The sequence below is a fragment of the Marinobacter sp. ST-43 genome (genome assembly GCF_030541085.1).
Taxonomy (GTDB): Bacteria; Pseudomonadota; Gammaproteobacteria; order Pseudomonadales; family Oleiphilaceae; genus Marinobacter; species Marinobacter nauticus.
This window is the reverse complement of sequence record NZ_JASSVO010000001.1, coordinates 229,953-345,295: the sequence shown is the minus strand read 5'-3', so window position 1 is coordinate 345,295 and position 115,343 is coordinate 229,953. Positions and strand designations below refer to the sequence as shown.

General features: G+C 57.6%; 109 protein-coding genes (2 of these 109 cut by a window edge). 56 read left to right on the top strand and 53 right to left on the bottom strand.

The genetic code is table 11. The features are described 5' to 3' along the window. The 3 genes from QPL98_RS01625 to QPL98_RS01615 form a co-directional block, all read left to right on the top strand. Positions 1-2,930, top strand: the 3' portion of a protein-coding gene (locus tag QPL98_RS01625) for an efflux RND transporter permease subunit (RefSeq protein WP_044629832.1). 217 nt of this gene lie to the left of the window's left edge; only the last 2,930 of its 3,147 coding nucleotides appear in the window; its start codon lies off the left edge, out of view; its stop codon occupies positions 2,928-2,930. Positions 2,931-3,010: 80 nt separating this feature from the next. Further along, on the top strand, positions 3,011-3,205 hold the full coding sequence (locus QPL98_RS01620) for a DUF6316 family protein (protein ID WP_044629833.1): 195 nt from the start codon (positions 3,011-3,013) through the stop codon (positions 3,203-3,205). Positions 3,206-3,313: 108 nt separating this feature from the next. Then, complete coding sequence (locus tag QPL98_RS01615; RefSeq protein WP_042924023.1) at positions 3,314-4,222, top strand: cation diffusion facilitator family transporter; 909 nt, start codon at positions 3,314-3,316, stop codon at positions 4,220-4,222. A 106-nt stretch (positions 4,223-4,328) separates the two neighbouring features. On the opposite strand, the gene QPL98_RS01610 is transcribed toward QPL98_RS01615, so the two are convergent. Then, positions 4,329-5,234: a cation transporter gene (locus tag QPL98_RS01610; protein WP_153740021.1), complete on the bottom strand. Its 906-nt coding sequence runs from the start codon at positions 5,232-5,234 to the stop codon at positions 4,329-4,331. Positions 5,235-5,312: 78 nt separating this feature from the next. Here QPL98_RS01610 and cadR point away from each other — a divergent pair, with 78 nt between their 5' ends. Next, a complete protein-coding gene (cadR, locus tag QPL98_RS01605) occupies positions 5,313-5,723 on the top strand; it encodes a Cd(II)/Pb(II)-responsive transcriptional regulator (protein WP_219144139.1) in 411 nt (136 codons plus the stop codon). Between the two features lie 70 nt (positions 5,724-5,793). Beyond that, the gene (locus QPL98_RS01600) at positions 5,794-5,943 is read left to right on the top strand and encodes a hypothetical protein (protein ID WP_080530605.1); all 150 of its coding nucleotides are present in this window, start codon (positions 5,794-5,796) and stop codon (positions 5,941-5,943) included. A gap of 122 nt (positions 5,944-6,065) precedes the next feature. Here QPL98_RS01600 and guaA read toward each other — a convergent pair whose 3' ends face one another. Continuing rightward, complete coding sequence (gene guaA / locus QPL98_RS01595; protein WP_014421253.1) at positions 6,066-7,643, bottom strand: glutamine-hydrolyzing GMP synthase; 1,578 nt, start codon at positions 7,641-7,643, stop codon at positions 6,066-6,068. A gap of 65 nt (positions 7,644-7,708) precedes the next feature. Next, the gene (gene guaB / locus QPL98_RS01590; protein ID WP_199453938.1) at positions 7,709-9,172 is read right to left on the bottom strand and encodes an IMP dehydrogenase; all 1,464 of its coding nucleotides are present in this window, start codon (positions 9,170-9,172) and stop codon (positions 7,709-7,711) included. A gap of 190 nt (positions 9,173-9,362) precedes the next feature. On the opposite strand from guaB, the gene xseA reads away from it, so the two are divergent. The 3 genes from xseA to QPL98_RS01575 all read left to right on the top strand — a co-directional run bounded on the left by xseA (position 9,363) and on the right by QPL98_RS01575 (position 13,253). Then, positions 9,363-10,742, top strand: a complete 1,380-nt coding sequence (xseA, locus tag QPL98_RS01585) for an exodeoxyribonuclease VII large subunit (protein ID WP_206769661.1) — start codon at positions 9,363-9,365, stop codon at positions 10,740-10,742. A gap of 62 nt (positions 10,743-10,804) precedes the next feature. Then, on the top strand, positions 10,805-12,730 hold the full coding sequence (locus QPL98_RS01580) for a propionyl-CoA synthetase (RefSeq protein WP_273030149.1): 1,926 nt from the start codon (positions 10,805-10,807) through the stop codon (positions 12,728-12,730). 313 nt (positions 12,731-13,043) lie between these two features. Beyond that, entirely contained in the window at positions 13,044-13,253 is a 210-nt protein-coding gene (locus QPL98_RS01575; protein WP_011785214.1) for a cold-shock protein, read from the top strand. A gap of 100 nt (positions 13,254-13,353) precedes the next feature. Here the strand turns inward: QPL98_RS01575 and leuA are convergent, their stop codons facing one another. Continuing rightward, entirely contained in the window at positions 13,354-15,048 is a 1,695-nt protein-coding gene (gene leuA, locus QPL98_RS01570) for a 2-isopropylmalate synthase (RefSeq protein ID WP_278350051.1), read from the bottom strand. A gap of 142 nt (positions 15,049-15,190) precedes the next feature. Between leuA and QPL98_RS01565 the strand changes: the two genes are divergently transcribed. Continuing rightward, positions 15,191-15,688: an Lrp/AsnC family transcriptional regulator gene (locus tag QPL98_RS01565; protein ID WP_278350050.1), complete on the top strand. Its 498-nt coding sequence runs from the start codon at positions 15,191-15,193 to the stop codon at positions 15,686-15,688. On the opposite strand, the gene QPL98_RS01560 is transcribed toward QPL98_RS01565, so the two are convergent. Next, entirely contained in the window at positions 15,676-16,299 is a 624-nt protein-coding gene (locus tag QPL98_RS01560; RefSeq protein WP_278350049.1) for a TetR/AcrR family transcriptional regulator, read from the bottom strand. The two genes, QPL98_RS01565 and QPL98_RS01560, sit on opposite strands and share 13 nt — an antisense overlap. Positions 16,300-16,425: 126 nt before the next feature. Between QPL98_RS01560 and QPL98_RS01555 the strand changes: the two genes are divergently transcribed. Then, complete coding sequence (locus QPL98_RS01555) at positions 16,426-18,159, top strand: proline--tRNA ligase (RefSeq protein WP_278350048.1); 1,734 nt, start codon at positions 16,426-16,428, stop codon at positions 18,157-18,159. A gap of 65 nt (positions 18,160-18,224) precedes the next feature. On the opposite strand, the gene murB is transcribed toward QPL98_RS01555, so the two are convergent. The 9 genes from murB to QPL98_RS01510 all read right to left on the bottom strand — a co-directional run bounded on the left by murB (position 18,225) and on the right by QPL98_RS01510 (position 27,089). After that, on the bottom strand, positions 18,225-19,256 hold the full coding sequence (murB, locus tag QPL98_RS01550; protein ID WP_011785219.1) for a UDP-N-acetylmuramate dehydrogenase: 1,032 nt from the start codon (positions 19,254-19,256) through the stop codon (positions 18,225-18,227). Next, on the bottom strand, positions 19,253-19,732 hold the full coding sequence (locus QPL98_RS01545) for a low molecular weight protein-tyrosine-phosphatase (RefSeq protein ID WP_011785220.1): 480 nt from the start codon (positions 19,730-19,732) through the stop codon (positions 19,253-19,255). Before QPL98_RS01545 ends, murB begins: the two co-directional genes overlap by 4 nt. Beyond that, positions 19,725-20,510: a 3-deoxy-manno-octulosonate cytidylyltransferase gene (gene kdsB / locus QPL98_RS01540; RefSeq protein ID WP_011785221.1), complete on the bottom strand. Its 786-nt coding sequence runs from the start codon at positions 20,508-20,510 to the stop codon at positions 19,725-19,727. Before kdsB ends, QPL98_RS01545 begins: the two co-directional genes overlap by 8 nt. Positions 20,511-20,530: 20 nt before the next feature. Beyond that, on the bottom strand, positions 20,531-20,719 hold the full coding sequence (locus tag QPL98_RS01535) for a Trm112 family protein (RefSeq protein ID WP_011785222.1): 189 nt from the start codon (positions 20,717-20,719) through the stop codon (positions 20,531-20,533). After that, positions 20,712-21,773 (bottom strand): tetraacyldisaccharide 4'-kinase, encoded by a 1,062-nt coding sequence (lpxK, locus tag QPL98_RS01530; protein ID WP_303292489.1) that lies wholly within the window; start codon positions 21,771-21,773, stop codon positions 20,712-20,714. Before lpxK ends, QPL98_RS01535 begins: the two co-directional genes overlap by 8 nt. Continuing rightward, positions 21,770-23,539, bottom strand: a complete 1,770-nt coding sequence (gene msbA / locus QPL98_RS01525) for a lipid A export permease/ATP-binding protein MsbA (protein WP_278350046.1) — start codon at positions 23,537-23,539, stop codon at positions 21,770-21,772. The genes lpxK and msbA overlap by 4 nt, the downstream gene beginning before the upstream one ends. Next, entirely contained in the window at positions 23,539-23,964 is a 426-nt protein-coding gene (locus QPL98_RS01520; protein ID WP_014421240.1) for a biopolymer transporter ExbD, read from the bottom strand. Before QPL98_RS01520 ends, msbA begins: the two co-directional genes overlap by 1 nt. Before the next feature lie 5 nt (positions 23,965-23,969). Then, positions 23,970-24,596 (bottom strand): MotA/TolQ/ExbB proton channel family protein, encoded by a 627-nt coding sequence (locus QPL98_RS01515; protein ID WP_014421239.1) that lies wholly within the window; start codon positions 24,594-24,596, stop codon positions 23,970-23,972. 72 nt (positions 24,597-24,668) lie between these two features. Beyond that, positions 24,669-27,089, bottom strand: a complete 2,421-nt coding sequence (locus QPL98_RS01510; RefSeq protein WP_303292488.1) for a DNA internalization-related competence protein ComEC/Rec2 — start codon at positions 27,087-27,089, stop codon at positions 24,669-24,671. An 83-nt stretch (positions 27,090-27,172) separates the two neighbouring features. On the opposite strand from QPL98_RS01510, the gene QPL98_RS01505 reads away from it, so the two are divergent. Next, positions 27,173-27,718, top strand: a complete 546-nt coding sequence (locus QPL98_RS01505; protein WP_153740030.1) for a DUF2062 domain-containing protein — start codon at positions 27,173-27,175, stop codon at positions 27,716-27,718. On the opposite strand, the gene QPL98_RS01500 is transcribed toward QPL98_RS01505, so the two are convergent. Then, positions 27,706-28,404: an ABC transporter ATP-binding protein gene (locus tag QPL98_RS01500; RefSeq protein WP_022991068.1), complete on the bottom strand. Its 699-nt coding sequence runs from the start codon at positions 28,402-28,404 to the stop codon at positions 27,706-27,708. The genes QPL98_RS01505 and QPL98_RS01500 overlap by 13 nt on opposite strands. Then, the gene (locus QPL98_RS01495; protein ID WP_153740031.1) at positions 28,397-29,641 is read right to left on the bottom strand and encodes a lipoprotein-releasing ABC transporter permease subunit; all 1,245 of its coding nucleotides are present in this window, start codon (positions 29,639-29,641) and stop codon (positions 28,397-28,399) included. Before QPL98_RS01495 ends, QPL98_RS01500 begins: the two co-directional genes overlap by 8 nt. Before the next feature lie 154 nt (positions 29,642-29,795). Here QPL98_RS01495 and QPL98_RS01490 point away from each other — a divergent pair, with 154 nt between their 5' ends. From QPL98_RS01490 to infA, 9 genes are all read left to right on the top strand, one after another. Further along, complete coding sequence (locus QPL98_RS01490; protein ID WP_222447971.1) at positions 29,796-30,380, top strand: PilZ domain-containing protein; 585 nt, start codon at positions 29,796-29,798, stop codon at positions 30,378-30,380. Between the two features lie 104 nt (positions 30,381-30,484). Beyond that, positions 30,485-30,790 (top strand): hypothetical protein, encoded by a 306-nt coding sequence (locus tag QPL98_RS01485; RefSeq protein WP_114433967.1) that lies wholly within the window; start codon positions 30,485-30,487, stop codon positions 30,788-30,790. Positions 30,791-30,900: 110 nt separating this feature from the next. Next, positions 30,901-31,953: an agmatine/peptidylarginine deiminase gene (locus tag QPL98_RS01480; protein WP_081698959.1), complete on the top strand. Its 1,053-nt coding sequence runs from the start codon at positions 30,901-30,903 to the stop codon at positions 31,951-31,953. Next, positions 31,950-32,873, top strand: coding sequence for a carbon-nitrogen hydrolase (locus QPL98_RS01475; protein WP_153740033.1), 924 nt, complete (start codon positions 31,950-31,952; stop codon positions 32,871-32,873). Before QPL98_RS01480 ends, QPL98_RS01475 begins: the two co-directional genes overlap by 4 nt. 7 nt (positions 32,874-32,880) lie before the next feature. Beyond that, a complete protein-coding gene (locus QPL98_RS01470; RefSeq protein WP_022991062.1) occupies positions 32,881-33,792 on the top strand; it encodes a MoxR family ATPase in 912 nt (303 codons plus the stop codon). Positions 33,793-33,966: 174 nt separating this feature from the next. Beyond that, entirely contained in the window at positions 33,967-34,920 is a 954-nt protein-coding gene (gene trxB, locus QPL98_RS01465; RefSeq protein ID WP_303292487.1) for a thioredoxin-disulfide reductase, read from the top strand. Between the two features lie 15 nt (positions 34,921-34,935). Beyond that, a complete protein-coding gene (gene aat, locus QPL98_RS01460; protein WP_153740035.1) occupies positions 34,936-35,652 on the top strand; it encodes a leucyl/phenylalanyl-tRNA--protein transferase in 717 nt (238 codons plus the stop codon). Further along, positions 35,649-36,362: an arginyltransferase gene (locus QPL98_RS01455; protein WP_153740036.1), complete on the top strand. Its 714-nt coding sequence runs from the start codon at positions 35,649-35,651 to the stop codon at positions 36,360-36,362. Before aat ends, QPL98_RS01455 begins: the two co-directional genes overlap by 4 nt. 81 nt (positions 36,363-36,443) lie before the next feature. Then, positions 36,444-36,662: a translation initiation factor IF-1 gene (gene infA, locus QPL98_RS01450; protein WP_008938619.1), complete on the top strand. Its 219-nt coding sequence runs from the start codon at positions 36,444-36,446 to the stop codon at positions 36,660-36,662. Positions 36,663-36,712: 50 nt separating this feature from the next. Here infA and clpA read toward each other — a convergent pair whose 3' ends face one another. Together clpA and clpS are read right to left on the bottom strand one after the other, a co-directional pair. Continuing rightward, positions 36,713-38,983, bottom strand: coding sequence for an ATP-dependent Clp protease ATP-binding subunit ClpA (gene clpA / locus QPL98_RS01445; protein ID WP_288589012.1), 2,271 nt, complete (start codon positions 38,981-38,983; stop codon positions 36,713-36,715). A gap of 18 nt (positions 38,984-39,001) precedes the next feature. After that, positions 39,002-39,361, bottom strand: coding sequence for an ATP-dependent Clp protease adapter ClpS (gene clpS, locus QPL98_RS01440; protein ID WP_011785238.1), 360 nt, complete (start codon positions 39,359-39,361; stop codon positions 39,002-39,004). 430 nt (positions 39,362-39,791) lie between these two features. Here clpS and QPL98_RS01435 point away from each other — a divergent pair, with 430 nt between their 5' ends. The 8 genes from QPL98_RS01435 (at position 39,792) to QPL98_RS01400 (ending at position 46,746) form a co-directional block, all read left to right on the top strand. Then, positions 39,792-40,103, top strand: coding sequence for a cold shock domain-containing protein (locus QPL98_RS01435; protein WP_199453959.1), 312 nt, complete (start codon positions 39,792-39,794; stop codon positions 40,101-40,103). A 159-nt stretch (positions 40,104-40,262) separates the two neighbouring features. Further along, positions 40,263-40,871, top strand: a complete 609-nt coding sequence (locus QPL98_RS01430; RefSeq protein ID WP_199453961.1) for an rRNA large subunit pseudouridine synthase E — start codon at positions 40,263-40,265, stop codon at positions 40,869-40,871. After that, positions 40,868-41,317 carry an NUDIX hydrolase gene (locus tag QPL98_RS01425; RefSeq protein ID WP_199453963.1) on the top strand — a complete coding sequence of 150 codons (450 nt, stop codon included), beginning with the start codon at positions 40,868-40,870 and terminating at the stop codon, positions 41,315-41,317. The genes QPL98_RS01430 and QPL98_RS01425 overlap by 4 nt, the downstream gene beginning before the upstream one ends. Positions 41,318-41,365: 48 nt before the next feature. Next, complete coding sequence (gene mnmA / locus QPL98_RS01420) at positions 41,366-42,544, top strand: tRNA 2-thiouridine(34) synthase MnmA (protein WP_023009998.1); 1,179 nt, start codon at positions 41,366-41,368, stop codon at positions 42,542-42,544. After that, positions 42,541-43,161 carry a high frequency lysogenization protein HflD gene (gene hflD / locus QPL98_RS01415; RefSeq protein ID WP_023009997.1) on the top strand — a complete coding sequence of 207 codons (621 nt, stop codon included), beginning with the start codon at positions 42,541-42,543 and terminating at the stop codon, positions 43,159-43,161. Before mnmA ends, hflD begins: the two co-directional genes overlap by 4 nt. Positions 43,162-43,240: 79 nt before the next feature. Continuing rightward, positions 43,241-44,608 (top strand): adenylosuccinate lyase, encoded by a 1,368-nt coding sequence (purB, locus tag QPL98_RS01410; protein WP_023009996.1) that lies wholly within the window; start codon positions 43,241-43,243, stop codon positions 44,606-44,608. 14 nt (positions 44,609-44,622) lie between these two features. Continuing rightward, positions 44,623-45,774 (top strand): cupin domain-containing protein, encoded by a 1,152-nt coding sequence (locus QPL98_RS01405; protein ID WP_153741394.1) that lies wholly within the window; start codon positions 44,623-44,625, stop codon positions 45,772-45,774. A 3-nt stretch (positions 45,775-45,777) separates the two neighbouring features. Beyond that, positions 45,778-46,746: a GNAT family N-acetyltransferase gene (locus QPL98_RS01400; RefSeq protein ID WP_153741395.1), complete on the top strand. Its 969-nt coding sequence runs from the start codon at positions 45,778-45,780 to the stop codon at positions 46,744-46,746. Here QPL98_RS01400 and QPL98_RS01395 read toward each other — a convergent pair. Beyond that, complete coding sequence (locus QPL98_RS01395; protein WP_011785247.1) at positions 46,735-47,745, bottom strand: LysR family transcriptional regulator; 1,011 nt, start codon at positions 47,743-47,745, stop codon at positions 46,735-46,737. The genes QPL98_RS01400 and QPL98_RS01395 overlap by 12 nt on opposite strands. Positions 47,746-47,972: 227 nt before the next feature. Between QPL98_RS01395 and QPL98_RS01390 the strand changes: the two genes are divergently transcribed. Together QPL98_RS01390 and QPL98_RS01385 are read left to right on the top strand one after the other, a co-directional pair. After that, the gene (locus QPL98_RS01390; RefSeq protein ID WP_303292486.1) at positions 47,973-48,743 is read left to right on the top strand and encodes a hypothetical protein; all 771 of its coding nucleotides are present in this window, start codon (positions 47,973-47,975) and stop codon (positions 48,741-48,743) included. A gap of 44 nt (positions 48,744-48,787) precedes the next feature. Then, positions 48,788-51,136: an ATP-binding protein gene (locus QPL98_RS01385; RefSeq protein ID WP_303292485.1), complete on the top strand. Its 2,349-nt coding sequence runs from the start codon at positions 48,788-48,790 to the stop codon at positions 51,134-51,136. Here QPL98_RS01385 and QPL98_RS01380 read toward each other — a convergent pair. Both QPL98_RS01380 and QPL98_RS01375 read right to left on the bottom strand, forming a co-directional pair. After that, on the bottom strand, positions 51,087-51,554 hold the full coding sequence (locus QPL98_RS01380; RefSeq protein WP_199453973.1) for a MarR family winged helix-turn-helix transcriptional regulator: 468 nt from the start codon (positions 51,552-51,554) through the stop codon (positions 51,087-51,089). The genes QPL98_RS01385 and QPL98_RS01380 overlap by 50 nt on opposite strands. Before the next feature lie 2 nt (positions 51,555-51,556). After that, positions 51,557-52,042 (bottom strand): glutathione peroxidase, encoded by a 486-nt coding sequence (locus QPL98_RS01375; protein ID WP_272998688.1) that lies wholly within the window; start codon positions 52,040-52,042, stop codon positions 51,557-51,559. A gap of 256 nt (positions 52,043-52,298) precedes the next feature. Here QPL98_RS01375 and QPL98_RS01370 point away from each other — a divergent pair, with 256 nt between their 5' ends. The 3 genes from QPL98_RS01370 (at position 52,299) to htpX (ending at position 54,974) form a co-directional block, all read left to right on the top strand. Continuing rightward, entirely contained in the window at positions 52,299-53,513 is a 1,215-nt protein-coding gene (locus QPL98_RS01370) for a pyridoxal phosphate-dependent aminotransferase (protein ID WP_303292484.1), read from the top strand. Positions 53,514-53,525: 12 nt separating this feature from the next. Continuing rightward, positions 53,526-53,999, top strand: a complete 474-nt coding sequence (locus tag QPL98_RS01365) for a hypothetical protein (protein WP_286714316.1) — start codon at positions 53,526-53,528, stop codon at positions 53,997-53,999. 93 nt (positions 54,000-54,092) lie between these two features. Beyond that, positions 54,093-54,974, top strand: coding sequence for a protease HtpX (gene htpX / locus QPL98_RS01360; protein WP_014421209.1), 882 nt, complete (start codon positions 54,093-54,095; stop codon positions 54,972-54,974). Positions 54,975-55,037: 63 nt separating this feature from the next. On the opposite strand, the gene pdxB is transcribed toward htpX, so the two are convergent. Genes pdxB through QPL98_RS01345 form a run of 3 tightly spaced genes read right to left on the bottom strand, consistent with a single transcriptional unit; the run spans position 55,038 to position 58,047 of the window. Next, positions 55,038-56,192 (bottom strand): 4-phosphoerythronate dehydrogenase PdxB, encoded by a 1,155-nt coding sequence (gene pdxB / locus QPL98_RS01355; protein ID WP_303292483.1) that lies wholly within the window; start codon positions 56,190-56,192, stop codon positions 55,038-55,040. Positions 56,193-56,215: 23 nt separating this feature from the next. After that, a complete protein-coding gene (locus QPL98_RS01350) occupies positions 56,216-57,487 on the bottom strand; it encodes a DEAD/DEAH box helicase (RefSeq protein WP_224848779.1) in 1,272 nt (423 codons plus the stop codon). Next, positions 57,484-58,047 carry an elongation factor P hydroxylase gene (locus QPL98_RS01345; RefSeq protein WP_303292482.1) on the bottom strand — a complete coding sequence of 188 codons (564 nt, stop codon included), beginning with the start codon at positions 58,045-58,047 and terminating at the stop codon, positions 57,484-57,486. The genes QPL98_RS01350 and QPL98_RS01345 overlap by 4 nt, the downstream gene beginning before the upstream one ends. Positions 58,048-58,193: 146 nt before the next feature. Between QPL98_RS01345 and dsbD the strand changes: the two genes are divergently transcribed. After that, the gene (gene dsbD, locus QPL98_RS01340; RefSeq protein ID WP_303292481.1) at positions 58,194-60,071 is read left to right on the top strand and encodes a protein-disulfide reductase DsbD; all 1,878 of its coding nucleotides are present in this window, start codon (positions 58,194-58,196) and stop codon (positions 60,069-60,071) included. Position 60,072: 1 nt separating this feature from the next. Here the strand turns inward: dsbD and tusA are convergent, their stop codons facing one another. Beyond that, positions 60,073-60,318: a sulfurtransferase TusA gene (gene tusA, locus QPL98_RS01335; RefSeq protein ID WP_014421203.1), complete on the bottom strand. Its 246-nt coding sequence runs from the start codon at positions 60,316-60,318 to the stop codon at positions 60,073-60,075. A gap of 84 nt (positions 60,319-60,402) precedes the next feature. Between tusA and QPL98_RS01330 the strand changes: the two genes are divergently transcribed. Further along, positions 60,403-60,696 carry an antibiotic biosynthesis monooxygenase gene (locus tag QPL98_RS01330; RefSeq protein WP_011785260.1) on the top strand — a complete coding sequence of 98 codons (294 nt, stop codon included), beginning with the start codon at positions 60,403-60,405 and terminating at the stop codon, positions 60,694-60,696. Positions 60,697-60,705: 9 nt separating this feature from the next. Here QPL98_RS01330 and rlmM read toward each other — a convergent pair whose 3' ends face one another. Beyond that, entirely contained in the window at positions 60,706-61,782 is a 1,077-nt protein-coding gene (rlmM, locus tag QPL98_RS01325; protein WP_303292480.1) for a 23S rRNA (cytidine(2498)-2'-O)-methyltransferase RlmM, read from the bottom strand. A gap of 131 nt (positions 61,783-61,913) precedes the next feature. Between rlmM and QPL98_RS01320 the strand changes: the two genes are divergently transcribed. Continuing rightward, entirely contained in the window at positions 61,914-63,803 is a 1,890-nt protein-coding gene (locus QPL98_RS01320) for a diguanylate cyclase (protein ID WP_303292479.1), read from the top strand. On the opposite strand, the gene QPL98_RS01315 is transcribed toward QPL98_RS01320, so the two are convergent. Beyond that, the gene (locus tag QPL98_RS01315; RefSeq protein WP_227548964.1) at positions 63,776-64,423 is read right to left on the bottom strand and encodes an alpha/beta family hydrolase; all 648 of its coding nucleotides are present in this window, start codon (positions 64,421-64,423) and stop codon (positions 63,776-63,778) included. The two genes, QPL98_RS01320 and QPL98_RS01315, sit on opposite strands and share 28 nt — an antisense overlap. A gap of 234 nt (positions 64,424-64,657) precedes the next feature. Here QPL98_RS01315 and ccoN point away from each other — a divergent pair, with 234 nt between their 5' ends. The 9 genes from ccoN (at position 64,658) to QPL98_RS01270 (ending at position 73,338) form a co-directional block, all read left to right on the top strand. Next, entirely contained in the window at positions 64,658-66,088 is a 1,431-nt protein-coding gene (gene ccoN / locus QPL98_RS01310; protein ID WP_023009983.1) for a cytochrome-c oxidase, cbb3-type subunit I, read from the top strand. A 14-nt stretch (positions 66,089-66,102) separates the two neighbouring features. Further along, positions 66,103-66,711 (top strand): cytochrome-c oxidase, cbb3-type subunit II, encoded by a 609-nt coding sequence (gene ccoO / locus QPL98_RS01305; RefSeq protein WP_153741404.1) that lies wholly within the window; start codon positions 66,103-66,105, stop codon positions 66,709-66,711. Positions 66,712-66,715: 4 nt separating this feature from the next. Further along, the gene (locus tag QPL98_RS01300) at positions 66,716-66,901 is read left to right on the top strand and encodes a CcoQ/FixQ family Cbb3-type cytochrome c oxidase assembly chaperone (protein WP_011785266.1); all 186 of its coding nucleotides are present in this window, start codon (positions 66,716-66,718) and stop codon (positions 66,899-66,901) included. Beyond that, positions 66,898-67,788 (top strand): cytochrome-c oxidase, cbb3-type subunit III, encoded by an 891-nt coding sequence (ccoP, locus tag QPL98_RS01295; protein ID WP_153741405.1) that lies wholly within the window; start codon positions 66,898-66,900, stop codon positions 67,786-67,788. Before QPL98_RS01300 ends, ccoP begins: the two co-directional genes overlap by 4 nt. 131 nt (positions 67,789-67,919) lie before the next feature. Next, the gene (ccoG, locus tag QPL98_RS01290) at positions 67,920-69,353 is read left to right on the top strand and encodes a cytochrome c oxidase accessory protein CcoG (protein ID WP_153741406.1); all 1,434 of its coding nucleotides are present in this window, start codon (positions 67,920-67,922) and stop codon (positions 69,351-69,353) included. Positions 69,354-69,404: 51 nt separating this feature from the next. Continuing rightward, entirely contained in the window at positions 69,405-69,920 is a 516-nt protein-coding gene (locus QPL98_RS01285; protein WP_153741407.1) for a FixH family protein, read from the top strand. Next, positions 69,917-72,364 carry a heavy metal translocating P-type ATPase gene (locus tag QPL98_RS01280; protein ID WP_153741408.1) on the top strand — a complete coding sequence of 816 codons (2,448 nt, stop codon included), beginning with the start codon at positions 69,917-69,919 and terminating at the stop codon, positions 72,362-72,364. The genes QPL98_RS01285 and QPL98_RS01280 overlap by 4 nt, the downstream gene beginning before the upstream one ends. 36 nt (positions 72,365-72,400) lie before the next feature. Beyond that, a complete protein-coding gene (gene ccoS / locus QPL98_RS01275) occupies positions 72,401-72,637 on the top strand; it encodes a cbb3-type cytochrome oxidase assembly protein CcoS (RefSeq protein ID WP_153741409.1) in 237 nt (78 codons plus the stop codon). Between the two features lie 11 nt (positions 72,638-72,648). After that, positions 72,649-73,338 (top strand): sulfite exporter TauE/SafE family protein, encoded by a 690-nt coding sequence (locus tag QPL98_RS01270; protein ID WP_011785272.1) that lies wholly within the window; start codon positions 72,649-72,651, stop codon positions 73,336-73,338. Positions 73,339-73,341: 3 nt separating this feature from the next. Here QPL98_RS01270 and ttcA read toward each other — a convergent pair whose 3' ends face one another. Continuing rightward, positions 73,342-74,250 (bottom strand): tRNA 2-thiocytidine(32) synthetase TtcA, encoded by a 909-nt coding sequence (gene ttcA, locus QPL98_RS01265; protein ID WP_153741410.1) that lies wholly within the window; start codon positions 74,248-74,250, stop codon positions 73,342-73,344. Between the two features lie 73 nt (positions 74,251-74,323). Here ttcA and QPL98_RS01260 point away from each other — a divergent pair, with 73 nt between their 5' ends. The 3 genes from QPL98_RS01260 to QPL98_RS01250 are packed head-to-tail and all read left to right on the top strand — an operon-like array spanning position 74,324 to position 76,741. After that, positions 74,324-74,980 carry a TetR/AcrR family transcriptional regulator gene (locus tag QPL98_RS01260; RefSeq protein WP_153741411.1) on the top strand — a complete coding sequence of 219 codons (657 nt, stop codon included), beginning with the start codon at positions 74,324-74,326 and terminating at the stop codon, positions 74,978-74,980. 19 nt (positions 74,981-74,999) lie between these two features. Next, positions 75,000-75,668, top strand: a complete 669-nt coding sequence (locus QPL98_RS01255) for a DNA-J related domain-containing protein (protein ID WP_227548965.1) — start codon at positions 75,000-75,002, stop codon at positions 75,666-75,668. Positions 75,669-75,706: 38 nt separating this feature from the next. After that, on the top strand, positions 75,707-76,741 hold the full coding sequence (locus QPL98_RS01250; RefSeq protein ID WP_014421192.1) for a polysaccharide deacetylase family protein: 1,035 nt from the start codon (positions 75,707-75,709) through the stop codon (positions 76,739-76,741). Between the two features lie 9 nt (positions 76,742-76,750). Here QPL98_RS01250 and QPL98_RS01245 read toward each other — a convergent pair whose 3' ends face one another. The 6 genes from QPL98_RS01245 to QPL98_RS01220 form a co-directional block, all read right to left on the bottom strand. Continuing rightward, positions 76,751-77,824: a MalM family protein gene (locus QPL98_RS01245; RefSeq protein ID WP_014421191.1), complete on the bottom strand. Its 1,074-nt coding sequence runs from the start codon at positions 77,822-77,824 to the stop codon at positions 76,751-76,753. Between the two features lie 19 nt (positions 77,825-77,843). Beyond that, the gene (locus tag QPL98_RS01240; RefSeq protein ID WP_014421190.1) at positions 77,844-79,469 is read right to left on the bottom strand and encodes an OmpP1/FadL family transporter; all 1,626 of its coding nucleotides are present in this window, start codon (positions 79,467-79,469) and stop codon (positions 77,844-77,846) included. A 39-nt stretch (positions 79,470-79,508) separates the two neighbouring features. Then, positions 79,509-80,519 (bottom strand): hypothetical protein, encoded by a 1,011-nt coding sequence (locus QPL98_RS01235; protein ID WP_011785279.1) that lies wholly within the window; start codon positions 80,517-80,519, stop codon positions 79,509-79,511. A 55-nt stretch (positions 80,520-80,574) separates the two neighbouring features. Next, positions 80,575-81,375, bottom strand: a complete 801-nt coding sequence (locus QPL98_RS01230) for a C39 family peptidase (RefSeq protein WP_011785280.1) — start codon at positions 81,373-81,375, stop codon at positions 80,575-80,577. A 188-nt stretch (positions 81,376-81,563) separates the two neighbouring features. Beyond that, entirely contained in the window at positions 81,564-83,027 is a 1,464-nt protein-coding gene (locus tag QPL98_RS01225; protein WP_303292478.1) for a DASS family sodium-coupled anion symporter, read from the bottom strand. A 30-nt stretch (positions 83,028-83,057) separates the two neighbouring features. Continuing rightward, complete coding sequence (locus QPL98_RS01220; protein ID WP_303292477.1) at positions 83,058-83,378, bottom strand: TraR/DksA C4-type zinc finger protein; 321 nt, start codon at positions 83,376-83,378, stop codon at positions 83,058-83,060. 145 nt (positions 83,379-83,523) lie between these two features. Between QPL98_RS01220 and QPL98_RS01215 the strand changes: the two genes are divergently transcribed. The 3 genes from QPL98_RS01215 (at position 83,524) to QPL98_RS01205 (ending at position 87,556) form a co-directional block, all read left to right on the top strand. Beyond that, positions 83,524-83,880, top strand: a complete 357-nt coding sequence (locus QPL98_RS01215) for a phasin family protein (protein ID WP_011785283.1) — start codon at positions 83,524-83,526, stop codon at positions 83,878-83,880. A gap of 71 nt (positions 83,881-83,951) precedes the next feature. After that, positions 83,952-85,751 carry an alpha/beta hydrolase gene (gene phaC / locus QPL98_RS01210; RefSeq protein WP_303292476.1) on the top strand — a complete coding sequence of 600 codons (1,800 nt, stop codon included), beginning with the start codon at positions 83,952-83,954 and terminating at the stop codon, positions 85,749-85,751. Positions 85,752-85,831: 80 nt separating this feature from the next. Next, on the top strand, positions 85,832-87,556 hold the full coding sequence (locus QPL98_RS01205; protein WP_222180063.1) for a diguanylate cyclase: 1,725 nt from the start codon (positions 85,832-85,834) through the stop codon (positions 87,554-87,556). A gap of 41 nt (positions 87,557-87,597) precedes the next feature. On the opposite strand, the gene QPL98_RS01200 is transcribed toward QPL98_RS01205, so the two are convergent. The 15 genes from QPL98_RS01200 to QPL98_RS01130 all read right to left on the bottom strand — a co-directional run bounded on the left by QPL98_RS01200 (position 87,598) and on the right by QPL98_RS01130 (position 102,718). Next, the gene (locus QPL98_RS01200) at positions 87,598-88,578 is read right to left on the bottom strand and encodes an AgmX/PglI C-terminal domain-containing protein (RefSeq protein WP_303292475.1); all 981 of its coding nucleotides are present in this window, start codon (positions 88,576-88,578) and stop codon (positions 87,598-87,600) included. Positions 88,579-88,583: 5 nt separating this feature from the next. Then, entirely contained in the window at positions 88,584-89,084 is a 501-nt protein-coding gene (locus QPL98_RS01195) for a biopolymer transporter ExbD (RefSeq protein ID WP_230707384.1), read from the bottom strand. Beyond that, positions 89,081-89,593 carry a biopolymer transporter ExbD gene (locus QPL98_RS01190; RefSeq protein ID WP_014421182.1) on the bottom strand — a complete coding sequence of 171 codons (513 nt, stop codon included), beginning with the start codon at positions 89,591-89,593 and terminating at the stop codon, positions 89,081-89,083. The genes QPL98_RS01195 and QPL98_RS01190 overlap by 4 nt, the downstream gene beginning before the upstream one ends. Positions 89,594-89,618: 25 nt before the next feature. Next, positions 89,619-90,326, bottom strand: coding sequence for a MotA/TolQ/ExbB proton channel family protein (locus QPL98_RS01185; RefSeq protein WP_014421181.1), 708 nt, complete (start codon positions 90,324-90,326; stop codon positions 89,619-89,621). Positions 90,327-90,459: 133 nt separating this feature from the next. Further along, positions 90,460-90,771 (bottom strand): hypothetical protein, encoded by a 312-nt coding sequence (locus tag QPL98_RS01180; RefSeq protein ID WP_303292474.1) that lies wholly within the window; start codon positions 90,769-90,771, stop codon positions 90,460-90,462. Between the two features lie 15 nt (positions 90,772-90,786). Continuing rightward, positions 90,787-91,356 carry a tetratricopeptide repeat protein gene (locus tag QPL98_RS01175; RefSeq protein WP_303292473.1) on the bottom strand — a complete coding sequence of 190 codons (570 nt, stop codon included), beginning with the start codon at positions 91,354-91,356 and terminating at the stop codon, positions 90,787-90,789. Continuing rightward, positions 91,343-94,225, bottom strand: a complete 2,883-nt coding sequence (locus QPL98_RS01170) for a tetratricopeptide repeat protein (protein WP_303292472.1) — start codon at positions 94,223-94,225, stop codon at positions 91,343-91,345. The genes QPL98_RS01175 and QPL98_RS01170 overlap by 14 nt, the downstream gene beginning before the upstream one ends. Continuing rightward, entirely contained in the window at positions 94,218-96,152 is a 1,935-nt protein-coding gene (locus QPL98_RS01165) for a lipopolysaccharide assembly protein LapB (protein WP_303292471.1), read from the bottom strand. Before QPL98_RS01165 ends, QPL98_RS01170 begins: the two co-directional genes overlap by 8 nt. Positions 96,153-96,172: 20 nt before the next feature. Beyond that, positions 96,173-96,724 (bottom strand): AraC family transcriptional regulator, encoded by a 552-nt coding sequence (locus tag QPL98_RS01160; protein ID WP_222180060.1) that lies wholly within the window; start codon positions 96,722-96,724, stop codon positions 96,173-96,175. Positions 96,725-96,743: 19 nt separating this feature from the next. Continuing rightward, on the bottom strand, positions 96,744-97,853 hold the full coding sequence (locus tag QPL98_RS01155) for a DUF3570 domain-containing protein (RefSeq protein WP_286714366.1): 1,110 nt from the start codon (positions 97,851-97,853) through the stop codon (positions 96,744-96,746). Between the two features lie 37 nt (positions 97,854-97,890). Further along, positions 97,891-98,127, bottom strand: coding sequence for a DUF4266 domain-containing protein (locus tag QPL98_RS01150; protein ID WP_222180059.1), 237 nt, complete (start codon positions 98,125-98,127; stop codon positions 97,891-97,893). Positions 98,128-98,146: 19 nt separating this feature from the next. Then, entirely contained in the window at positions 98,147-98,650 is a 504-nt protein-coding gene (locus QPL98_RS01145) for a TlpA disulfide reductase family protein (protein ID WP_014421174.1), read from the bottom strand. A gap of 12 nt (positions 98,651-98,662) precedes the next feature. Further along, on the bottom strand, positions 98,663-99,307 hold the full coding sequence (locus QPL98_RS01140; protein ID WP_014421172.1) for an outer membrane beta-barrel domain-containing protein: 645 nt from the start codon (positions 99,305-99,307) through the stop codon (positions 98,663-98,665). Beyond that, positions 99,277-100,029 carry an SH3 domain-containing protein gene (locus QPL98_RS01135; protein WP_014421171.1) on the bottom strand — a complete coding sequence of 251 codons (753 nt, stop codon included), beginning with the start codon at positions 100,027-100,029 and terminating at the stop codon, positions 99,277-99,279. The genes QPL98_RS01140 and QPL98_RS01135 overlap by 31 nt, the downstream gene beginning before the upstream one ends. Before the next feature lie 22 nt (positions 100,030-100,051). Then, positions 100,052-102,718, bottom strand: coding sequence for a hypothetical protein (locus tag QPL98_RS01130; protein ID WP_303292470.1), 2,667 nt, complete (start codon positions 102,716-102,718; stop codon positions 100,052-100,054). 189 nt (positions 102,719-102,907) lie between these two features. On the opposite strand from QPL98_RS01130, the gene QPL98_RS01125 reads away from it, so the two are divergent. Genes QPL98_RS01125 through QPL98_RS01115 form a run of 3 tightly spaced genes read left to right on the top strand, consistent with a single transcriptional unit; the run spans position 102,908 to position 108,184 of the window. Continuing rightward, on the top strand, positions 102,908-104,113 hold the full coding sequence (locus QPL98_RS01125; RefSeq protein ID WP_303292469.1) for a hypothetical protein: 1,206 nt from the start codon (positions 102,908-102,910) through the stop codon (positions 104,111-104,113). Between the two features lie 3 nt (positions 104,114-104,116). After that, a complete protein-coding gene (locus tag QPL98_RS01120) occupies positions 104,117-106,609 on the top strand; it encodes a LamG domain-containing protein (RefSeq protein ID WP_303292468.1) in 2,493 nt (830 codons plus the stop codon). A 12-nt stretch (positions 106,610-106,621) separates the two neighbouring features. Then, the gene (locus QPL98_RS01115) at positions 106,622-108,184 is read left to right on the top strand and encodes a hypothetical protein (protein ID WP_023009957.1); all 1,563 of its coding nucleotides are present in this window, start codon (positions 106,622-106,624) and stop codon (positions 108,182-108,184) included. Between the two features lie 20 nt (positions 108,185-108,204). Here QPL98_RS01115 and QPL98_RS01110 read toward each other — a convergent pair whose 3' ends face one another. Next, positions 108,205-109,206, bottom strand: coding sequence for an FAD:protein FMN transferase (locus QPL98_RS01110; RefSeq protein ID WP_153741429.1), 1,002 nt, complete (start codon positions 109,204-109,206; stop codon positions 108,205-108,207). 200 nt (positions 109,207-109,406) lie between these two features. On the opposite strand from QPL98_RS01110, the gene QPL98_RS01105 reads away from it, so the two are divergent. Both QPL98_RS01105 and glpD read left to right on the top strand, forming a co-directional pair. Next, positions 109,407-110,657 (top strand): substrate-binding protein, encoded by a 1,251-nt coding sequence (locus QPL98_RS01105; RefSeq protein WP_011785305.1) that lies wholly within the window; start codon positions 109,407-109,409, stop codon positions 110,655-110,657. Between the two features lie 84 nt (positions 110,658-110,741). Next, positions 110,742-112,283: a glycerol-3-phosphate dehydrogenase gene (gene glpD, locus QPL98_RS01100; RefSeq protein WP_303292467.1), complete on the top strand. Its 1,542-nt coding sequence runs from the start codon at positions 110,742-110,744 to the stop codon at positions 112,281-112,283. Here the strand turns inward: glpD and QPL98_RS01095 are convergent. The 3 genes in view from QPL98_RS01095 to edd are tightly spaced (each overlapping or abutting the next) and all read right to left on the bottom strand, a layout consistent with a single transcriptional unit that may run on beyond the window. Next, a complete protein-coding gene (locus tag QPL98_RS01095) occupies positions 112,267-112,863 on the bottom strand; it encodes a uracil-DNA glycosylase family protein (RefSeq protein WP_022991786.1) in 597 nt (198 codons plus the stop codon). The genes glpD and QPL98_RS01095 overlap by 17 nt on opposite strands. Beyond that, a complete protein-coding gene (gene glk / locus QPL98_RS01090; protein WP_153741431.1) occupies positions 112,860-113,825 on the bottom strand; it encodes a glucokinase in 966 nt (321 codons plus the stop codon). Before glk ends, QPL98_RS01095 begins: the two co-directional genes overlap by 4 nt. Then, positions 113,822-115,343 carry the 3' portion of a phosphogluconate dehydratase gene (gene edd / locus QPL98_RS01085; RefSeq protein WP_199452176.1) on the bottom strand. It continues 299 nt past the right edge of the window, so only the last 1,522 of its 1,821 coding nucleotides appear in the window; its start codon lies beyond the right edge, outside the window; its stop codon occupies positions 113,822-113,824. The genes glk and edd overlap by 4 nt, the downstream gene beginning before the upstream one ends.

Genomic DNA, 115,343 nt, shown 5'->3' with positions numbered 1-115,343 from the left:
TGTACGGCCTGCCCAACCTGTCCTATACCCGGTCCCTGTCCCGCTACGGCCTGTCCCAGGTCACGGTGGTGTTCGAGGAAGGCACGGACATCTATTTCGCCCGCAACCTGATCAATGAGCGCTTGGGCGCCATCAAGAGCGCGCTGCCACCCGGGCTGGAGCCGGAGATGGGTCCCATCGCCACCGGTCTTGGCGAGATCTTCATGTACACCGTAGAAGCCCTGCCCGGTGCCACTCAAGCGGATGGCAGTCCGCTGGACGCTACGGCACTGCGTGAGATCCAGGACTGGATCATCAAACCCCAGTTGGCCCAGGTGCCCGGCGTGATCGAGGTCAACACCATTGGCGGCTACGACAAGCAGTACCACGTCACGCCGTCGCCCCAACGGTTGCTGGAGTTCGGCATCACGGTGGATGAACTGGTCAGCACCCTGCGGGCCAATAACACCAATCGCGGCGCCGGCTATATCGAACGCAACGGCCAACAGCTGTTGGTGCGCTCGCCCGGGCAGCTGGCCACCATTGGCGATATTGAACAGGTGGTGATTGCCAACCGGGATGGTGTGCCAGTCCGGGTAGCCGATGTAGCTGAAGTGGCCATTGGCAAGGAGCTGCGCACCGGCGCCGCCACCCGCGACGGCAAGGAAACGGTGATGGGCACCGCCATGATGCTGGTGGGGGAAAATTCCCGGGCGGTAGCACAGGCGGTGGCCGAAAAGCTGGAGGCCATTCAGCCCTCCCTGCCCGACGGCGTCAAGGTGGAGGCGGTATACGACCGCACAGCCCTGGTGGACAAGGCGATTGCCACGGTGGAGAAGAACCTGCTTGAAGGGGCACTGCTGGTGATCGTGGTGCTGTTTCTGTTGCTGGGCAACCTGCGCGCCGCCTTGATCACGGCAGCTGTCATTCCGCTTTCGATGCTCGCCACCATCACCGGTATGGTGCGGTCTGGCGTATCCGCCAATTTGATGAGTCTGGGGGCGCTGGATTTCGGCCTGATCGTCGACGGCGCGGTCATCATCGTCGAGAACTGTATCCGGCGCCTGTCCCAGGCCCAGCACCAGGGTCAGTTGGCCCTCAAGGAACGTCTGCAATTGGTGTTCGAGGCCACCAACGAAGTGATTCGTCCCAGCCTGTTTGGTGTCGCCATCATTACTGTGGTGTACCTGCCGATCTTTGCTCTCACCGGGGTCGAGGGCAAGATGTTCCACCCCATGGCGGCCACTGTCGTAATGGCACTGCTGGCGGCCATGGTGCTGTCACTGACCGTGGTGCCCGCCGCTGTTGCGGTCTTTATGGGGGGCAAGATCAGCGAAAAGGAAAGCCCGGTAATCAGCGGTGCTAAATCGCTCTACAGGCCTGCGCTGCGGGTGGCTATGAGGTTCCGCTGGCTGGTGTTGGGCGGCGCGACCACGCTGGTAGCGGTCTGTCTCTGGCTGGCGACCACCCTGGGGTCGGAATTTATTCCACAACTGGATGAAGGGGATATTGCACTCCATGCCCTGCGCATCCCGGGCACCGGGTTGGAGCAGTCCATCGAGATGCAATCGCAGCTGGAAGAACGGCTGAAGGCCTTTGGGGAGGTGGACAAGGTGTTCGCCAAGATCGGCACGCCGGAAGTGGCCACCGACCCCATGCCCCCCAGCGTAGCGGACAACTTTGTTATCTTGAAGCCCCGCAGCCAATGGCCGAACCCAGACAAAACCAAGGATGAACTGGTGGCGGAAATGGCAGCAGCGGTGGAAATGCTTCCCGGCAACAAGTATGAGTTCACCCAGCCCATAGAAATGCGCTTCAACGAACTGATCTCCGGCGTGCGCGCCGACCTCGGCATCAAGGTGTTCGGCGATGACCTGGATCAGCTGCTGGCATCGGCCAACGACGTCCTTGAGGTTGTGGAATCCATGGAGGGCGCCGCCGATGCCCGGGTCGAACAGGTGACCGGCCTGCCCATGCTGTCGGTACACCCCAAGCGCATGGCGCTATCCCGCTACGGGCTGACCGTGGATGATCTCCAGGATCTGGTGGCAGCCGGTGTCGGGGGCGAAAACGCCGGCCTGATTTACGAAGGCGACCGCCGCTTCCAGTTGGTGGTGCGTCTTCCCGAAGACATCCGCCGGGATGTGGACAGCCTCGCGGACCTACCTGTCCCCCTGCCGGACGGTGGCTATGTGCCCCTGTCGGAAGTGGCCGAGCTGGAGCTGGCTCCGGCGCCCAACCAGATCAGCCGGGAAAACGGCAAGCGTCGGGTGGTGGTCACCGCCAACGTGCGGGACCGCGACCTGGGCGGATTTGTCGAGGAAGCACAGGCGCGCATTGCGGACGACGTGGACCTACCCGCCGGATACTGGCTGGATTACGGCGGGACCTTCGAGCAACTGCAGTCCGCCAGTCAGCGGCTTGCCATCGTGGTGCCCGTGACCCTCGCCATCATCCTCGCACTCTTGGTGATGGCCTTCGGCTCCCTCAAAGATGCCTTGATCATCTTCACCGGCGTGCCACTGGCCCTCACCGGCGGGGTTCTGTCCCTGTGGCTGCGAGACATGCCCCTGTCGATCTCGGCGGGTGTTGGCTTTATCGCCCTCTCCGGGGTGGCGGTGTTAAACGGCTTGGTGATGATCGCCTTTATCCGCGATCTGTGGCACGAGCAGGGTGACCTGATGAAGGCCATTGTCGAAGGCGCCCTGATCCGCTTACGGCCGGTATTGATGACCGCCCTGGTAGCAAGCCTCGGCTTTGTACCCATGGCACTCAATACCGGCACCGGTGCCGAAGTACAGCGTCCTCTGGCGACCGTGGTGATCGGCGGGATTATCTCGTCCACCCTGTTGACGTTGTTTGTACTCCCTGTGCTCTATGCGCTGTTGCATGGCAGAAGTGCCAGTAACTCCACGCCCACAGGCGACATTAATCACGACACTGATAGTTAACCAACACTCCATCGTGGGGGGGGAATCTCCCCATGATTTTTTCAATGTTCTTTTATTGCGGTTTATATCCTGGAAAGACTATGAACGATCCACCCAAGCAACGAATAGATGACTTGAAAGAAGCCTCACCCTTTCGAACACATCGCATCCACGCCATCAACAGTGACTGGTATTTTTTAACCCGTGAAGGTCAAAATATCGGGCCATTCCCGAACAAAAAAGCGGCCGAAGACAGCCTTGCGGAACTCCTGAAAACTGTCAAAATGGATGAGTAGCCAATGGCCCAAAATCCACAAAGTCGCCAAGGTACAGGCGACCAGGCACAGAGTAAGCTGAATACAGCAGATGCCTCTTTATAAATAGCCACCAACTAGGTTAACCCAATGAGTCACGACCATGTGCATATACCCCCCGAGACCAAGGATAAACGCGTTGCCATCGCCATCTGGGCGAACGGGATCCTGACCCTGGCTCAGATTGGGGGAGGTATCTTTGCCGGCAGTCTCGCCCTTATCGCAGACGCCTTGCATAACTTCTCTGACATGGCCTCACTCGTCATCGCGTTCGCGGCGCAAAAAATTGCGCGCCGCCAGGCTGACGCAAGGATGACCTTTGGCTACGGACGCATTGAAATCGTTGCAGCTCTCATCAACTACACTACCTTGATCATTATCGGGATCTACCTGGTTTACGAAGGTGGCATGCGGATAATCGATCCTCCAGAGGTAAAGGGCTGGTGGGTCGTCTGGCTTGGTGGTATCGCTCTGGCTGTGGACGCCTTGACAGCGTTGCTCACCTATTCGATGCAGAAAGACAGCGTCAATATCCGTGCACTGTTTCTTCACAATCTGTCGGATGCACTCGCGTCGGTCGCCGTGGTCATTGGCGGGACTCTTATTTTGCTCTACGACATGCGCTGGGTTGATCCTGCCATCACCATCGGTATCGCGGGCTATATTCTCTACCTGGGCCTGACAGAAATCGGCGGCACCATCAGAACACTCATGCTGGGTAGCCCGGTGGACATCGATACCGATGCCGTCATTGTTGCCCTCTCCAACATCGAAGGCGTTATCGACCTTCACCATGTGCATTTTTGGCAGATGGGCGAACACGATGCCTCGCTGGAGGCCCATGTGATTATCGAGGAAAGTGCATGGGATCAGCTTGAGAATATCAAATACAGGATAAAACAGGCTCTGGCGCAGGAATTCAACATACGTCATTCAACACTGGAATTCGAGCACCCGGACCACATGCACAAGGATGCCCACACCTATGGGCACGGTTGACAGAAAATTCTCCATAAGCATCGGCGAGAGCGGCGACTATTTTAATAGGCCGCCCAGGCGCGGAATTTTGCCGGCATGAATCCGAGCAGCGAGAAAGAGCCAGAGACTAATAGCGCAGTTGCAGAATACGCCGGGCGCCATTCAGCACAATCAGCCCGATGATCAGACCAATGACCAGGTCGGGATGACGGGAGCCCGTCCAGGCGACCAATACACCGGCGACGATAACCCCCACATTGGCGATGACATCATTAGCCGAAAAGATCCAACTTGCTTTCATGTGTGCGCCGCCGTGCCGGTTTCTTGCGATAAGCACCAGACACCAGACGTTGGCCGCCAGGGCCACAAGACCAAAACCCATCATTAACGCGGATACAGGTTCGCTGCCGAAGACAAATCGCCGCCCGACTTCAGCCAGGACTCCCAGCGCCAGAATCAACTGAAGCCAACCGGAAAAATGCGCAGCGCGCAGCTTCATCCGTACACTGTGTCCAACGGCATACAGTGCCACGCCATAGACGGCGGCATCAGCAAACATGTCCAAAGAATCCGCGATCAAGCCAGTGGATTGCGCCAGCCAGCCTACTGTCAGTTCAACCACGAACATAACGCCGTTGATGGCCAGCAACCACTTCAGTATACCGGCTTCGACCTGGGCGGTTGCCTCTTCCTTCTCCCTGGCCAGGACTAGATCCCCTTCCCCCACCGGGGTGGTTTTTTCCAGCGTGGCACCCAGCCCCAGGGAGCGCATCCTCTCCTCGATGGCAGCCCCATTGTCGCCATGGAATACCCGCACCTTCCGATTCGGTGTATCGAACTCCAGTAAAACGCGGGGCTCAATACTGTCCAGAGCCATGCGGATCATCCCCTCTTCCGACGGGCAGTCCATTTTTGGTACCCGGTAGTCACTGACATAGCCATGCTGCAAAGCTACGTCAGTATTCGCTATCCCAGAGGTGGGGGCACTGGCAATCTTGTTGCTCTGACAGTTGTCATTGCACGGGTCAGACATCGAATAAAGCCCTTGTGGATGTACAGACAGCCACTATAAACTCTATAACAACTATAGAGTCAATCGGAATATTGAGAGATGATGAAAATCGGCGAACTGTCGAAAGTGACTGGCTGCTCCGTGCAAACCATCCGGCATTATGAAAAGGAACATTTGATTGCCTCTGTAGAACGCAGTGAAGGCAATTTTCGCCTGTACGATGAAGCTGCCGTTGAGCATTTGCTGTTCATCAAGCACTGCCGCAGCCTGGATCTCAGTTTGCCGGAGATCCGGCAGTTGTTGGCTTTAAACCGGTCACCCGGTGCGCAATGTGATGATGTGAATCGGATGATGGATAGGCATATCGAGCAGGTGGAGGCGCGTATCCAGGAACTAACCAAACTGAACGAGCAACTGAGAATGCTGCGCCGCAGCTGTTCAAACCGTCGGACAGTCGAGCAATGCGGCATATTGCGGAATTTGTCGGCTACTCCGGTTTCGAGCGGCTGACACCCGGTTCCAAAAACTCTCCTGAACGTTCTGTAACAGGGGCATTTTTCCAGCGTAGGCGCCGACCGCAATGGTGAGAGAAGAACTGCACAGCGGAAAACCGGTCAGTCTGTTGAATGACTGGTTTACCACCTATGACGGCTATTACCTGTATTACCCGAGTCGCCGTCAATCATCCCCGCTGTTTCGCTTGCTGGTGGATGCACTGAGGTTCAAATAGAAAAACCGGGTAATTCCAGGTAATTAATCAAAGTCCAAAAACAAACAACCCGGCAATGGCGCCGGGTTGAATGAACGCCTGTCATTGACAGACGGTTACCAGAGAGTGCCCGTCGTTGCCGGCTACTCCCACTCAATGGTTGCAGGCGGCTTGGAAGAGATGTCGTAGGTTACCCGCGAAACACCGGAGATTTCGTTGATAATCCGGTTTGACACGGTTTCGAGCAATTCATACGGCAGGCGCGCCCAGCGAGCCGTCATGAAGTCGACGGTTTCAACCGCGCGAATAGCGATGACATATTCATAGCGACGGGCATCACCCACTACACCCACTGATTTCACCGGCAGGAAGACGGCAAACGCCTGGCTGGTCTTGTGGTACAGATCAGCACGGTGCAACTCTTCCAGGAAGATCGCGTCGGCACGGCGGAGGATGTCCGCGTACTCTTTCTTGACCTCGCCGAGGATACGAACGCCCAGCCCCGGCCCCGGGAACGGATGGCGATACACCATGTCGTATGGCAGACCCAGCTCAAGGCCGATCCGGCGCACTTCGTCTTTAAACAGCTCGCGCAGCGGCTCTACCAGCTTCATCTTCATGGTTTCCGGCAAGCCACCCACATTATGGTGGGATTTGATGACGTGAGCTTTACCGGTTTTGGACGCCGCAGATTCGATTACGTCCGGGTAAATGGTGCCCTGGGCCAGCCAGTTCACATCTTTGATGTTGGCCGCTTCGTCGTCGAACACGTCAATGAAGGTGTTACCGATGATCTTGCGCTTCTGCTCCGGGTCGTTCACACCCTTGAGCTTGGACAGGAACAGATCTTCGGCGTCAACCCGGATAACCTTCACGCCCATGTTACTGGCAAACATGTCCATCACCTGATCGCCTTCGTGCAGACGCAGCAGGCCGTTGTCCACGAACACGCAGGTAAGCTGGTCACCGATGGCTTTATGCAACAAAGCCGCCGTAACCGAAGAATCCACCCCACCGGACAGGCCCAGCAACACTTTGTCGCTGCCGACCTGCTCCCGGATCTGCCGAACCGCGTCATCCACGATTTTCGCCGGCGTCCAGAGCGCTTCGCAGCCACAGATGGTCATCACGAAGTGTTCCAGAATTCGCTTGCCTTGCAGCGTATGCGTCACTTCCGGATGGAACTGGACACCGAACAAGCCGCGGCTCAGATCCTGCATGGCTGCAATCGGCGCACTTTCAGTGGAAGCCAGCAGTTCAAAACCTTCAGGCATGGCCACCACTTTGTCACCGTGGCTCATCCACACATCCAGCAGAGATTCACCGGCCGGCGTCAGATGGTCTGTAATGTCCGCAAGAAGTGGACCCTTGGCACGCACTTTCACCTGGGCGTAACCGAACTCCCGCTTCTCGGAACTGGCCACCCGACCACCGAGCTGCTCAGCCATGGTCTGCATGCCGTAGCAGATACCCAGGACCGGGATGCCCCGATCAAACAGACCTTCCGGCGCGCGCGGGCCACCCAGCTGGGTTACCGATTCGGGGCCGCCCGCCAGAATAATCCCCTTGGGATTGAACTCGTTGAGCTCGTCATCGGTGATATCGAATGCCTTGATCTCGCAGTAAACGCCGATTTCGCGAACGCGACGGGCGATCAACTGGGTGTACTGGGAACCGAAATCGAGAATCAGGATACGGTGGTCGTGAATGTTCTGGGCCATGGAGTCCTCGGGCTGTAAAGAAACAACGCGGCCCGGAAACCGGGCCGCGTCTGATCAGGCAAAGATTAACCGATTCGGTAGTTGGGCGCTTCTTTGGTGATGGTCACATCGTGAACGTGACTCTCACGCATACCGGCATTGGTAATGCGAACAAACTCGGGCTTGGTACGCATTTCGTCCATAGTGGCGCTACCGGTGTAGCCCATGGAGGCCCTGATACCGCCAACCAGTTGATGCACGATATTGCGCATCGGGCCTTTACAGGCCACACGGCCTTCAATGCCCTCCGGCACCAGTTTCTCGATGCCTTTGCTGGCATCCTGGAAATAACGGTCGCTGGAACCCTGGCCCATCGCGCCGATAGAGCCCATGCCACGGTACGCCTTGTAGCTGCGGCCCTGGAACAGTTCGACTTCACCCGGAGCCTCATCGGTGCCTGCCAGCAGGCTGCCGATCATGACGCAGTGAGCGCCAGCAGCAATGGCCTTGGCGATGTCTCCGGAGAAGCGGATACCGCCGTCTGCAATCAGTGGCACACCGCGGTCCTTCAGGGCAGCGGCGACATTGGAAACCGCAGAAATCTGGGGCACACCAATGCCGGCGACGATCCGGGTGGTACAGATGGAACCGGGGCCGATACCTACCTTCACAGCGTCAGCGCCAGCTTCGGCCAGCGCGATGGCAGCATCACTGGTGGCGATATTACCGCCAATGACCTGAACATCCGGGTAGTTTTGTTTCACCCAGCGAACCCGATCGATCACGCCCCTGGAATGGCCATGGGCGGTATCAACCACAATCACATCCACGCCGGCTTCTGCCAGTGCGGCAACGCGAGCTTCGGTGTCGCCGCCAGTGCTGACCGCGGCACCAACTCGCAGGCGCCCCTGCTCGTCTTTGCACGCTAGCGGGTAGTCCTTGGCTTTCTGGATGTCTTTTACCGTGATCAGGCCACGGAGCTGGAATTGGTCGTTTACCACCAGAACTTTCTCGATGCGGTGGCGATGCAGAAGCTCTTTTACCTCGTCCAGATCGGCGCCTTCCTTGACGGTAACGAGCTTGTCCTTGGGCGTCATGATGTCCCGCACCGGAGTATCCATGCGGCTTTCGAAACGGATATCACGGCCGGTCACGATACCGACAAGGTCATTGCCATCCACAACCGGGAGGCCTGAGATATTGTTGGCCATGGTGATATCGACCAGCTCGCGCACGGTGGTCTCGGGAGATACGGTGATCGGATCCTTGACCACGCCACTTTCGAACTTCTTGACCTTGCGGACAGCAGCCGCCTGCTGCTCCACCGTCATGTTCTTGTGCATGATACCGATACCGCCTTCCTGGGCCATGGCAATGGCCAGCTCCGCCTCGGTTACCGTATCCATGGCCGCCGACACCAGCGGAATATTCAGGGTAATACCCTTGGTCAGCTGGGTTTTCAGGTCGACCTGGTGAGGGAGAACTTCAGAATATCCGGGCACGAGCAGAACGTCGTCAAACGTGAGGGCTTCTTCGGCAATACGCAGCATTGGGATCCGCCTTTTGAACATGCTAAGTTGGGAATTTCCGTGCCGCACCCGCGGCGGTGCGACAAAGCAAAATCCTTAATCGATCTATTATAAAGTGGTGCGTAAGGACAGTAAACCGCGCGGTTTTTGCCATTTGGTTGCATCTTTTTGAATTTCCGTTATTTTTGGCCATCTCTTTCGGCTATTGCTTATGAATAATCCTGGAGCCCGCCCTGTGAGCACCCCCTATCCGGACACCCGCCCACGAGCACTCACAGTCAGTGAGCTCAACCACCAGGCGCGCCACCTGCTGGAATCAAGCTTTATGCAGGTCTGGGTTGAGGGGGAACTCTCCGGCTTTTCCAGACCATCCTCCGGGCACTGGTATTTCTCGCTCAAAGATCAGAAATGCCAGATCCGGTGTGCCATGTTCCGTGGCGCCAACCAGCGGATCCGCACCCTGCCCCGGGAAGGAGACCAGATCCGGATTCGCGGCAAGGTGACCCTGTACGAGAACCGCGGGGATTTCCAGATCATCGTGGAACACCTCGAACCCGCCGGCCTGGGTGCGCTCCAGCAAGCTTTTGAGGCACTCAAAGCGAGACTCCAGAGTGAAGGCCTGTTTGATCCGGCCCGAAAGAAACCGATTCCCGCCACGCCCAGGCATATTGGTGTGATCACCTCACCAACTGGCGCCGCCATTCACGATATCCTGACGGTACTCAAGCGACGTTGCCCGGCTATTCCGATCACGCTCTATCCCACCGCCGTTCAGGGCCAGGCGGCCACCGCAGATATCGTCCAGGCCATTGACCGTGCTCAACGGCACGGTCTCGCTGACGTCCTGATCATCGGCCGTGGTGGCGGCTCCCTGGAAGACTTGTGGTGCTTCAACGAAGAAGCCGTCGCGCGGGCCATTGCCGCCTGCCCCATCCCGACCGTCAGCGCCGTTGGCCATGAGGTCGACGTCACTATTGCTGATTTTGTCGCGGACTTGAGAGCCCCCACGCCGTCGGCCGCCGCTGAGAAGATCTCACCCGACCAGCAGGACTGGCTCCGTCGACTGACCGAACAGCAGGGACGTCTTGGCCAGTCTGCACGCCGCTTATTGCAAAGGCTGGATAACCAGTTGGGGCACCTGTCTGCCCGGCTCCGGGATCCTCGACGGGAACTACTGGAAAAGGCGCAACGCATGGATGAGCTTGAGCTGCGACTGAACAAGGCCATCCGTAACAGACTGGACCAGCAGAAGCAGAAAACCGATTACCTGCTTCAAAGGATGAGCGCGCAATCCCCACGCCGAACCCTGAAAACCGCAAGTGAACAGACCCAACAGCTCGAGGAACGCCTGACACTCGCGGCCCGGCACCTGCTGCGCCAAAAAGACGAGCGATTGCAGCACATTGCACAAACCCTTCATGTGGTCAGCCCCCTGGCCACCCTCGGAAGAGGCTACGCCATCGTCAGGGACGACCAGGGCCGTATTGTTCGCAAGGCCGGCGACCTGGAAACCGGCGATCAGATTACCGCAAGACTTGGACGCGGCTCGGTGTCAGCCCAGGTGACGGAGATCAATTCTTCGTCGGAATAGTGCCGCAGAGCCTGGCAACTACGCCTATGGTCTACTAGCCCCGGATTTCAAAGCTCCTAAAGTTGTCAATAACAACGATAAAACAACAACACGCACAACTGAGGTGGAGCACAATGAGCTACAACTCCGAATTTCGCCGGTCCATTGACCAGCGGGATGATTTCTGGCGCGAGCAGGCGCAGCACATCGACTGGATCAAAGCACCGAATACGATCTGGCGCGCCCTCGACAATGGCCACGGCGAGTGGTTTCCAGACGGGGAACTGAACACCAGCGACGTTGCTCTGGATGCCAATATCCGTGCCGGCCGTGGCGACCAGAAAGCCCTGATTTACGACTCCCCGGTCACCAATACCAAGCAGTCATTTACCTACAACGAACTGCGTGATGAAGTCGCTCTGTTTGCCGGCGCCCTGCGCGCCCGCGGAGTCGAAAAAGGTGACCGCGTCATCATCTACATGCCGATGATTCCTCAGGCAGCCATCGCCATGCTGGCCTGCGCCCGGCTCGGCGCTATCCATTCGGTGGTCTTCGGCGGGTTTGCCGCACACGAACTGGCCGTTCGCATTGAAGATGCCAAGCCCAAGGCCCTGATTACCGCCTCCTGCGGCATCGAAGTTACCAAAGTGATCGAATACAAACCGCTGGTAGACAAGGCCATTGAGCAATCAAGCCACAAACCGGAAGCCTGCGTGGTATTCCAGCGGCCGCAGGTCAAGGCAACCATGCAGGAAGGCCGAGACTTTGACTGGAACGAGATCGTGGCCAACGCCACCCCGGCTGATCCGGTACCCGTCAAGGCCAACGACCCGCTTTATATTCTCTACACCTCCGGTACCACTGGAAAACCCAAAGGTGTTGTCCGTGACAACGGGGGCCATGCCGTTGCTCTCACGTACAGCATGAAGCTGGTTTACGATGCCAAACCCGGCGACGTTTACTGGGCGGCCTCAGATGTTGGCTGGGTGGTGGGCCACAGCTACATTGTTTATGCACCGCTCTTTACCGGCTGCACCACCATTTTTTACGAAGGCAAACCGGTAAAAACCCCGGATGCCGGCGCATTCTGGCGTGTGGTTCAGGATCACAAAGTCAACATGCTGTTTACCGCGCCCACCGCATTCCGTGCAGTGCGCAAGGAAGACCCGGAAGCAGATCAGCTGAGCCGCTACGATGTCTCCTCTCTCAAACGCATCTTCCTGGCCGGCGAGCGCCTGGATCCCCCGACCTACGAATGGCTGAAAGAGCACACCGGGCTGCCCATCCTCGATCACTGGTGGCAGACCGAAACCGGCTGGGCCATTTGCTGCAACCCGGTTGGCATTGAAATGATGACTACCAAACCCGGTTCTGCAACCGTCCCCTCACCCGGCTTCAACGTTCAGGTGGTGGACATGGAAGGCAGCCAGGTGCCGGCGGGCGAACAGGGTCAGATGGCGGTGAAACTGCCGCTGCCCCCAGGCTGCCTGATGACCGTATGGGGCGACGACAAGCGCTTTCAGAACAGCTACCTGAAGCCGATTCCTGGCTTCTACAGCTCAGGCGACGGTGGCTTTATCGATGATGACGGCTACGTCTTCATCATGGGTCGGACGGATGATGTGATCAACGTCGCCGGGCACCGGCTCTCTACCGGCGAGATGGAAGAAGTCGTTGCGTCCCATCCGGCCATCGCGGAATGCTGTGTGGTGGGCGCCCATGACGACATGAAGGGACAGATTCCGGTTGGCCTGGTGCTGATCAAAGATGGCGCCACTATCGACCAGGACGAACTGGAGGAGGAGCTGGTAGAGATGGTTCGCGAGAAGATCGGGGCCATTGCCTGCTTCCGCCGAGCCATCGTCGTTGACCGGTTGCCCAAGACCCGCTCCGGCAAGATCCTGCGCCGGATCATTCGCCAGATTGCCGATGGTGAGGAGTACACGGTACCCAGCACCATCGACGACCCGGCCATACTGGAAGAAATCAGCGAGAAATTCGGTCGCTGATCAAACCTCCATCCGCTGAGCCACACAACACCCGGGGCGCTCTTGATCAAGAGCAGCCCCGGGTTTCACTTTCATTACAACTTATTGTTTTTTATCAATTAAAAAACGCTTGCTGATCATAAAAAAAACAATTGACGCCGTTCAAAGTCGGTCTATACTGAAAATTGCTGTGTACTTCTGCAGCGTTATTTGGCGAATGCGTTACAACGTCCTGCCCTTGGCTTTTCGTTGCCCCTTCCTCAGTGCGCTCCGGATGTCCCAGCTCGAAAGAAGGTCCCGTGAGGGAAAATTATCAGTAAGACAGGAAAGATCGATGTCCGATACCAAAACCGGCCACGTGAAGTGGTTCAACGAATCCAAGGGCTTTGGCTTCATCGCCCAGGAAGGCGGCAGTGACGTTTTCGTTCACTACAGTGCAATCAACGCAAACGGTTTCCGTACTCTGGCCGAAGGTCAGCAGGTGCAGTTCACCGTAACCCAGGGCCCGAAAGGCCCGCAGGCCGAAAACGTAACACCGCTTTAAGCTGTTATGTCAGCGTCCTGATGCCCCTCACGGGCAGAAACAAGAAAGGCCGGCAGTCCCTGGATTGCCGGCCTTTCTGTTGGTAGAAGGGATTATCCGCTCAGACAGTTTCTGCCGCTTCTGCAGAAACAGACTCGGACCGGCTACCATCGAGCACCTGAGCTACCGCCGAGAACAGGGCCTGCAATGTCGCCGAGGTAGTATCTTCCGCCAGGGCTGCCGCGCTGCAGTGCCTGCCATTGGCTGTCAGCCGGATACACGCCAGAGCATTGGCATTGGTACCTTCGCCCAGCGCGTACTCATCATAGGCTTCGACCGCCACCGAGACCCCAAACTGCCTGGACAGTGCGTCGGAAACCGCCTCCACGGCTCCCAGCCCTCGACCTTCCAGGGTAGCCGGAGCAGCATCACCACCGACAACTACCTCGGCCCGCACGCCATTATCATCCCGATGCAGGTCGTAGGAGCGAAGAGCCCAGTCGCTGTGCACTTTCAGATAACGCTCTTCAAACAGACGGTGGATAGTATGTGAATCGATCTCTCCACCATTGGTTTCAGCTTCGTGCTGGACCACCTTGCTGAATTCGATCTGCAGCCACCGCGGCAGAGTAATATCGTAGTCCCGCTCGAGTACGTAAGCGACACCGCCTTTGCCGGACTGACTGTTGATACGAACCACTTCCTCGTACCGGCGGCCGACATCGAATGGATCGATGGGCAGGTAAGCCACGTTCCAGGCATCGCCCTCTTTCCGACGGGAGAGACACTTGCGAATGGCGTCCTGATGGCTGCCGGAGAAAGCGGTAAAGACCAGCTCACCAGCATAGGGATGACGCGGATGAGTGGAAATTTCGGTGCACGCCTCCACCACTTCGGTGATTTCGGCCATGCCGGACAGATCCAGGGTAGGGTCAATCCCCTGGGAATACAGGTTCATGGCCATGGTGACCAGGTCCATGTTACCGGTGCGCTCGCCGTTGCCCATCAAGGTACCTTCCACCCGGTCTGCACCCGCCATCACGCCAAGTTCGGCAGCTGCCACCGCGCAGCCCCGGTCATTGTGGGTATGCAGGCTGATGCTGATGTGCTCCCGGTAGCGAATGTTGTCGCAGATCCACTCCACCTGGTCTGCGAACACATTGGGCGTTGCCATTTCAACGGTCGCCGGCAGGTTAATGATGACCGGCTGGCCCTGGTCCGGGCGCCAGACATCGTTGACGGCATCAATCACACTGGCAGCAAAATCCAGCTCCGTGCCGGTAAAGCTCTCCGGGGAATACTGGAAGGTCCACTCTGTGTCCGGATAGCGAGCAGCGATATCCCGCACGATAGTGGCGCCACGTACCGCGATATCGCGAATACCTTCCCGGTCAAGACCAAACACCTGCTCCCGCTGCACGGTAGAGGTGGAATTGTAGACGTGCACAATCGCCCGTTTGGCGCCCTCAAGGGCCTGATAAGTCCGCTCGATCAATTCCGGCCGAGCCTGGGTCAGGACCTGGATCTTTACATCATCCGGAATCCGGTTTTCTTCGATCAGCTTGCGGCAGAAATCAAAGTCCGGCTGGCTGGCTGCCGGGAATCCGATTTCGATCTCCTTGAAACCCAGCTTGACCAGCAAATCAAACAAACGCTGCTTCTGGGCAACAGACATGGGTTTGACCAGGGCCTGGTTGCCGTCCCGAAGATCTACAGCGCACCAGACCGGGGCTTTCTGGATAACCTGATCGGGCCAGCGACGGTCTTTCTTGGCGACCGGCTGGAAAGCAACGTATTTGCGATGGTCAAAAGCCATGATGAAAATTCCTTCCGATATCAGACAGTGATTGGAACACACACAGTGTAAAGGCTAGAGCGAGCTATTTGGTTGCCATTTTCTGGCCGCAACACCAAATAATGCCATATAATTTCAGAAAACCTCCAACAAGAGACAGAAAATGCCTGTTACAGAGAAAACGCTTGTCAAAATTGACAAGCTCGACCGAAAAATCCTCGAACAATTGCAAAAAGACGGCTCCCTGACCAATCAGCAGCTGGCCGAGAAAGTCGGGCTATCCCCCTCTCCCTGCCTGCGCCGGGTTCGTGCCCTTGAGGAGGCCGGCATTATCGTGCGGACGGTCACTATTCTGGATCACAAAAAACTGGGACTGTCGCTCACCGCCATCATTCTCATTGGCATGGACCGGCATACACCAGAGCGCTTTGCGGCGTTTGAGGAACAGGTGGGTGAGTATCCTGAGGTTCAGGAGTGTTATCTGATCACTGGTCAGAGCGCGGATTACATGCTCAAAGTGGTCGTGCCGGATATGGACCACTACCACCACTTTCTGTTGAACCGGATAACCCGCATTCCCGGTGTCAGCGGCGTTCACTCCAGCTTTGTTCTGCGGCGGGTCATCGACAGCACTGCCCTGCCGCTGGGTTACCTGTCCTGAGCCACCAGGTTGTCCAGGTAAGCACGGGCCATGGTTTTCATTTCCTGTACCAACAATACGCCCTGCTCATCCGGCAGGGTGGCCGCCAGCCGAAGAATCGTGCCGGCAGAACGGGGTAACAGCAAACTGGCTGTCCAGCGGCGATCTGCAGGCAAATCGGGATACTCCTCCTGCAGACGGGCATCCAGATCCCGGGCATTGCTGTAGAGTTCGCGAAGATCCAGCTCCCTCAGTTCCGGCATGGCTTCCACGCCACTCCAGATGGCGGAATAGGCGGGCTCCGTTCGGTAGAAGTCGTAAAACAGATCGATCAGAACATCCACCGCATCGCTCAGACTCAGTTGCGGCAGCCTGGCCCGCAACGCCTGCTCCATCTTCTCAACGTGACGCTCCGCAATGGCATGAACAATCGCTGCTTTATTCGGGAAATAGCGGTAAAGCGATGCCAGAGACATACCGGACTGCCGGGCAATGGCCGACATACTGGTACTGTCGACGCCCTGCTCGTGAAAGATCCCGGCGGCATGGTGCAGTATGGTGTTCACCCGTTCCCGGCTGCGAGCCTGAACCGGGCGCCGGCGGGGTGACACATCGATGGATTCGTCAGTCATTATCTGTACCTTGTGATGCAGGCTCCGTACAATAACGCCCACTCTACGACAATGAAAGGCTGTGGCGGGCATCCCGCCTTGCCAATTAGTCTGACTCCCACTTTTCTGATGACAGCGGAAGACACGATGCGAGCGAGCCGTTACCTGATAGCTACCCAGAAAGAGACCCCTTCCGACGCCGAGATTATCAGCCACCAGCTGATGCTGCGGGCGGGCATGATCCGTAAACTGGCCGCCGGCCTTTATACCTGGTTGCCTTTAGGGTTGCGCACCCTGCGCAAGGTGGAGCGAATCGTCCGTGAAGAAATGGACAAGAGCGGTGCCCAGGAAGTTCTGATGCCGGCGGTACAACCCGCCGAGTTGTGGCAGGAATCCGGGCGCTGGGAACAGTACGGCGGTGAACTCCTGCGCCTGAACGACCGCCATGGCCGGGATTTCTGCTTCGGCCCCACCCACGAGGAAGTCATCACTGATCTGATCCGGAACGAGCTGAAAAGCTACAAGGAGCTGCCGGCCAATTTCTACCAGATCCAGACCAAGTTCCGCGATGAGCGCCGCCCCCGGTTTGGTGTGATGCGCGCCCGCGAGTTCATCATGAAGGATGCCTACTCCTTCCATCTGAACGCGGAATCCCTGGATGAAACCTACAAGGTCATGCACCAGACCTACTGCAACATTTTCGACCGTCTGGGGCTCGACTATCGTCCGGTACAGGCGGACTCCGGTTCCATCGGTGGCAGTTCATCCCATGAATTCCACGTCCTGGCCTCGTCTGGTGAAGACGCCATCGTGTTCAGCACCAGCGGTGACTACGCCGCCAACATCGAAAAAGCCGAAGCAGTGGCACCGGCCGGTGAGCGCCCTGCCCCCGGCGAAGAACTGAAAGAAGTTCATACCCCGGGACAACGCACCATCGACGCCGTTTCCCAGTTCCTCGGCATGCCGGCTGAGCGCAGCGTAAAAACGCTGCTGGTGAAGGCAGAGGCGGATGAAAATGGTGAATCCGGCCTGGTGGCCCTGATTCTGCGCGGCGATCACACCCTGAATGAGATCAAGGCAGAGAACCTTCCCGGCATTGCCGAGCCGCTGACCATGGCAACCGACGAGGAAATCGAGAAAGCCATCGGCTGCAAGCCAGGCTCCATCGGCCCGGTCAAGCTGCCGGTACCGGTTATCGTGGATCGCAGCGCTGCCCACCTGGCAGACTTTGTCTGCGGTGCCAACAAGGATGACTATCATCTGACCGGCGTGAACTGGGGGCGTGATGCAGAGATCAGCCGTGTGGAAGACCTTCGCAATGTGGTCGAGGGCGATGCCAGCCCGGATGGGAACGGCACACTGGAGATCCGTCGCGGTATTGAAGTTGGCCACATTTTCAAGCTGGGCAACAAGTACAGCAAGGCCATGAACGCCTCGGTTCTGGATGAACACGGCAAGACTTCGATAATGGAAATGGGCTGCTATGGTATTGGCGTTTCCCGCATCGTCGCGGCGTCCATCGAGCAGAACCACGACGAGAAGGGCATCATCTGGCCGGATGCCATCGCACCGTTCGAGGTGGCCATTGTTACCCTGAATGGCCACAAATCTCCGGTGGTGGCCGAGGCTGGCGACAAACTGTACGAACAGCTTCGCCAGGCCGGTTACGATGTCCTGCTGGACGACCGTAACGAACGCCCGGGTGTGAAATTCGCCGATATGGAGCTGATTGGTATCCCCCACCGCTTCGTGGTCTCAGAACGCGGCCTGAGCGCAGGAACCCTGGAATACAAGGGTCGGCGGGACGAGGAAAAACAGGATATTCCTGTTGACGAGGCTCTGTCGTTCCTGGTGAAGGCGTCGCCCAAAGGCGGCCTGTAACCCTGAACCAAATTCACCGGAAGGCTGTTCCCGGCCTTCCGGTGTCTTGACGACGTCTCCGCAGATCAGGCGTTGCCCACAATCCCCGGTTCCATCTCCAGCTCAACGCCGAATTTCTCAAGCACAGACTGGCGCACGTCATCAGCCAGGGACAGTACATCCTGGCCGGTTCCACCGGAATGATTGATCAGTACCAACGCCTGGCGGTTGTGAACCCCGACCCGACTGTTGCGAAACCCCTTCCATCCGGCCTGGTCAATAAGCCATGCAGCCGCCAGTTTGACCTGACTATCCGCGGGATAGGACACAACATCCGGAAACCGGGCCTGAAGCCCCCGAAACTGAGTCAATCCTATAACCGGGTTTTTGAAGAAACTGCCCACATTCGGCAATACCGCAGGATCCGGCAGTTTGCGATGACGGACAGCCATCACGGCCTCGGCCACCGCCAGGGGTGTTAACTCAGCCTCGTTAACGTCGCCAAAGTAATCCTGAAGATCCCGATAGCCGATATTCAAAGACGCATCGCGGGACAACCGGAGCCGGATTTCAAGAATGATGTAGCAGCCCGGCCGGTGCTTGAACAGGCTGTCGCGATAGCCGAACTCGCAGGCGCTTGCGGGCAGGTTTTCTACCTCCAGAGTCTGGCGGTTCAGTACCGTGACACTCTCCAGACAGTCACACAACTCGGTGCCATAAGCCCCGATGTTCTGTACCGGGGCGGCGCCGGCCGTGCCCGGGATCAACGCCAGGTTCTCGATCCCGCGATAACCGGAGCGGGCGGCATAAAGCACAGCCTCGTGCCAGTTCTCGCCGGCTTTCAAGACCAATACCGCACCATGATCATCTACCCGCTCCCAACTTCGGCCACGCAATGCCATCAGGATGACCAGGCCGGGATAATCGCCGGCAAACACCAGATTACTGCCACCGCCAAGTACCAGAACGGACTGTTCATGGTCATCGGCCCAGCAAAGCGCCTGTTTGAGCTGCACCGCGTTTTCGACTTCAACCAGGTATCGGGCCGTTGCAGGCACAGCCAGGGTATTCAACCTCTGAAGGCTGGCCCGCTCCTGAATCTCCAGAGCCTGACTCAAGCCAGCCGCCTCCGGATTTCTTCCAGAAGGCCGGAACTTGCGTCGTGAATCAGATCAAGCACGTGTTCAAAGCCATCCTCTCCGCCGTAGTAGGGGTCCGGTACCTCGGCCAGCCGAGAGCCCCCGAAGTCCAGAAACAGTCGGGGTTCGGTACCGCCATTCTGGTGCCAGACCTCACGAACGTCGGCAAGATTGGACCGATCCATCACCAATACATAGTCAAACTGGTCCAGATCTTCCGCACGGAACTGGCGGGCGCGCAGGTCGCTGATATCGATACCACGGCGCGCCGCGGCGGCAGTTGCCCGCTCGTCCGGGGATTTACCGATATGCCAGCTGCCGGTGCCGCAGGAATCAATATGCAGTCTGTCTAACAGGCCATGTTCCTGGGCGAGGTGACGGAAAACTCCCTCGGCACTGGGAGAGCGACAGATATTGCCCAGACAAACAAACAGCACGCTTACACGATCAGCCACGGGCACCCCCTTTTTCCATCAGCGCCCGTAGACGGGCCAGATCCTCTTCGGTATCCACCCCGGGGGCCGGTGGCCGGTCCGCCACATCCACATGAATCAGAGCACCGTTATAAAGTGCTCGCAACTGTTCCAGGGATTCCACCCGCTCGGTAGGGGCCGGCAGCCAGGTAACGAACTCACTGAGCACACTGGCTCGATAGCCATAGATACCAATGTGCCGGAAATAGCCAATGCCATCCGGAAGGTCCACATCCTGGGTAGCCGCCCCCGCCGGCCAGAAGTCCCTGGCCCAGGGAATCGGAGCCCGACTGAAGTAATGAGCCATGCCCCGGGCATCGAACACCACTTTCACAACATTGGGATTGAACACCTGGCGGGCATCGTGAATCCGCTCGCACAGCGTTGCGATGGCGGCCTCCTGGTACTGCTCAAGGTTATCGGCAACCTGATTGATCAGTTCGGGCGGTATCAGAGGCTCGTCCCCCTGAACGTTGACCACCCGATGATCCGGATCCAGCTGCAGCTTCCTCGCCACTTCCTCAAGGCGGTCTGTGCCACTGGCATGATTGGGCGAGGTCATGATGACTTCAGCACCAAAACCGCGACACGCCTCTTCGATACGGGCATCGTCGGTCGCGACCACCACGCGGCTGGCGCGGCTCTCATTGGCCCGCTCGCAGACATGCTGAATCATCGGCTTGCCGGCAATCATGGCCAGAGGCTTGCCGGGCAAACGGGTAGAGGCATATCGGGCGGGAATGACAACGGTAAATGACATGGTTGCGTCCTGCGGGTGACTCAGTGTTTGTCGAGGCGCTCGTCCGTGCTGAGGGTGCGGGCTTCAACCGCCAGCATAACCGGAATCCCCTCACGAATGGGGAACGCCATGGCATCCTGGTAGCAGATCAACTCGGTACGGGCGTCGTTGAGCTTGAGCTCTCCCTTGCACACCGGGCAGGCCAGCATGGCCAGCAGTTTCTTATCCATGGTTCGATTCCTCGCTGATATCAGTTTGCAACTGGCCAGAGCTGGCTCTGAGCCGTTCCAGAAAATGCTGTTCAAAAGGTTCCGACAACCGGGCCTGAACCGTCAAGACCCAGGCGTTGTCCGGCGCAAAGCCATGGCACTTCACCGCATCCTTGGCCGTCATCACCAACCATTCAAGAGCACCGGACGCCAGGTCTTCGGGGCGAAAATGATGATGGTCGGGAAAGGGAACTTCATTCACGTGGGCGCCAAGGTTCCGGAGGGTTTCGAAAAATCGACCGGGATTACCAATACCCGCTACTGCCCGTACCGGCTTGCCTTTGAGCTGCTCCGGAGACAGGGTCTCACCGGAATTCAGGTTCACCAGAGCCGAAGGCACCAGCTCCATGGCATGAATCTCCGGATGATCAACGCCGGCAAAACTCTCTATGGTCTCTCCGGCCTCAGGAAACTCAGCTCCGTTAAGAACGACAAAGTCGACACTGTTCAAGCGCTCAACCGGCTCCCTCAGCGGGCCTACCGGAATGATGGCACCATTTCCGGTACCGCGCCGGGCATCGAATACAGCCAGTTCGATATCCCGGGGCAGGCGGTAGTGTTGCAGGCCATCATCACAGATCAACACATCGCCCAGGCCATTCTCCAGCGCCCAACGGGCCCCTCGACAGCGATCCGGGTCCACTACAACGGGGCATCCGGTGGCCCGGGCCAGCATCAGAGGCTCATCACCACAGACACCCGCCGGGGTCCCGTCAGCGACCAGCAAGGGATACTGAGAACTCTTACCACCGTAGCCACGGCTGAGAATCACCGGTTTCCAGCCGTGTTGATTCATGCACTGAACCAGACTGGCAGTGAGAGGTGACTTACCAGTGCCGCCAGCGGTGATATTGCCCACCACCACAACCGGGACCGGCAGCAATTCGTTTCGCGCATGCCAGGCCTTTCGGCGCCTGGCCTCAGACACCGCCCGATATAACCAGGCCAGTGGTGTGAGCAGTGCAAGAGGCCTGCCTTGCCCGTACCAAAGCCGGTCAACCAGGCTGGTGCTCATGCGTGCTCGCTGAACTGAATCTGATGCAGCTGGGCATATGCCCCACCCGCAGCCAACAGCTCACCATGACTTCCGGACTCAACAATGCGGCCATTGTCCATGACCAGAATCCGGTCGGCCTTCTCGATGGTGGATAGCCTGTGTGCGATCACCAGCGTGGTACGGCCCTGCATAACCGTTTCCAGCGCTTCCTGAATATGGCGTTCGGATTCTGTATCCAGCGCCGATGTCGCCTCATCCAGAATGAGAATTGGGGCGTCCTTGAGGATGGCCCGCGCAATCGCAAGACGCTGGCGCTGGCCACCGGAAAGCATCACACCATTGTCGCCAATCATGGTGTCGAGCCCTTCCGGCATGCGGTTGATAAACTCTAGCGCGTGGGCCTTTTCAGCCGCTTCCATAATTTCTTCCCGGCTGCAGTCGCGCAGGGAACCGTAGGCAATGTTGGCGGCGATGGTATCGTTGAACAGCACCACGTTCTGGTTCACCAGAGCAATCTGGGCACGCAGGGACTGAAGCGAAAACTCCTTCAGTTCATGGTCATCAATGCGGATAGCTCCCCCGGTGTACTCGTAGAAACGGGGTAACAGGCTGACCATGGTCGACTTACCACTGCCTGACCGGCCCACCAGTGCGACACTCTGGCCGGCTGGAATATCGATGGTTATCCCTTCAAGCACATTGTCGAGCTGATCCCGGTATCGGAAAGACACCTGGTCAAATGTGATGTCGCCTTTGACCCGCTGCGGGTTGTAGGGGCCCTGGTCCTCTTCCGGCTTTTCATCCATGGTCTCGAACACATCAAACGCAGCCGCCACACCCTTCTGAATCTTGGCGTGTACGGACGTAACCTGACGAATGGGCTTGGCCATGGTCGTCGCCGCGGTAATGAACGCAATCAGCTGACCAGTCGACATCTCACCCCGAATCTCCGGCGCAAGCATGGTCCACACCAGCGCGGCGATAGCAAAAGCCACCAGCACCTGAATGACCGGGACACTGATCGCCTGAGTAGAAGCCATTTTCAGGCTCTGTTTCAGGTTTCGGGCACTAACCTCACGAAACCGCTCCCGTTCATAATCTTCGCCTCCGAAGGTGCGCACCACCCGGTATCCGGTGATCGACTCGGAGGCCACATGGGTGATATCGCCCATGGAGCCCTGAATACGCTTACTGATTCGACGAAACCGTTTGCTGGCATAATTCACTACCAGACCAATGACCGGACCGGCAGTAAGAAAAATCAGGGTCAACTTCCAGTTGGTGTACAGCATGAAGCCGAGCAGACCCAGTATGGTCAGCCCTTCGCGAAGGGTGATAGTCACCGCATTGGTCGCAGCATCAGCGACCTGCTCAACGTTAAAGGTGAGCTTCGAGACCAGACGCCCGGATGCATTTTCATCATAGTATCGGGACGGCAAAGACATCAGGCGATCAAACACATCGTTGCGCAAGGCGTTGATCACGTTGCGCCCGACGTAGCTGATAAAATACTGGCTGAAAAACGTACCAACGCCTCTGAAGGCAAAAACACCCACGATCAGCCCGGTCAGCAACATCCGGTTCTGGTCGGACGGATTCTCGATCGCCGTGATCACATATTCCATCGCCGCGGCCATCCCGGTGGATGCAGCGGCGTAAATGATGTTTCCGAACACGGCGAGGGAGAACGCAAACCAGAAAGGCTTGACGTACTTGAGCAGGCGTTTGTAGGTGGTCCAGCTACCGGCAGGTGGCGTCTTGAGCGGCTCCGGCCTTGTCTGCATCACTGGCTTTCAGCCTCCCGCTCTGTGGTTATGCTCAGCTTGGCAAACCCCAGGCGACCGGCAACATCCATGGCCCGCACCACAAATTCATGGGGGGTTTGGGCGTCTGCAGTGATGATGAACGGCAGGCTGTTGTCGCCTTCGGCCAGCTCACTGACGCCACGCTCGAGGGTTTCCCGGCGATTGTTAACCAGTGGTCGGTCGTTCAGAAAGTACTGGCCCTCGGCATTGATCACCACATCAATCTGCCGGACCTCAGACGGAGCTGCCGGCTCTGCACTGGCTTCCGGAAGCTCCACCTGCAGATGACTCTCCCGGGTAAATGTGGTCGACACCATGAAGAAAATCAGCAGCAGGAACACCACATCAATCAGTGGCGTCAGATCTACCCCGACTTCCTGGCTTCGTTGGCGCTTGAACTTCACGGTGTTCAGGCTCCTTCAACGTCGATTTCGCGGTCTCCGTGGACCACTTCCACCAGTTTGATGGCTTCCTGCTCCATGTTGACCACCAATTCGTCTACGCGACGGATGAAATAGCGGTGACAGATCAGAGCAGGAATGGCGACACTCAGGCCAGCCGCAGTGGTGATCAATGCCTCGGAAATGCCTCCGGCCAGGTTGCCGGCATTGCCGACGCCGGCCAACTGGATTTCGGCAAACACTTTGATCATGCCGATAACGGTACCCAAAAGGCCCAACAGTGGCGTGATGGTGGCGATAGTGCCCAGGGGATTCAGAAAACGCTCCAGCTCATGGATAACCTGGCTGGCCTCGTGTTCGATGCTTTCTTTCATGATCTCGCGACCATGTTTGGCGTTGATCAGGCCGCCGGCGAGAATCCGGCCAAGTGGCGAAGATGCCTGCAAGGCTTTCAGCTTGCGACCGTTAAGCTCTTTTTTCTTGATCCAGCGCCAGAGTTCGTTAATAGACTGCGGGGGCGCGACCCGAGAGGCCCGCAAGGTCCAGATTCGTTCCAGAATGATGGCAAGTGCCAGGATGGAACAGGCAACAATGGGCACCATCAGGATGCCACCGGCTTTCAACAGCTCGAACACGCTTGATCTCCCTGATTAGTTACAAGCCGCGCTACTTTAGCATAGCTGTCGGTGCAGGCCACACCCGGATTGTCACGGTATTTTACATTCACTCCTGGCAAGCCCCGGAGACGCTATCCAGAAAGGCTGTGTCTGCCAGAGCTCACTTATAAGCAGGCCTGAATCTGCGAACCTGAGTGTGATCTGGCCGGAGCAGGCCGTGTTCAATGGCACGGCACCACTGGCGCGGTACCGACCGCTTACTTCCGGATGCGGATGCCCGAAATGGTGCCGGTAGCCCGCCGTATAGATCACCTGATCAGGCGCCACCGCCTGTACCCAGCGTGTTGAAGATGAAGTTTTGCTGCCATGGTGTGGCGCCAGCACCACCCGCTGCGCAACGCGGTTCTCAAGCCACTCTGGGCCGCCGCCACCGAGCATCAGTTGCTCAACCTTCCGGCTGATGTCCCCGGTCAATACGAAATCGCTGTTGCTGGACGGGTGGTACACGCGTATCACGCACGAAGCGTCATTCCCGTCCGCAGGCAACGGATTTTGCCACAGCGACATCACCAGACCCGGCCACCGGATATTCCCCTGGCGACAACCTTCCACCGTCACCGGCACCCGCCCGGTAATAAGAGCAGGCTCTCCGGAAATCACCCTTTTGATCGCGAAGTGCTCAGACAACGTCTCGAGACCGCCGGCGTGGTCATTATCCGCATGGCTCAAGACCAGCAGATCAATAACCTCGACGCCCATTGCCCGAAGATTCGGCACCAGCACCGAATCGGCGGCGGAGTAGACGCCCGTAACTTCGGGCCCGGTGTCATACACCATCACCCGGCCACCGGCGCGAATCACAACCGACAGCCCCTGCCCCACATCCAACACCCGGACTTCAGGTGCCCGTGCGACGGAATTGCCTGCTCCCGTACCTGACCAGGGAACACTGAGCAACAGGAAGGTAACGCCCAGCAATGCCCGCCATCGCCAGTCCCTCCAGCGAATCCCCCAAAGCGCCAGCAACGCCAAACCCGCTGCCAATGGCAGCGGCAGAGGCTGCATCTGTCCTGCCGGGAACCGGGCCACCAGCTCCAGCCACCACCATAGCGCCCCCAGGACAAGGTCAAACCCGGCCGACACCCAGGGCAGGAGCCACCCCCCGGAAAAAAGGGCGATGATGGCCCCCAGGAACAGTACCGGCATGACGGAAAAAGACACCCAGGGCACCGCCAATAGATTGGCCGCGAAGCCTGCAAAAGGTTGGCCCTGATGCACCAGCATCAACATTGGCCACAACCCGACAAAGACCGCCAACTGGGCTATCAACAAAGCCGACAACCAGCCCGACGAACCCAGACGCCCTGAAAATACCGCCAGCAGCACCCCGACAGCGCCAAAAGACAACCAGAAACCCTGGTCCAGAGGCGCAAACGGATCCATCAGAAGCACCACTGCCAGAGCCAGCACAAAGGGTCGCCAGCCGCTCTGCTGTCTTGCCTTGAGCAGATACCAGCCGCCGGCAACCACCATCACCAGGGCCCGCCGGGTTGGTACGGTAAAACCGGCCAATAGCGAATAGACAAGGCAGCTGAGAACAACCACCAGAAAAACCAGAGAACGCCGGCCCTGCTCACTCAGACCACCAACCGGCAGCAATAGCAAACCCCAGCGCGCCAACAGACCAACTCCGACCGCCACCAGACCGAGATGCAAACCGGAAATAGCCACCAGATGAATGGTGCCGGTCGACTTAAGTACCTGCCAGTGATGATCTTCCAGAGAACCCCGGTTACCCATTAGCAGAGACGCAATCAGGGGGTAGTATTCCGCTTCACCAAACCAACGCTGCAACTTCTTTGATGCTCGCCAGTGCCAGGCGTGGTACTGACATTGCAGTGCGCATACCAGCTCCGGTGCAGCAGATACCCGTTTGACGGAACCGGTCGCCCGATAACCGTGGCGGAACAACCAGTCTTCGTAGCGAAACCCTACTGGATTGAGGTTACCGTGAGGTCGCTTGAGAGAGACCTCCAGTGTCAGGCGATGGTCGGGTAGCCTGCGCCCCTCCCTGCCGTACCAGGATAGTCGGAGGACGCGGGGCAAGTTGTCATCTACCGACACGCCAGGTATCTGCCAGTTCAAGACACAGAATCCGAATCTCAGACTGTCAAAGCTTCCCGGCGTCGGCAAATCACAGAGATAGCCGGAAACCACAATGCGCTTGGCTTCCCACTCCGAAGGCAGGCGTTCGGCCAGTCTAATATCGGCATTCCAGCCGGCCCAGACCAGCCCCAGCATCGCAGCAACCACCACGGGGCCGAGCCTCTGTATGCACTGGCATCGACAGGCCACAGCCAGCAACATTAACCCAACGAGCACAAACAGCCATGGATATGGTGGCAAGGTTGCGAGCCGATACAGTAAGATAACGCCGCAAGAGAAGGCGAGAATGCTGGCGAGTCCAACACCGAGCCTGCGGACCCGGTTGGAAACTGGGTTTTCGGACAATCCTTGTCCTCCGATTTTCGATAGCGCTGGCAGCCTCTGGGTGCCAGTGATTACTCAAAGCCAGGAAACAGGCCGAACTTCCTATGCCGAAGAAGTTCATGAAACGGTATTTGCCCACCCCTGAAAAGGTGCAGTCGATGCAATCGCTGCGTTTTCTGGGCGATATCCTCCATGAACCCAACCTGTGGCACATCAACCGGCACTGTGTTGCCAGGGCCTTCCTGGTGGGCGTCTGGTTCTGTTTTATTCCGATGCCTTTCCAGATGCTGGCAGCCGCATTCTGCGCCATCTGGTTTAACGCCAACCTGCCTCTATCCGTGGTTCTGGTCTGGATCAGCAATCCGCTGACCATGCCCCCGATGTTCTACTTCAATTACAAGGTGGGGGCCTGGATACTCAATCGGCCGGTTCTGGCGTTCGAATTCGAGCTTTCCTGGGACTGGATCAGCCACCGGTTGATCGATATCGGCGTGCCGTTGTACCTGGGTTCCCTGGTTCTGGCCACGGTGACCGCCTGCGTCGCTTACCTGATCATCCAGTATCTCTGGCGCCGCAAGATCCGCACTGAATGGCAATTACGGCGTCGCCAGCGCATCAAGCGAACGCCCGCGAGCAATCAGGCCTCCTGAACCAATCGCCCCTGCTCCAGTCGCAGTACCCTTCCCAGGCTCCGGGCCATGGTCATATCGTGGGTAACCATGATGAATGACGTCCCGGAATTATCACGCAGGTCGCCGATCAGGGCACGAATACCCTCCCCTGTGTGCTCATCCAGATTGCCGGTAGGCTCATCCATCAACACACACTCCGGGCTGTTAACCAACGCCCTGGCGATCGCTACCCGCTGACGCTCACCACCGGACAACTCGCCGGGTTTGTGCCTGAGCCGCTCACCCAGACCCACCCGTTGCAGCAGTTGCTCCGCCTTCGGGCGGGCCTGCCTGGGTGGCATGCCACCAAGCGCGCAGGGCAACATGACATTCTCAAGTGCGGTAAATTCCGGCAGCAGATGATGGAACTGATACACAAATCCCAGGTGCTGATTCCGGAACCGCGCCCGGCCTGCTTCAGATAGCTGATGAATATCCTTGCCACAGATCCGTATATGGCCTGAGGAAGGGCGATCCAAACCGCCCAGCAGGTTCAGCAAGGTGGTTTTCCCTGCCCCGCTACTGCCCACAATGGCAACCGTCTCGCCGGCCTTAACCTGAAGTGAGATGTCCGAGAAAATCGTCAGTGTTTCCGGCCCTTCACTGTAGGTGCGGGTAACCTTCTGACAATCAATCACCAGAGATGTCGTCTGCCCGTCACTCATAACGCAATGCCTCCGCCGGTTCGACCCGCGACGCACGCCAGGCCGGATAGATAGTTGCCAGCAGGCTCATGGCAAGGCCCGCACCGCTGATAATCAGTACATCCTGCAACTGGAGCTGCGACGGCAGGTAGCTGATGAAATAGACATCAGCGCTGAGAAACTGATGCCCCAGTGCCGATTCAAGCCACGAGATAAAGCCACTGATGTTCAGGGCGCCGAAAATCCCCAATGCAGTACCTGTGAGCGTGCCAAACACGCCAATCACGGCACCCTGGATGATAAAGATCCTCATAATGCGCCCGGGCGTGGCGCCCATGGTTCGCAGGATGGCGATATCAGCGGTCTTGTCGGTCACCACCATGACCAGCGTTGACACAATATTGAAGGCCGCCACGGCCACAATGAACATCAACAGCAACCCGATCATGGTTTTTTCCATGCGGATTGCCTGAAACAGGTTGCCGTGGGTGCGGGTCCAGTCCGATACGTAATAGCGGCCTCCCAGGGTCCGGGCAACCTCATTGACAACTTTGGGCGCCGCAAACAGGTCATCCATTAAAAGCCGGATACCCTCCGCGCGGCCACCGGTACGCATCAAACGCGCCGCATCATCCATATGAATCAGCGCGTAGTTCCCATCAAGCTCAGCACCAACGCTGAAAATACCCTTGACGGTAAAGCGCTTGAGCCTGGGTAACACGCCGGCCGGCGTTACCGAAGCTTCCGGCAATACCACCGTGAGTTTATCGCCTACCCCCAGTCGAAGGCTGTTAGCCATCAACCGGCCAATGATGATTCCGAATTCCCCGGACCGAAGTTCCTCAAGGCTGCCTTCGATGAAATGGTTCTCGATAATAGAAACGCTGGCCTCCTGCTCCGGCAGGACACCGTTGAGCATCACGCCCCGGACGTTACCACCACCGGTTACCATGCCCTGCCCCTGGATAAAGGGAGCGGCCGCCAGCACCCGCGGGTAGGCTTCGACCCTCTGGTCAATCTCCTGCCAGTTCTCCAAGGGACCGGAAGCCCCCTGAATCGTGGCATGAGGCACCATCCCAAGAATGCGCTGCTTGAGTTCGCGATCGAACCCGTTCATGACCGATAGCACGATGATCAGTACCGCAACGCCCAGCATCAGGCCAATCATTGAGGTCAGGGAGATAAAGGAGATGAAGTGATTGCGTCGTTTGGCGGCGGTATATCGCAGGCCAATATAAAACGATAAGGGTCTGAACATGTAGGGGTGCCTGTCGCTACCTTGCGGTCCGTCGATTATTGAATCCCCGCTGGCCTTTATCATTACCTGGCCCGGAGATTTGCCAGGCCTCTTACCAGCCGTCGGGAAACTGCTAAACTGTTCTATAATCAATAAAAACCCGTCCGGAGACAGGATGCCAAGCCAGAATAAAACGCCACCGAGCGGAGACAGCCAGCGGGAGCGCCGGGAGTTCTTCCGGATAGACGACCGTATCGGGCTTGAGGTACGCCGCCTGGACGACGCCCATCCCGGCGACGATCCGTTCAATAACTCTCCACTGGAAGCCCTGAAAGCCGAGTTCCGGAGGCTGGACCAGGACGTACGTGCACACCTGGCAAGCCTGGCTGAGCGCGACCGCCTGCTGGCCGGGCTGGTCAAATCCCTGAACAGCAAGGTCGATACGCTGGCGCGCATTATCGCCTTTGAGCAAAATCCGTTGCAACCGGAGGACTGGCAGGATGTAACCCTGAGTGAGGGCGGGCTCTCGTTCCGCTGGCCGACAGCAACCTTTGTCGCGGGTGACCGACTGGCCATTCGAATGACTCTACCACCAGAGCTATACCAGCCAAGAGCCATTGCTGAAGTACTGGATACCGAGCACGACAACCAAGGCGGCACACGGGTTCACACGCTGTTTGTTGAACTGGATGACAGCGACCGTCAGCAAATTGCCCGGCATGTGATGCGTTGGCAGATTCGGCAACGACAAAAAGAGTAAGATACTGAAAAAGTGCTGACTTTTGCTAAGCTTTTCGGGATATTACGTTTTATTCATCTGCCGCAGACAGTGCGCAGTAATCATGCATTATTGGAGACTCCTCTATGACAAACTACCGCAATGTGATGGCTGCCGCCGTTTTGGCTACGGCTGTATTCGCTGGTTCAGCGCCACTGGCCCTTGCCGAGGAACTGAGGGTGCCGGTCGGCAGCCAGGCAGATAGAAGCCAGATCAGCCTGCCCGCGAACGGCATGAGTGAAGACTCCGTCCGTAATCGCTGGGGCACCCCCCAGGACATCAAGGGCCCGGTCGGAGAACCCCCCATCAGTCAGTGGCATTATCAGGATTTTGTCGTCTATTTCGAAGGTAACCGCGTAATACATGCTGTGGTAAAGCAACACAAAGACTGATCGACACCCGCTTCATCAAACAGTAAGGGCATCCGGCCAGGGAATGACAATGCACGGGCTGCATTGCTCAGATAGAATGGCGGCTTTTGCAAACCAAGGTGACTTATACAGTGACTTCCAGACGTACGTTGCCTGCGGAGTGGGCTTCCCAAAGCGCAGTCATGTTGACCTGGCCTCATCCCGGAACCGACTGGGCAAAGCGCATGGCCGACGTGGAGCCCGTGTTCGAGGCCATTGCCAAAGCGGTCCTCCGTTTTGAACACCTGGTGATCAGCTGCGAGTTCGTGGCACGTCTCCAGCAACTTGGCCAGCAGCTGAACGCTTATGCCGAAGGCAACGGGTTACCAGGTCGCGTAATCACTGTGCCAGCCCCGGCCAACGACACTTGGGCCAGGGACCACGGCCCCATCACCGTGGATACCGCTGACGGCCCCGCTCTGCTGGACTTCCGGTTCAATGCCTGGGGAGACAAATTTCCCTGGGAAAAAGACGATGCCCTCAACCGGCACCTGGCGAACGCGGGCGTTTTCGGCAAACACCCACTGCAGCCAGTGGATTTTGTCCTGGAAGGCGGCTCTATAGAATCCGATGGCGCCGGCACCTTGCTCACTACCAGCGAGTGCCTGCTGACTCCGTCCAGAAACCCATCCATGGATCGGACGGCTATCGAGCAATTGCTGGAGGAAGTCCTCGGGGTCGATCGTATTCTCTGGCTCAACCACGGATATCTGGCGGGCGACGATACCGACAGCCACATCGATACCCTGGCACGGTTCTGCGCGCCTGATCATATCTGCTATGTGACCTGCCCGGATGTTGCGGACGAGCACTACAGCGCCCTGGCGGCGATGGAAGAAGAATTGCAGGAATTCCGTCAGGCCGACGGCACCCCCTATCGCCTGACGCCCCTGCCCTGGCCCGACCCGATTTACGATGAGGACGGCGAACGGTTGCCAGCGACCTACGCCAACTTCCTGATCATCAACGGCGCAGTTCTGCTGCCAGTCTACGATGTGCCGCAGGACGAAGAAGCAGTTCGCATCATGGCGGGCATCTTCCCAGACCGGGAGATTATTCCAATTGACTGCCGCCCGCTCATTTACCAGCACGGCAGTCTGCACTGCGTAACCATGCAAATTCCTGCGGGGGTGGTAACGGTATGACCAGCACGAACACCAGCTCCAACCTGAAGGTCGCCGCCATTCAGCAAACCTGCAGTCCCGACAAGAACCGGAGTCTCGCGACATCCGAACGCCTGATACGGCAGGCTGCGGTGGATGGCGCGCAGTTGATTGTCCTGCAGGAGCTGCACGCCACCCAGTATTTCTGCCAGACCGAAGACACCGCCATTTTTGAGCTTGCAGAGCCCATTCCCGGGCCCACCAGCAACTATCTGTCTGGTCTCGCAAAAGAATTAGGCGTTGTGCTTGTGGGTTCTATTTTTGAAAGGCGCATGAATGGCGTTTACCACAACACATCTGTGGTGTTCGACACCGATGGCAGCCTGGCCGGGCTGTACCGGAAAATGCACATCCCGGACGACCCGGGCTTTTATGAGAAATTCTACTTTACTCCCGGTGATGCCACCTTCAATGACGGCAGCAGCGGGTTTACCCCCATCCAGACTTCCGTTGGTAAGCTGGGGGTCCTTGTGTGCTGGGACCAGTGGTACCCGGAAGCGGCCCGACTGATGGCACTGGCCGGCGCGGAAATACTGATCTACCCGACCGCCATTGGCTGGGATGTGACCGACGATCCAGACGAACAGGCCCGGCAACTGGACGCCTGGGTGACCGTTCAGCGTGGCCATGCGGTAGCCAACAACCTTCCGGTTATCGCCCCGAATCGCGTTGGGACCGAGCCAGATCCTTCCGGCCAAAGCGATGGCATCCGGTTCTGGGGGAACAGTTTCATCTGTGGCCCTCAGGGCGAGTTTCTGGCCCGCGGCAACGAGACTGACGAGTGTATCCTGTCGGTAACCCTGAACCGCCAGCGCACCGAATCCATCCGGAGAATCTGGCCGTACCTCAGGGACAGGCGCATCGATGCCTACGGCGACATTCTGAAACGGGTGAGGGACTGAAACCGGCATGAAACAGAAAATGGACACTGTCGTCAGCGCCCTTAACAAGGTACTGCTGGGCAAGGAGAATCAGGTTCGTCTGGCGCTCTGCGGCCTGCTTGCCCGCGGCCACCTGTTGATTGAAGATATTCCGGGCATGGGCAAGACCACCCTCTCCCATGCGCTGGCAAAAATCATGGGGTTAAGCTATCAGCGAATCCAGTTCACCAATGACCTGCTGCCTGCAGACGTCCTCGGCTACTCCATGTATGACAAGCAGGCCGGCGGGCTCGTGTTTCACCCCGGCCCCATCTTCGCCCAGGTGGTTCTGGCAGACGAAATCAACCGCGCGTCACCGCGCACCCAAAGCGCCCTGCTGGAAGCCATGGAAGAAAGGCAGGTATCCATTGAGGGGGAAACCCGACCACTACCTACCCCGTTCTTTGTGATCGCAACCCAGAACCCCATAGAGCAAGGCGGCACCTTTCCCCTGCCTGAATCTCAGCTTGACCGGTTTCTGATGCGCCTTCGGTTGGGCTACCCCGACCCGAAAGCGGAACGGGAGCTGCTGGAGGGCGAAGACCGCAAACACCTTACCGATCGTTTGCAGGCCATACTCCCGCACGATGAGCTGGTGGCCTTGCAGCAGGCCGTGGAAAAGGTATCCGCCAGCCCGGCTTTGCTGGATTACCTGCAACGCCTTCTTGAGCAGAGCCGGCGCATGCCCGGATTGCTTTACGGCTTGTCCCCGAGGGCGGGCCTCGGCCTGCTGAGAGCCGCCAAAGCATGGGCACTGATGGAAGGTCGTAATCACGTACTGCCCGACGACGTGCAGGCCGTCTTCCCCGCCGTAGCCGAACATCGCCTGGAACAGGGAGAATCCGGTAAAGCCCGGGAGCGGGTGCGCCAGCTGTTAACGACCGTATCGGTGCTTGAATAATCCGGGTCTGACCACATAGCAACGTTTTATAAGCCGCATTGGCGTAAACGAATGGCAGCCCGGTCATTTCATGTTAGCCTTTTGCCAGATTTCAGATGAGCGGCTCCCGTTCTGCCCTCCGAAGGGACAGAGGAGAGCCGTCGAATACGCATACTTCATTTCAGTGAGACACAGATGAGCGAAACCCGACATTCCCGACTGATCATTCTTGGCTCCGGCCCGGCCGGCTACACCGCTGCAGTCTATGCCGCGCGCGCCAACCTGAACCCGACCCTGATCACCGGTATCGAAGTTGGCGGCCAGCTGACCACCACCACTGACGTAGACAACTGGCCGGGCGACAATGACGGCGTTCAGGGCCCCGAGCTCATGCAGCGCATGCAGAAGCACGCCGAGCGTTTTGAAACCAGCATCGTGTACGACACCATCAACGAAGCTGACCTGAACAACCGCCCGTTCCGGCTCAAAGGCGACAACGGCGAATACACCTGCGACGCTCTGATCATTGCCACTGGCGCTTCTGCCATGTATCTGGGGCTTGAATCCGAAGAGAAGTTCAAGGGTCAGGGCGTGTCGGCCTGCGCCACCTGTGACGGCTTCTTCTACCGCAAGCAGAAAGTCGCGGTTATCGGCGGCGGCAATACTGCTGTGGAAGAGGCTCTGTATCTCTCGAACATCGCTGATGAAGTGACCCTGGTTCATCGCCGTGACAAGCTTCGGGCCGAGAAGATCCTTCAGGACAAACTCTTCGAGAAAGCAGAAAACGGCAACGTCAACATCATCTGGGACCACACCCTGGACGAAGTGCTCGGCGATGGCACCGGCGTTACCGGCATGCGCATCAAGAGCACCAAAGATGGCAGCACTCAGGATCTCGAGCTGGCCGGCGTATTTATCGCGATTGGCCACAAGCCGAATACCAGCCTGTTTGAAGGCCAGCTGGATATGACCAACGGTTACATCCGGATTTGCTCTGGCCTGGAGGGCATGGCCACCCAAACCAGCATTCCGGGCGTGTTCGCCGCGGGCGACGTAGCTGACCACGTCTATCGGCAGGCTGTGACGTCCGCCGGTTTCGGGTGCATGGCTGCGCTGGACGCCGAGAAGTTTCTTGACCAACAGGGCTGACAGCTCAGAAGCAGAATGACGTCGCTACCCTGGCTGGATCCTGATCAACTCTGGTTTCCTCCCGCAGAAGAAGCGCTGGAGGATCCCGATGGACTGCTTGCCCTGGGTGGCGACCTGTCTCCGGAACGCCTGATTCTGGCCTATCGGAATGGCATTTTCCCCTGGTTCAGTGACGACCAGCCCATTCTCTGGTGGTCACCCAACCCTCGTTGCGTGCTGTTTCCCTCTGACATCCACATCTCCCGGAGCCTGCGCCGGACACTGAACCAGCGCCGATTTCGTATCACCACCGATCACTGTTTCGGCCGCATCATCCGACTCTGCGCAAACACCCGCGCTGAGGGCACCTGGATAACCGACGAAATGATGGCAGCGTATACAGAACTTCATAGACGTGGCATCGCCCACTCCATTGAAGTCTGGAATCGCAACAATGAGCTCGCAGGCGGCATGTACGGACTGGCTATCGGCCGCTGCTTCTTCGGCGAATCCATGTTTTCACTGGAAACCAACGCCTCCAAGGTTCTGATGGTGCACCTGGCACATCAGTTGGGTGAATGGGGCTATCAGTTCATGGATTGTCAGGTGGAGAGCGACCATCTGCTGACGATGGGTGCGAGCAGTATTCCTAGGGCCGAGTTTTTATCTATACTCAGGGCATGTGTCGATCGGAAACCGGACCAGCCAGACTGGAACTTCAGCTGGCAATGGCCCTGCCCGGAGGTGAAATGAGTAATCTCAGAACGCTCGTTTTCTTTGCCACCCCTCCTCACGATTGCAGTTACCTGCCAGACCGTGAAGCGACCACCATGTTTGTGGACCCTCGCGCCCACATCGACAAAAAGCTATACAGCCAGTTAACCGCACTGGGCTTCCGTCGCAGCGGCTCACATTACTACCGTCCGCACTGCGAAAGCTGCAACGCCTGTGTTCCGGTGCGCCTCCAGGTGGACCACTTCGAGCCAGACCGGAATCAACGCCGGGTGCTGCGTAAAAATGCCGATCTTGACTGCAAGCTGGTGCCGGCAGCATTCAGCGAACGCTATTACCGCTTGTACGCCCACTACATAGAGGAACGTCATCGCGACGGTGACATGTACCCGCCCTCAAGAGAGCAATTTACCTCGTTCCTTGTGGAAGGAGCTACCGACTCCTGGTTTCTGGAAATGTCTCTTGATGGTGAACTGGTGGGGCTGGCAGCCGTCGACCTGCTGGATGACGGCCTGTCGGCGATCTACACCGTCTTTGCCCCGGAGCTGGAACACCGAAGCCTAGGTACCTTTGCCGTGCTCTGGCAGATTGAGGAAGCCAAACGGCGGGAACTGCCACATCTGTATCTGGGCTACTGGATCAAAGAATGCCGGAAAATGAACTATAAAACCCGCTTTCAGCCTATCGAGGCCTTGCGGGATGGCCACTGGCGCAAGATGTCGCCCGACTGAATTTTGCCAAACGTGGAGAATTCAGGCAGAATTGCGCAATTTAAAATCACCGAAAAGTATTCCGAACGAGGTTTCTACTGAATGGCGAAATCAGATGTCATTGAAATGGAAGGCGTTATTGTCGATACCCTTCCCAACACCATGTTCCGCGTTGAGCTGTCCAACGGCCACGTTGTGACCGCACACATCTCCGGAAAAATGCGCAAGAACTATATCCGCATTCTGACTGGTGACAAGGTCAAGGTTGAGCTGACTCCCTACGACCTCAGCAAGGGCCGCATCGTTTACCGTGCCCGTTAATGGTCCGAGCTGACATCTGAAAAGCCCCGCAAGTGCGGGGCTTTTTTGTATCACACGGCTTCAGCCGGTTCGTCCTCATAATCAAAGGTCAGCTCGTCGTCCTTGAGCTGAATGAACACATCACCACCGTGCTCCGATAGCCGGCCGAACAGGATCTGCTCCGCCAGCGGACGCTTGATCTTGTCCTGAATCAGGCGCGCCATCGGCCGGGCCCCCATGGTCACGTCATAGCCTTTTTCCGCCAGCCAGAGCTTGGCCGCATCGTCAACGTGAAGCACCACATGCTTCTCATCCAGCTGGGCCTGAAGCTCGGTGAGGAACTTGTCTACCACGTGCGTGATGGTGTCCTTCTGCAGATCGGCAAACTGGATAATGCCATCCAGCCGGTTCCGGAACTCCGGCGTGAAGGTTTTGCTGATCACCTCCATACCGTCGGTACTGTGATCCTGCTCATTGAAGCCAATGGAGCGGCGGGCCATGCTTTCAGCGCCCGCATTGGTGGTCATCACCAGAATCACGTGACGGAAATCTGCCTTACGGCCATTGTTATCCGTCAGGGTACCGTGGTCCATCACCTGCAGCAGCAGGTTGAAGACTTCAGGGTGCGCCTTCTCGATCTCATCCAGCAGCAACACGCAGTGCGGGTGCTTGTTGACCGCTTCGGTCAGCAGGCCGCCCTGGTCATAACCGACATAGCCGGGAGGTGCACCAATCAACCGCGACACGGTATGGCGCTCCATGTACTCCGACATATCGAAGCGAACCAGCTCAATGCCCAGCACCTTCGCCAGTTGCTTGGTGACTTCCGTTTTACCGACACCGGTCGGCCCGGCAAACAGGAAGGCACCTTCCGGCTTCTCAGGCGCTTTCAGCCCTGCCCGAGCCAGCTTGATGGCGGTTGCCAGGGATTCGATCGCCGGATCCTGACCGAACACCACCATCTTCAGATCGCGCTCAAGATTGCGCAGCAGATCCTTGTCGCTGGTAGAGACATTCTTCGGCGGAATGCGCGCAATATTGGCGACCACGTCTTCGATGTCGGTCACATCGATGGTCTTCTTGCGCTTGTCTTCCGGCTGCAGCCGCTGCCGCGCACCGGCTTCATCGATGACATCAATGGCCTTGTCGGGCAGGTGCCGGTCGGTGATGTACCGGTCCGCCAGTTCTGCAGCCACCCGCAGGGCCTTGTCGGTGTACTTGAGGTCGTGGTGTTTCTCGAAGCTCGGCTTCAGGCCCTTGAGGATCTGGTAGGTATCCTCAACGCTTGGCTCGTTGACATCGATTTTCTGGAACCGACGCGCCAGTGCACTGTCCTTCTCGAAAATTCCACGGAACTCCTGGAACGTGGTCGAACCAATGCAGCGGAGTTCGCCTGAACTGAGCATGGGCTTGAGCAGGTTCGAGGCATCCATCACGCCACCCGACGCAGAACCGGCGCCAATGATGGTGTGGATCTCATCGATGAACAGAATGGCATGATTCTGCTTTTTCAGGTCACTCAGCAGACCTTTGAGGCGTTTTTCAAAATCGCCACGATACTTGGTACCGGCCAGTAACGCGCCCATATCCAGTGAGTAGACGACGGCATCCGAAATAATCTCCGGCACCTGCCCGTCCACAATCCGCTTGGCCAGACCTTCGGCAATGGCTGTCTTGCCAACGCCGGCCTCGCCCACCAGCAAGGGGTTGTTCTTGCGGCGGCGAACCAGAATCTGTACCACCCGCTCAACCTCATGCTCACGGCCAATCAGCGGATCAATACGACCCTGCCGTGCCTGTTCGTTGAGGTTGGTGGCGTAGCTCTCCAGCGGACGGGAATGACCGCCCTCTTCCGCTGCTTCGTCCTGGGCAGCGTGATCCGCGCCTTCCTGGTCCTCTGCTCCCTGAACCCGGGAGATACCGTGGGATACGAAATTAACCACGTCAATCCGGGCGATATTCTGCTTTTTCAGCACATAAACCGCCTGACTTTCCTGCTCACTGAAGATGGCTACCAGTACGTTTGCTCCGGTTACCTCCTTCTTGCCAGACGACTGCACATGGAATACCGCTCTCTGCAGTACCCGCTGGAACCCCAAAGTGGGTTGGGTTTCGCGCTCACTGTCGGAGCTAGGGATCAGGGGGGTGGTGGAGTCCACAAACTCTACCAGCTCTTCCTCAAGGCGCTTCAGGTCTGCACCACAGGCTTTCAGGACACCCACTGCCGATTCGTTGTCGAGAAGGGCCAGCAACAAATGCTCTACCGTCATGAATTCATGACGCTTGTCCCTCGCATTTTTGAAGGCCGTATTCAGCGTAATTTCCAGATCTTTACTCAGCATGGGCCACCCCAACGTCTGTCAGTCCGCACGTTCAATCTCGCAAAGGAGCGGATGTTCGCATTCCGAGGAATACTGGTTCACCTGTGCTGCCTTTGTTTCCGCGATGTCTCGGGTATATACCCCACATACGGCTTTTCCCTGCGTATGGACGAGCAGCATCACCTGCGTCGCCTTTTCTTCGTTCATGGCGAAGAACTTCATCAGCACGTCCACCACAAAATCCATGGGTGTGTAATCATCATTCAGGAGCACAACCCGGTAACGCGCCGGGCGCTTCAGGGCAGGCTTCTCCGGCGCAACACTGACCCCCTCATGGCGACCGGGTTGTTCATCCTCCCCCTGATTGAATACTAGTAGAGAATTCTCAATTGTCCGCATGGTTCCATATACCGGTTATTCGGTTCCTGACTTAAATGTGGATGCGTGGCAGCGTATTTTCAAGCCAACACTGCCCACAAGCGTGCGTTGTTTATCAATACGAACATGATACCGCTTCCAGACCTGCCAGAACCACCTGTTCCGCAGTATCCGGCACTTGACTCGGGCGCCGGTTTGGCCGACAGTAGTGTGCATTGTTAAAGAATGTAAACTCATGCTTCAGCGTGTAACCCAAAGCCACATCCAATACCGGTTTCACGTTGTTGGCAACAGTTCCGGCGCCACCAGGGCGCTGTGAATTCAACACACAAAACCAATAATAAGGGAGCACCTGCCAAGCCTCTGGAACTCGCCCGCCATACACGGGCACCAAAACAGAGGAGCAGTCAGCGCCTCCCAAAGTGACAGCAAAGGAACAGGGGAGTTCATCATGCCAAGAGGCAAAGTCAAATGGTTCAATAATGCCAAGGGATACGGCTTCATCATTGAAGATGGCTGCAGCGATGACCTGTTTGCCCATTTCTCCTCAGTCCAGATGGATGGCTACAAAACCCTCAAGGCCGGTCAGACGGTAACGTTCGACAAGAAGCCAAGTGACAAGGGCGTTCACGCCATCAACATTGTCCCGGACGAGGTTCCGGCCAGAGAATCCGGGCCGAAAACGGCATCGGATTCCTCGGATCAGGCGGCTCAATCAAGCAACAGCAACGAGAGCTACACGCCCCGCGCTGTAAACGGCTGATGCCGGGCGTTGTCTGAGAACTTCAGCCAACGCCGGGCAGCCTGGCATTTCTTTCCTTTTCCCGCCGGTTTTACCGGCGGGCAGGCTTCGTGCTTTTTAATCAACGGTGATTACAGTAGTCTTGGCGCTTTCGCGCATTTCCGGCACAGGACTTCACCCATGGCGAAGCTGATTCTCTTCAACAAGCCATTTCACGTATTGAGTCAGTTTACCGACGAGCGCGCCAGCCATCCCAGGGCTACCCTTGCCGACTGGATTGACCAACCCGGCGTTTATCCGGCCGGCCGGCTCGATTACGATTCCGAAGGGCTTTTGCTGCTCACCGACCACGGCGCATTGCAACACCGTATCGCATCGCCAACCAACAAAATGCCCAAGACTTACTGGGTTCAGGTCGAAGGTGAGCCCACAGACGATGCCCTGCACGCGCTATGCAAAGGCGTAGCGCTGAAAGACGGGATCACACGGCCAGCCAAGGCAGAGCGACTTGAAACACCCGACCTGTGGCCCCGAAATCCTCCGGTGCGGTTTCGGCAGAATGTGCCCACCAGCTGGCTGGCACTGACCATTACCGAGGGCAAGAACCGACAGGTGCGCCGAATGACTGCAGCCGTGGGCTACCCTACCCTGAGACTGATCCGGGTCCGCATCGGGGACTGGACGCTGGATAACCTGAAGCCGGGCGAATACCGAAGTGTTACGGTCAATCTGCCCGATACACCCCCGAACACATCCGCCAGGCCTAAAAGGAGGCGCCGCCGATCATGACCTGGAAACCCCATGCCACCGTGGCGGTGGTTGTTGAAGACGATCAGGGCCGGTTTCTTCTGGTTGAGGAAGTCAGTGGCGGGAAGGTGGTTTTCAATCAGCCCGCAGGCCATATCGAGGAGAACGAGGCCATTCTGGATGCCGTACGCCGGGAAACCATGGAAGAGACCGGGTGGGAGATAGAACCGGTTTTTTTCCTCGGCATCTACACCTACAAGGCCCCCGCCAATGGTGTCACCTACTACCGGTTCTGTTATGCCGCCAAAGCCCTCCGGCACGCCACCGACAAGCTGGATACCGGCATCATCGGCCCACACTGGCTGACGCCGGAGGAAATCCGGGAACTCGGTGACCAGCTTCGAAGCCCGCTGGTGCTCCAGTGCATCGAGGATTACCGAAACGGACGCAAATTCCCCCTTGATGTGGTTGTGGATGGACAGACGTAATCACCGGATGATGTTAAAATTCGCGCTTTTGACCGGTTCCCAGACGAAATGACCCAGAATACTGAGCCCCAATCCCCCGAGCACACCCGCGTGATCGTCGGCATGTCCGGCGGCGTGGATTCGTCCGTTGCTGCCTGGCTCCTGAAAGATCAGGGGTACCAGGTGGAAGGCCTGTTCATGAAAAACTGGGACGAGGACGACGGGACCGAATACTGTACAGCAATGACCGATCTGGCAGATGCTCAGGCAGTTGCCGACGCCATCGGCATCAAACTGCACACCGCCAGCTTCGCTGCGGAGTACTGGGACCGGGTATTCGAGCATTTTCTGTCGGAATACAGTGCCGGCCGAACCCCCAATCCGGACATCCTCTGCAACAAGGAAGTAAAATTCCGGGCATTCCTGGATTACGCCGTTACTCTGGGCGCCGACTATATCGCGACCGGCCATTACACACGCCAGCGCCCGCTCAACGATGGTAGCGGCAAGGCCCAGTTGCTCAAGGGGCTGGACCCCAACAAAGACCAGAGTTACTTCCTCCATGCCGTCTCCGGCCAGCGCATCGCCCGCACCCTGTTTCCGGTGGGCGAACTGGAAAAGCCGGAGGTTCGCCGGATTGCTGAAGAGCAAGGGTTCGTTACTCACGATAAAAAAGATTCGACAGGAATCTGTTTTATCGGGGAACGGAAGTTTACCGATTTTCTGAAACAGTACCTGCCCGCTCAGCCCGGCAACATTGAAACGCCCGACGGCACGGTGATTGGCAAACATCAAGGCCTGATGTATCACACCATAGGGCAACGTCAGGGCCTTGGCATTGGCGGTCTTGCGGAGTTTGGCGACGACCCCTGGTATGTGGCAGAAAAGGATCTCAACCGGAACGTATTGATTGCCGTCCAGGGCAAGCATCACCCACTGTTGTTTTCGCGGGGACTGGTCTCGGGCCCTGTTGACTGGGTTGCCGGCGAACCTCCGGCACAGAAGTTCCGCTGCAAGGCGAAAACCCGATATCGCCAACCGGATCAGGATTGCGAGGTTACCGTCATAGACGGTGGCGTGAAGGTCATCTTCGACGACGCCCAGCGTGCCGTAACTCCCGGTCAATCCGTGGTTTTCTATCAAGGTGAGGTGTGCCTGGGCGGCGGTGTTATTGAGCAAACCTGGCGCGATAACGAAGCTTTACCTGCAAGACTTGAGCGCCTGGCAAGTGAAGGATCTGACACATGAGCCGCTCCCTGCATGACCAGACCCTGGCGCTGGCCGGCCTGTGTCAGGCTGCGACCCTGGTGCAGCAGATTGCCCATAACGGCAACTGCAATGAAGACAGCCTGGAAACCTGTATTCGCTCATTGTTTGCCACCAACCCGGCCTCAACGCTGGATGTCTACGGCGGCGAATTGTCTGACATACGGGAAGGATTGACGGTACTTTCAACGGTACTGGCCCAGCACGGCCAACCTCAGGACGTAGAAATCCTGCGGTACGTGTTCAACCTGATCCAGCTTGAAGCCAAACTCAAACGCTCCCCGGACATGCTGGACGTTATCGGGAACAGGATCGAGCAGGCCCGGCATACCGCCAGCCATTTCGGTTACAGTCACAGCAACCTTCTGGGCAATCTCGCCTCAATCTATGCCGACACCATCAGCACCTTCCGTTTGCGCATTCAGGTAACCGGCAACCCGCAGATACTCCAGCGTAATGAAAATGCAGACAAGGTACGGGCCCTGTTGCTGGCCGGCATCCGATCTGCCGTGCTGTGGAGGCAAAGTGGCGGCCACCGCTGGCAACTCATTTTCACCCGCAAGAAGGTCATCAGCCATGCCCGGGAGTTGCTGCGCTGATTCAGCGAGCCGGCTGGTGTATCATTAGCAGCTTCATTTTCCTGTCCCGCTTTTTCTTTGATGAACTGAGAGGTTTTCGATGGAACTCACCGCCCTGACCGCTATTTCTCCGGTCGATGGCCGCTACGGCAGCAAAGTCAGTGTATTTCGCAGTATTTTCAGTGAATACGGCCTGATCCGTAACCGGGTAACCGTCGAAATCCGCTGGTTGCAGAAACTGGCTGCCCATCCGGCGATTACCGAAGTGCCCGCGTTTTCCGCCGAAGCCAATGCGTTTCTGGACAAGATGGTCAACGAGTTCAGTCTGGCCGATGCTGAGCGAATCAAGGAAATCGAGCGCACCACCAACCACGACGTCAAAGCGGTTGAGTACCTGATCAAAGAAAAAATTGCCGACGTGCCTGAGCTGCACGCGGTGACCGAATTTGTTCACTTTGCCTGCACCTCAGAGGACATCAACAACCTGTCCCATGGTCTGATGCTGCGCGAAGGCCTGGATCACGGCCTGCTGCCGGCCATGGAAAACCTGGTCGAAAAGCTGGCCGAGCTGGCCCGGGAGCACGCTGAACAGCCCATGCTGTCCCGCACCCACGGTCAGACCGCCTCCCCGACCACGGTCGGCAAGGAACTGGCCAACGTGGTCTATCGCCTGCGCCGCCAGCTGATGCAGATCCGCGAAGTGGAAATCATGGGCAAGATCAACGGTGCGGTGGGTAACTACAACGCCCACCTGTCTGCCTACCCGGACGTGGACTGGGCTGCCAACGCCGAAGAATTCATTGAGAGCCTCGGCCTCGACTGGAACCCGTACACGACCCAGATCGAACCCCACGACTACATCGCCGAGCTTTACGATGCCATTGCCCGCTTCAACACCATTCTGATCGATCTGGACAGGGATATCTGGGGCTATATCTCGCTGGGCTACTTCAAGCAGAAGACCGTGGCCGGTGAAATCGGATCCTCCACCATGCCCCACAAGGTGAACCCGATCGACTTCGAGAATTCCGAAGGCAATCTCGGCATCGCCAATGCCCTCTTCGGCCACTTGTCAGCCAAGCTACCGATTTCGCGCTGGCAACGTGACCTGACCGACTCCACCGTATTGCGAAACCTGGGCGTTGGCTTTGCTCACAGCCTGATTGCCTACGAAGCGACCCTCAAAGGTCTGGGCAAGCTGGAAATCAACCCGGCCCGTCTGAACGAAGACCTGAACAACGCCTGGGAAGTACTGGCGGAGCCGATCCAGACTGTGATGCGCCGTTACAACATCGAGAAACCCTACGAAAAGCTCAAGGACTTGACCCGCGGCAAGGCTATGACACCCGAAGTCATCAAGAATTTCGTGGAAACCCTGGAGATCCCGGAACAGGCGAAGGCCGAACTGCGCGCCCTGACCCCGGACAACTACATCGGTAACGCGATCGACCAGGCCAAAGACATCTAGGCAGGAGCAACACCATGGATATGCTTGGCGGGCTGACAGCCACTGAATTTCTGCGCGACTACTGGCAGAAAAAGCCACTGGTTATCCGCCAGGCGTTTCCCGGTTTTCAGTGCCCGGTCAGCCAGGATGAGCTGGCCGGACTGGCCTGCGAGGAAGCCGTTGAATCCCGCATCGTCATCGAGAACGATGCCGGAAAACCCTGGCAGCTTCACAATGGCCCGTTCACTCCCGATCGTTTCAGCGAGCTGCCGGAGCAGGACTGGACCCTGCTGGTCCAGGGCCTGGACCACTGGGTACCGGAAATCGCTGATCTGCTCGACAACTTCCGGTTCATCCCCAACTGGCGGCTGGACGACATCATGGCCAGCTACGCACCGACAGGCGGTAGCGTTGGGCCCCACTACGATATGTATGACGTGTTTCTGCTGCAGGCCCAGGGCCACCGACGCTGGACCTTCGGCGGACACTGTGACCACAGATCGCCCCGGGTAGAGGGTACACCCTTACGGATTCTGAGCAGTTGGGACGGTGAAGAAACCGTGACCCTGGCGCCGGGTGACATGCTGTACCTGCCACCGGGCGTTGGCCATCATGGGGTGGCGGAAGACGACTGCATTACCCTGTCTGTGGGTTTTCGGGCACCTACCGTCGACGACGTACTGACCAGCTTTACCGACTACCTGAGCCAGAAGGAAAAAGCGGCTGAACATCTGGATGACCCGGATCTTCAGGTTCAGGAGAACCCCGGAACCATCGGCGCCGATGTAGTCGACCGTCTCGACGCTGTGATTCGGGAGCAACTCGGTGATCGCCGCAATCTGGCCCTTTGGTTCGGGCAGTTCGCCACCGCCCCCAAAAGCATGGACATAGTCGTTCCTGCCGACGAGCCGGCTGAGCCTGATGATCTGGCCGAAGCCATCCGGGCCGGCGAACAGCTGCGGTGGAACGAAGGCTCCCGCTTCGCTTACCATGAGCTGAATGATGAGACCGCCCTGTTTGTTGATGGCGAACAGTTTCTGCTCAAGGGCGATGCCCGTCCGCTGGCCCCCCTGCTCTGTGCCCGCTCCCGCATTGATATGGCGACACTGGCGGAATTTGCCGGCGACGAAGCCTTGCTGGGGCTGTTAACTAACCTCTACAACCAGGGCTCGATCTATTTCGAGTAAGCCATGGATCTGAGATTTCGAAAATACAGCTGGCAACTGGCACCCGGGTCGGTTCGCGAGATTCGCCAGCGGGTGTTTATCGATGGGCAGAAGGTGCCGCCAGAGCTTGAGTGGGATGACACCGACGAGATTGCTGATCATTATCTTGCCGTCGATGCGTCCAACCAACCCGTGGCCACCGCCCGCCTGTTTTCCGCCCTGGAAGAAACCGGCTACATCGGCCGCATGGCCGTGTTACCGGAAGCCCGGGGCAAAGGTGTTGGAGAAGCCCTGCTCAGGCACCTGATCGCCGAGTCTGCCGGCCGTTACCAGGAACTCCGGCTCTCAGCCCAGGAACATGCCACTGGTTTTTACCAACGATGCGGCTTCCACATCTGTTCGCTTACCCCCTATGAGGATGCCGGCATTCCGCACCTCGACATGCGCTGTCTGGCACCGGATCTCGCCCATCGGGCCGGTGCAGGACGCAGCAACCCGTTAATCCTGGGAGCCGATGAGGAATCCTGGCTGTTTGACCAGCCCTCATCCTTCATGAACCTGATGGATTCCCTGGTTGGCCAGGCTGGCCAGCGCCTATGGCTTTACGACCGGATTCTGGACCATGAATTCTACGACAGGCATCGCCTGCGGGAATTGGTCTCTGCCCTCGCCCGTCGCCATCGACTGAGCGAGGTCCGTTTGTTGATTCACGACGACAAGCCATTAGTGCAACGACGACACCAACTGGTAGAACTGATGCGCCGGCTCACCAGCCGCATTGAGCTCCGGCTGGTGAACGAGGACTACCCCATGGAGGATCAGCCCTTCCTGCTGGTCGACCGCCAGGGCGTGTTGTACCGACACAGCTTTGACAAGACCGAGGGCTTTGCCGATTTTTCCGCCGGCCGGCGGGTCCGGCTGATGGAAGAGGCGTTCCAGAAAATGTGGGACGCCGCGCGCCCCTCTCTGGAGTTACGCGAACTACCGCTCTGAGTGGGACACCTGAACCGCCTGAGGTGACTCGAAACTGGCCCCGAATGGCGCAAATTCCTCATCCACTTCTTCCGCCACTTCCACAATCAGTTTGCGCAGCCACTGATGGTCCGAGTTGTGCTGCAGCAGCGGGCTCCAGGCCATCTTGAGTTCAAAGGGCGGAATCTCAAAAGGCGGCACCTTGACCACCAGATTTGGATTATCTTTTTGCAGCCAGGCTGCTCTCGATGGCAGCGTGGCGATCAGATCGTGTTGTTCCGCCAGCAGCATCGCCACCTGATAATGGCGCGTAAACACGGAAATCTGGCGCTTGCGCCCCATTCTGCCCAGTGCCTCGTCCACCCAGCCCAGGCGTTGAACATCCTTCGGATTCACCCCCACCCCGACACCAAAACCGGTCTTGCTGACCCAGATATGACTGGCGTCCAGATAGGTATCCAGTGTAAACGGCTCTTTCAGGATCGGGTTCCGGGCGTTCATCAGGCACGCAAAGTATTCCGTCCAGAGGGTTTTCTGATGAAATGACTGGGGAATCTTGTCGAAACGGTTAATCGCCATGTCCAGGCGACCCTGCTCCACATCCAGAAAACTGACATCACTGGGCGTCAGAACATCCAGCGTGACATGCGGTGCTTCCTGTCGGATACGGCGCAACACCCGTGGCATCAGGCAGGATTCCGCGTAATCACTGGCCATGATCCGGAACACCCGCTGGCTCTCACCGGCCGCAAATGGCGTTTTTTCCTGCACCGCCTGCTCGATATCCGATAGAATCCCGCGAACCAGTGGCTGCAATTCCCTGGCCCGCTCGGTGGCCGTCATGCCTTCACTGGTTCGCACCAGCAGGGGATCGCCAAACAGATCCCGCAGCCTCCGCAAACCGTTACTCATGGCCGGCTGAGTGATGCCAAGGTGATTAGCCGCCTTGGTTACATTGCGCTCCCGCAACAGCACATCCAGGTACACAAGCAGGTTCAGATCAACACGGGAAATGTCCATAGGCAGCCAGACCTCACCGTCAGCAGCAGAGTGTATTATTCATTTCCGCAATATACAGGAATCTGAAAATTCACGTAATAAATGAGCCTACTGCCCTGATTACAACCTGAAAAGGACGAGATAGCATATTTCTGCTAGGCTTTCAGGGCGTTACCGAATAATATCAAAACCAATAAAACAAGCCCTCGGGCCAGACGTTCATTCAATCCGGAGCCTAACCCCACACCATGGATACCACTACCATTGTGCTGCTGCTCGCCGCGATCGTCACCGTTTCCCTGGTTATTATCGTTTTCAGCCAGATGCGGGAAAAAGCGAGGATCGAACGCGTTCGCAAAATGACGGCTCAGGAAGATGCCTACAACAAGGCCTACCGCCTGCTTACCGATATTCCCGGCCAATACCTCACGCCAGACCTTAAACTACTGCTGCTCAAGCGCATGGAAGACGCCTGCCAGGAACTGACCGCGCTGAAGAGTGATCAGCCGGTAAAACAGTGGCTGGAGAACATTGCGCAAACCAAAAAGCAGATTCTGGAAAAGAACGACCAGCGCCCACCCGTAAAAGTCGACTCTCCGGAAAAGTCCACCTACATCAAAGAACTGCTCCAGGCCTTGTTCAAGCTGATTGAGGCTATGCATAAAGCCGGCCGGATAGACTCTGCCACCGCCAAGAAGAATCTGAAGTATGTTCTGTTTCTGGTGCACAAAACCCACGCCGACCTGCACGTATTCCAGGCCCGGGATTTCATTCGCCAGAACCAGATCCGCAAGGCCATTCACGCTTATCACCTTGCCAGTACTGAGATGGGCAAATCCCGGGACAACCCTCTTGCCATGAAAGCGGTGAAGAGCTTCCGTACCCGCATCAAGGAACTTGAGGAAATGAGCACAGAAGGCAAGATGAATGAGGAAAACCATTCCAAGCTGGACAAGGAATGGGACAACTTTCTGCAGGACGACGACACCTGGAAGAAAAAAGCGGATTACGACGACTGAACGCGGCTTCGTAAACGCCCATATCTCAAGGATGACGCAACATCGTGTTTAACAGAATCAGGCAACGGCTCTCCTATCGCCTCACCCGGGACACGGTCCTGGTCGCCATGGTGCTGGGCCTTGTACTGAACCTGATCCAGATCACCCTGGACTACTTCACCGCCCGGGAATCGATGGACCGCGAAGTTCGCGCCCTGATTGAAATCAGCCAGAGCCCGGCCTCCCAGATTGCCTATAACATTGATGTCCGGCTCGCGGAGGAGCTGCTCGACGGCCTCTTGCAACACCCCGCCACCATAGACGCCCGAATTATTGACAGCGATGGCCAGACCATGGCTGCAGCCAGCCAGAGCAGCCCGGTTTCCCGCTATCGCTGGATCAGCGATCTGCTGTTTGGCGCCAGCCGCGTGTTCAATGAGGAACTGCAGGTGCCGCAATTGGCGGATCTGCCTCTGGGCCAGCTTGTTGTAACCATCGACACCTATCATTACGGCATACAGTTTCTCACCCGGGCGACCAATACCCTGATTATCGGGCTGCTGAAAAGCCTTGCGCTCTCCGGTGTACTGCTCGCCATTTTCTATTTTGTGTTGACCCGGCCCATGATGAACGTCATCAACGCCCTCAGTCAGGTGCGTGCAAGTTCTCCGGAGAAAGTCCGGCTTCCTATTCCGGAAAACCACAAAGGTGATGAAATCGGCACCATGGTGGGCATCATCAACCAGCACCTGGAAAACATGGAAGTGAGCGTGGCCAAGCTGCGATCCGCCGAAAGCGCCATGAAAAACTATTCCAGCCAGCTGGAACGGGAAGTGGAGGACCGCACCCGGGAGATATCTGAAAAGAATGAAGCTTTGCTGCGCGGTAACCGGGCTCTGGTCCGCGCCAAGGAAGACGCTGTTCGCCGGGCTCGTGCCCGGGCCAACTTCCTGGCAAGCATGAGCCATGAAATTCGTACACCGCTCAACGGTGTTCTGGGCATGCTGGGTCTGGCACTGGAAAGCGAGAAAGACGCAGGTCAACGCAATCGTCTGGAAATTGCACTGAATGCCGGCGAGAGCCTGCTCGGCCTGCTCAACGACATTCTCGACATCTCCAAGGTGGAGGCTGGCAAGCTCTCCCTGGAGAGCATTCCGTTCAGCATGAGGAAACTGATTGAAGAATGCGCCACCCTGCACGCACAGCAAGCCCGGCGCAAAGGCATCAACCTGGTTAACGAGACCGCGCCGGATCTGCCGGAACATTTTCTGGGCGACCCCACCCGTACCCGTCAGATTCTGAACAACCTGCTCAGCAACGCCATCAAGTTTACCGATGAAGGTGCAGTAAAAATTCGCACCAGTTGGTCCGGGGGCAGCCTGCGGCTGGAAGTGATCGACACCGGAATCGGCATGTCGAGGGAAGGCCTGCACCGGATCTTCTCACCGTTTTCCCAGGCCGATACCGACACCACCCGTCTTTATGGCGGAACCGGGCTCGGGCTGACACTCTGCCGACAACTGGTCGAACGAATGCATGGCCAGATACTGGTAGATTCGAAAGAAGGCGCCGGAACCCACTTTACCGTGACCCTGCCGCTTCCGGTACACCAGGGCGATGAATGGGAGATCGCAGAAGACGTTCTGCAACGCCTGGGCGACATAGGCATTGCCATGGCTCTGCCCCAAAGCAACCCTCACAGACTGGCCATTGAGTCCCAGTTGCGCTCCTGGAACATACCGGTGCGCAGCGCGAGCCGGCATCCGGAGGGCATCCTGCTGATTGATGCAGCAAATTCGCCCCGGGAAAATCTTGCCTTTGCCAATGACTGGCGCGGAGAAGGCGTGATCCTGGCCGACCAGTCCGGCACCGCCACCAGCGACCACCCGAGACACTGCGTTGTGGCACTCCCACTGCGAAGAGACGACCTGTTCCGATGCCTGTGCGCTGCCGGCGGGTTGGATTCAGGCGAACAATCAACGCACCCGGATCGATCGCTTGGCACAAGCCGGCAACCGGTACCGGCTCTCAACATCCTTCTGGTGGAAGACAACCAGGTCAACCAGTTGGTGGCCAGCAGCCTGCTGAAGAAACTGGGGCACCGGGTAGATCACGCGGAGAACGGGCGCCGGGCACTGGAAGCACTTCAGAACAAAGCTTACGACCTGGTACTGATGGACTGCCAGATGCCGGTTATGGACGGTTACGAAGCAACCCGCGCTATCCGCCAGAATCCCCAATGGCAAACGCTGCCGGTTATCGCGGTAACCGCCAATGTGATGCAAGGCGACCGCGAGGACTGCCTGGCCTCGGGCATGAATGACTACATCACCAAGCCCTATAATCGTGACGAACTCAGGGCGGTTATCGCTCGCTGGGCTCCGCTGTCTCCAGAACCTCCAGCAGACTCCTGAGCTCCTGGCGCAGCGATAGCAATCGCTCCGGCTCAATATCCAGACCACACATCAGGCGGCCGGGCACGTTCGCCGCCTTGGCCCGCATTGCCCGTCCGGCATCGGTCAGCCTCAACCGAACCACCCGTTCATCCTCGGCGAGCCGAGCCCGTTGCAACAGTTCCCGCTGCTCCAGGCGTTTAAGTAGCGGCGTCAACGTTCCCGAGTCCAGTCTTAATCTGGCCCCCAGGTCGCCGACCCGTGGCCGAAGCCCCTCACGGTCTGCTTCCCACATCACCAGCATGACCAGATACTGGGGATAGGTCAGCCCCAGCTCCTCCAGTAACGGCCGGTACCGGGCGGTCACCGCCCGGTTGGCTGCGTAGAGGGCAAAACAGATCTGGTTATCAAGCGCCAGTATCTGATCGTTGTCCTTCATGGTCAGAGTAATTTCTCGATATCGGCACGGATGTCGGCCGGTTTCGCCGTTGGCGCATAGCGCCGCACAACCTGGCCGTCCCGATTGACCAGAAACTTGGTGAAATTCCATTTGACCTTCTCAGAGCCCATCAGGCCCTTGGCCTCACGTTTCAGGAACCTGAACAGCGGATGCGTGCCGTCGCCGTTCACTTCAATCTTGGCGAACATGGGGAAACTGACACCGTAGTTCAGGGAGCAGAACTGGCTGATGGCATCGTCGTTACCGGGGTCCTGATTCATGAACTGATTACAGGGGAAGCCCAGCACCTCAAACCCGCGTTCCCCCAATTCGTCATGGAGTGACTGAAGGCCCTCAAATTGGGGCGTAAAACCGCATTTTGAGGCCGTATTCACAATGAGCAGAACCTTGCCCCGATAGTCGTCCATTGATACTTCCTGCCCTTTAATATCTTTGGCACTGAAACTGTAGATGGTTTCGCTCGCCATGAAATCTCTCTCCTGTATTGGCCGGCCACGGCCGATTTTGTATGAACGGCTGAGTCATATTGTGCACAATATAATTTCCCCCAACAAGATTCTAAATTGTCACTTCGGGTCAGCCTGCTGACACATCACTTCAAAGACGTTCCGTAAACTATCCTGATTTGGCCACAATTCCACACAATTGCCCCTGTTACCCCGAGGCGTCCCTCCGCTAGAATAAGGCTTTCGTTCAGAACCTTAGCGAAGGACCCAGGCTCCCATGCAGAACTATTTCAAATCCGCCAAACTCGACAATGTCTGTTATGAAATTCGTGGCGTGGTTCTGCGTGAAGCCCGCAGGCTCGAAGAAGAAGGGCACCGGGTTCTGAAGCTGAACATCGGCAACCCGGCAGCCTTCGAGCTCGACGTTCCGGAAGAAATCCAGCAAGACGTCATTTACAACATGCACCAGGCTCAGGGCTACGTGGAATCCAAAGGCCTGTTTTCGGCCCGAAAGGCCGTGATGCACTACTGCCAGCAGCGGGGCATTGCCAAAGTCGATATTGATGACATTTATCTGGGCAATGGCGTCAGCGAGCTGATTGTGATGTCCATGCAGGCATTGCTGAATACCGGCGACGAGGTACTGATTCCGGCCCCGGACTACCCGCTCTGGACCGCCGCCGTCACCCTCTCCAGCGGCAAACCGGTGCATTACCGCTGCGACGAACAACAGGACTGGTTCCCGGACATCGACGATATCCGCAAAAAGATCACCCGCCGGACCCGGGCTATTGTGCTGATCAACCCGAATAACCCGACCGGTGCCGTGTATTCTGAGGAATTACTCCAGCAAGTACTGGAGCTGGCCCGGGAACACAATCTCATCATCCTGTCCGACGAGATCTACGACAAGATCCTGTACGACGGCACCCAGCACACATCCATCGCCTCGATGGCAGACGACGTGCTGTTTTTCACCTACAACGGCCTGTCCAAAAACTACCGGGCGGCCGGTTATCGTTCCGGCTGGATGATCATCAGCGGAGCCAAGCACAAGGCCCGGGACCTGATCGAAGGGATCGACATGCTTTCGAACATGCGCCTGTGCGCCAATGTGCCGGCCCAGCTGGCAATCCAGACCTCTCTGGGCGGCTATCAGTCCATCAACGATCTGGTGGCACCGGGAGGTCGTCTGTACGAGCAGCGTGAGACCGCCTGGCGCATGCTCAACGACATTCCCGGCGTCAGCTGCGTCAAGCCCAAAGGGGCGCTTTACCTGTTCCCGAGGCTCGATCCCAAGCACTTCCCGGTGGTGAATGACGAGAAGCTGGTTCTGGATCTGCTGCTCCAGGAGAAAATACTTCTGGTTCAGGGCTCGGCCTTCAACATTGATGACAAGCAGCATCTCCGGGTTGTTTTCCTGCCCAGAGCGGACACCCTGGCCGATGCCATGGGCCGTCTGGGCAACTTCCTTGAACACTATCGCCAGTAATTCGGAGTCAACATGGCAGACATTCATGTCGAGGAATTCTACAAGGACGTTGCAATCGCCCTGGTTCAGCTCTACATGGCATTTCCCCGGCGGGTAAACCTGTTCGTGGAGGATATCGCCGGGCCAGACGAACCCGACGAATTCGGCCTGCACAGCAAGCGCCACATGGCCTGTTTCGGTGCCCTGCTCTGGCTTTCCGAAGAAGGCCTGCTCCGTTACGTGGACACTATCCGCCAGGAAGCTCTCGACCAGGCAGTGCTGACCCGAGAGGCGTTTGTGCGGCTCAGTGCCCCGGCCCCGCAGGCGCTTCTGAGGGAACTGTCGGCGGCTTCAAACGAACCCGAATTGCCGCCTTCCGTTCAGAAGGACTTGTCCACCTATATTCATCTGCTGCGCTCCGCCCTGAAAAGCGGCAGTTCCAGCCGCATCAGTCTGGCGGTGCAATCAACCTTCTTTAACGATTCAGGCCTGCAACCCGTTCATTAAATGGCGTTAAGGTTCTTGAACCGCTGAACCGGAACCACATATATCGGTCAGAAAGGCAACACGTTTCCCGGTAAGCTGATACAGGAAAAAACCATGCGTATTCTGTTGTTTCTGGCCACCAACCTGGCCGTTATTCTGGTTGCCAGTTTCACCCTGCGACTGCTGGGGGTCGATAGTTATCTGGCACAACAAGGCATCGACTACGGCTCGCTACTGGCGTTTGCGGCGGTGTTCGGCTTCGCTGGTGCGTTTATCTCGCTGTTCCTATCCAAGCCCATGGCGAAGTGGAGCACCAAAGCCCGGGTGATCGACTCACCTCGCACGCCGGCGGAGCGCTGGCTGGTTGAAACCGTCGCGGAGCTGGCAAAGAAAGCCGGTATCGGCATGCCCGAAGTGGCCATCTTCCCTGCTCAGCAATCCAATGCCTTTGCCACTGGATGGAATAAAAACGATTCTCTGGTGGCGGTCAGTGAGGGGTTATTGAGCCGCTTTGACAAGGACGAAATCCGCGCAGTACTGGGCCATGAGATTGGCCATGTGGCCAATGGCGACATGGTGACTCTGACGCTGATCCAGGGCGTGGTGAACACCTTTGTTATCTTCGCCTCGCGGGTGATCGGCTCGTTCGTGGACCGGGTCATCTTCAAGAATGAGAACGGCCATGGAATCGGCTTTTTCGTGGTCAGCATTGTGGCGGAAATTGTGCTCGGCATCCTGGCCAGCACCATCGTGTTCTGGTTCTCCCGTCGGCGGGAATACCGTGCCGACATTGCCGGTGCCCAACTGGCAGGGCGAGGCGCCATGATCAGCGCCCTGGCACACCTGAAAAAGGAAAGTGAGGTTCCGGATCAGATGCCGGACACCCTGCAGGCATTCGGCATCAACCGGGGAGCCCGCGAAGGCCTGGCAGCGATGTTCATGACCCACCCGCCGCTGGAAGACCGGATTGCGGCGCTGCAGAACGCCAAACTGTAATCACACGGAAAAGGGCGCCACTCAGGCGCCCTTCTCTTTTGACGAGTTCGGACATCCAGGGTGTCAGATCTTCAGTTTGAACCCGATGGCCCTGAAGCTGTCCTGAATCGACTTGCTGCTACCCTTCAACTGCACTTTCAGACTCGAGCATTCCCTGCGCACCGGGTAGTCCCTGCGTAGCCTGTCAAAGGCCTGCGCCCGCTCTTCAGGATTACCGCGCATGGTCAGCCGCAGGCGGGCATCGTCCCGGCGGGGATCGTAACAGGCGCGCAAAGCAACCTGAACGGCCTCATCCTCATCAGCACTGCTGGTAAAGGACACTTTACTGAGGGCCGGCTCCGGCAGAAACTGTCCGGCTTTCTTGCGCACAGGCAGCCCCAGGTAACGGCACAGGGCCTGGTAGATCATCTCCGTGCCCTGCATCTTGCCTTCCAGGCTGTAGCCGGCAATATGAGGCGTCGCCAGCCACACCCGGTCTAGCAGATCCGGGTTGATTCTGGGCTCATGCTCCCAGACATCCAGCACCACCGTGGGCGAGTCCGCCTGCTGAAGCCGGGCAAGCAATGCCTCACCGTCTATCACCTCGCCCCGGCCGGCGTTGATCAGCAACTGATCCTGCCCAAGCAGCGCCAGCTCGCTGCCCCCGATCATCCGGTTGGTGGGGTGGGCGCCGGTTCGCGTCAACGGCGTGTGCAAGGTCACAACGTCACAATCCAGAGCCTCGGCCAATGGCACAAACTCCTCAGCGTGATCTTCTTCAGCTTCCTGCCTGGGCGGATCACAGAGCTTTACCGTAAAATCGAGCCGCTCCAGCATTCGGGCCAACTCACCACCGACATTGCCCACCCCGACAATTCCTACCGTCAGGGACGACCAGTCTTCAATGCCGCGCTTTTCTGCGTACAACGACAGCACCGAGAGCACATACTCAGCCACACTGACAGCATTGCAGCCTGGTGCAGCGGCGAAACCAATGCCTTGCTCCTGCAGCCAGGCCTGATCGATATGGTCCGTTCCAATCGTGGCCGTGCCAACGAACCGCACCCGCGTGCCCTCCAGCAACTGCCGGTCTACCCGGGTTACCGAACGTACCAGCAGGATGTCGGCATCCTTTACCTGATCCGGAGTGAGCGTCCGGCCATTCACCCGGCGAATCTCTCCGATGTCGCCAAAAAAAGAATCCAGTAAGGGGATGTTTTCGTCCGCAACAATCAGCATAACAGTAGTCTCACCAGTGACTATCAATGACGACGTGGTCTGGGTCCGCGACCACTGTTGCCCTGTGGCCGACGGCCGCCCCGTTTGCGGGTAATGGGCGGGTTGTCCATGGCGGCTGTCAAATTCTCATCGGGCACCGCCGTTTTCAGCTTCTGGCTGATGTATTTTTCAATCTCCGGCAGCGCAAACGCATCCTCTTCACCAGCGAAACTCACCGATACTCCGGTTTTCCCGGCACGGCCAGTACGCCCAATGCGGTGAACATAGTCTTCGGCGTTGTCTGGCAGATTGTAGTTGAAGACATGGGTCACGCCGTTTACGTGGATGCCACGGCCAGCCACATCGGTAGCAACCAGTACCTGTATCTGCCCTTTCTTGAACTGGTCCAGCGTCTTCAGCCGCTTGTTCTGGGCAATTTCGCCAGACATCAGAGCCACTTTCACACCCTGGTTTTTTAGATCCTCTTCAAGATCACGGCACTGGTCACGACGGTTGGCAAAAACAATCGCTTTCTCCACCTCCGGCCGCTTCAGGTAATTCACCAGTACCGGCAGTTTTTCGTTATCGGACACCAGGAAAACGGTCTGTTCGACTCGTTCGGCGGTCTTCTGTTCCGGCTCGATTTCGACAAACTCGGCATTGCGGGTCCACATCGAGGCCAGGTTCAGGACATCCTGATTAAAGGTGGCACTGAACAGCAGGGTCTGGCGCTCATCCTTGGGGGTACACTTGCGGATGATGCGTTTGACGTCCGGGATAAAGCCCATATCGAGCATCCGGTCCGCCTCGTCCAGAATCAGGATATCGAGCTGATCCAGGAAAACATCCTGTGACCCCAGGAAATCAATCAATCGGCCCGGGGTGGCTACCAGGATGTCGACAATCTCGTTCTGCAACTGTTCCCGCTGCTTGTCGTAGTTCATCCCGCCAACCACAGTAACGACATTGTGGCCGGTGTACTGACACAGCTGTTCGGCGTCCTTGGCAATCTGCATCGCCAGTTCGCGGGTGGGCGCCAGCGCCAGAACACGGGGCTCGGAGGCAAAACGCTCTTTCTCGTCGATCGGAGTCTCCAGCAAAGACTGAATCGCGGTAATCAGAAAGGCTGCAGTCTTGCCGGTGCCCGTCTGAGCCTGGCCAATGAGGTCTTCACAGGCCAGGGTCCAGGGCAGCGTTTCTGCCTGAATGGGCGTGCAGTACTCGAAGCCAATTTTGGAAATAGCATCCAGCAGTCGCTTGTCCAGGTTGAGGTCGCTGAAGCGTAAATCGCCGGTATGCTTTGGTTCTGATGTCATAGGGGTTCAGGTATCCTTGATTGATCGTATTCCTGCTCTGCAGTTAACAGACGGGTCTTCACTTGAGCCCAGGTTTCATCTATCCGGGCGCCAGTGCTGTAGAACTGCAGGAGCGAATCGTAGAACTGCTGTGCACGGCGGGGTAATCCACAGGCAAGATACTCGCTCGCCTGGTTGAGCACATTCAGGCGGAATGCATCTCCATCGGCAGCGCCTCCGCCGGCGAGGTTGTCGACACTGATGTGAAAGCCGAAGCCGGCCGCCAGGGAAAACAGACACTCCATGGCCTGAGGTTTCACCTCCACCTGCTCAAACGCTTGCTGCTGTTCAGGTGTTCGCCCATCCGGACAGTACCAGTATCCGTAATCGTACATTGTGCGCCGGTGCTCACCGGCAATGCACCAGTGGGCAATCTCGTGCAGGGCACTGGCAAAAAAACCATGGGCAAAGACTACCCTGGCAAGACCCTCGGGCTCGCTCACAGGCAGATATTCCGGTTCGTCGCTGCCCCTGACCAGAATCGTCCGGTATGATTCCCGGAACAGGTCATTGAACAGCATGATAAGATCGTCTGGATTGTGATTCATCGGTTGGCTATTGTGCGACTTTAACGCGGCCAATACCAGTGGGAACTTTCGCCACGCCAAGGTGTCCACTGGCTTCGAACCGACTTCATGCATACCAGAATCAGGAAATGACCGTATCCATGTCAGCAGTCCAGGCCTTCAGTGCTTCTACGCGAAATCTGTCCTACCATCTCCTGCTTGTGTTGGCAGTGGGTCTGTCGCTGGCGTCTCCCGGAGCCAAGGCTCTGGGGTCCGGCAATGGCAGCCTGTTTGGTAAAAGCGAATTTCTGCCGGTAGATGAAGCACTGCCCTTTGATTACACCACTGATAACGGGGCTGTGGTGCTGGCCTGGAATATCACCCCCGGCCATTACCTCTATAAAAGCCGCATACAGATCAATGCCGTAACTGATGGTGTACAGGTTGGCGAACCTGGCTTTTCTTTGCCGGGCACGCTGACTGAAGACGAATTCTTTGGTGAGATCACCGTTTTTTTTGATCCGGTCCAGGCCAGGGTACCCATCACCCTGCCCGACGGTGTCCGGGAAGCGGAGCTTCAGGTGACGTACCAGGGCTGTGCAGAGGCCGGGCTTTGTTATCCCCCGCAGACCCGGGACATCCTCTATTACCCTGGTGGCGACACCGCCGAGACCGCTGCCAACAGCGTGACCTCCGATACCGGAAATGCGGCGCCCGCAGATACCTCCACCGCGACCGGCCTCGCCGGCTTTCTGTCCAGCCAGTCGATCTGGATGATCGCCGGCGTATTCTTTTTGCTCGGTCTGGGGTTGACCTTTACACCCTGCGTTCTGCCCATGGTGCCTATCATCTCCTCCATGGTCTCCGGGCGTAATACAAGAACCACCAGCCATGCATTATTGCTGTCGGGCAGTTATGTGCTGGGCATGGCATTGACCTACGCCGCGGCGGGTGTCATTACCGGCCTGCTGGGCGCCAGCTTTAATCTCCAGGCGCAGCTACAGTCGCCCTGGGTGCTGAGTGTTTTCGCTGGCCTGTTCGTGGTCTTTGCGCTGTCAATGTTCGACCTGTTCGAAATCCAGTTACCGCGTTTTATTCGGGAACCCCTCAACGATGCCAGCCATCGCCTGACTGGTAGCCGTGTCGCCAGCATCTTCGGCATTGGCGCCCTTTCAGCACTGATTGTCTCGCCCTGCGTGTCTGCGCCACTGGCCGGCAGCTTGCTGTACATTTCCACCACTCAGGATGCCGTGATCGGCGGTGTGGCGCTGCTGGCACTGGGCCTGGGCATGGGAGTTCCCCTGATTCTGGTTGCCGTTGGCGGCCGGAAACTGCTGCCAAGCTCAGGGCACTGGATGACCACGGTGAAGCACTTCTACGGTGTCATGCTGCTGGCGGTGGCCATCTGGCTGGTTGAACGCCTGGTACCGGTCTGGCTCAGCCTGACCATGTGGGGGCTGCTGATCGCCATTACCGGCGTACAGCTGGGGGCATTCGATGCCGCCAAGGCTGGCTGGCAGCGCACCCGCAAGGGGCTTGGGCTGGTTATGTTTGCCTATGGCCTGGCCTTGCTGGCCGGTGCCGTCAGCGGCGCCAACGACCCGCTCAAGCCGCTGGCGCCCTTTGTCGCCTCCGCGGCGCCGGGACCAGTGGCGGGCGAGCTATCACATGCCAGCTTCCAGCGCGTTGAGGATCCGAACCAGATCCGCACATTGCTGGCCAATGCCAGTGACCGGGGGCAGCCCGTCATGCTGGACTTCTATGCGGACTGGTGTATTTCCTGCAAAGTCATGGAACGCAATGTGTTCAGCGATCCCCAGGTCATCCAGGCACTGTCACCCTACACCCTGCTGCAGATCGACATGACGGACAACACGCCCGCCCAGCAGGCCCTGCTGGATGAACTCGGCCTGTTTGGCCCCCCGGCAATACTGTTCTATCAGGCGAGCGGGTCAGAGCTCAGCAACGCCCGCGTACTGGGCGAGATGGATCGGGATCAGTTTCTGGAGCACGTGGCCAACGTTGGTCAGAAACTCTGAGTCAGGCGTCCTGACAGCGGCGGATCAGGAACAGGAATTCGCCGCCCGCTTCCTGCTGGCTGAGAAGTTCGTGCCCGAGGAACTGGCAGAACCTCGGGATATCCCGAGTGGTTGAAGGATCGGTGGCCACCACCCGCAGCACCTGCCCAATCTCAACATCGTGGATGCGATTGTGCAGCATCATGACCGGCTCGGGACAGAACAGTCCCCGTGCATCCAGTTCTGCGTGATAATCATGATCGGACACGCGTGACCTCCTGCAAGTAGCGTGATTTTTCTGAATCCAGTGCTAAATTATTGTTTATAGCAGCGAAAATAAAGGGAGATTGTCATGATTCGGGTACTTATTGAACGCCATATTGCCGAAACTCTGGAGTCGGCCTACGAAGACCGGGCCAGAAAAGTGTTACAGCAGGCCGTCAGTGCCCCGGGCTTTATCTCCGGTGAGACCCTGGTCGACTGCCGCGACCCCAACCATCGCATGACACTGGCAAACTGGCGCTCAGAGGCAGACTGGGATCGCTGGTACCGCTCTCCTGAACGCCGGGAATTAATGGCGGAACTCACCCCCATGATGGACCGGGATGAAGCCATTACCGTGCTCCAGCACAGCGATATGCCGTGAGCCCGGTGATCAGTCCAGGCGCTCGATGAAGCAGGTTATTTCTTCCCTGTCGTGGTAGAGGTGCCGGGCCCGGAGCCGGCAATTGAGCTCGGCCTCTGCCAGCCGCTGCAGCAGTATGTCCCGGCAGATCAGCCACTCCTCATAACGTTTCTTCATGGGTAGCTTGAGATTGAACACGGTGTAGCGACACAGTTTGCCTCCGACCCAGTCCAGCGCCAGACGCGCGGTTTTGCGGGGCTTGTCGACAATATCGCAGACCATCCAGTCCACGGCCCGCTTCGGGCGCCAGGCGTAGCCATCAGCCCGGACATGCTCAACATGCCCTGTGGCCATCAACTCTGGATTCATGGGGCCATTATCGACCGCCGTCACCATCATGCCCTGCTGTACCAGTTGCCAGGTCCATCCTCCGGGAGCGGCGCCCAGATCTACCGCTTTCTGGCCGCCACCCAGGTAGTCCAGATAACGATCTTCAGGAATAAAGACTTTCCACGCCTCTTCGAGTTTGAGCGCAGACCGGCTGGGCGCTGAGGCAGGCAAACGCAAACGGGGTATGCCCTGCGGAAAAGGGGATCGATTATCGGCCAGGCTTAACCCGACAACAGCCGTTTCGAAATCCAGCAACAGCAACTCCAGACGGTCACCTTTGGCACTGGCCGAGTCCTGCGTCAGCATGTCCGCCTCCCTGAGTCCGCGGGACAGGGGTGCCACCCATTTTCGGGCAAAGTTGCCCAGATCGCGATCTTCATTGGTTTCCGTAAGCCGGGTTTCCAGTCGTGATGCCAGGCTGCCCTGCCAATCGGCGCCCCGGAGGAACTCGATAACGGCTCCAACCCGGTCCCTGGCCGGCAGCGGGCAATCGCCAAGCACCAGAAACCAGTCCCGCACAAAGACCAGCTCGTCCAGCGGTATTCTCTGCATCAATTCAAAGGCAGATTCGGGCCCGCCAAGGGTAAACCGCACCAGCCCTGCGTTCCTGATCGGCTGAAAGTAACCGAACAGACCACAAGCGGCCGCCGAATCCATCAACTCCTGACCCGCCTCGGTTTCAAACCCCGGGCGACACATCAGCATTATCTGTTGCATTCCATAACCTTGTTGGTGACCACTGTCAGGATTCTGACGCACTGACAGCGATAAAACTTGAACGTGTTTAACGGCAGCACTTGTTCACGCTGGCTACACTTTCTGCCTCCCAACGTACCGCCTGGTGGAAGATGCTCCGACTCTGGAACCTGCTTACGGCCTGTTTTCTGACCACGGCTGGCCTGCTGTTCAGCGGCCAGCTTGCGGCTATGGAACCGTGTCCCGCTCTTGATGCCGCCAGCCCGGACGCCCGAAGTGCAATCAACCACCACATCTGTTTTTACTCAGCCCGCCCGGGTGAACCGGCCCATGCTGCAACAGCACCTGAGGATCTGCCGGCCGAGTTGGCGTGGAGACCAGCCCGGGGCCATGACCTGGTATTCAGCCACACCGATTCCGTGTACTGGATCCAACTTAATGTCCGCAACAGCAGCGCTGAATCCGGTCTCTGGTACCTGAAGCTTCATTACCCGCTGCTGGACGAGGTGACGTTCTGGCAAAAAAGCCGCTACCAAAGCGGTTACAGCCCTGAAGACGCCCGACCTCCGCTGGCGACCGGCGATCTGTTCCCGTTTGCCACAAGGGGCATAGATTACCGTTATTTCCTGCTCCCCGTCACACTGGATGCTGGCGAAAACCACTCCATCCTCATCCGGGTGCATAGCAGTGGCGCGCTGAACGTGCCCTTGGGCCTGATGACACCGGGCGAGGTAATTGCGGAAAGCAACCATCTCACCCTCATACACGGCCTGTTTTACGGCGCCCTGCTGATACTGGCGGCGTTCAACTTGCTACTGTTCATCAGTGCGGGCACCCGCTATTACTTCTACAACGCCTTTTATATAATCTCGATCGGGATGTTCCTGTTCGCCATGGGTGGATTTGCCAACCAATACTTCTGGCCGGAGAGCTCAGAACTGGCGAACCTCTCCATTCCGCTAACCCTGGCCGTTTGCGCGCTGGCGATGACCCTGTTCGGCTGGTCTTTCCTGGAAGTCGGCCCCGGCACGCTTTCTGTCAAGGCGCTGAAATCGCTAGCCACAGTTTCCGTTGGTGCAGTAACACTGACACTCCTTATCCCTTACACCAAGTCCATCCTGATCAATACCGCCCTGGCCTTGACAGTCATTGTGGCGCTACAGGTTATTGCCTACGTTCGCTGGCGCCAGGGCTACAGGCCCGCATTCTGGTATCTGGCGGCCTGGATGGTAATGGTTGTCGGGGCACTGATCTATGCCATGGCTGCGTTCGGGTATCTTGGCGATTATCAGGCCCGGGAAGTGATGATGCAGGCAGTTCTCGGAGGCCAGGTGGTCCTGCTGAATTACGCCCTGGTGCAGCGCTGGCGCCTGCTTAACCAGAAACTGCTGGATGTGGAACACCAGGCCCGGACCGAACTGGAACTGAAGGTCCATGAACGCACCGCCCAGCTCCGCAACACCATGCGGGAACTGGAACAGGCGAACCGGAAACTGGCGTCTTTAAGCCTTAACGATGCGCTCACTGGCCTGTACAACCGGCGCCACATGGATAATCTTCTGCCTGAACTCTGCAGGGAGGCCCGTCGGACCGGGAACCCATTAACTCTGGCCCTGATTGATGCCGATCACTTCAAGCGAATTAATGATACCTGGGGCCATGACTTTGGGGATCAGTGCCTGAAACAGATCGCGGGCGTTCTGGATGAGCACGTCAAACGCCCCAGGGATGTGGCCATCCGGTTTGGCGGTGAGGAATTTGCCCTGCTGCTCCCGGGCACGGACCTGGACGGTGCACGCACGCTCTGTCTCGGCATACTCAAAGCCATGCGGAAAACCCCGCTTATCGCTCCGGGCAATGAGACTTTCCATCTGACACTCAGCGCAGGGATCGCTGAACTGTCTACGGGACAGGAGCCGTCCGACCTCTTCCGGAAAGCCGATGAAGCACTCTATCAGGCCAAAGGCGCAGGGCGGGATCAGATCGTACTCGCCAATCGTGTTTCAACGCCTGATCACAGTACGGCATCTTCGGCAAACTGACGCGTCAGAAGAGCAGCCTGCGCAATCAGGTCAGCCTGTTGTTCTGGCTGCCGCGCCAGAGGCTGAAAATCGTGATTTCCGCCGTCCAGCCAGCACAGCCGGGTAAGGCCCGGGATCTGCCCCTGCGCCTTCAACTCATCCGGTTTGCCGAATGGGTCACGGGTACCCTGCACCACCAGTAGAGGAACCGCAACCTCACCCAGATGTTCAATCCGCCAACGATCCAGCTTCCCCGGCGGGTGAAACGGATAGCCGTAACAGGCAACGCCATCAACATCCCTGCACTTCCCGGCAGCCAGAAGCGTGGCCATCCGCCCTCCCATTGATTTTCCCCCCACCAGCAGCGGTACCTGACTTCCGAGCTCCTCTCTGGCCAGGGACACCTGATCTTCAAATGCCGCCAGCAAAGCCGGCTGCCGATCGGGCGGTCGCTTTCTGCCATCCTCGCGACGCTTCACCATATAGGGAAACTCGAACCGCACACTTTCGATGCCCTGCCCTGCGAGAGCCTCCGCCAACAACTCCATGAACAATGAATCCATGGGCGCGCCAGCACCGTGGGCCAGTATCATTACGGCTTTGGCATCTTTTCCGTAGCCTTTGGTCTTAATTCTTTTCACCAATTTTCTCTCTCTCGCTCCTGTTGCGGATCAAACCCGATGACAGAATGGATCTGGCAAGCCATTAAAGCGTCAATAAAAACATATTGGATAGACTTGCAACTTACTGGCCAGCCTACTGATTCCGGCGGATTTGACGGATGTCATAACTTGATCTTGATCATTGCAAAGGAATAATCGTTTCTCCATACTTGCCCCCGCATAATTCCCCATCCTGAACCCATTGGTAAGGCTATGAGCACAGTAAATGCAAACCTGACATACAACTATAAGGTGGTGAGACAATTCGCCATCATGACAGTGGTATGGGGTATTGTAGGTATGGCTCTGGGTGTGCTGATTGCAGCACAGCTGGTTTGGCCATCCCTCAACCTCGACCTGCCCTTTACTCACTTCGGTCGCTTGCGGCCGCTGCATACCAACGCCGTAATCTTCGGCTTTGGCGGAAGTGCCCTTTTTGCAACGTCCTACTACGTCGTTCAGCGAACCTGCCAGGCTCGCCTGATGTCTGACGGGTTGGCGGCGTTCACCTTCTGGGGCTGGCAAGCGATCATCGTGGCTGCTGCCATCACCCTTCCGATGGGCCTGACAACGTCCAAGGAATACGCCGAGCTGGAATGGCCGATTGACATCGCGATTGCGGTTGTCTGGGTCAGCTACGCCCTGGTGTTCTTCGGAACCGTGATGAAGCGTAGCACTCCGCACATCTACGTTGCCAACTGGTTCTACGGCGCGTTCATCATTACCGTTGCTGTACTGCATATCGGTAACAACATGGCGCTGCCGGCCACCGCCTTCAAGTCGTACTCCGCCTATGCGGGTGTTACCGATGCGATGATGCAGTGGTGGTACGGTCACAACGCGGTGGGCTTCTTCCTGACTGCTGGCTTCCTGGGCATGATGTACTACTTCGTTCCCAAGCAGGCCAACCGTCCGGTTTACTCCTATCGCCTGTCTATCGTGCACTTCTGGGCACTGATCGCCACCTACGTATGGGCCGGTGGTCACCACCTGCATTACTCCGCTCTGCCTGACTGGGCACAGACCGCAGGCATGGTCATGTCCCTGATTCTGCTGGCGCCGTCCTGGGGCGGTATGATCAACGGCATGATGACCCTGTCCGGTGCCTGGCACAAACTGCGCACTGACCCTATCCTGCGTTTCCTGGTGGTTTCTCTGTCCTTCTACGGTATGTCTACCTTCGAAGGCCCGATGATGTCTATCAAGACCGTCAACGCTCTGTCCCACAACACTGACTGGACCATCGGCCACGTGCACTCCGGCGCCCTGGGCTGGGTTGCTATGATCAGTATCGGTGCGGTTTACCACCTGATCCCGAAACTGTGGGGCATCCAGGCCATGTACAGCACTGCCCTGATCAACACTCACTTCTGGCTGGCTACCGTAGGCACCGTGCTTTACATCGCCGCCATGTGGGTGAATGGCATCATGCAAGGTCTGATGTGGCGTGCAGTAAACGAAGACGGCACCCTGACCTACAGCTTCGTGGAAGCGCTTGAAGCTTCCTACCCGGGCTACTTTGTACGCTTCATCGGTGGCGCGATCTTCCTGACCGGCATGCTGATCATGGCCTACAACGTGTACATGACCGTACGCCAGAAAGACGCCGTTGCAGAAGATAATGCTGCGGTTCAGGCGGCGTAAGGGAGAGAGACCAGATGAGACACGAAATAGTCGAAAAGAACCTTGGTCTGATGATCGTGCTGATCGTGCTGACCATCAGTGGCGGTTTCCTGGCGGAAGTGGTGCCCCTGTTCTTCCACAAAGAGGTTAACGAGCCGGTCGAAGGCCTGGAGCCTCTGTCAGCCCTGGAACTGGAAGGCCGGGACATTTACATCCGTGAAGGCTGCCACGTGTGCCATACCCAGCAGATCCGTCCGTTCCGGGCTGAGACTGAGCGTTATGGCCACTACTCCGTTGCGGGCGAGTTCGTTTATGACCGTCCGTTCCTGTGGGGTTCCAAGCGTACCGGGCCGGATCTGGCTCGTGTAGGCGGTCGTTACTCGGATGCCTGGCAGCGCCAGCATCTGTACGATCCGCGCAGCGTGGTACCCGAATCCAACATGCCTGCCTTCCCGTGGCTGTTCGAGAATCGTGTTGATCACGGTTCCATTGAGTCCCGGATGAAGACGCTGCAGACGCTTGGCGTGCCATACAGCGACGAGCAGATTGCCAACGCAGCGAGTGAGATCGAAGGCAAATTTGAAATCGAAGCGCTGGTCGCATACCTGCAGCAGCTGGGTACTGTGATTTCAGAGAAGCGGTGATCCCATGGATATTAATGAGTTACGCGGCATTCACACGCTGCTGGTAATGGCAGCGTTCTTCGGAATCGTCTGGTGGGCGTACAGCGCCCACCGCAAGAAGGCCAACGACGAGGCAGCACACCTCCCCTTCGATGACGACGAAGTCGAAAAGCGTACTCTCGAACAGGAAAAAACGGAGAAGAAACAATGAGTACCTTCTGGAGCATCTGGGTCAGTGTGATCGTGCTCGGTACCGTTTTCGGCTGCTGGTGGCTCCTCTGGGCCACCCGCAAGAGCCAGACAACCGATACTGAAACCGACCGGACAATGGGCCATTCCTTTGATGGCATTGAGGAATACGATAACCCTCTGCCGAAATGGTGGTTCTACCTGTTCGTAGCAACCTGCATCTTCGCCCTTGGCTACCTGGCTCTGTACCCGGGCCTGGGCAACTTCAAGGGTCTGCTGGGATGGACATCCACCAACCAGTGGGAAGCGGAAGTGGCAGCTGCCGAAGAGAAATATGGCGAAATCTATGCCCAGTTCGGCGACACTGCCATTCCTGAACTGGCGCAGAACGATGACGCCATGAAGATCGGCCAGCGCCTGTTTGCCAACAACTGTTCGGTCTGTCACGGCACCGCCGCTCGCGGCCAGGTGGGCTTCCCCAACCTGACCGACGAAGACTGGCTGTGGGGCGGTCAACCAGACCAGATCCTGCACAGTATTGCTCAGGGTCGTAACGGCAACATGCCTGCAAAGGGCGTTATGCCGAATATGACCAACGAGCAGGTCGACCAGGTGGTTAACTACGTGCTGAGCTTCAGTGGACGCGAAGAAGATGCCGAGGCGGCCAAAGCTGGCGCCCAGGTATTCGCACAGGCCTGCGTTGCCTGTCACGGCCCGGAAGGCAAAGGTATGGAAGCCATGGGTGCGCCCAACCTGACCGATAATGTCTGGCTCTATGGCTCCACTTATGAGTGGATCAAGGAGACCGTGATGAACGGTCGCCAGAACCAGATGCCTGCACAAGAAGGTCGTCTGACCGACGACCAGATTCAGATCCTGGCAGCCTACGTTTACAGCCTGTCTAACTGAATCCGACCCGGCCAGGCTCGCCCTGGCCCGGTCTTCTCAACCCTGTATCTGCGCCCGCGGGTACAGGCTTGAGAAGATCAGCTGACCCTCCGAGGCCCGCTCCCAGCTTTACCACTCACCGGGAGGTACCCATGAGCAACGAGATTCCGGTCAAACAGGTTGACCCGAACGGCGATTCCTCCAATAACAAAAAAAAGCCAGAAACCGTCGACCTGTACGCCAGTCGACAGAAAATCTACGTCAAGGAAGTCAAAGGCTTTTTTCAGCGAATCCGGAATGTCAGTCTAACCCTGCTAATGGGCATGTACTTTCTGTTCGTTTGGCTGACTCTGGACGGGCAACCCCTGATTCACTTCGACCTGCCTGCCCGGGAATTCCATCTTTACGGCATTACCTTCTTCCCCAAAGATTTCTTCCTGTTATCCGGCATGCTGATCATTTCAGCCTTTGGCCTGTTTTTCATCACCACACTGTTCGGCCGGGTATGGTGCGGCTATACCTGCCCCCAGACAGTCTGGACCTTTATCTTCATGTGGATCGAGGAAAAAGTTGAGGGCAGCCGCAACAAGCGGATGAAACTGGACAAAGCCCCCAACTCTGCGGAGAAGCTCACCAAAAAATCGATCAAGCACGCACTCTGGCTGTTCGTCGCGCTGGCGACTGGCGTCACCTTCGTTGGCTACTTCTACCCCATTCGTGAGCTGATCGTTGACCTGTTCACCTTGCAGGCCAACGGCTGGGCCTATTTCTGGGTGGCCTTCTTTACCGTCGCCACCTACCTGAACGCCGGCTGGATGCGGGAACAGGTATGCCTGTATATGTGCCCGTATGCCCGGTTCCAATCCGTGATGTTCGATCCCAACACCCGCGTTGTCTCCTACGATCCCAACCGGGGCGAGCCACGTGGCAGCCGCAAGAAAGGCGTCGAACCCGCCGAAGTCGGTCTGGGCGACTGTATTGATTGCGGCCAGTGTGTTCAGGTTTGCCCCACCGGGATCGATATCCGTGATGGCCTCCAGTACGAGTGTATCGGCTGCGCCCTGTGTATCGACGCCTGCGATGAAGTTATGGAGAAGATGAACTATCCCAAGGGGCTGATTCGCTACACCACTGAGAATGAACTGGAGGGTAAAACCTCCAAACTGCTGCGGCCGCGTACCTTTGGTTATGGCGCAGTGCTCATACTGATGATCAGCGCGGTGATCTTCACCATTGCCACCCGGGTTCCGGCCAAGATGGATGTGCTGCGGGACCGTGGTGCACTGTTCAGTTTCAACGGCGAAGGGCGGGTGGAAAACTCGTATACCGTGAAGATCCAGAACATGTCAGAAGTACCACAAACCTTCAGCCTGACTGTGGACGGTCTTGAAGGTATGCGCATTCTGACAGACACCACGGTGACGGTGAGCAGCGGCGAGAATCTCTCCTTGCCCACGGTTGTTGACGTGCCACCGGAAGTGCTGGTGGACACCAATAACGATATTCGTTTCTATGCGGAGTCCCAACCGGATTCCTTGATTAAACTTGAAACTGAAAGCCGGTTTGTTGGTCCAAGGCCCCGCTAACAAGAGGGCCCGACAACCGGCTCTGAAGCCATAAACCGAGACAAGACCGTAATGACTGATAACGCAACACCTGCCCCCTGGTATCGCCAGCCGTGGTTCTGGTTCCTGACCATTTTCCCTTTGGCGTCGATCATGTGGGGGATTACCGCCCTGACAGTATCGTCCAGCATGGACAATTCGCTGGTGACCGACGACTATTCCAAACAGGGGCGTGGCATCAATATGTCCATTGCCCGGGATGAAAAGGCGGCAGATCTCCAGATGAAAGGCTCACTGAGCCTGAATGGTCGTTCTGCAACACTGGATCTGAGCACCGTGAATGGTGCCGCCGACTACCCGTATCTGGTGTTCAACCTGTATCACCCGACATTGTCTGGTCAGGATAAAACCGTCCAGTTTACCCGGGTCGCTCCCGGTCAGTACCGGGGCCAGCTCCTTGAGGATGTCAGTGGTCGCTGGTACTACGACCTCCAGGGGCCAGATAACGACTGGCGGGTAAAGGGTGAGGTAAGGCTTCCTTCCTCTACCCCCATTCGCATTAACGCAGAAGGCGACGCCCAAGGGTGACCACCCTGAACTGCTTCCATTGCGGAGAACCAGCGGATGGCGAACCCCCGATTACCCTGGAACTGCAGGGACAGCAAAGGCATTTTTGTTGCCAGGGTTGCAAGGCTGTGTGTCAGACCATCCACCAGGAGGGTCTGACCGGTTTCTATGAGTTTCGCACCGAACCCGCTGTTACACCAAGAGAACTGACCCGGTCAGAACTCGATCGTATCCGGGAGCTGGATCACCCCCTGGTTCAACAAGCCTTTGTGGCACCGGTCAAGGCTGGCCAGGAGGCACAGCTGCTGATCGGCGGTATTACCTGCGCCGCCTGCATCTGGCTGCTTGAGAATCACATGAAACAGCAGCCAGGCGTGCAGAGCTTTACCGTAAACCACACCACACAGCGGGCTCGCCTGGTCTGGGCATCGGACAAGGCACGTCTCAGCGACCTTCTGATTGCCATCCACGAACTTGGCTACACCGCCCGCCCGTATCAGGCCGACGAAGCCGAACAGGCGCTCAAGGCAGAGCACCGCTCGATGCTCATTCGTCTGGCGGTGGCCGGGATCGGTTCCTTCCAGAGCATGATGCTGGCTTTTCCCCTGTACTTTGAACTTGTCAGTGATCTTTCCACGGATTTTGTGGATTTTTTCCGCTGGTTCAGTCTGCTGGTTGCCACGCCGGTGGTGTTCTACAGCGCTCGCCCATTTTTTACCAATGCCCGCCGGGATCTGCTCTCCCGTCATCTGACCATGGACGTACCGGTGGCCATCGCCATCGGGCTTGCCTACAGCGCAAGCGCCTGGGTAACGGTGGTCGGGGGCGACGAAGTGTATTTTGAATCCGTGTGCATGTTTACCTTTTTCCTGCTGCTGGGCCGATACATTGAAGTTCAGGCCCGCTATCGCGCCGGGCTGAGCGGCAATGCCCTTGCGGGCTTCCAGCCCTCTGTTGCCGCACGGGTCCTGAACGGTGAGGCAGAGATCATCGCCATTCACCAGGTACAACCGGGTGATGTGATCCGGGTTCGACCAGGGGAAACGCTACCTGTGGATGGCGAAATCGTCTCGGGGGAGTCTACCCTGAACGAAGCCGCCCTCACCGGTGAATACCTGCCAGAAACCCGTAAGCCGGGCGACACCGTTCATGCCGGCAGCGTAAATGGGGAAAATCCGCTCGACATCCGCGTCACCCATGCCGGGGCCCAGACCCGGCTGTCCGGCATCTTGCGAGTTCTGGATCGCGTACAGTCCGAAAAGCCGCCGGTGGCCCGAATGGCCGATCGCATTGCGGGCAAGTTCGTCGGCCGTGTGCTGATACTGGCACCAGTGGTCTGGGTAGGCTGGTGGCTGGCCGGGGCCGACAACGCCTTCGATATCACGCTTTCCGTACTGGTGGTTACCTGTCCCTGCGCCCTCTCGCTGGCTACGCCAACGGCGATCACATCTGCCACAGTGCGCCTGAGAAGGCTTGGTTTCCTGCCTACTCGCGGTCACACCCTGGAATCCATGAACACCATCGATACCGTGGTGTTTGATAAAACCGGGACTCTGACCCGGGGAGAGCTTAGTCTGACCGGGCAAGCGGTGTTCGGTAGCCTGGATCAGGACACCTGCATTCGGATTGCCGCGGGGCTTGAAAAACATTCAGAGCACCCGATTGCCAGGGTATTCCACGAGCAGCCTTCGGTCACCGTCAGTCAGGTGAGTAACCACCTGGGCGGTGGCTTGTCCGGACACTACCATGGACGGGCGGTCTACATCGGGCACAAAGCCTTTGTCTCCGAGCACACGTCGGCAATTGCGCCAGAAGGTGAAGACGCCCAAGGCATGGAAATCTGGCTCGCGACAGACAAGGAATGGCTGGCACGCTTCCGGCTGGATGACAAGATACGGGACGACGCGTCACAGGCCTTGCAGGCGTTACGGAAATCCGGAATCGAGACCTTGCTGCTTAGTGGGGATCGCTCCGGCCACGTACAACAGGTAGCCCATGCACTGGGCATTGACCGAGCCATTGGTGAAGCCTCACCGGAGCAGAAACTGGAAGTGCTGGAACAGCTTCGAGCGGACGGGCACCGGGTGATGATGGTGGGTGACGGACTGAATGACCTGCCCTCCATGGCCGGAGCCGGTATTTCAGTGGCTATGGGTACAGCGGCAGACCTGACTCAACTGAAAGCCGACGCGGTACTGCTGAATGGCCAGTTGAATTCCCTGGTCGCCGCGATTGAAACCAGCAAGCAAACCCGGAAAATCATCCGTCAGAATATGATCTGGGCGTTCGGCTACAATGTCTGCGCCCTGCCCCTGGCCGCAGCCGGCCTTGTGGCCCCCTGGCTTGCTGCCATCGGCATGTCCCTGAGCTCACTGATCGTTGTGCTGAACGCCTTACGACTCAGCCGGTCCAACAAGGGCACACCGCCCCCGGAGGCCACCCTTGGCGCACCAGAAGCAGCCTGATACTTTGGGCCATACACTTATGAACAGGAGGTTATCGTGCAGATTGTCATGATACTGGTTCCGCTTATGCTCATCCTGGTGGCGCTGGGCGTCCTTCTGTTTTCCTGGGCCGTCAAGAACGGGCAGTACGATGACATGGACGGCCCCGCTCATCGCATTCTCTACGACGATGACAAGGATATGATTCCCAGGGAAGCCCGCCGTAACAAGTCGAAACCTGACGGCCAGAAAGACGACGCGGAGCAAACCGATACCGATACCGACAAGGGCTGACAGGATAGCGGATGCAGCCTGAACTCTATCTGAGCTACCCCAGTGCCTTCCTGATAGGACTGCTCGGCAGTACCCATTGTCTGGGCATGTGTGGCGGCATCAGCGCCTCGCTGTCCATGGCATTGCCGGTAGGCCGGGGCTTCCGCTTTCGGCAGACCCTGCTCTTGCTGGCATTCAATTTTGGCAGGATTGCCAGCTACGCCCTGATCGCAACCCTGATTGCCCTGCTCAGCACCAGTGCCGCCAGCCAGTGGCATGGTGCCGGATTGGCTCTGATGACCCTGGCGGGATTGCTGCTGATCATGATGGGGTTATCCATGGGGCAATGGTGGCAGGGTATTCGCTACATTGAGCGGGTCGGGGCGCCGGCATGGCGCTTCCTGTCGCCGCTTACCCGCAAGTTCCTGCCGGTTCACAATGGCGGCCAGGCCCTTGCTCTCGGTGCCTTGTGGGGATGGCTGCCCTGCGGCCTTGTTTACAGCACACTGGGATGGGCGGCGCTTCAACCAACCGTCAGCAGCGCAGCTCTCACGATGATGTTCTTCGGACTGGGAACCCTGCCGTCGATGTTGGCGACGGGCTTCGCCGCCAACTGGATAAGAGGCCTGAAAAGCAACCAGAGCTTCCGCAAGCTCAGTGGCCTGCTGTTAATCCTGTTTGGCCTCTGGACGCTGCCTTTCCAGGCCCTGCTGAATCACTGACGATCAGAGATTCAGTACATCTAGCCGGCCAAAATCCTGCTGGGGCTCCGCGGTTTGAACGGCCTGACGCTTGCCGCCAAGACGCCGCCCTTCCCTGAAGTCATATAATTCCGGATCGGCCAGGTGCGACGGCTCGACATTGCAAAGGGCCCGGAACATGGTTTCCAGACGGCCAGGATGCTGTTTGTCCCAGGTCTGGAACATTTCCTTGATGACCTGTCGCTGAAGGTTTTCCTGGGAGCCGCATAAATTGCAGGGAATGATCGGAAATTCCCGAAGTGACGCGTAGCGGGCAATATCCTTCTCCCTGGCATAGGCCAGAGGACGAATAACCGTATTGCGGCCATCGTCGCTGTGGAGCACCGGTGGCATGGATTTGAGTTTGCCGCCGTAGAACATGTTGAGGAACAGGGTTTCCAGCAAATCATCCCGGTGATGGCCCAGGGCAATCTTGGTTACACCATGCTCCTCGGCGAAATTGTAGAGAATGCCCCGTCTCAGGCGTGAACACAGTCCGCAAGTGGTCTTCCCTTCAGGCACTTTTTCCTTAACAATACTGTAGGTGTCTTTCTCGATGATGTGATACTCGATACCCATCGACTCAAGATAGTCCGGCAGGACATGCTCGGGGAAACCCGGTTGTTTCTGGTCCAGGTTCACGGCAATCAGCTCAAAACGCACCGGCGCGCTCTTCTGCAGATTGAGCAGAATATCCAGCATGGCGTAGGAGTCTTTGCCACCGGACAGACAACACATCACCTTGTCTCCGGCTTCAATCATCGAGAAATCAGCAATCGCCTGCCCAACTTCACGGCGCAGACGTTTCTGCAATTTGTTAAGCTCCAGTTTCTGGCGACGTTCGTAATCAGAAACAGGTGTCTTTTCAGGGCTGGCAGTCATTGCTTCGGGCATTCGTTTTCACGCTCACAAGGTAAGTGAGCGGGCAATTATACGCGCCACAAACCATCAGGGACAGGATAGCAACATGGATATGTTGAAATTGACTTCACCACAAGCCACGGGCAAGCGCGCGCTCAACCGTATCCGAAATCGTCACGCCATTCTCAGGGCGGCCAGAGACTGTTTCCAGGAACACGGTTACGACAACACCACCATTCGGGACATCGTCCGCAGAACCGGTCTCGCCGCCGGCACCTTCTACAACTACTTTTCCAGCAAACAGGATATCTTCGCGGCCCTGCTCAGCGATTTCCTGACCTCGCTCAACAACGACATGAGCCAGCAGCGACAATCTGCATCCTCAACCCAGGAATTTGTCTACCGGGCCTATCTGGCGCTTTACAGCGCCACCGCGAAAGATCCGGTGGTGTATGAGCTCGCCCATCAAAATCAGCGCGCCCTCCGAAACCTGTTCGGCTCAGATATTCTGGGCCTGACCATGCTGTCCCTTGAGGAAGACGTTCGCAACGCCATGACCCGTGGGCTGCTGCCGGCAGTCAATGCGGACTATCTTTGCGCCGCGTTTTTTGGCGTGGCCTACGACACCAGCATGCTGGTGGCAAGGCGGGCACACCAGAAGCCGGAACTCGCCCAGGACGAAGCCAGAACAGCGGCTGAGTTTTCCACCCAGCTGTTTCTGGGCGGCTTCCCGGCCCTGACCAGGCTTTCAAGCGAAGGCTGACTGGCATACCATGATGGCCATGACCATCTCCGCAGATAACCAGATACTCGATGACTCACCCGCAGCCCGTGGTGAAGAGCACAGCTGGCTACAGCAACAGGTCCAGCACCTGTTGGTTGCCGTGGAGCACGAACTGCGGGCCGCAGGCCCGGCCGGGCTATCCGAGCTGGAGCTGATACGGGCCTTGCAGGGCGAGCGCTGGAGCCTGATTGGCACAGTCGACTTTCACGAGCCCGATCGGCTGTACCCGGTGCACTTCCTGCTGTTCCACGTACTCTACCGTCTGCGCGATCAGATTGCCCTGGAGGGCGAGAGCCTGAATATCTCTCCGCTTCGGCTCAGTATCGGGCAAATGCTGACGCGCACCGAATCAACGGCACTGCCGGATTCTACCGATGCCCTGCGTGAGTTCTATCTGGATCTGTCACAGTACTTTCTCTCCGAAGCCGCCATTCAGGAAATGATGGACAACTTCTGGGCCGGCAACACCCTGTCCCGGCCCGAGCACTCGGAAGCCGCCGAGGCGGCCAGGACGCTGGGTTTCGATGAATTACCGGGGCAGTTCGCTACCGTCAAGAAGCGCTTCCGAAAACTCGTGATGCGTGCGCACCCGGACCGGGGCGGTGATACCGGAGAAATCCAACAACTGAATCAGGCCTTCTCGGTTCTGAAAGCCCATTACGCCTAAATCATCCTACGAGATCCCGTGTGTCAGGAAACAAGACCATGCTTCGAATAAACAAACTGATTGCGTATCCCCTGATCAGTGCCCTGTTGCTGGCCGGAACACAGGCTCAGGCCGACCTGGTGGTTCTGCAGTATCACCACGTGGATGACAGTACACCTCCGGCGACCAGCACGTCCCGATCATTGTTTGAGGCGCAAATGAACATGATCCGGGATCTTGACCTTGACGTGGTGCCGCTGGAAGCCGGCACCAGGGCGGCACTGGCCGGCGAACACCCTGACACCAATGAAGTGGCCATTACTTTCGATGATGCCTATGAATCCGTCCATACCTTTGCTGCGCCGTTACTGGACAGGCTCGGGCTTCCATACACTGTCTTCGTCAATACTGACGCAGTGGGCGCCAAGGGTTACATGACCTGGAAGCAACTCCGCACAATGGCAGACAACGAGCTGGCAACCATCGCCAATCACAGTACGGATCACGCTCACCTGGCACGCAGACGGGGTGAACCCGAAGAGGCATGGGAAAACCGGATTACCAGCAGCCTGGACGAGGCTCAGCAAGAGCTGAAGAACCGTCTTGGCGTGGAGGAACCTCTGTTCGCCTATCCCTACGGCGAATTCGATCAAGCCCTGGAACAGAAGCTCAGCGAGAGAGGCTGGCTTGGATACGGGCAACAATCGGGAGCTATCGGACAATACTCAGGTAAAACCCGTCTGCCCCGTTTCCCCATGGCCAATGCCTACGGCCAATTGGGCAGTCTGAAAGACAAACTGATGAGCAAGGCTTTTCCGGTACCGGCCAAAGACCTGCCCGACGGGGTGTTCGAGCAGAATCCGCCGCGTTTGAGGTTTACGCCCACCGATGCCATCAGCCCCTCCCGGCTTACCTGTTTCGCGTCCGGACTCGGTCGAATCAATTTTGAAGTGGTGGGAGATAGCATAGAGGTGCAGGCACCCAAAGCCATCAACAGCCGTCGGTTCCGATACAACTGTACCCATCCGGCGGGTAACGGCAGCTTCTACTGGCTGTCCCAGCAGTGGTTGAATCTGGACGCACCGGAAGACTGATGGTCGCCATCACTCCTCAAATGTCGTGATGCCAATTTCTCCGGTTTCAACGTGTGGAATCGCTTTGGGCGTGTCGCCCGCTTCCGTCACCGTTTGCCCAGCCAGGTCTTCCGGGCGGGTGAATACCACCAGCCAGCGCTCGCCCTGGCCGGGAAACGCCGGCACCCAGCTTTCCAGATACCCGCGACGACGCCAGTTTTCCGGTTCGTAGTTCATAACCAGGTCCGTCACTACCCGCACGGGCTGAAAGTCCTTGTCGAGAAATGCCAGGCTTGGTACCAGCACGCCATTGTGGGCGTAGGAACGCAGCCGCATCACAAACCCGGGGACAAAGGTACTGGATGGTAGGGCAATCAGCCGATAGGGCGAATCACCCGTGCTGAAACGGTGGCGGGGCGTGTCTTCCTCAAAATCAACACCAAACTCACGGCCTTCCTGCCACTGCAGGAAATCCCGGGCAGGCAGGGTCTGGCAACAGCTTTCGGCAAATACCCGGAAAAACGAATCCGTTTCCTCAATCCCCAGTATGGCAAAGGCGTCGGGATCATGGCCCTCAACCGGCGTATGGTCATCTACAGTGACCGGCAGGTATACGCTGGCATCGCTGAGCATGACCGGCGCCTGATCCGCCTGTTTCTGCTCTTCGGTTCGCATATCCGGGGTGTAATAGCTGACACGGACAATGCCGTCGGCATCACGCCATGTGAAATAGGGTTGCCGCTGGCCAGGCCGGATAAACCCTTTTTTCGCCAGCTCCTCACCATCCGGATAATTCTCGGTGGTGTATTCGAGGTTTTCTTCCAGCTTTGCGGCGGCGCCCCGGTCGCTGCCAGAGGCCGACCGATAAGCCTCAGACCCGGTGGCTTCGCCTGAGATGGCGACGGACTTGGCATCCGGCTCACCTGGGGTAACGTCTTCGCGCTGGGCGTCGGGAATCCGGGAATAACGCACCCTGCCCTGCTCATCCACCCAGGAAAAGTAGCCTTCCCGCTCGGCAACGCCGCTGCTTCCGGTCTGGCAACCTGCCAGCAACGCGAGCGCAAACACACCGACCGCCAGTCCGCTGTATCGACCAAGTCCCATCACAGCCCCCCTGTCAGGATCAGAATTTGGTTCGGAAGCTCAAGCCTGCCATCACCACCCGCAGGGAAGTCTTGATGGTGAGGTCGGCATAGGGGTTATAGATGATGTTGGTGATGTTGTCGCAGTTCACGTTGCAACTGGTGTCGGCCGGAATGGTCTCAATCGATTGCAGATACGACAGGTTCATATCAATTTCCGTGTCCTTATCCCACTTGTACCCCATGCCAATACTGTACAGGTTCGCGCCCCCGAATGGCGCCATAATCGAGCGCTGGTCGTCCGGAATAACCGAGTCCCGGATTTCCACCCCAGCCCGCAGATCCAGACGAGATGATGCATGGAACTCCACACCAAAAGCCCAGTTCCACTGGCTCTTGAAACCCAACGGCAGGCGCAGGGTATCCGAGGTGGCATTGTCCGGCGACAGAATGCGTGCCGCGTTCAGGAACTCGAGGTTACGATCAAACTGGAAATTGAAGGCATCCCACTGGGCAAAATCCGTCCAGCCCACATCCGCGTTCACGGTCAGCTTGGGATGAACATCCACGCTTATACCGGTCTGAAAATGTTGTGGGTAAACCAGATCCATGCTGACATTGCCCGCCTCCCGCGGTGCACCTGAGGGCAGGCTCAGAATGGCCGATGATATGGCGCCCAGAATAGAGCCATTCACACTCTGCCAGAATCCGGACCAGTCATCGGTGTACTGTATCTCGAACTGCCCCTTGAGGTTCATGTCGGCTTCTGAGGTATAACTGGCCCCCCAGCGGAACCAGTCCGTCGGCTCCCACATAACGCCCAGGGCGTAGGTGGGTGAGATGGTTTCCTGCAGATTCAGGCTCATGGCCCCGATATCGTCCCAGGGGCCGACATTACCGCCGCACAACGCAAGCCAGGGCTGCAGGGGCTCGTCACCGCTTTCACAGTTAAAGGCATCCTGCAGAACCTCTGCCACCCCCATCAGCAGGTTTGGCGCCCGCATGTACTGGTCCGCTGCGAAGCCGAAATGCGAGAGATGAATGCCCGCGCCCACAGACCATTCATCATTGATCTCATACCCGACGGTGGGAGACAGGTAGGTGGTCCGCTGGAGGGTGGCCGCCTGGGGCTGGTAGCGACCGGGGTCGTTTTTATCCCGGTAGAAGCCTGCGGCCATCGGCAGATAAAAAGCGTTGGCGAACGTCAGCTTCGAACCCGGCGGCTTGATACTGATACCCGCTGATGGTGCAACGGCAGGGCCAGGGGGCATACGAAGAATGCCGTAACCCGGCACATAGAGAGCTACGTTGTTGGTATGACTACTGCTGTTCGCAATCGGGTCGCGTTGCTTTCCGGTTAAAGGGTCAGTTTCGAGCCCGCTGATTCCGAATATCTCGTAGTCTTCATCTGCGTAGAAGTCGGCGTCAATATCCAGATAGATGCTGAGGAGGTTCACCTCAAGCTGGCGCCCGTCGAGTTTGGTCAGGCCCGCTGGATTGTAGTGAATGGCCATCAGTCCCGGGGGATCTGCTGTAACGGCGTTACCCAGTGCCAGCGCCTTCGGGTGTATCGTCAGGTTCTGCGTCATCTGTGCCTGGGCCCCGCAGGATACGCCCGCGACCATAGCGGCGGCCAGAAGATGTCGCTTGTGACTAGCTTGTCCCATGAAATCCTTCCCCTTCCCTTGAAACGTCCTCGACTTCAATCACTCTTTGAGGCCAGAGAAATTGATGGGCAGGGATACACCCAGGGAGAAGTCCGGCGCGTCCTCCGTCAAACCGATCCCGAGGCTGGTATTCACAATGGTCATATCGCTGAGACGCGTGCCCAGCGACATACTGAGGAAGCCAGTCATCTGGTCCTGGGCCACGGCCTGGTCACCGTTGGAGAAGGTCAGCACCGTCTCGTCGCTGTAGCTGAGCTGGCCAGACACACTGAGAGAGATGTCATAGGAAAGGGAGTAGGCAAAACCCAGAGAACCGGACAAGCCGAACCCTGGTTCCACCTCCTGTAGCAGCCGGGCGCCCCGAACCTGTTCCAGACCGTCGACAGTGAGGTTGTAGGTTGCGCTGACCGAGCCAAAGACCACCACCGGATCCAGTACCTTCGACATACTCAGGCCACCGCCCACGGAGTAATAGCCACTGCCGGTGGACAACTGCTCGTTGATGTCAATTTCGTAGGGACTGACGCCGGTTTTACTGTTCAGGGTGCCAAAGAAGGTGGTCGACATCTTGCCAGGCACATAGGCAAACGGCTGCCAACGTCCGGTGAAGGAGATGTCGCCGAAGTCGTAAACGTTCAGCTCGTCCTGGGTGTCGTACTTCACCACCAGTGGAACACGGGTGCCGATCGTCAGGTTATCCAGTAACCCGTAATCGTAGGAAAAGGCATTTGTGAAGTTATGGGTGGCCGATGGAACAACGTCCAGATTACGCACCGAGCCGTTCGATATCGCCAGATCCAGCCGTTGGTCGCCGGTATAGGAATAATCGAACGAATAGTTCAGGGAGTGGGTGCCCTTCTTCTGCAGTGAGTAGTTCTTTTCGGCAGCCTGGAACACTTCCTCCAGCTGTTTGGTAGAATCCTCATCCCCTTCCTGACGCGCCAGTGCCTCCCGCGCCTGATCCACATTCCCTTCCTGAGCCATGGCCATGCCCGGAAGCAGCCCAGCCGCGGAAACAAGGATAAAACCTCGCACAAACCAACGATTCATCCTGACTCCCTACTTTTATTTGTTTTATTCCTGCCCGATCAAACAACCGGGAAAATTAATGACGACGGTAATGGAGCTGTTTGCGGGTATTTTCCACGCTACCGTCCGGATTATTCTTCTGGCGTTCCAGCAAGTTCTGAATGCGTCTCTCCGTTGACTCGTGGAACGCTGGAATCTGCTGCATGGCCAGCAGAGTCATTGTCTGGTCATCCACAAAGCGCAGGTCTTCCTCTTTCAACTCAAGGTTATCCAGGGGTTTGTCGCTGCCCGGGAAGACAATGAACAGTACGTTGTCGTCCCACTTCTCCTGAAACTGCGCCACGGTGAAGGAAATATTGCCAACCGCCGGGTCTGCAAGGTAAACACGCCCGTCCCGGATGGTTCTCAGCACCACAAAGTGCTTGAATCCGGCGTGATCAATGGGAACGATTGCCGGATGGTCCAACTCCATCAGGTCCTCGATTTCTGCCTTGAAACCGCCAGAGGGATAGCCAAGGGCTGTGACCAGCCGCTTCATATCAAGCATGGAGAAAGCGCGGCGCTCAACGATGCGCTCGCTCTCACCGTAGTGCAGCAAACCTTCCATCACCTGGCGTTCGGTCAGAGAACGGCCAACATAGAAGTTGAGCACCGTGGTCAGGGCTGCGCTGCCGCAACTGTAGTCGTACGCCTGACGAACGATATTGCGGAATTTCTGCTCCACCAGGGGTTCGACCCGGGTGTCCCATCGAAGCTCGACAGGGCTGGCATCAACCTTCTGCTCCAGAACAATCGTGCCACGATCGAATGGCTCGACCTCGGTGGCTTCCTGCACCATGGTGAACGTGAGAATGGATCCGGCCAGCACCAGCAGCATTTTGGAAAGTCCCTGTTTTTATTAGACGTGCAACTTATCGGGTTACATGTTGTTACCGTACGATACCGAAATCGCAACTGGCTTAAAGATAACTGTGCCTCAAATCTGTCGCTGCAGAAGGGGCCTCCGGGAACCGGTATGAGAACTGGTTCAAGACCGGAGGCAAAGCCATGAAGTGGCGGGGAGCATCAGAGCGAGAACACCAGCCCCAGCAACCCGTAAGTGATGAGAGTGACGACCACAATGCCCATCAGATTCAGGGCAAAACCCGCTTTGATCATGTCCGAAATCTGCATATGACCGCTGGAGAAGACAATCGCGTTAGGCGGCGTGGCCACCGGCATCATGAAGGCGCAGCTGGCTGCAATCGCGGCAGGAACCGTCAGGAGCAACGGAGACACGTCCTGCGCCATGGCCAGAGCTCCCAGCAATGGCAGGAAGGCGGCGGCAGTGGCGGTATTGCTGGTCACTTCGGTCAGGAAAATAATCACTGAGGCCACTATCACCATCATGACGATGGTTGGCAATACACCAGCCACGCCCAGACTGCCGGCGATCCATTCCGCAAGACCGGAGCTGCTGATTACCCCCGCCATCGCCAGGCCACCGCCGAAGAGCAACAGTACTCCCCAGGGCAATTTGTTGGCGGAATCCCAATCCAGCACAAACGTGCCTTGACGGGTATCTACCGGGATAAGGAACATGGCGATCGCTGCCGCGATTGCGATGCCGGTATCACTCAACCAGGGCATCAGACTGGCAGACAACAGCGGGCGAAAAATCCACGCCGTTGCCGTGATGACAAATACCACGGCCACCAAACGCTCTCCCCGGCTCATGACTCCGAGTTTGGCCAGTTCATCCCGAATCATCTGGCCGCTGTCCGATGCCTGACCAATCCCGAAATCCCTCCGGGTCAGCCACCACCAGGTCAGCACCAGCATTACCAGAGTGACCGGAACCCCCAGCACCATCCACTGGGCAAAGCCCACCGAGATGCCCTGGTTTTCACTCAGATAGGCCGCCAGCAAAGCATTGGGCGGGGTCCCGATCAGAGTGGCAATACCGCCAATGCTCGCGGAGTAGGCGATGGCCAAAAGCAGCGCTGTTGCATATTTCCGAACACCCTCCGGGTTCGAGTTGTCCATCATCGCTACCACGGACAAGCCAATGGGCAGCATCATGATAGCGGTTGCGGTATTACTCACCCACATGCTCAAAAAAGCCGTCGCCAGCATGAAGCCGGCAATCTGTCGCCTGGGCTGATCGCCCATGGCTTTGAGCGTCAGCAAGGCAATACGCCGATGCAGATTCCATCGCTGCATCGCCAAGCCCAGGGTAAACCCACCAAGAAACAGGAAGATGATCGGATTGGCATAAGGTGCCGTGGCCTGTCCTATGGTGCCGAGACCAAGCGCCGGCACCAGAACAATAGGCAAAAGTGCTGTGGCCGGAATCGGGATGGCCTCAGTAGACCACCAGGTCGCTATCAACAGCATCAGCCCCAACGCCGCCCAGGCCTCAGCCCCCATGGAGCCTGGCGCTGGCAATATCAGCGTTACCAGAAGGAACGCCGCACCCAGAATCAGGCCAATAACCTGACTCTTGGGCAGCCCGGAACGGGATCCGTCGTTGCGTTGCACTTCAGCCATTGTTCATCCTGCAGGTTTGTGTGGAGGTTGTCAGTCTGCCGCGCAATCTACACAAACCGTGGTATATGGCAATACCTGAAGCCGCCTGGGGTCAATGTGATTACCGCACTGCTCGCACTCGTCGCCGATTCCCTGATCAATCCGCTCAAGGGCGTGATCAATCTGTTGGAGTTCCGCCCGCGTTTCCGCTTCCAGAGAATCCACTACCTCATCGTTCTGGGTCTGGCTCGCCTGCTCTTCGAAATCCTTTTCCAATGCCCCCGCTTCCCTGCGCTGATGCGCCTGGTAGCGGGACAGCCTGGCTTCAAGGTCTGCTTTCAGGGTTTCCAGCTCGGATTTTCGGTTTGCCATCGGATGTCTCCCGGATCTATCTGTTATCAGATTAACTATAGACTAGGCGATAGGGTGGAAGCCGGTTTGACGCCTGTCAAAATCGTGTCATCGAAGCTGAGCTAAACTACCCATTCCGACAATCACTACAAAGGAGTTGTAACGAATGAATCAGGATATGATCAACAAGGCCAACCGCCTCAATGAAACCCTTTTCACCCAGTTCAGCAAGGCTGCCGAGATGCAGATGAATGCGTTTCGTCGTTACGCCGATGTTGCCATGGACCAGGCCCGAAAAGTCTCTGAGGTTCGTGATCTGGACGGTTTGAAGCAACTGACCACCGACCAGGCTGAGACCCTCAAATCCCTGAGCGACCAGTTCACCCAGGACTGGAAAGCCTGGCAGGATTACTTCAGCGAAACCCGTGATCAGGTGCAGAAGGTCTTCGAACAGGATTCGAGCGAACCGGCCAAAGAGAAATCACCAGCCGCCAAGGCCAGCGGTTCCAAATCGGCAGCCTGACAGGCAAGACCAAAACCGGTCGGAATGGTATCCATTCCGGCCGTTTTTTTATTCAGCGGCAGGAGAGCCCCATGTTCGGTCTGGATTTCGTGAGCAAAACCGTCACTAATCTGGTGAAAACCTTCGAGGACAACGTCCGCCAGGGCCAGCAACAGCTGGAAAAATGGCTCGGCGACACCGGGATGATGGAGGACACCAAACTCTCCACGCTGAGCGAAATCTCGGACGCCTACCGGACCATGGCCGAGGATCTGCTGCTGCACCCGCTGCGGTTCGCCAGTGCTGAAATCGATCTTGCCCGCAAACACCTGGGGCTGGCTCGCTATACCCTGACCAGAATCACCGGCAAACCTGTGGAACCGGTCGCCGAGCCGGATCCCGACGACCGGCGCTTCATGGCGGAGGACTGGCACAAGCATCTGTCCTTCGATGTGCTCCAACAGGCTTATCTGATCAACTCCCGAGCCTTTCTGAACTGGGTTGAAGGTATGGAGGGGCTCCCCGGCCCGAGTCGCGACCAGATGCTGTTCTACGCCCGCCAGTTGACGAGCGCGCTTTCACCTTCCAACTACCCGCTGACCAATCCGGAAGTCCTCAGGATAACCTGGGAGCGAAAGGGCATGAATCTGGTGGATGGGGCCCGCAACCTGGTAGACGATATCCGGCAGAACCCGAATCTGTTCAACGTCGCCATGACCGACCGTTCGGCCTTCGAGGTGGGCGGCAACCTGGCAACAACGCCCGGCAAAGTGGTGTACCAGAATGAACTGATGCAATTGATCCAGTACTCGCCAACAACTGAAACCGTGGCCCGGCGCCCGCTTCTGATCGTCCCCCCCTGGATCAACAAGTTCTATATTCTCGACCTCACCGAACGCAATTCCTTCATTCGCTGGCTGGTAGACCAGGGCCAGACGGTGTTTATGGTTTCCTGGCGGAATCCCGGGCCAGCCCAGAAAAACCGGGGCTGGGACGACTACATGACGTTGGGCCCGCTGGCTGCCATTGATGCTGTAACTGAAGCGACCGGCGAGCAACAGATGAATGCCATCGGCTACTGCATTGGCGGCACCCTGCTCGGAACCACGATGGCCTGGTTGGCAAAAAAACAACGTAACCCGATCGTCAGCACCACCTATCTGACCACCCTGCTGGATTTTTCAGACCCTGGCGGCATCGGCGTTTTCATTAACGATCACTCAATCCGCGGCATCGAACGCACCATGGAGCGCAAAGGCTATCTGGATGGCCGGGCCATGGCCTTTACCTTCAATCTGCTGCGGGAAAACGATCTGTTCTGGTCGTACTGGACCAACAACTACCTCAAAGGCCTGAAACCCAAAGCGTTCGACCTGCTGTACTGGAATACCGACGGCACCAACCTCCCCGCCAGAATGCACAGCTACTACCTTCGGGAAATGTACCTGCATAACCGGCTGGTGCAGCCGGATGCCCTGACGATTGCGGGTGAAAGCATTGATCTTTCCGCCATCAGGGTACCTTCCTTCTTCCTTTCCGCCCGCCAGGACCATATCGCTAAATGGAAGACGACTTATCGGGGAGCCAGCGTGTACGGCGGCGATGTGCGATTTGTTCTGTCCGGGTCCGGCCATATTGCCGGGGTCATCAACCCCCCTTACAAGGAAAAATACGGGTACTGGACCAATAACCAATTGCCAGGCTCGGCAGATGACTGGTTTGATAGCGCCGATCATCATCCTGGTTCGTGGTGGCCACACTGGCGTGAGTGGTTGACAGCATTCGAAGGAGAGCAAGTTCAGCCCCGTCAGCCCGGGGAAGGCCCGCTTGAGGCGATTGAGGACGCGCCTGGAAGCTACGTAAAAGTTAAGGCATCGGAAGCCGGGGGTTGATAGACTTCAATATAAATGAGCGAGGGTTCACTTTTACCGAATTCTTCGCAACAGACCGACCAAGAATAACAGGAGTGCCCATGGGGCAGCCGCTTCCGATATCACGCATTATGCACACGGGCGTCCTGCTTCAGTGTGAGTTGGACACAACCATTGCCGATGCGGCTGCCCGGATGTCCGAAACCTCGGTCAGTTCCATTTTGATTACCGATGGCGGAACGGTTGTTGGTATCTGGACAGAACATGACGCCCTGGCGATCGACTTTACAGATCCCGAAACATTCCAACAGCCGGTAAGTACAGTGATGAGCTCACCTGTGCTGTCCTTACCCGAGACACTCGATGCCGGTGAAGCCGCGGTTCGTTTACGCGATACCGGAAAACGCCATTTTCTGGTGACTAACAGTAGCGGCAAACCGGTCGGGATCCTTTCCCAGACCGACCTGGCCCTCAACCAGGGCCTGGAACCCTACTTGCGACTGCGGGAAGTGCGGGCGGCCGTACCGCGCCCGCCACTGGTGGTTCGGGGCGACCAGTCTCTGGCGGAAGTGGCCAGTTACATGCATCGCCATCATGCCGATGCGGTGGTGGTCGATTGCGACGAAGAAGGTTTGGGGATTCTGACCGAGCGGGATATGGTCCGGTTTATTGCACGCCACACCAGCAACACCCTGGTCAATGAATTGGCGACCCGGCCTCTGCTCACCGTAAACGAAGAAGACCCGCTGATTCACGCCCGCGATCTGCTGATAGATCATCGCATCCGCCATCTTGCCGTGGTCAATCAGCTTGGAGAGGTTACCGGCCTGATCGGTTATCACGACATGCTGACCGGCGCTGAGCAAATGTATCTGGACGATCTTCGCGAAGCCCTCGAACAAAGGGATCAGGCCCTGGCCAAATCGAGGCGAACCCTGCAACTGGCGGAGCGGGTCATTGAATCGTCTTTTGAAGGCATAATGGTGACCGACAAAGACGTCTGCATTGAATTCGTCAACCCGGCATTCACCCAACTGACCGGTTATACCGCCGAAGAGGTCATCGGTCGGTCACCGGATCTGCTCTCATCCGGGCGCCACGACAGCGAGTTCTACCGGCGCATGTGGAATTCCCTGGAAACCCACGGCTACTGGCGTGGAGAAATCTGGAATCGCCGAAAAACCGGTGAGCTTTATCTGGAACTTCTGACCATTACGGCAATCACCGACGATGACGGCAATACCACACATTATGCGGGCCTGTTCACGGATATCACGCAAAATCGCAGGAACGAGGAACAGATCCGACAGCTAGCCTACTACGATGCCCTCACCGGTGTGCCGAACCGACGATTGCTGGAAGACCGGCTGGAGCACGCCATTCGCCATGCCCATCGCAAGGAAATGCTGCTTGCAGTGATGTTTATGGATCTGGACCGTTTCAAGGAAGTGAACGACACCCTGGGCCATGCGGTGGGGGATGACCTGTTGCTTCAGTTCACTACCAGGGTAAAAGACTGCCTGCGGGAAGACGACACACTCGCCCGACTTGGAGGCGACGAGTTTATTGTGCTGCTACCGGAGATGGAACGGCTATCCGACGTGTTTGCCGTGGCCGACAGGCTGATTGAAGCAAACAAACGGCCCTATCAGATCAACGGCAACCAGATAAACGTGGGTTCAAGCATTGGCATCAGCCTGTATCCGGAAGACGGTACCACCGTTCAGGAACTGATCAACGGCGCCGACATCGCCATGTATCGTGCCAAGCGGGAGGGGCGAAACCGCTACAAGCTGTTTGCGCCCCACACTGTCGAAAGCGCCTGATCAGGAGCGATCCTTCACCACCCCTGAACCGGAGCCAACCGTCAGCTCGACAACAGCTCGATCGGATAACGAATGGTGGTCTTGTCGACTCCTGGTCGTGCTCCAAAGTCTACCAACCGCAACCGGTTGCAGATCTTGTTCTCAAGTGCCGGTTCGTTGAGTGTTGACTCCACAACCGAGCAACTGGACACCGCACCATTCGGCTCGATAACCAGTTCGGGCGTGATACTGCCCTGCAGCGAGGGTTTTCGGCGCAGCTCGCGATTGTAGATGCTGTAAATGGCGGACTTGTTGGCATCCATGGTACGGCGCAACTCCTCCCGGCTACGCGATTTCGAGGCAGTTTCCTGCTGCTCCCTGCGCACCGTCTCTTTTACCGCAGCCACACGTTCCGCCTCGGCCACCTCCGCGCGCTCCCGTTCTGCCAGGGCAAGCTCACGGGTTTCCCGGCTCAAAGCGGTTTCATTCACACCACTACTGCGGGTGTTTTCGGTAGCACGGGAAGCCAGGGTATCACCGGTCTTCCTGGCGATCGGCTCGGCCGTATTGGTAACCGGACTATCCAGTTTGACCGATTCTGCCAGCGAACTGATCTTCGACAGCTCCTTGCCCATGGCAAGAATCCCGGTGTTTTTCGCCTTTTCCCGAGCCTTGGCCACTTCTTCCGGTTTGGGCTCTGGTTCCGGTTTTTCAGCCACTTCCGGTTCTGGAACAACCGGCGCTGGAGCGGGTTCGGGTTTTGGCTCAGGCTTCGCCTGCTCCACCGGCTTTTCCTCGGGCTTCGGGGGTTCGGGCTCGGGTTCAGGCAGCACAGGTTTGGACGGCTCCTTTTTCTCGATGATCAGTTTGGCAAGTTGGGGTGGCAAGGCCTCCTGTTCCTCCCGGTCCCGCTCTGGCAGTTCTATCCAACTGACATAGCCAGCAAAAGCGAGGAACAAGGGCACCACTACAACGGCAGCCGCCAGCAGCCGCTTTCGCTCACCGCGCTCCTGGTTCCAGGGTAATCCATACCGGTAATCCATAAGGCTCAGGCTCCCTGTTCCGTACGCTGATTAACTGCCAGGGAAATGCTGGCATAACCGGCGTCCACACAGGTGGACATGATTTTCTTGAGTAGCTCGTAAGGAAGTTCCCTGTCCGCAAGAATGGTAATGGGGCGACCTGCATCCGGTGCTGGTGCCGACGAACGACTGGCCTGGTAGTCGAGCTCCTGCTTGAGGGATGGCTCAACCTGCCCGTCGAAGGTCTGGAAAGCGTCGCGTTTCACCACCAGTCGGCCGTTCACCAGGATATCCCGGTCGGTCACGGTTAGTGCCAGTACATCACCCGGGGGTTGTTGGGCAGTCGAATCGGGCAATTTGATGGTGTTGTTCTGGTTGAGTACCTGTACGTCAGACGAAGAGTTCACCATCAGGAAGAACACGAGGATGGTAAAAATATCCATCAGCGACACCAGGTTCATTTTTCCCTGGCTTTTGTTGCGCCGGTAATGCCGTTTCAGACGACGGGCTTTCGCGGATTCTTTCATGAACTGACCTCCGCGGTGCCCGAGGTCTGGGCAGGGGCATCTCCGAGGGAGATTTCGGGGAACAGTTCTGCCTCGACAACACTGCCAGCCACTACGGCTTCATAGGAGCGCACCGTATCCATCACGGAAACCAGAGACTGATAAGAGGTCTGCCGGGACGGCATGATGATCACATCCTTTTTGTCCGGCACCCGACTCTTGATCTCTTTCATGACATCCTTGAGCAGAGCAAAATCATACTCGCCCTCACGCCGGGGTATGTCCTTGATGACGCCGCCCTGGTTATCTGCAACAACCAGCCGATCTTCATAGATCACAACCTGGATCTGCAGTTCTTCAGCCTGCTCTGCCGACAGGCTCTCGCCGGTCGGAAAGTTGAGTTCCAGAACGCTGGTGTGGGCGAACACCATGTTCAGCAGCAGTACCGGCACCAGCACAATCATGAGGTTCATGAAGGGCGTGATGTCGAGATCGGCCTCACTCTGTAGGCGACGATGTTTCCGTCTCATGGCCTGACATCCTTCTGGCTGGTTATCAGGCCGGGCTACCGGCCGGAGTCGCTACCTGTGCCGGCGCGGCGGCATTCTGACCCTGTGGTTGAACCGCGGCTTTGCTGCCTGAGCCATCGCTGAGAAGGTTCAGCACCTTGATGCCGGCCATCTCGAAGCTGTCAACAATCTCGTTGGTCTTGGTCTGAAGCAGCGAATGGATCAGCAGCATCGGAATGGCGGACATCAGGCCGAAGGCGGTGGTGTTCATGGCAACCGAGATACTCTGGGACAACAGGCTCGCTTTCTGGGCCGGATCCGCTGCGGCTACTGCGGTAAAGGCGGCAATCAGACCGATAATGGTACCAAGCAGGCCCAGCAGCGTGGCGATGTTCGCCAGTGTTGCCAGGTACTGTGTGCGCTTTTCCAGCCGAGGCATAACATCCAGCAACCCCTCTTCCATGGCGTATTCGATCTCTTCGCGACCCTGGCGGCGGGCCAGGCGCTGAAGGCCGAAACCGATCATGGTGGACATGGCACTACCGGACTCCTGAGTGTAATTCAGGGCGCCCCTCAGATCGCGCTTTGCAATCATCTGGTGCAGGCGGTTGAAATCCCGACGGTTGGTCAGTTTCTGGGCGGAAAGGTAGACGTAACGTTCAATGGCAACAATGAGTCCGATGATCAGCACAACGGCGATCGGAAACATAAAAAAGCCACCTTCCTGGAAGAAGCGAACGGCGGTATCGATCATTTTCTGGGCACTCCATGGTCCGTTTTCAGATCAGTCTATTCGCGAGCTCGCCCGGACAGGGTAAGTTCGCGCAAGTCTGTGTGAGGGTTTGTTTATTTTTGCGCAAGAACACAGAGCAGATGTGAGGAATGTCTCACTCCGACGATTCATCTGCCGGTTGTGTCTGTTTCAGGAATTCGTTGTGGTATTGCACCAGCCTCTGGAATTCATACCGTTCCAGCGGCACAATCCCGCGATTAACCATGAGCCGCTCGTCTGGCGCCCGAAGTTGTTCAACTTCCGGTGGTTGCCAGGGCACCAGATACATGACTGTGGGCACCTCCTGGTCACCACGAATGCGGGTACCTTCGATGGTTACCACACCCAGGGTGTCCTGGGCGTAAAGCATGGGCGCCGCAGCTATCAGAGCGGAAGCGGCCAGAATGATCGGCGCAAGACATTTCATATCAGCCTATCCAAATCAGATCCTGTTTTTCGCATCAAATATCCAGTCTTCCAGTCTCGGGTGCGGTTCGCTGGCAGCCGATTGATAACGCTCATAGAGTTCGATCGCATCGGCAGGGTTACCCAGATAGATATCCAGCAGGAAGGCCAGATTAAGAATCGCAGGCGCGTAATCCGGATCCGCCGCCAACGCAGCTCGGTAATACCGTTCCGCCTCATCGAATTCTCCGGCATTTCGGGCAATCACGCCCAGATGATTCAACGCCTGGACATGGTCAGGATTGACTGCCCGCGCGCGCTCAAACCATTGTTTCGCGCCATCGGCGTCCCCTTCCCGGAAAGCAATGATGCCAAGGTTGGCCATGGGGCCGGCTTTGTCCGGATAGTTCCGGGCCAATTGTTCAAAAACGGTCCGGGCTTCGGCAAAGTTGCCCTGCTCCATGGCCTTGACCGCTTCGCTGAATGACGCCTCAAGGACAGCCTGCTCAGCCTGAGGATCAGATTCTGGCGGCGTCGGGGCCGTGACACATCCGGACAACGCGACTGACAACAAAAGACAGAGACCACAGGTCTTAATCAAGTTCATAGACAACCCCCGAGGTCACTTCTTCCTTCCGGTAGCGCCCTGGCAGCAGGACTTTCAGGGCCTCGTAGCTGCGCTTGACCCACTCATCGAAAATGCCCTCCCGGGCCCGCCGGATGTTCTGCTCGTGGATATCGATGGCGTTGTCTTCGAATGGATAGGCCTGCTCTTCCAACAAAAGCTCGTACTGGGCCAGCTCAAGCTCGCTCAATCCAGTGGGCCGCTCCGAATCCATCAGATCGGCACCGAGGCGTCCATAGATATGGGCAATCTGGTAACCGGCCTCGGTAGCGAACGACGAAAGGCCATAACTGGCGGTTTTCTTGTAGGCATTGACTGCCCGTTCCAGCGCATCGGTCTTTGCAGTCATGCTCTCATTCAGTGGCAACGTCAGGCGAATGCTGTCATACCGGGCAAGCGCTTCGCGGGCGAGAATGGCCGAGGCTGACGCGGCAAGGTAGCGCATGCGGTCGTCCGCCGCGTCCGGATTCCGGTCCACCGTTTCCATTTGCTTGCGCAACCAGTAATCTCTTTTTATGGTGTCATCAGCTTCCTGATAGAGCTCAGCCAGCCGATTGGCCGCTTCCATGTAGACATCGGCCGGCTCGGGATGGCTGTTGGCGTAATTCCGCCAGGTATCGATGGCCTTGTCACGGTTTCCGGCCTGATCGTACAGCTCTGCTGCAATCAACAGGTTTTCTCTTCGCTCTTCCGGCGTTGTCGCCAGAGCCACCATTTGTTGCAATTCGTCGGCTGCTCGCTCCCACTGCGCCGTTTCACGATAGGCCAACGCCAGTTTTGCCGGGACCGTATCAATCAATTCGTGGTCCGGGAAAGCCTGTCGGAAACTGGTCAGCACACCAATGGCCTGTTCCCAGAGATTGGCGGTAATCAGAAGTGAGGCGGCGTCGTATTCGGCATTTGCCCGCAGAGCGGATTCCGGAACCACAGTACCGACTCGCAGAAACTCGCTGACTGCAGCTTCCACATTACCGGCATCGGCCAACTGCTCGGCCTGCCGATAGACCACGGCGGCCAGATTTTCACGCACCCCGCTTCTTCGCTCATCGTCCTCAGCCATGGTCGCCAGGGCATCACGGTAAGCCTGCTCCGCCTCAGGGTACCGGGCCAGTTCGGAGAGGCTGTGGCCAGATAACAGCAAGGCTTCTGTCGTTAACTCGGCGGGAGGCGTGGGCTGCCAGGTAACAAGTCGGGCCGCCATATTGACGGTCTCTTCCCAGTTGTTCCGATCAAACTCCCGCTGCAGTGCAATGTAATACACCGCCGGGGCCCGGGGGTCGTCGGGAAACGCATTTGCAAACCGCAGTCGATTCAACTGCTGCAGTTCCTGATAAGCCGTCTGCTCCGATCCCGGTTCATTATTCCAGGTCTTTGCATACTCCCGGAAAGCCAGTACCGAAGCATACCCGGCTTCGGCTGCCCGCTCAGCTACCGTGTCCTCCGGGTAGTCATAGGCCACCCGCTCAAAAGCGGCGATGGCCGCCGGCCAATCTTCCAGCTCCAGATAGGTCTCACCCAGAAGGAACAGACGCTCCGGTGTACGGGGATGATCCGGGAAGGTAGCGGCAAACTCGGCGTAGTAGCTGGCGGCTTTGCGGTAGTGATCATCGGTCTGCTGCTGGTCGGAGGACTCCCCTGCCAACAGGTACTGGCGGTCTGCCAGCTCAGGCAGGAGCTGCTCCAGCTGCTGCTCAATGAAACCCATCGCATCCGGGCCCGCTGACTGCCAGTAATCGCTGTAAATTCCGTAAAGGCTTACAAAGTCGTCCTTTCTTTCAGGGACGGTACGGGTGAAACCGGCCAGTTCCAAGGTATCGATAATCCGGATGTGGTAGCGTGGCGCCCAGGGACTCGCCGGGTGGTCTTCTATGTAGGCCCCAAAGACGTCGATGGCATCACCGTATTGCTCCCGCTCCAGCAAGAGCTCGCTGTAGCGGTCGTAGACCAGGATTTCATAGGGACGCCCACCAGTCTGGCGAAACAACGCCTGCAGGGTTTCCGCGCCATCAAGGTAAGACAGGGACAGCCCTACGACCCGGAACAGATCCTCGATCAGGGTCTGGCTCCGCTGATCCACATCTTCCACCGGCTGCCCCTCAGGCATCACCAGATCAAGCACTTCTACATAGCTGAACAGGGCTTCCTGGTATTGCGCCTGCTTGAATAGACTCCAGCCTTTCATGTAATGCGCGTTCACCAGAAATGAGGCATCGGCCATACGCTCCTGGCTGGCCAGAGTAACCTCGTCGAAGGCCTGCTCGGCTTCCCGGTATCGGCCATCGATAAACAGCAGATCGCCGCGGCGAAACTGAGCTTCTATCCAGTAGTCCGAATCGGGGTACCGCCGGACCAGAGTATCCAGAGTATCGAGTTGCTGGGGCGTCGCGCCCCGAAGCTCCCAGGCCCTGGCAAGCTGATAATAGATCTTGTCATTGCCCTCGCGCTCCGGGTATTCGGACAGAAGCCGCTGGTAGGCCTCGATAGCACCGGCGAGCTCATCGACAGCGGTATCGGCCATTTTCCGCTCCGCCCGCTGGAATTCCAGATCGGCCAGCCGGTGGCGGATGGTAACCTGCTTGCGGGGATCGTCCACCAGTGGCAAAAGCGCCTTGTAGCTTTCCATCACTGTTTCGATGGAGACATCATCCGTGGGGCCGCTGCCAGCCTCTATACCCTGAACCTGACGGGTTTCAGTCGCCGGAAGCGCGGCCAGAGTACCCTCACGGACCCTTGGCATTTCCTCGTCGCCGGCGGGCATCATCGACTGTAACATCTGACAGCCACTGGCCATGAGCAGCGCACCTGCTACGACAAGGCCTTTCACCATCTTTCCAGGAGTCCCGTTACTCATCACCGGCTCCCGGGTTTTGCGATCTACGGAACAGTTGGTCCGCCAACCTGGCCTGGGCATGGCGGGAAGCCACCAGATACCCATTGAGCTCCTCCTGCTGGGCGACAAGCATGCTGTCTACCTGGCTCAGGAGGATTCGCCGGGCGTTGCTCAATGCAACCGCCACCTCTTGGCCAAGGGTGGCGAGTTCGCTCTCGCTGGCAGAAATGCGCCGCGCCAGTTCGGCATGGCGGTCATCGTCGGACATCAGGGTTTCAACCCTCTGCCGCTGGGCCTGAAAGTGCTGCATTTCACGATCCAGCTCCCGCAACTGCTTTTGTGCCGCCCAGCGATTCACGCCATAGTCATCCGCAATCCACCAGTCGAAGTAGGCACGCATTCTCCGGTAAGTCTCACGCTGGCTGGCCGTGGTGGCATCATCAGGCAAGCCCGCCAGCGTTTCTTCCACCTCATTGAGCTTGTCTCTTAGTGCTTTCTGTTCTGCGGTCATGAAGAATTGAGCGTCGTCTTCAGCCAACGCAGTGGCGATCGTTTCCCTGAATTCCTCATGCAACGTCTGCCACTGGTCCGCCTGCTGGTTTTCGAGCGCCCGACGGGTTTCCGCAATCCGCACCTGACGCTGTTGTTCGCGGGTTTCCAGCATGATCCGGAAGGATTCAAACCGGGACTGCCGCTCGGCGATAAAGGATTGCATTTGGTAGAGCTCGTTCAATTCTGCAAGCGCCTGCTGAAAAGTCTCCGAAGCCAGCACTTCGGCCATGCCGAAATCGGAAGGCTGGACCCGCAAACGGCCGTAGGAATCCGTGAGAATCCCGTCGCTGTCACGAGTGAAGTCGAGCTGCGCCATCAGGCTCTGTTCACTGAGCTCATTGCGGATATTGTCCAGCTCCTTTATACGGGCCTGGTAGAGGTCCGCTGCCTGTTTGAAGGCTGACAGTGCTCGCTGCGGTCTGCTCATCTGCTCAAGAACATAGGCCCGGGCAAACGGAACCTGCTGTCGCCAGGGCAAAAACAGATTCCTGTTTGACAGCGTATCAAGCGCATCAAGTGCCCGATCCGGCCTGCCCTGCCCGGCCGCCGCTACGGCATAGTCGAAAAGGGCCTGGTCAGCGAATACGCCATTCAGCGGCATGTCGCCAAGGATCTCAAGCGCCGCGTCGAACCGGTCATCCCTGAGGTAAAGCCGGGCAAGTGACAGTCGGGCCCTGTCCAACAGGCCTTCGCGTTCGGCCTCTGGTTTGGCGGAATCGGCAGACTGTTGAATGATGGCGATGAGTGTCTGCAGTTCAGCCTCGGCTGTCGCGACGTCTCCCGCGTCCAGAGCGGCGACGGCTGAATTGTATTGCAGGTAAAGGGACCAGATGTCCGTGTCTTCCAGTTGTTCCCTCAGCGACGTCAGCTTCGTTTCGTCTTCGATCCTCGAAGACATCATGGCCACTCGTGCTCGCAGATAAACCCACTCCCGAAAGAGGTCATGGTTGGCCTCAGCGAGTGCCTCGGCATCCACGCGCTCGAGATTCTCACCGGCCAGCTCACGATTACCTTCCAGGAAAAACACCTTGCCCAGATAGAACCAGGCCTGATTGCGAACATCCGGCGAAAGTGTGCTACCCGTGCCGTCACTACCGAGCAGTTCCGTGAACAATTTGCTGGCCTCACGGGTCATGCCCCAGGACAACATCAGCCCACCCTCTACCAAAGCCGGGTGATCACCATGTCCTTCGATACCGCCTTGCTCACGGGCAACCGCCAGCTGGGTCAGAGCCTCAAAGACATTGCCCTGATGATACTCATACAGAGCCCAACCGTACCGAAGGTCCTTCGCCCGCTCCGGTCGGGGCTCCTCGGCCTGGACTGGAGCAACCATCGTCAGCCATAGCAAAGCGCCGGTAAACAATACCGAAAGCGTTCGAAATGGCTTGATCACTGTCAATCCCACGGCGCGGCTTACTCCCACTCCACGATGGAAACTGAAGGCTGATAATCGGAAGAGCGATCCTCAACACGGATCTCCAGTGCAGCTGTGCCGGTGCCCTTCTCGAATTCCAGCGACGCTGCCTGTTTGTAAGGCCGCTGATCCGGCCCGATGCCCTCGACGAACGCCGTCACCTGATGGGCTCCGGTCTTCAGGTTGCCCACGTAAAGCCGTTGCATACCGCCGCGTTCAAGTGCTTTCGCCTGACGCTCGGTATAGAGGTGAGAGGCAACGATCTCGTCATCAACCTTCAGCTTGACCGCATCCAGCTTCAGAAACTTGCCAGCATCCACGCTGACAAACACCGCAACCTGGGTGTTGGCCGGAAACAGCAGGTCCTCCTCAAGGATAAACAGGTCCCGGTTAAGCCGGATAACCTTCTTCTTGAGGGCCTCGACCTGCTCGGCGACCGCGGTCTCGTCCTTCTCCTCCCCGGGATTGGACTGGGCGAAGGCAGGGGCTGTCAGGGCGAGGGTCAATGCCGCTAACAGCGCCGGAAATCGGGAGTTCAAGCAAGTGGCCATGGTCGTTCTTCCTGCATGCTCAGTATTCAAGAATCAATGACGCCCGGGTGACATAGGCATCGAAGGAATAAAGGGGTTCTTCGCCGGGGAGATAGTTTCCGGCCGCGGTGACATCCCGGAAGTTGTCATAATCAAAATTCAGCCAGTCCACCAACAGACTGAACTGCAGACGATCAATGCCCGGAAGCGACGTCTGTTTCCATTCGTACACCGCGCCTACTGCCAGGGTTGTCCCTGAAAGCGAGCTGAGCTCCTTGTCCCGGGCAAGATGGGTCTGAGAGTTCTTGAACGGGAAAAGATCGCTGTAAAAATCCGCCTCGTTCTGGGTGTAATAGCGGACGGAACCTTCAAGGGTCCAGTGCTGGGTCAACCCGTGCACGTAACCCAGTTCCATGGTATGGGCGTTAATGCCCCAGGTATCTGAAAAATAGCGGTATTCACCGCGTATTGAGGCGCGATACGGCAGATAGTAAAGCGCTCTCACGGCCACGGAGGTACTGGTTCGGGTTTCCGGATACTGTTCCGGTTGAGTCAGGAACTCCGCTGGATTATCGGGATTAATGTAGCGGTTCACACGATACGGGTTTTGCAGATAACCCTCGTCTGTGACCACTTCGAGGTCCAGGCCTACCAGACTGTTACGGGTAACGACCTGGCTAAGGCCCAGTTGGTAGTTACGACGATCGGCTTCCTCGCTGAAGGAATCATTACCAACCCGACCCACTTCGTCCCAGCCACTGGCATAGCCCATAGTCACCGTGGACATGCCTCCGAAGAATTCCTGGCTCACCGAAAAATAGAGGGTATTGGCCTCGTAATCATTTTCCGTACTGTTGGTATAACCCAGACTCAGAATGGCCTTGTCGTGCAGGTAATCCACACCCACGGTGTATTCTGTACGCTCCTCCTCGTAGGCACTGGCTGTCGCCAGTACATCCACCGAGGCAGCAGACACAGAATCCACGTAATACTGACCGGAAAAGGAGACCTGGGGGCCAATGCCTTTGCGGACCAGCACCGACGGGCCATCAATCACCATGCCGCCACCATCGTAACGATGATAGAGCACGTCTACTTTGTCCACGGGTAAGGTCGCCGCTGTGGCGGACTGAACCGTGAGTAACACCATCAGGGCCGTCAGACTGAGAGCAGCAACCCGAAATCTGTCAGTTACAGCCACAGCCACCCCCTGAACCGCCTTCAGCGCCGCGAGCGGATTCTCTGGCCTGATAGACGTGATGCATGTAGGCGTCAGCCGTGCCATGCCTGCTCAGACTCATGACCGGATCCGCCAGGTTGTCACGCTCGTAGGGTTTCACCCAGGGTTTTACCGAGCTGCAGCCGGTCGACATAAACAGCAGTGCAACCAGAGACAGGGACGACAGGATCGACAAAATTCGCATAGCGGGCACCGTCCAGAAGTTACTCGCGCACCAGTTCGCGAATCTGTTGCTCGTATTCATCCTCGTAACCTGGCTGGTAGCCGTAGTGCAGATATCGGGCATTGCCGTTCCGGTCAATCATCACCGTCGTTGGCATGGCCTGAACCTCATACAGTTCACTGACCGAGCTCTCCGGATCGTAAAGAATCGGATAGTTGACCGGCACCTTGTCGAGGAAACGGAGGGCTTCGTCCCGGTTCTCATCCACGTTCACCGCCAGAATGGTGAAACCGAGATCCTTGTACTGGCTGTATAGCTCGTCCATCAGGGGCATTTCCTGACGGCAGGGCCCACACCAGGAAGCCCAGAAGTTGAGCATAACGACCTCGCCCCGATGATCCTCCAGCCGCAGGTTCTCCCCGGAGCGGCTTTCCAGGGTAAAGTCTGGCGCCGGTACGTTAATGGCCTCAGCCGCGGCCAAGGGGCTCGCGCAGGCCAGTACACCCGCCAATGCCAGTCTTGCTATGGATGCTCTCACAGCCATTCCTCCTTAATTTCAGAAAAACACAGACAACCCGGTACTGACCTCGGTATTGACGGAGGTCTTCTCTTCCCCAAGCACATCAATGTCGTAAAAGTGTTGCCGTACCCCAAAATGCACCGACACGCTGTCGGTCAATAAAACCTGATAGCCGGCACCCGCATTCAGGGTGAAACGGGTATCGCCGGCAAACTCCGTGGCCCCTGCCCCGGCAATCAGATAGAAGTTGGTGTTGAAGGCGTAATTCTCTGTGAGGAACGCCTCACCCGGCAGCACGTTGTACCCCAGGTTGATGTTGTAGTAGCTATAGTCCCGTTCACTGTCGGTCAGCACCTCCACATCTCCGGCCAGCTTCTCGAAACTGGTCTCGCCGCCTTCCGCAAAGCCCACACCTGCTTCGAAAAAGAACGATTCGCTCAGGTGGTATGTCAGCTTGCCGCCGTACAACAGGGACGATTCAAAATCCTCAATGTTCAGCACACCCACAAATGCCCCGATCTCGAAGTTTTCGGTATCGATCAGGGCTTCGGTAACCGGCACCGGCGTCACATCGGGCTCGATCAGCGGGCGGTCTTCCTGCGCCTGTCCTGCCGCAGCGGTGCAAAGGCCTGCCGCAAGGCACAGCGGTTTCAGAAAAAGATGCTTAGTCCGATTTTCCATTCTGTCGCTTCTTCGTTGGTGGACCGGGTCGTGAAGACTTTGTAGTCCTTCACCTCGGCACGGATGAAATATCGATCGGTGATGTAGGCCCTGATTCCAAGGCCAGCATGGCCGATGCTGTTATCACGTTCCTCCGGCTGGGCGAGAGACGCTTTCGGCTCAACCCAGATGTGGCCAATCCCCAGGGTGAAAAAAGGCGATATCCGCCAGTCCGGAAATGGCTGATGCACCAGATTGCCATTAACCATCCGAATCTCGGAGGCACTGCCAAGAATCTGAGCCCCCCACAGCTCTGCAGACAGATTCCGGGTCAGCCAAAGACCTCCATAGCCAGCCATCACGGCAGCACCGTCAAACTCGCCCATCATCAAACCGGCTTCTGCCCGTCGCTTCCCGAACGAATCCAGGTCAGGAACCTGGAGGCTCACGGTCTCGCCCGTGACATCCACGGTTTGAGCCAGGTCCGCCACCGACACCCAGCCCTCCCTGCCTCGGGAGTCCATCACCTTGATCCAGCTGGTCTTGCGCTGAAGGATGGTCAGCCACTCGCCTTTCTCACTTGTATGGAACACCGGGTATCCGGATGCCGGGCCCGTCCTCCAGGACAGATAGGCTTCGGTTACCTGCACCCGGGCCACATCCTGGCCCTCCGAGCCCCATAACCCACCGGCCCAACTCTGGGCAGGGAGCAAGAGTAAAATCATGAGAATGGCGATGGGCATGGCGCGAGCTTGAGTCCTTGGATCAGTCTTCCGGGGCATCGAAGGGGTTGTTGTAGTACTGGCCACCAATATCCAGCCATTCTGAAACCAGCCTCAGTTCGGAAGGCTTCAGAAAACCTTCATGGCTGCCACCGGCCGCGAACACATCAAAGAATCGACTGAACCGAGCGCCATTGACAGACATGGATGGCCGAACCGGCACGGTGACCATGATCGGTTGCTCGTTCCCATCAGCATCAAGGATCGGATTGCCCTCTTCATCCCTTAGCACCTCCCCGGAATCCACCAGCACATCCACGAGGGCCCCGTTCATCAACTCCTGCTCGTTGTCCGGATAGAGGAGTTCGCGATAAGAATTGAAGTGCAGCGGCTCTGCAGGTGACGGGCCATCGCCCAGATCCAGCTGCCCGGCGGGCACCTGAGCAGCGCCTGCTGCATCGGCGGTAGTGTGGCAGCCGGTGCAGGTGGAATCAGAAATGACGTCCATGGTGACAGGGTCCACTTCCTGCCGGAGCTTACCCCAGAGTGGATGGATATGCTGTTCGTAGTTAATCACAATACGGCAGTTCGGCGACCACTCCCCAGCACAGACACCGGAAATGGGCGGAGCCGTGTCCAGGTCACCGTAAGCGTACGCGAAACTCGCGCCCAATGGCGCCACATTCGGGTCGGTCCATTCATCTTCGTACTCAAGATCCGGTGACGGTCGGCGAATGCCGTTGATGCGACCATAGACCTCGGCCATGGTTTCGCCCATGTCGGCAAACAGTGCAGGATTAGTGTTCAGAAAAGGCCGGCCAGTGGTTGGCGCCCCGGCCCAGGCGGGCGCGGGGCCGGCATCGGTGCGGCCATGAGGAGCGGAGCTATCCGGATCATGGCAACCTGAACACTCCCGGGTCTCGCCAGGGCGCACGGACAGCCAGTTCTCATGCCTTGGCCCGAGTCTTCGCCCCTGCCCGTCCAGCACGCTGATCGCAAAGGAAACATTGGCAGGGACCGCCACTTTCACCGAGCCATCCGGCTCAACAGGCGCATAACCGAGGATCTCACGCATTAGCTGGCCACGGCTTCGCCCGTAAGCGCTGTTGTCAAAATCCCGTACGTCGTCATCGGGTATCGCCACGGGCTTCTCTAGCCGCAGGAATCTTGCTGGCCGCTGCTCCGGGGGCGTTTGCACCGGATTGGCCATGGCGGGGATGCCGGCTGGCGTGGTGTCCGTGCCGTCCAGATCGTAAACACTGCGAATGTGCAGAATTCCGTAGCCGTCATCCGCCAATGCGCCAGCATCGCCGGGGAACTGGGCCTCTGGAATAAAACGTTCCAGAGGGCGACTTCGCATCAGTAAGGCCTCGTCAAACTGGACGCCTTCTACCCCAGTCACAATCGGACGGCGGGTGCTTTCAGCAGCATCCAGAAGCCAGAGCCCATACACCGGGGGGGCCGGACGATATTGGTCAGAAGCCAGTCGGTCTTCCGTACAATTTACAATGCGATCGGTCGCAACTTCCCGCAATCGGCAAGGAGTCCAACTGACAAGGTAACGGCCGGTGCCATCCAGTAGCGGCGACGCAAACCCGTAGCGCCCGTCAAGAGACAACTCGCCATTCAGGCGAATGCCCGGAATCAATGAGCGTTGTCCCACAGCCTCAGTGCCATCGACGCGAAGATTGGCCTCAACAAAGCTTTCAACATCAATTTCTGCCAGCACCGACGCATAGTCGTCGCTTTCAAAGGGGCGCAGCTGAACCAACAGGTTGCCTGAATCCAGTGTCTGAGGCCGCAGGAACTGGATGTCGCCGGCTTCCAAAATGGACTCATGGGAATGCCGGCCGTAAAGGTAGCTCAACCCGGTACCGTCAGGATTGACGCGATAAAGGTTCACACCATTATTTCGAGTCTGACCGGCATTATCCCAACGACTGAAAATGATGGTGCCATCGCCGATAACCACGGGGTCCAGGTCATGGCTCTGGTTAAAGGTGATCTGCTCGATATTGCGGCCATCCTCATCCATGACATGAAGCAGAAACGCCGGACTGTCCAGTTCCTCGTCCAGGCCGGAATACTGAGGCTTGCCCTCATCCAGCAGAATCGCCTTGGATACGCGCTGGCGTGTGGATGAGAAAACAATCCGGCCGTCAGGCAGATAAGCCGGCGCCACGTCATGGCCGGCGCGGGCGGTCACGTCCGAATCAATGATTCGGCGAAGCGACTCGGTAGTCCGGTCATACTCCCAGATATTCCAGGTGGGCTGTTCGTCATCATCGGCGCCATCTATTTCGGGAGCACGCAAGGCAAACAGCAACCGGTTCCCATCCTGGGAAACGTGAAGATCCTTAACGTCATAGGAGGTTCCACCGGAAAATGCAGATGCGGAGATATCTTTTGCCGACGAACTTGCTGCCGCACTGGATTTCAGCAGAAGGCGGGCTCCGGGCCGAAACTCGGCAGGGTTCGCAAGATCATCCTCAACCAGTGATCCGGTGTTCTCATTGAAAACAAGTTGCCGTTCGATGTAGGCAACCGGCTCCTCGACCACAACCGGATCAGCCTTCTGACCGTCGCCGCCAGACAGGCATCCTGTCAGCGACAGTGCGCCAACACAGGCCAGCAACCGAGTGCGGTGATAGCGAGCAGATAGAACCGATGAGGTGACTTCCAATGTGGCAAACCCTGTTGTGAATGACATTCCATGACATAAATTAAGTCGGTTCGAACCTGTCACTCCAAAGCTTTTACGTAACGCAATGTAATAACGTGGCCTGGAACTCAATTTTTAAGATATAGCAAGCCGTAAACTTTTAACAATTGTCAAAAAGCATTAATGTGCGAATGCTAACCATCATTGAGGGATACGGACATGACCGCCCGGAACAGGATGACAAGCCTGATCACCAAGGCTTGCAGTATCATCGTTCTTTCAGGAATGGTGTCCAGCCTGGCTTTGGCAGGCGCCAGGGAACAGGCCAAACAGATACACGATCGTATAGCTGGCGTTCCACCTTCCGAGAGCGTCCTGCAGTCGATGGCCGACCTGATACCTTCCAATCCAGAAGGCGCTGCGTACATCGCCATGGAAGATCCCGCCTTTTACGATGTCACGCTCAAGAACTTTGCTGCTCCCTGGACCAACGAGGCCATGTCGAAATTTGTGCCTCTCAATGATTACATTGCCACCGTCATCGGCATGGTTCGGGACGACCAGGATTTTCGGAAGATCCTGTTTGATGACGTGCTCTACATTGGCGATCCGTCTCTCGGCTTAACGCCCTATTCTGTGAGCAACAACGACCATTATTCGGAACTGGAATCCCGGGGCATCAGCCTGCGCGATAACCTGATTCGGGTCAGCCAGTCCAGCTATAGCGGATTGCCATCTTCGGCCACGGCCGGCGTGATCACATCCCGCGCCTCCGCCCGGGCATTCTTCAGCGCGGGCACCAACCGCGCCATGTTCCGGTTTACCCTGATCAACCACATGTGCAACGACCTGGAGCAGGTCGCTGACGTTACCCTGCCCACAGACCGTATTCGTCAGGATGTCTCCCGCAGCCCCGGCGGAGACAGCCGGGTTTTTCTCAACAACTGCGTAGGCTGCCACACCGGCATGGATCCGATGACCCAGGCCTTTGCTTACTACGACTATCAGTACAACCAGAATAGCGACCCGGACGGTGAACGGGGGCGCCTTATCTACAACGCCGTCAGCACCACAGATCCGGTAACCGGCACCCGGGTACAGAGCAAATATCACATCAATTCGGCTACGTTTGAGCAGGGTTATGTCACACCTGACGACCGCTGGGACAACTACTGGCGCCAGGGTGCCAATCGGCGCCTCGGCTGGGATCCGACCCTGCCCGGTTCCGGAAACGGCGCCAAGAGCCTGGGCCGGGAGTTCGCGCATTCCCAGGCCTTTGCCCAATGCCAGGTCAAGAAGGTCTTCGAGAATGTTTGCCTGCGCCCACCCTCGAACAGCGATGACCGAGCCAGGGTCAACAGTATGGTTACCAGCTTCGCGAACCAGGGCTACAACCTGAAGCAGGTGTTCGCTGAATCCGCTGTGTACTGCATGGGGGACTGACAGATGATGACACTGCGAGCACACGCACCGGCGCAAGCCCTGAAATCGGTATTCGTTGTTGTGGGAACCGCCCTGCTGCTGGCCGCCTGTGGGGGCGAATCGACCGAATCTCTTCCCAATACCTCCAGTAACTCAGGCGGTATTGTCTACAGTGGTCCGGCCCCGGCAACCGAGGATGTGTCCAACTTCAAACGTAGTGTTTGGGACAATCTGGTTACCCAGGATAAATGCGGGTCTTGCCACGGGGCCGATGGTCAGTCGCCCACCTTTGTTAACGAGCAGGACATCAACAGCGCCTATTCCCAGGCAAAGAAGATTGTAAATCTCTCGGATCCGTCTGACTCCCTGATGGTAACCAAAGTGGCAGATGGCCATAACTGCTGGTTATCCAGCAACTCTGCCTGCGCCGACATCCTGACAACCTACATCACAAACTGGGCAGGCGGTGGAGGTTCGGCCAAAACCGTCGAGTTACGTGCACCTGCCCTGAAAGATCCGGGGGCCACCATTTCTCTGCCGGCCGAGCCCGGCCTGTTCGCCACCACAGTGTATCCGGTGCTCGAACAGTACTGCAGCGAGTGCCATAGCGATGGTGGTCAGACACCCTATATTGCCAGTGCCGATGTAAACACCGCCTACCACCAGGCCCGAAGCCGCATTGATGCCACGGTGCCCGCCGACTCTCGCCTGGTACAGCGGCTGCGCTTTGACTTCCATAATTGCTGGGATAACGACTGCGTAGCCTCGGCCAACCTGATGGAAATGAAGATTCTGGAAATGGTCAAGGATCTGAGCGCAACGCCTGTCGACCCTGCCCTGGTGGTCAGCAAGGCGGTTGAGCTCAGTGCCGACGGCCTGCTGGCCAACTCCGGCGGTCGCTATGAAGACAATGTCATTGCCCTGTACGAATTCAAAGCGGGTGAAGGGCAAACTGCATTTGACACCAGCGGTATTGAGCCACCGCTCAATCTCACGCTCAGCGGCAACGTTGACTGGGTTGGCGGCTGGGGCATCGACCTTGGCCCCGCAGGAGAAAACAGCGAAGGATTTATGGTGCCTGCCGGCAAGGCCCAGGGCAGCACCTCGGCAAGCCGAAAACTCCATACCCAACTGACCACCTCCGGTGAATACAGCATCGAAGCCTGGGTAGCTCCCGGGAATATCACCCAGGAAGACGCCCGCATCGTCACCTATTCCGGCTCCGCGACCACACGCAATGTAACCCTGAGCCAGTCGCTCCAGCGTTACGAAGTACTGCATCGCTCCACCACCAGCGACGAGAACAGCGCCTTTGCGACTCAGGATGCCGATATGCTGTTACAAGCAACCTTGCAGCATGTGGTGGTTAATTACAGCCCGACGACCGGTCGACAGATCTTTGTCAATGGCGAGTTTTCGGGCGACCTTGATCCCGACGAGGGCGGACTGCTGACCGAGTGGGACGACAGCTTTGCCCTGGTGCTGGGTAATGAAACCGACGGCAATTCCCCGTGGCAGGGGGCCATCCGTATGGTGGCCATTCACAACCGTGCATTGACACCCCAGCAGATTCAGGCCAACTTTGAAGTGGGTGTGGGCCAGAAGTTCTATCTGCTGTTCGGGGTCTCCCACCTGATTGACCTGCCACAGAGCTTTATCGTCTTTGAAGTCAGCCAGTTCGACAGCTACGCCTACCGATTCACCAGTCCGTTTTTCATCAGCCTGGATGACAGCGTCGAGCCCTCGAATATCCCGCTCAGGGGAATGCGTTTGGGCATCAACGGTAAAGAAGCCACTGTCGGGCAAGCCTGGGCCAACCTCGATGTCCTGCTCGATGCAGACCTCTACCAGCCAGGCATCGGCCAGCCACTGTCCCCTATGGGCACCATTATTGCGCTTGAAGGCGGCCCCGGAATTGACGAGTTCTTCCTGACCTTTGATCAGATTGGCAGCAACCAGTTTGCCCGGACCGAGCCCGCGCCCCTGCCGCAGCCCGAGCCGGCAGACCTTCCGGCGTCACCGGAAATCGGTCTGAAAACCTTTGATGAAATCAATGCCTCCATGGCCCGAATGACCGGCGTTGCCACCACGCATCCGGATGTAAGTGCCACCTACAATACCGTGAAGCAACAACTGCCCACGGTGGAGAATATTCAGGGTTTCCTGTCGTCGCACCAGATGGCTGTTACGCAATTGGCTATCCAGTATTGCGATGCGTTGATAGAGAACAACGAGCTCCGATCAACTATGTTCCCTGGCTTTAACTTTTCTGCTCCGGCCGAAAGCGCTTTTGATCATGGCGGCAACAGTTTGATTACAAGCTCCCTGATGACCCATTTCGTGGGAGATAATCTGGCTTCCCAACCGACCGACAATGAGATCCAGACAGAGCTGTATGCACTCATCAATAAGTTGAAAGCCTGTGGTGGTAATGCTTGTGAAGATGACCGCACCAAGACGATTGTCAAGGCAAGTTGTGCCGCTGTTCTTGGCAGCGCCACCACATTGGTTCAGTAAAGGAAGCCGATCATGTTTATACGCAAATCCCGGAAAAAACCTTTGGCAAACGGCAGCCCCCTCCTCCACCAGGATCATGGCAAGCCGCGGACCAGACGCGAGTTTATTTCCCAAGGACTGATGGCAGGTTCGGCCACCCTGTTTGGCGCCTCGGTCTTCAGCCTGTTCGCCAATCCACGTCAGGCAGCCGCAGCGCTGTCATCCGATCTCGAGAATCTGAAAGAAAGCTGCGGTATCGCCGTGTCCGGTGCCGGAAAGATACCCTTCATCTGCTTTGATCTGGCCGGCGGCGCCAACATCGCGGGCTCCAACGTACTCATGGGCAAAGCGGGTGGTCAGATGGACTTTCTAACCACTGCGGGATACAACAAACTCGGGCTTCCGGGTGACATGCTGCCTTCTGACCCAGCCTTCGTAAACGAGGAGCTTGGCCTGGCGTTTCATTCCGATAGTGGTTTTCTGAGAGGTATTATGCAAAGCACCAGTGCCAGCACACGCGCAGGCGTGGATGGCGCTATCATCGCCGCTCGCTCAGAAAACGATACTGGCAACAATCCACACAACCCGATGTATGGAATCTACAAAGCCGGCGCCAACGGAGAGTTACTTACGTTAATAGGCTCCCAGAGCTCGGAATCCGGGGGCAACTCCATGGCGCCGATGAACCTGATAGACCCCGAAGTGAGGCCCACCAAGGTAGACCGCCCATCTGATGCCTCGGGCCTGGTAGACGTAGGCGATTTGATCGGAATTCTTGATCCCTCCGATGCTGTGGCCGTCATGGAGTCTATCTACCAGATCAGCGACGCCAAAATGAAAAAAGTGAACGCTGGGATCACCACAGATGAGGTGGTCAAAAAGCTGGTGAAGTGCGGGTATCTCAAGAGTGCAGACCTCGCAGACCGTTATGGCAAAGAGGCAAACCCTCTTGATCCAATGGCCGATCCCGACATCGTTGGCCCGGCCGGTATTTTCTCAAGCTCGGAATTCAACGGGAATCGGGAATTCCAGAAAACAGCCTCTGTGATGAAACTGGTGCTTAACGGCTACGCTGGTGCAGGTACTATCACCATGGGTGGATACGACTACCACACTGGTGAGCGAGGCACGGGAGAGCGGCGGGACGAACAGGCAGGCCGCTGCATGGGGGCATGTCTCGAATACGCTGCACGAATTGGAACGCCGCTGATGCTGTATGTATTCAGCGACGGCTCGGTTTCCAGTAATGGTCGAATTGATGACTCCCTGGAAGGCAGAGGCAAAGGTGAATGGACTGGTGACAACCAACAAACGGCTGCCTCGTTCTTCCTCATCTACGATCCAAAGGGCCGCCCTACCCCGATTAGAAGGCAAATCGGCTCCATGCGTCCAGATGCATCCGTTGACACAGGTTCCAGCCCGGCCGCCAACAACGTCAACCAGTTGGTTCAAACGGTGCTTTTGAACTACATGGCACTGCATGGCGAACAGGGTGATTTTGGCGCTCGCTTTACCGGCCACGGCCTGGGCAACAGCACCATGCAGGACAGTCTGATTGCGTTCTCCAATGTGGTCAACGGCACCATCAACGGCTGACAGCAGGGACGTTGCCTCTACTACGGCTCTGGGGGAACCAGCCCTTCTGACACATGCATCATGCGTTTGTCGTCGATCACAACCACTTCGATCGCCGGCAAGCGCTCCACCATCTTGAGGCCTTTCTCCGGGCCCAGAACAAAAACCGCGGTGGACAAGCCATCGGTGGTCAATGCATCGTCACCAATAATCGTAACGCTCTGTACTCCCTTCACCGAACGGCCAGTGCTCGGTGACAGTATGTGGTGTACGCGCTCACCGGCGTCATCAACAAAAAAGCGCTCGTAGTCGCCGGATGTGGATACCGCTACATCCGCCAACGGCAACACCACCGCGTTGTCATTGCCAGACCGGGGATCCCGGATACCCACATACCACGGGCGCCCCCGCTTGTCCCCCAGCAGACGCATATCACCGCCAGCACTCAACCGGGCGTGGCGTATGCCGTGGGCTTCCAGCACTTCAATACCCAGATCGACAGCGTAACCTTTAGCAATGCCGCCCAGGTCCACCAGCATTCCCGGCTGGCGAAACGCCACCGTTTGCCCGGATACATCCAATACGACATCGCGGAAGTTTACCCGCGTGAGCCCGGTCGCTACCTGTTCATCCGTTGGCTGCTTGCCGGCCCGAAAGTCATAGAGGTAACCCACCGAGCCAAAGGTGACATCGAATGCCCCCTCACTCAGCTCGGACACCTCACGGGCTTTCTGAAGCACCTTAAACAGACCATCACTGACGTTAACCGGGCCTTTTCCAGCCTCCCGGTTCAGCGCTGATAATTCAGAATCTGCCCGGTACCGGCTCATTTGGGTATCAACACGGTGAAATACATCGAATACCTCACGGGCCACCACATCGGCGCTCACGCTTTCATCAGCCCAGAACTCAAGCTCAACGGGCGTTGTCATTGCCGTGTCGGAGTATCGGTGCCACTCGGCACTGGCCGGAAGCGCCACCAGCAAAGCGAGCAATGCCATGAGCACCACCGACAGGCTTTCAGGCGAGCGTGAGTTGGTCATTCTTCTCAATGTTTCCCTGCCTTATAGCAACGGTTGTGTGATCGAACGCTCGTCCTACAAATTGTTACCGGAACTTCAACTTTAGTCCCATTGTTGGCCGGACAGTATCGGCTGACACTTGAGTTGCCCAATAAACAATCAAAATAACTGTTTGCAACGCAGCCATACCCGCTGTGCTGCCGTTACGGAGGCCAACGTAAATGAGACCAAGGAACGCGCTGATCTTTGCGACTGTCCTGCTATTATCCAGCACGACCGTCCTCGCCGATACCCTCAAGATAGGTTTGAATTACCCCCAGACCGGAAGATACAAGGACCAGGGCCTTCAACAACGGCTTGGCGCCTATCTGGCGGTAGATGAAATCAACCAGGCAGGCGGTGTTATGGGCCAGCCCCTCGAACTGGTGATTCGCAATACCCGTGGAGAACCAGACCAGGGCGCCAGGAATACCGCCGAACTGATTGACCGCGAGGGCGCGCAGATGGTTTTCGGTGGCGTCTCCAGCGCCGTCGCTATTGCTTCCGGCAAAGCCGCCAGGGATCGTAACCGAATCTACTTCGGCACCCTGACCTACTCCAATGCCACCACCGGCGCCGAGGGGCATCGATATATGTTCCGGGAGCCCTACAACGCCTGGATGACGGCCAAGGCACTGAGCCAGTATCTCAATCGTAACCACGCCGACCAGAAGTTTTTCTACATCACCTCAGACTACACCTGGGGATGGTCCGTGGAAGAATCGGTACGAAAGTTTTCCAACACCGAAAACACCGACGTGCACCAGGGTGTAAAAACCCCCTTCCCCCGGGCGCTGATCAATGATTTCCGCGCAGCGCTGGAACAGGCCCAGGAGAGCGATGCCAAAGTATTGATGATGGTATTGTTCGGCGATGACATGGTCCGGGCTCTGAACCTGGCCTATGAAATGGGTTTGACGGAAAAAATGCAGATCGTTGTGCCCAACCTGACACTGGGGATGGTCAGACAGGTTGGCCCGACCATCATGGAAGGTGTTGTTGGTGCCGCCCCCTGGGTCTGGAACCTGCCCTACGAGAACAACTACCAGCGCGGTAAAGACTTTGTTGAGGCCTTCTCAGACCGCTATGAAATGCGCCCTTCATCATCCGCGGCCTCGGCCTACAGCATTGTTTACCAGTACAAGGATGCTGTCGAACGGGCCGGCAGCACCAACACAGACGCCGTTATCCGGGCCCTTGAGGGGCATCGCTACAGCTTCCTGAAAGATGAACAGTACTGGCGCGAGTTCGACCACCAGAATGTCCAGACCGTCTACGTGGTCCGGATCAAACCTCGTGAAACCGTGGTGGCAGACCAGTTCAGCTCTGATTACTTCGAGATCATCGACTTCCTGCCCGGTGATGAAGCCGCACAAACCCGCGAAGAGTGGGAGCAACGCCGCAAAGAGGCAGGTAAGCCCACCCGCCTGTGACAGGGTCGCTTTACCGGACCAGGCAGTTTCCTGATAATCGTTCCATGACAGGCGTTATGTGCGATTATCAGGAGCACTCAGGCAGTGGCAAATAACAAAGGACTGGTTTCAGGCAACTCTCACACTCCCCCCACGCAATGCGATGTTCTGGTGGTCGGGGGCGGCGTAAACGGCACCGGAATTGCCATGGACGCCGCAGGCCGGGGGCTTCGGGTTGTTCTGTGTGAGATGAACGATCTTGCCTCTGCCACTTCGTCCAGCAGCAGCAAACTTATCCACGGCGGTCTGCGCTATCTTGAGCATTACGAATTCCGGCTGGTCAGGGAAGCACTCGGTGAACGGGAGGCCCTGCTACGAAACGCCCCCCACATCATGTGGCCGATGCGTTTTCGCCTGCCCCATCAGCCCCACCTGCGACCAGCGTGGATGATCCGTACCGGCCTTTTCCTCTACGATCATCTGGCCAAGCGCGAACTGCTGCCCGGCTCCCGGTCTATTACCTTTGGCCCGGACTCGCCCCTGAAACCAGACATCAGCCGTGGATTCGAGTATTCGGATGGCTGGGTTGACGATGCCCGGCTGGTGGTACTGTCTGCTCGCAAGGCCGCTGAAAAAGGCGCAACCGTATTGACCCGCACCCGCTGTAGCCGCGCCGAGCGCCGTAACGGGCAATGGCACGCCACCCTGGACGATCACCACCGGGACAAGCAGTACAACATCCGCGCCAAGGTGGTCGTTAACGCCACCGGCCCCTGGGTCAGCAGCCTGTTCGGTGAAAGCCTGTCTATGCCAGCTCCCAAGCAGATCCGCATGGTCAAGGGCAGCCACATCGTCGTACCCAGGCTCAACCAGGATACCGAAGCCTATATTCTTCAGAATCAGGACGAGCGCATTGTTTTCGTGATCCCCTACGAGGACCGCTTCTCCCTGATCGGCACCACCGATGTCGATTACGTGGGCGATCCGTCGCAGGCGCGGATTTCCCCAGAGGAAACCGACTATCTGCTGTCGATCGTCAACCAGTATTTCCGCCGGCAACTGTCCGCCAACGATGTAGTCTGGAGTTACTCCGGTGTTCGGCCGCTGATGGACGACGAGGGTGGCGCCGCACAGTCTGCCTCTCGCGACTACTCATTCGAGGTTGATGATGAGGACTCGCTGCCCCCTTTGATCTCGGTATTCGGGGGCAAGATCACCACCTACCGGAAGCTCGCCGAAGCTGTGACCGATCAGGTCAGTCGCTATTTTCCCGGTGCCGGCCGGTCCTGGACCCGAACGGCCGTGCTGCCCGGCGGCGACTTCAACACTCAGGAGCAGCTGGCCACCGAACTCGCGGCCGATTTCCCCTGGCTGGACGATGCTGTAATCCATCGGTTTGTGCGAAGCTATGGCACCAGCAGCTACCAGATTCTGGAAGGCTGTCAGAACATGGCCGATCTCGGCCACTGGTTTACCGATACCCTGTCTCGTCGCGAGGTGGATTATCTGATGACCCACGAATGGGCGATCACACCAGAGGACCTGCTCTGGCGGCGAACCAAACAGGGCCTGTACATTAACCCGGAACAATACAGCGAGCTATCTGAGTATATGAACCGGAGTGGCCAGGTCAGTTCAGAATGCTAGCAACTCTGGCCTGAATGGCCGGCACCACTTCCGCTTCAAACCAGGGATTCTTTCGCAACCAGAGGTTATTGCGGGGGCTGGGATGGGGCATCGGAATGACATCAGGCCAGAATTGTTGCCACTGCCGCACATTCTCGGTAACCGCGCGCCTTGCGCCGGGAATATGCCAGGCATGAGCATATTGACCGATCAGCAAGGTCAGGCGAATCTCCGGCAAGCGGTCGAGCAACGCCCGGCGCCAGGCCGGAGCGCACTCGGGGCGTGGAGGAAGATCTCCGGATTTACCGGTGCCCGGATAACAGAATCCCATGGGCAGGATGGCGAGTTTCTGTTCATCGTAAAAGGTGTCGCGGGTAATGCCCATCCATTGGCGCAGCCGGTCGCCACTGGGATCGTTAAACGGCAGACCGGTTTCGTGTACCCGTCGACCCGGCGCCTGCCCGACCACAAGAATGCGGGAGGATTCACTAAGCTGAATGACCGGCCTCGGCTCGTGGGGCAGATCGCCTGCACAAATCTGACAGGCCCGAACACGCCGAACCAGCTCATCAAAGGACAGGTTTATCAAAGAATCGGTCATACCTCAGAATTTCCTAACGCTTCGGCAGCTCCCAGTAAACCGGTATAGGGCTCCGTCACCACGTAAACCGGTGTAAATTCCATTAGCGGACGCATCCGCCCCTTGGCTACAAAGGCTTCACGGAACGGGCTCCCAAGAAAAAAGTCGAGAAACCCTGGCAGCATACCGCCACACAGGTACACGCCGCCCAGACTCCCCAGCGTCAGCGCCGAATTGCCTGCGGTTCGCCCAAGCATTTCGCAGAAATGCCGAAGGACTTCCCCGGCCAAGGCATCGGAGGCGTCCACAGCGGCGGCTGTGATCTTCTCCGGAGCATCGAGCGGGGCCGCCACGCCACGGATTTCGGCATGCGCCTGATACAGGTTCAGCAAACCCTGGCCGCACAGAATCCGCTCGACCGACACCCGCCCAAACCTGGCCCGAAGAAGGCGCAACACCTCCATTTCCGTGTCATCGGTGGGGGCAAAATCCACATGGCCCCCTTCAGTCACCAAAGGCACCCAGCCATTTCGAATCGGAACCAGACCGGAAACGCCCAGGCCCGTTCCCGGACCCATCACCAGTTTCGGTCGGCCAGGGTCTCCCGGGCCGCCACAAACGTGCACCAGATTGGCGTCCGGTACATGGGGCACGCCCAGCGCCATGGCGGTAAAATCATTGATGACCTTGAAGGCCGACCAGCCAAAGACCTGTCGCACCGCCTCAATGTCAAAGCGCCAGTGATTGTTGGTCATTGTCACCCGGGTACCGCGCAAGGGGGAGGCCACGGCCAGACAGGCCTGCCTGACCGACGCCACACCTACACGTTCCAGATAGGTGACCACCGCCTGATCCAGATTCTCGTAGTCACGGCAGGGCAAAACTTCAATAGCTTCTGGTTCTATACTGCCCTGCCCCACCAGAGCAAAGCGTGCATTGGTTCCCCCAATGTCCCCCACCAGAGAATAGTGTTCTGCTGTCATGCCTCGTGGTTCCAGAAAAAACTGGCACCTTGTTCAGGGTTGCTTGCCGAACGACGGAACCAACCAAACAGCTCCCGCCCGTAGCCCGTATGATAGCCGGACAAATCCGTCGTTGCAGGCCTGCGGGCGGCCAGCACGTCATCCTCTACCCTGATGCTGAGGGTTCCGTTGCGGGCGTCCAGGACAACGGTATCCCCGTCTTCAACTCGGGCCAAAGGTCCGCCATCTAACGCTTCGGGGTATACGTGGATGGCGGCAGGCACTTTCCCGGAAGCGCCAGACATCCGGCCATCCGTCACCAGGCCCACTTTGTAGCCCCTGTCCTGCAACACCCCCAGATAAGGGGTGAGTTTGTGTAGCTCCGGCATACCATTGGCACGGGGACCTTGAAATCGCACAACCACAACGCAATCCCGATTCAGCTCTCCGGCCTCGAAGGCCGCCTTGAGCTCGTTCTGATCGTTGAATACCACGGCCGGGGCCTCAATGGTATGGTGCTCAGGCGCGACTGCCGAGACCTTGATCACGCCCCTGCCCAGATTGCCCTCCAGCACCCTGAGCCCACCATCCGGCGCAAAAGGCTGGGCCACACCACGGAGTACCTCCGGCATGGCACTTTGCTCAGCTGCAGGCTTCCAGGCGGGCTTACCATCGTCGAGTTCCGGCATGCGGGCGTACTGCTCCAGGCCTGGGCCCATCACTGTGTGCACGTCGTTATGCAGGTATCCGCCAGCAAGCAGTTCGCGGATCAGGAACGGCGTACCACCCGCCTCGTGGAAGGCATTCACATCCTCCTGGCCATTGGGATAGATACGGGTCAACGAGGGCACAACCGCAGAAAGCTCGGCATAGTCATTCCAGTCAATGATGATGCCGGCAGCGCGGGCGATGGCTATCCAGTGAATGGTGTGGTTGGTTGAGCCGCCCGTTACCAGCAGGGCGACCAGAGCATTGACGATGCTCTTTTCGTCTACCATATCGCCCAGCCCCAGATCTCCACCGTTAGGTTTCGATAACCGGATAACCTGTTCCGTCGCTGCCCTGGTCAGCGCTTCACGCAGCGGTGTGCCTGGATTCACAAAGGCGGCACCCGGCAAGTGCAGCCCCATCACCTCAACCAACAGCTGGTTGCTGTTGGCGGTGCCATAAAAGGTACAGGTACCGGGACTGTGGTATGACTTGCTCTCGGCTTCCAGCAACTCCTCTTTGCCAATCCTGCCTTCAGCATAGAGCTGACGGATGCGCTGCTTCTCTTTGTTGGGCAATCCGGACGGCATGGGGCCGGCGGGTACCAGTATGGTCGGCAGATAGCCAAAACTCAGCGATCCGATGAGCAGCCCCGGAACAATCTTGTCGCAGATCCCCAACAACAGCGTGGCATCAAACATGTTGTGGCTGAGAGCAACCGCCGTGCTCATGGCGATCGTGTCCCGGGAGAACAGGCTGAGCTCCATGCCAGGCTGCCCCTGGGTCACGCCATCACACATGGCGGGTGTGCCCCCGGCAACCTGGGCCACC

Coding starts and splice junctions, on each gene's coding strand:
- QPL98_RS01620 (WP_044629833.1), top strand. CDS start 3,011: ATGAACGATCCACCCAAGCAACGAATAGATGACTTGAAAGAAGCCTCA.
- QPL98_RS01615 (WP_042924023.1), top strand. CDS start 3,314: ATGAGTCACGACCATGTGCATATACCCCCCGAGACCAAGGATAAACGC.
- QPL98_RS01610 (WP_153740021.1), bottom strand. CDS start 5,234: ATGTCTGACCCGTGCAATGACAACTGTCAGAGCAACAAGATTGCCAGT.
- cadR (WP_219144139.1), top strand. CDS start 5,313: ATGATGAAAATCGGCGAACTGTCGAAAGTGACTGGCTGCTCCGTGCAA.
- QPL98_RS01600 (WP_080530605.1), top strand. CDS start 5,794: ATGGTGAGAGAAGAACTGCACAGCGGAAAACCGGTCAGTCTGTTGAAT.
- guaA (WP_014421253.1), bottom strand. CDS start 7,643: ATGGCCCAGAACATTCACGACCACCGTATCCTGATTCTCGATTTCGGT.
- guaB (WP_199453938.1), bottom strand. CDS start 9,172: ATGCTGCGTATTGCCGAAGAAGCCCTCACGTTTGACGACGTTCTGCTC.
- xseA (WP_206769661.1), top strand. CDS start 9,363: ATGAATAATCCTGGAGCCCGCCCTGTGAGCACCCCCTATCCGGACACC.
- QPL98_RS01575 (WP_011785214.1), top strand. CDS start 13,044: ATGTCCGATACCAAAACCGGCCACGTGAAGTGGTTCAACGAATCCAAG.
- leuA (WP_278350051.1), bottom strand. CDS start 15,048: ATGGCTTTTGACCATCGCAAATACGTTGCTTTCCAGCCGGTCGCCAAG.
- QPL98_RS01565 (WP_278350050.1), top strand. CDS start 15,191: ATGCCTGTTACAGAGAAAACGCTTGTCAAAATTGACAAGCTCGACCGA.
- QPL98_RS01560 (WP_278350049.1), bottom strand. CDS start 16,299: ATGACTGACGAATCCATCGATGTGTCACCCCGCCGGCGCCCGGTTCAG.
- QPL98_RS01555 (WP_278350048.1), top strand. CDS start 16,426: ATGCGAGCGAGCCGTTACCTGATAGCTACCCAGAAAGAGACCCCTTCC.
- kdsB (WP_011785221.1), bottom strand. CDS start 20,510: ATGTCATTTACCGTTGTCATTCCCGCCCGATATGCCTCTACCCGTTTG.
- QPL98_RS01535 (WP_011785222.1), bottom strand. CDS start 20,719: ATGGATAAGAAACTGCTGGCCATGCTGGCCTGCCCGGTGTGCAAGGGA.
- lpxK (WP_303292489.1), bottom strand. CDS start 21,773: ATGAGCACCAGCCTGGTTGACCGGCTTTGGTACGGGCAAGGCAGGCCT.
- msbA (WP_278350046.1), bottom strand. CDS start 23,539: ATGCAGACAAGGCCGGAGCCGCTCAAGACGCCACCTGCCGGTAGCTGG.
- QPL98_RS01505 (WP_153740030.1), top strand. CDS start 27,173: ATGCCGAAGAAGTTCATGAAACGGTATTTGCCCACCCCTGAAAAGGTG.
- QPL98_RS01500 (WP_022991068.1), bottom strand. CDS start 28,404: ATGAGTGACGGGCAGACGACATCTCTGGTGATTGATTGTCAGAAGGTT.
- QPL98_RS01495 (WP_153740031.1), bottom strand. CDS start 29,641: ATGTTCAGACCCTTATCGTTTTATATTGGCCTGCGATATACCGCCGCC.
- QPL98_RS01490 (WP_222447971.1), top strand. CDS start 29,796: ATGCCAAGCCAGAATAAAACGCCACCGAGCGGAGACAGCCAGCGGGAG.
- QPL98_RS01485 (WP_114433967.1), top strand. CDS start 30,485: ATGACAAACTACCGCAATGTGATGGCTGCCGCCGTTTTGGCTACGGCT.
- QPL98_RS01475 (WP_153740033.1), top strand. CDS start 31,950: ATGACCAGCACGAACACCAGCTCCAACCTGAAGGTCGCCGCCATTCAG.
- QPL98_RS01470 (WP_022991062.1), top strand. CDS start 32,881: ATGAAACAGAAAATGGACACTGTCGTCAGCGCCCTTAACAAGGTACTG.
- trxB (WP_303292487.1), top strand. CDS start 33,967: ATGAGCGAAACCCGACATTCCCGACTGATCATTCTTGGCTCCGGCCCG.
- aat (WP_153740035.1), top strand. CDS start 34,936: ATGACGTCGCTACCCTGGCTGGATCCTGATCAACTCTGGTTTCCTCCC.
- QPL98_RS01455 (WP_153740036.1), top strand. CDS start 35,649: ATGAGTAATCTCAGAACGCTCGTTTTCTTTGCCACCCCTCCTCACGAT.
- infA (WP_008938619.1), top strand. CDS start 36,444: ATGGCGAAATCAGATGTCATTGAAATGGAAGGCGTTATTGTCGATACC.
- clpA (WP_288589012.1), bottom strand. CDS start 38,983: ATGCTGAGTAAAGATCTGGAAATTACGCTGAATACGGCCTTCAAAAAT.
- clpS (WP_011785238.1), bottom strand. CDS start 39,361: ATGCGGACAATTGAGAATTCTCTACTAGTATTCAATCAGGGGGAGGAT.
- QPL98_RS01435 (WP_199453959.1), top strand. CDS start 39,792: ATGCCAAGAGGCAAAGTCAAATGGTTCAATAATGCCAAGGGATACGGC.
- QPL98_RS01430 (WP_199453961.1), top strand. CDS start 40,263: ATGGCGAAGCTGATTCTCTTCAACAAGCCATTTCACGTATTGAGTCAG.
- QPL98_RS01425 (WP_199453963.1), top strand. CDS start 40,868: ATGACCTGGAAACCCCATGCCACCGTGGCGGTGGTTGTTGAAGACGAT.
- mnmA (WP_023009998.1), top strand. CDS start 41,366: ATGACCCAGAATACTGAGCCCCAATCCCCCGAGCACACCCGCGTGATC.
- hflD (WP_023009997.1), top strand. CDS start 42,541: ATGAGCCGCTCCCTGCATGACCAGACCCTGGCGCTGGCCGGCCTGTGT.
- purB (WP_023009996.1), top strand. CDS start 43,241: ATGGAACTCACCGCCCTGACCGCTATTTCTCCGGTCGATGGCCGCTAC.
- QPL98_RS01405 (WP_153741394.1), top strand. CDS start 44,623: ATGGATATGCTTGGCGGGCTGACAGCCACTGAATTTCTGCGCGACTAC.
- QPL98_RS01400 (WP_153741395.1), top strand. CDS start 45,778: ATGGATCTGAGATTTCGAAAATACAGCTGGCAACTGGCACCCGGGTCG.
- QPL98_RS01395 (WP_011785247.1), bottom strand. CDS start 47,745: ATGGACATTTCCCGTGTTGATCTGAACCTGCTTGTGTACCTGGATGTG.
- QPL98_RS01390 (WP_303292486.1), top strand. CDS start 47,973: ATGGATACCACTACCATTGTGCTGCTGCTCGCCGCGATCGTCACCGTT.
- QPL98_RS01380 (WP_199453973.1), bottom strand. CDS start 51,554: ATGAAGGACAACGATCAGATACTGGCGCTTGATAACCAGATCTGTTTT.
- QPL98_RS01375 (WP_272998688.1), bottom strand. CDS start 52,042: ATGGCGAGCGAAACCATCTACAGTTTCAGTGCCAAAGATATTAAAGGG.
- QPL98_RS01370 (WP_303292484.1), top strand. CDS start 52,299: ATGCAGAACTATTTCAAATCCGCCAAACTCGACAATGTCTGTTATGAA.
- QPL98_RS01365 (WP_286714316.1), top strand. CDS start 53,526: ATGGCAGACATTCATGTCGAGGAATTCTACAAGGACGTTGCAATCGCC.
- htpX (WP_014421209.1), top strand. CDS start 54,093: ATGCGTATTCTGTTGTTTCTGGCCACCAACCTGGCCGTTATTCTGGTT.
- pdxB (WP_303292483.1), bottom strand. CDS start 56,192: ATGCTGATTGTTGCGGACGAAAACATCCCCTTACTGGATTCTTTTTTT.
- QPL98_RS01350 (WP_224848779.1), bottom strand. CDS start 57,487: ATGACATCAGAACCAAAGCATACCGGCGATTTACGCTTCAGCGACCTC.
- QPL98_RS01345 (WP_303292482.1), bottom strand. CDS start 58,047: ATGCTGTTCAATGACCTGTTCCGGGAATCATACCGGACGATTCTGGTC.
- dsbD (WP_303292481.1), top strand. CDS start 58,194: ATGTCAGCAGTCCAGGCCTTCAGTGCTTCTACGCGAAATCTGTCCTAC.
- QPL98_RS01330 (WP_011785260.1), top strand. CDS start 60,403: ATGATTCGGGTACTTATTGAACGCCATATTGCCGAAACTCTGGAGTCG.
- rlmM (WP_303292480.1), bottom strand. CDS start 61,782: ATGCAACAGATAATGCTGATGTGTCGCCCGGGGTTTGAAACCGAGGCG.
- QPL98_RS01320 (WP_303292479.1), top strand. CDS start 61,914: ATGCTCCGACTCTGGAACCTGCTTACGGCCTGTTTTCTGACCACGGCT.
- ccoN (WP_023009983.1), top strand. CDS start 64,658: ATGAGCACAGTAAATGCAAACCTGACATACAACTATAAGGTGGTGAGA.
- ccoO (WP_153741404.1), top strand. CDS start 66,103: ATGAGACACGAAATAGTCGAAAAGAACCTTGGTCTGATGATCGTGCTG.
- QPL98_RS01300 (WP_011785266.1), top strand. CDS start 66,716: ATGGATATTAATGAGTTACGCGGCATTCACACGCTGCTGGTAATGGCA.
- ccoP (WP_153741405.1), top strand. CDS start 66,898: ATGAGTACCTTCTGGAGCATCTGGGTCAGTGTGATCGTGCTCGGTACC.
- ccoG (WP_153741406.1), top strand. CDS start 67,920: ATGAGCAACGAGATTCCGGTCAAACAGGTTGACCCGAACGGCGATTCC.
- QPL98_RS01285 (WP_153741407.1), top strand. CDS start 69,405: ATGACTGATAACGCAACACCTGCCCCCTGGTATCGCCAGCCGTGGTTC.
- QPL98_RS01270 (WP_011785272.1), top strand. CDS start 72,649: ATGCAGCCTGAACTCTATCTGAGCTACCCCAGTGCCTTCCTGATAGGA.
- ttcA (WP_153741410.1), bottom strand. CDS start 74,250: ATGCCCGAAGCAATGACTGCCAGCCCTGAAAAGACACCTGTTTCTGAT.
- QPL98_RS01260 (WP_153741411.1), top strand. CDS start 74,324: ATGGATATGTTGAAATTGACTTCACCACAAGCCACGGGCAAGCGCGCG.
- QPL98_RS01255 (WP_227548965.1), top strand. CDS start 75,000: ATGACCATCTCCGCAGATAACCAGATACTCGATGACTCACCCGCAGCC.
- QPL98_RS01250 (WP_014421192.1), top strand. CDS start 75,707: ATGCTTCGAATAAACAAACTGATTGCGTATCCCCTGATCAGTGCCCTG.
- QPL98_RS01245 (WP_014421191.1), bottom strand. CDS start 77,824: ATGGGACTTGGTCGATACAGCGGACTGGCGGTCGGTGTGTTTGCGCTC.
- QPL98_RS01240 (WP_014421190.1), bottom strand. CDS start 79,469: ATGGGACAAGCTAGTCACAAGCGACATCTTCTGGCCGCCGCTATGGTC.
- QPL98_RS01235 (WP_011785279.1), bottom strand. CDS start 80,519: ATGAATCGTTGGTTTGTGCGAGGTTTTATCCTTGTTTCCGCGGCTGGG.
- QPL98_RS01230 (WP_011785280.1), bottom strand. CDS start 81,375: ATGCTGCTGGTGCTGGCCGGATCCATTCTCACGTTCACCATGGTGCAG.
- QPL98_RS01225 (WP_303292478.1), bottom strand. CDS start 83,027: ATGGCTGAAGTGCAACGCAACGACGGATCCCGTTCCGGGCTGCCCAAG.
- QPL98_RS01220 (WP_303292477.1), bottom strand. CDS start 83,378: ATGGCAAACCGAAAATCCGAGCTGGAAACCCTGAAAGCAGACCTTGAA.
- QPL98_RS01215 (WP_011785283.1), top strand. CDS start 83,524: ATGAATCAGGATATGATCAACAAGGCCAACCGCCTCAATGAAACCCTT.
- phaC (WP_303292476.1), top strand. CDS start 83,952: ATGTTCGGTCTGGATTTCGTGAGCAAAACCGTCACTAATCTGGTGAAA.
- QPL98_RS01205 (WP_222180063.1), top strand. CDS start 85,832: ATGGGGCAGCCGCTTCCGATATCACGCATTATGCACACGGGCGTCCTG.
- QPL98_RS01200 (WP_303292475.1), bottom strand. CDS start 88,578: ATGGATTACCGGTATGGATTACCCTGGAACCAGGAGCGCGGTGAGCGA.
- QPL98_RS01195 (WP_230707384.1), bottom strand. CDS start 89,084: ATGAAAGAATCCGCGAAAGCCCGTCGTCTGAAACGGCATTACCGGCGC.
- QPL98_RS01190 (WP_014421182.1), bottom strand. CDS start 89,593: ATGAGACGGAAACATCGTCGCCTACAGAGTGAGGCCGATCTCGACATC.
- QPL98_RS01185 (WP_014421181.1), bottom strand. CDS start 90,326: ATGATCGATACCGCCGTTCGCTTCTTCCAGGAAGGTGGCTTTTTTATG.
- QPL98_RS01180 (WP_303292474.1), bottom strand. CDS start 90,771: ATGAAATGTCTTGCGCCGATCATTCTGGCCGCTTCCGCTCTGATAGCT.
- QPL98_RS01175 (WP_303292473.1), bottom strand. CDS start 91,356: ATGAACTTGATTAAGACCTGTGGTCTCTGTCTTTTGTTGTCAGTCGCG.
- QPL98_RS01170 (WP_303292472.1), bottom strand. CDS start 94,225: ATGAGTAACGGGACTCCTGGAAAGATGGTGAAAGGCCTTGTCGTAGCA.
- QPL98_RS01160 (WP_222180060.1), bottom strand. CDS start 96,724: ATGGCCACTTGCTTGAACTCCCGATTTCCGGCGCTGTTAGCGGCATTG.
- QPL98_RS01155 (WP_286714366.1), bottom strand. CDS start 97,853: ATGGTGTTACTCACGGTTCAGTCCGCCACAGCGGCGACCTTACCCGTG.
- QPL98_RS01150 (WP_222180059.1), bottom strand. CDS start 98,127: ATGCGAATTTTGTCGATCCTGTCGTCCCTGTCTCTGGTTGCACTGCTG.
- QPL98_RS01145 (WP_014421174.1), bottom strand. CDS start 98,650: ATGGCTGTGAGAGCATCCATAGCAAGACTGGCATTGGCGGGTGTACTG.
- QPL98_RS01140 (WP_014421172.1), bottom strand. CDS start 99,307: ATGGAAAATCGGACTAAGCATCTTTTTCTGAAACCGCTGTGCCTTGCG.
- QPL98_RS01135 (WP_014421171.1), bottom strand. CDS start 100,029: ATGCCCATCGCCATTCTCATGATTTTACTCTTGCTCCCTGCCCAGAGT.
- QPL98_RS01130 (WP_303292470.1), bottom strand. CDS start 102,718: ATGTCATTCACAACAGGGTTTGCCACATTGGAAGTCACCTCATCGGTT.
- QPL98_RS01125 (WP_303292469.1), top strand. CDS start 102,908: ATGACAAGCCTGATCACCAAGGCTTGCAGTATCATCGTTCTTTCAGGA.
- QPL98_RS01120 (WP_303292468.1), top strand. CDS start 104,117: ATGATGACACTGCGAGCACACGCACCGGCGCAAGCCCTGAAATCGGTA.
- QPL98_RS01115 (WP_023009957.1), top strand. CDS start 106,622: ATGTTTATACGCAAATCCCGGAAAAAACCTTTGGCAAACGGCAGCCCC.
- QPL98_RS01110 (WP_153741429.1), bottom strand. CDS start 109,206: ATGACCAACTCACGCTCGCCTGAAAGCCTGTCGGTGGTGCTCATGGCA.
- QPL98_RS01105 (WP_011785305.1), top strand. CDS start 109,407: ATGAGACCAAGGAACGCGCTGATCTTTGCGACTGTCCTGCTATTATCC.
- QPL98_RS01095 (WP_022991786.1), bottom strand. CDS start 112,863: ATGACCGATTCTTTGATAAACCTGTCCTTTGATGAGCTGGTTCGGCGT.
- glk (WP_153741431.1), bottom strand. CDS start 113,825: ATGACAGCAGAACACTATTCTCTGGTGGGGGACATTGGGGGAACCAAT.